This is a genomic window from Arthrobacter sp. Z5-13, assembly GCF_056499105.1.
On sequence record NZ_CP096460.1, the window covers coordinates 2,743,923 to 2,859,265 of the forward strand.

The 115,343-nt window shown below is 61.8% G+C and carries 94 protein-coding genes and 1 pseudogene (1 of these 95 only partly in view); 39 read left to right on the top strand and 56 right to left on the bottom strand.

Features of this window, described 5'->3' with window-relative positions; all coding sequences use genetic code 11:
• Positions 1–19: 19 nt before the first annotated feature.
• Positions 20–2,713, bottom strand: a complete 2,694-nt coding sequence (locus M1E02_RS12990) for a bifunctional acetate--CoA ligase family protein/GNAT family N-acetyltransferase (protein WP_479374673.1) — start codon at positions 2,711–2,713, stop codon at positions 20–22.
• Positions 2,714–2,825: 112 nt separating this feature from the next.
• Here M1E02_RS12990 and M1E02_RS12995 point away from each other — a divergent pair, with 112 nt between their 5' ends.
• From M1E02_RS12995 to M1E02_RS13005, 3 genes are all read left to right on the top strand, one after another.
• Positions 2,826–5,348 carry a DNA gyrase/topoisomerase IV subunit A gene (locus M1E02_RS12995; RefSeq protein ID WP_479374674.1) on the top strand — a complete coding sequence of 841 codons (2,523 nt, stop codon included), beginning with the start codon at positions 2,826–2,828 and terminating at the stop codon, positions 5,346–5,348.
• A 32-nt stretch (positions 5,349–5,380) separates the two neighbouring features.
• Entirely contained in the window at positions 5,381–5,899 is a 519-nt protein-coding gene (locus tag M1E02_RS13000) for a DinB family protein (protein WP_479374675.1), read from the top strand.
• Between the two features lie 155 nt (positions 5,900–6,054).
• Entirely contained in the window at positions 6,055–7,479 is a 1,425-nt protein-coding gene (locus M1E02_RS13005) for an FAD-binding oxidoreductase (protein ID WP_479374676.1), read from the top strand.
• Positions 7,480–7,520: 41 nt separating this feature from the next.
• On the opposite strand, the gene M1E02_RS13010 is transcribed toward M1E02_RS13005, so the two are convergent.
• Positions 7,521–8,996 (bottom strand): arabinan endo-1,5-alpha-L-arabinosidase, encoded by a 1,476-nt coding sequence (locus M1E02_RS13010; RefSeq protein WP_479374677.1) that lies wholly within the window; start codon positions 8,994–8,996, stop codon positions 7,521–7,523.
• Between the two features lie 329 nt (positions 8,997–9,325).
• Here M1E02_RS13010 and M1E02_RS13015 point away from each other — a divergent pair, with 329 nt between their 5' ends.
• The 7 genes from M1E02_RS13015 (at position 9,326) to M1E02_RS13045 (ending at position 17,377) form a co-directional block, all read left to right on the top strand.
• The gene (locus tag M1E02_RS13015; RefSeq protein WP_479374678.1) at positions 9,326–10,660 is read left to right on the top strand and encodes an ABC transporter substrate-binding protein; all 1,335 of its coding nucleotides are present in this window, start codon (positions 9,326–9,328) and stop codon (positions 10,658–10,660) included.
• A gap of 142 nt (positions 10,661–10,802) precedes the next feature.
• Positions 10,803–11,702: a carbohydrate ABC transporter permease gene (locus M1E02_RS13020; protein WP_479374679.1), complete on the top strand. Its 900-nt coding sequence runs from the start codon at positions 10,803–10,805 to the stop codon at positions 11,700–11,702.
• 11 nt (positions 11,703–11,713) lie between these two features.
• Entirely contained in the window at positions 11,714–12,664 is a 951-nt protein-coding gene (locus M1E02_RS13025) for a carbohydrate ABC transporter permease (RefSeq protein WP_479374680.1), read from the top strand.
• Entirely contained in the window at positions 12,661–14,004 is a 1,344-nt protein-coding gene (locus M1E02_RS13030) for an arabinan endo-1,5-alpha-L-arabinosidase (protein ID WP_479374681.1), read from the top strand. Before M1E02_RS13025 ends, M1E02_RS13030 begins: the two co-directional genes overlap by 4 nt.
• A gap of 2 nt (positions 14,005–14,006) precedes the next feature.
• Entirely contained in the window at positions 14,007–14,678 is a 672-nt protein-coding gene (locus tag M1E02_RS13035; RefSeq protein WP_479374682.1) for a YesL family protein, read from the top strand.
• Positions 14,679–14,804: 126 nt separating this feature from the next.
• Complete coding sequence (arfA, locus tag M1E02_RS13040) at positions 14,805–16,328, top strand: arabinosylfuranosidase ArfA (protein WP_479378151.1); 1,524 nt, start codon at positions 14,805–14,807, stop codon at positions 16,326–16,328.
• A 44-nt stretch (positions 16,329–16,372) separates the two neighbouring features.
• Entirely contained in the window at positions 16,373–17,377 is a 1,005-nt protein-coding gene (locus M1E02_RS13045; RefSeq protein WP_479374683.1) for an arabinan endo-1,5-alpha-L-arabinosidase, read from the top strand.
• Here the strand turns inward: M1E02_RS13045 and M1E02_RS13050 are convergent.
• From M1E02_RS13050 to M1E02_RS13070, 5 genes are all read right to left on the bottom strand, one after another.
• Positions 17,374–18,417, bottom strand: a complete 1,044-nt coding sequence (locus M1E02_RS13050; RefSeq protein WP_479374684.1) for a LacI family DNA-binding transcriptional regulator — start codon at positions 18,415–18,417, stop codon at positions 17,374–17,376. The two genes, M1E02_RS13045 and M1E02_RS13050, sit on opposite strands and share 4 nt — an antisense overlap.
• 74 nt (positions 18,418–18,491) lie before the next feature.
• Positions 18,492–19,535, bottom strand: a complete 1,044-nt coding sequence (locus M1E02_RS13055; protein ID WP_479374685.1) for a GNAT family N-acetyltransferase — start codon at positions 19,533–19,535, stop codon at positions 18,492–18,494.
• A 15-nt stretch (positions 19,536–19,550) separates the two neighbouring features.
• Positions 19,551–23,078, bottom strand: a complete 3,528-nt coding sequence (gene cydD, locus M1E02_RS13060) for a thiol reductant ABC exporter subunit CydD (RefSeq protein ID WP_479374686.1) — start codon at positions 23,076–23,078, stop codon at positions 19,551–19,553.
• Positions 23,079–23,084: 6 nt separating this feature from the next.
• A complete protein-coding gene (gene cydB / locus M1E02_RS13065; protein WP_479374687.1) occupies positions 23,085–24,134 on the bottom strand; it encodes a cytochrome d ubiquinol oxidase subunit II in 1,050 nt (349 codons plus the stop codon).
• A gap of 39 nt (positions 24,135–24,173) precedes the next feature.
• Entirely contained in the window at positions 24,174–25,793 is a 1,620-nt protein-coding gene (locus M1E02_RS13070) for a cytochrome ubiquinol oxidase subunit I (RefSeq protein WP_479374688.1), read from the bottom strand.
• Positions 25,794–26,061: 268 nt separating this feature from the next.
• On the opposite strand from M1E02_RS13070, the gene M1E02_RS13075 reads away from it, so the two are divergent.
• Complete coding sequence (locus tag M1E02_RS13075; RefSeq protein ID WP_309105564.1) at positions 26,062–26,448, top strand: BlaI/MecI/CopY family transcriptional regulator; 387 nt, start codon at positions 26,062–26,064, stop codon at positions 26,446–26,448.
• 6 nt (positions 26,449–26,454) lie between these two features.
• On the top strand, positions 26,455–27,444 hold the full coding sequence (locus M1E02_RS13080) for a M56 family metallopeptidase (protein ID WP_479374689.1): 990 nt from the start codon (positions 26,455–26,457) through the stop codon (positions 27,442–27,444).
• Positions 27,445–27,530: 86 nt separating this feature from the next.
• On the opposite strand, the gene M1E02_RS13085 is transcribed toward M1E02_RS13080, so the two are convergent.
• A complete protein-coding gene (locus tag M1E02_RS13085; protein ID WP_479374690.1) occupies positions 27,531–29,639 on the bottom strand; it encodes a DNA gyrase/topoisomerase IV subunit B in 2,109 nt (702 codons plus the stop codon).
• Positions 29,640–29,862: 223 nt separating this feature from the next.
• On the opposite strand from M1E02_RS13085, the gene M1E02_RS13090 reads away from it, so the two are divergent.
• Entirely contained in the window at positions 29,863–30,084 is a 222-nt protein-coding gene (locus tag M1E02_RS13090; protein WP_247044971.1) for a DUF7455 domain-containing protein, read from the top strand.
• A gap of 225 nt (positions 30,085–30,309) precedes the next feature.
• Here the strand turns inward: M1E02_RS13090 and M1E02_RS13095 are convergent, their stop codons facing one another.
• The 4 genes from M1E02_RS13095 to M1E02_RS13110 form a co-directional block, all read right to left on the bottom strand.
• Entirely contained in the window at positions 30,310–31,614 is a 1,305-nt protein-coding gene (locus M1E02_RS13095) for an RNA polymerase sigma factor (protein ID WP_479374691.1), read from the bottom strand.
• Between the two features lie 288 nt (positions 31,615–31,902).
• Positions 31,903–33,201 carry a DUF4192 domain-containing protein gene (locus M1E02_RS13100; protein ID WP_479374692.1) on the bottom strand — a complete coding sequence of 433 codons (1,299 nt, stop codon included), beginning with the start codon at positions 33,199–33,201 and terminating at the stop codon, positions 31,903–31,905.
• A 144-nt stretch (positions 33,202–33,345) separates the two neighbouring features.
• A complete protein-coding gene (locus tag M1E02_RS13105) occupies positions 33,346–34,680 on the bottom strand; it encodes an MFS transporter (RefSeq protein ID WP_479374693.1) in 1,335 nt (444 codons plus the stop codon).
• Between the two features lie 35 nt (positions 34,681–34,715).
• Positions 34,716–35,654: a proteasome assembly chaperone family protein gene (locus M1E02_RS13110; protein WP_479374694.1), complete on the bottom strand. Its 939-nt coding sequence runs from the start codon at positions 35,652–35,654 to the stop codon at positions 34,716–34,718.
• A 304-nt stretch (positions 35,655–35,958) separates the two neighbouring features.
• Between M1E02_RS13110 and M1E02_RS13115 the strand changes: the two genes are divergently transcribed.
• The 6 genes from M1E02_RS13115 (at position 35,959) to M1E02_RS13140 (ending at position 43,369) form a co-directional block, all read left to right on the top strand.
• The gene (locus M1E02_RS13115; RefSeq protein ID WP_479374695.1) at positions 35,959–37,485 is read left to right on the top strand and encodes a leucyl aminopeptidase; all 1,527 of its coding nucleotides are present in this window, start codon (positions 35,959–35,961) and stop codon (positions 37,483–37,485) included.
• 162 nt (positions 37,486–37,647) lie between these two features.
• Positions 37,648–38,283 (top strand): ScbR family autoregulator-binding transcription factor, encoded by a 636-nt coding sequence (locus M1E02_RS13120; protein WP_479374696.1) that lies wholly within the window; start codon positions 37,648–37,650, stop codon positions 38,281–38,283.
• Between the two features lie 499 nt (positions 38,284–38,782).
• The gene (gene lpdA / locus M1E02_RS13125) at positions 38,783–40,165 is read left to right on the top strand and encodes a dihydrolipoyl dehydrogenase (RefSeq protein WP_479374697.1); all 1,383 of its coding nucleotides are present in this window, start codon (positions 38,783–38,785) and stop codon (positions 40,163–40,165) included.
• A gap of 118 nt (positions 40,166–40,283) precedes the next feature.
• Complete coding sequence (gene sucB, locus M1E02_RS13130; RefSeq protein ID WP_479374698.1) at positions 40,284–42,056, top strand: 2-oxoglutarate dehydrogenase, E2 component, dihydrolipoamide succinyltransferase; 1,773 nt, start codon at positions 40,284–40,286, stop codon at positions 42,054–42,056.
• A gap of 168 nt (positions 42,057–42,224) precedes the next feature.
• Positions 42,225–42,575, top strand: coding sequence for a hypothetical protein (locus tag M1E02_RS13135; protein ID WP_479374699.1), 351 nt, complete (start codon positions 42,225–42,227; stop codon positions 42,573–42,575).
• A gap of 59 nt (positions 42,576–42,634) precedes the next feature.
• A complete protein-coding gene (locus M1E02_RS13140; protein ID WP_479374700.1) occupies positions 42,635–43,369 on the top strand; it encodes a VOC family protein in 735 nt (244 codons plus the stop codon).
• Positions 43,370–43,388: 19 nt separating this feature from the next.
• On the opposite strand, the gene M1E02_RS13145 is transcribed toward M1E02_RS13140, so the two are convergent.
• Positions 43,389–43,778, bottom strand: a complete 390-nt coding sequence (locus M1E02_RS13145) for a VOC family protein (protein WP_479374701.1) — start codon at positions 43,776–43,778, stop codon at positions 43,389–43,391.
• Between the two features lie 131 nt (positions 43,779–43,909).
• Between M1E02_RS13145 and M1E02_RS13150 the strand changes: the two genes are divergently transcribed.
• A complete protein-coding gene (locus tag M1E02_RS13150; protein WP_479374702.1) occupies positions 43,910–44,341 on the top strand; it encodes an OsmC family protein in 432 nt (143 codons plus the stop codon).
• 130 nt (positions 44,342–44,471) lie between these two features.
• Here the strand turns inward: M1E02_RS13150 and M1E02_RS13155 are convergent, their stop codons facing one another.
• Positions 44,472–47,972: a S41 family peptidase gene (locus tag M1E02_RS13155; RefSeq protein WP_479374703.1), complete on the bottom strand. Its 3,501-nt coding sequence runs from the start codon at positions 47,970–47,972 to the stop codon at positions 44,472–44,474.
• A gap of 82 nt (positions 47,973–48,054) precedes the next feature.
• On the opposite strand from M1E02_RS13155, the gene M1E02_RS13160 reads away from it, so the two are divergent.
• Entirely contained in the window at positions 48,055–48,966 is a 912-nt protein-coding gene (locus M1E02_RS13160) for a TIGR01777 family oxidoreductase (protein ID WP_479378152.1), read from the top strand.
• Here M1E02_RS13160 and M1E02_RS13165 read toward each other — a convergent pair.
• Positions 48,942–50,726, bottom strand: coding sequence for a serine/threonine-protein kinase (locus M1E02_RS13165; RefSeq protein WP_479374704.1), 1,785 nt, complete (start codon positions 50,724–50,726; stop codon positions 48,942–48,944). The genes M1E02_RS13160 and M1E02_RS13165 overlap by 25 nt on opposite strands.
• Positions 50,727–50,844: 118 nt before the next feature.
• Here M1E02_RS13165 and lipB point away from each other — a divergent pair, with 118 nt between their 5' ends.
• The 4 genes from lipB (at position 50,845) to M1E02_RS13185 (ending at position 53,893) form a co-directional block, all read left to right on the top strand.
• Positions 50,845–51,513, top strand: coding sequence for a lipoyl(octanoyl) transferase LipB (gene lipB / locus M1E02_RS13170; protein WP_479374705.1), 669 nt, complete (start codon positions 50,845–50,847; stop codon positions 51,511–51,513).
• Positions 51,510–52,517 carry a lipoyl synthase gene (gene lipA, locus M1E02_RS13175; protein WP_479374706.1) on the top strand — a complete coding sequence of 336 codons (1,008 nt, stop codon included), beginning with the start codon at positions 51,510–51,512 and terminating at the stop codon, positions 52,515–52,517. The genes lipB and lipA overlap by 4 nt, the downstream gene beginning before the upstream one ends.
• Positions 52,518–52,614: 97 nt before the next feature.
• Positions 52,615–53,379 carry a DUF4191 domain-containing protein gene (locus tag M1E02_RS13180; RefSeq protein WP_479374707.1) on the top strand — a complete coding sequence of 255 codons (765 nt, stop codon included), beginning with the start codon at positions 52,615–52,617 and terminating at the stop codon, positions 53,377–53,379.
• A gap of 151 nt (positions 53,380–53,530) precedes the next feature.
• Complete coding sequence (locus M1E02_RS13185) at positions 53,531–53,893, top strand: DUF3817 domain-containing protein (RefSeq protein WP_479374708.1); 363 nt, start codon at positions 53,531–53,533, stop codon at positions 53,891–53,893.
• A 60-nt stretch (positions 53,894–53,953) separates the two neighbouring features.
• Here the strand turns inward: M1E02_RS13185 and M1E02_RS13190 are convergent, their stop codons facing one another.
• The gene (locus M1E02_RS13190; protein ID WP_479374709.1) at positions 53,954–54,391 is read right to left on the bottom strand and encodes an RDD family protein; all 438 of its coding nucleotides are present in this window, start codon (positions 54,389–54,391) and stop codon (positions 53,954–53,956) included.
• Between the two features lie 337 nt (positions 54,392–54,728).
• Between M1E02_RS13190 and glnA (M1E02_RS13195) the strand changes: the two genes are divergently transcribed.
• A complete protein-coding gene (gene glnA, locus M1E02_RS13195) occupies positions 54,729–56,153 on the top strand; it encodes a type I glutamate--ammonia ligase (protein ID WP_479374710.1) in 1,425 nt (474 codons plus the stop codon).
• 114 nt (positions 56,154–56,267) lie between these two features.
• Here glnA (M1E02_RS13195) and M1E02_RS13200 read toward each other — a convergent pair whose 3' ends face one another.
• The 5 genes from M1E02_RS13200 to glnA (M1E02_RS13220) form a co-directional block, all read right to left on the bottom strand.
• Positions 56,268–56,504 carry a hypothetical protein gene (locus M1E02_RS13200; protein ID WP_479374711.1) on the bottom strand — a complete coding sequence of 79 codons (237 nt, stop codon included), beginning with the start codon at positions 56,502–56,504 and terminating at the stop codon, positions 56,268–56,270.
• Positions 56,505–56,646: 142 nt separating this feature from the next.
• Positions 56,647–57,168, bottom strand: a complete 522-nt coding sequence (locus M1E02_RS13205; protein WP_479374712.1) for a GNAT family N-acetyltransferase — start codon at positions 57,166–57,168, stop codon at positions 56,647–56,649.
• 57 nt (positions 57,169–57,225) lie between these two features.
• Positions 57,226–57,645 (bottom strand): VOC family protein, encoded by a 420-nt coding sequence (locus M1E02_RS13210; RefSeq protein ID WP_479374713.1) that lies wholly within the window; start codon positions 57,643–57,645, stop codon positions 57,226–57,228.
• 87 nt (positions 57,646–57,732) lie between these two features.
• On the bottom strand, positions 57,733–60,744 hold the full coding sequence (locus M1E02_RS13215; RefSeq protein WP_479374714.1) for a bifunctional [glutamine synthetase] adenylyltransferase/[glutamine synthetase]-adenylyl-L-tyrosine phosphorylase: 3,012 nt from the start codon (positions 60,742–60,744) through the stop codon (positions 57,733–57,735).
• A gap of 9 nt (positions 60,745–60,753) precedes the next feature.
• Positions 60,754–62,094, bottom strand: coding sequence for a type I glutamate--ammonia ligase (gene glnA / locus M1E02_RS13220; protein WP_479374715.1), 1,341 nt, complete (start codon positions 62,092–62,094; stop codon positions 60,754–60,756).
• A 282-nt stretch (positions 62,095–62,376) separates the two neighbouring features.
• Between glnA (M1E02_RS13220) and panB the strand changes: the two genes are divergently transcribed.
• On the top strand, positions 62,377–63,282 hold the full coding sequence (gene panB / locus M1E02_RS13225; RefSeq protein ID WP_479374716.1) for a 3-methyl-2-oxobutanoate hydroxymethyltransferase: 906 nt from the start codon (positions 62,377–62,379) through the stop codon (positions 63,280–63,282).
• A gap of 9 nt (positions 63,283–63,291) precedes the next feature.
• Here panB and M1E02_RS13230 read toward each other — a convergent pair whose 3' ends face one another.
• Positions 63,292–63,456 carry an SPOR domain-containing protein gene (locus tag M1E02_RS13230; RefSeq protein WP_479374717.1) on the bottom strand — a complete coding sequence of 55 codons (165 nt, stop codon included), beginning with the start codon at positions 63,454–63,456 and terminating at the stop codon, positions 63,292–63,294.
• Between the two features lie 158 nt (positions 63,457–63,614).
• Between M1E02_RS13230 and map the strand changes: the two genes are divergently transcribed.
• Together map and ppgK are read left to right on the top strand one after the other, a co-directional pair.
• Positions 63,615–64,493, top strand: a complete 879-nt coding sequence (map, locus tag M1E02_RS13235; protein WP_479374718.1) for a type I methionyl aminopeptidase — start codon at positions 63,615–63,617, stop codon at positions 64,491–64,493.
• 65 nt (positions 64,494–64,558) lie between these two features.
• Positions 64,559–65,362 (top strand): polyphosphate--glucose phosphotransferase, encoded by an 804-nt coding sequence (gene ppgK / locus M1E02_RS13240; protein WP_479374719.1) that lies wholly within the window; start codon positions 64,559–64,561, stop codon positions 65,360–65,362.
• Between the two features lie 46 nt (positions 65,363–65,408).
• On the opposite strand, the gene nrdR is transcribed toward ppgK, so the two are convergent.
• From nrdR to M1E02_RS13255, 3 genes are all read right to left on the bottom strand, one after another.
• Positions 65,409–65,906, bottom strand: a complete 498-nt coding sequence (gene nrdR, locus M1E02_RS13245) for a transcriptional regulator NrdR (RefSeq protein ID WP_247045071.1) — start codon at positions 65,904–65,906, stop codon at positions 65,409–65,411.
• Between the two features lie 117 nt (positions 65,907–66,023).
• Positions 66,024–67,394 (bottom strand): histidinol dehydrogenase, encoded by a 1,371-nt coding sequence (gene hisD, locus M1E02_RS13250; RefSeq protein ID WP_479374720.1) that lies wholly within the window; start codon positions 67,392–67,394, stop codon positions 66,024–66,026.
• Positions 67,395–67,468: 74 nt separating this feature from the next.
• Positions 67,469–67,975 carry a hypothetical protein gene (locus M1E02_RS13255; protein ID WP_479374721.1) on the bottom strand — a complete coding sequence of 169 codons (507 nt, stop codon included), beginning with the start codon at positions 67,973–67,975 and terminating at the stop codon, positions 67,469–67,471.
• Positions 67,976–68,139: 164 nt separating this feature from the next.
• Here M1E02_RS13255 and M1E02_RS13260 point away from each other — a divergent pair, with 164 nt between their 5' ends.
• Positions 68,140–68,610 (top strand): flavin reductase family protein, encoded by a 471-nt coding sequence (locus tag M1E02_RS13260; protein ID WP_479378153.1) that lies wholly within the window; start codon positions 68,140–68,142, stop codon positions 68,608–68,610.
• On the opposite strand, the gene dnaE is transcribed toward M1E02_RS13260, so the two are convergent.
• The 23 genes from dnaE to dinB all read right to left on the bottom strand — a co-directional run bounded on the left by dnaE (position 68,607) and on the right by dinB (position 95,673).
• Complete coding sequence (gene dnaE, locus M1E02_RS13265; protein ID WP_479374722.1) at positions 68,607–72,137, bottom strand: DNA polymerase III subunit alpha; 3,531 nt, start codon at positions 72,135–72,137, stop codon at positions 68,607–68,609. The two genes, M1E02_RS13260 and dnaE, sit on opposite strands and share 4 nt — an antisense overlap.
• Positions 72,138–72,172: 35 nt before the next feature.
• A complete protein-coding gene (locus tag M1E02_RS13270; protein WP_479374723.1) occupies positions 72,173–73,099 on the bottom strand; it encodes an RluA family pseudouridine synthase in 927 nt (308 codons plus the stop codon).
• Complete coding sequence (gene lspA, locus M1E02_RS13275; protein ID WP_479374724.1) at positions 73,092–73,670, bottom strand: signal peptidase II; 579 nt, start codon at positions 73,668–73,670, stop codon at positions 73,092–73,094. The genes M1E02_RS13270 and lspA overlap by 8 nt, the downstream gene beginning before the upstream one ends.
• Before the next feature lie 156 nt (positions 73,671–73,826).
• Positions 73,827–74,522, bottom strand: coding sequence for a DivIVA domain-containing protein (locus tag M1E02_RS13280; protein WP_479374725.1), 696 nt, complete (start codon positions 74,520–74,522; stop codon positions 73,827–73,829).
• Between the two features lie 169 nt (positions 74,523–74,691).
• Positions 74,692–74,979: a YggT family protein gene (locus tag M1E02_RS13285; RefSeq protein ID WP_479374726.1), complete on the bottom strand. Its 288-nt coding sequence runs from the start codon at positions 74,977–74,979 to the stop codon at positions 74,692–74,694.
• A gap of 120 nt (positions 74,980–75,099) precedes the next feature.
• Positions 75,100–75,630: a cell division protein SepF gene (locus tag M1E02_RS13290; RefSeq protein ID WP_479374727.1), complete on the bottom strand. Its 531-nt coding sequence runs from the start codon at positions 75,628–75,630 to the stop codon at positions 75,100–75,102.
• An 88-nt stretch (positions 75,631–75,718) separates the two neighbouring features.
• Positions 75,719–76,456 (bottom strand): YggS family pyridoxal phosphate-dependent enzyme, encoded by a 738-nt coding sequence (locus M1E02_RS13295; RefSeq protein ID WP_479374728.1) that lies wholly within the window; start codon positions 76,454–76,456, stop codon positions 75,719–75,721.
• A complete protein-coding gene (locus M1E02_RS13300; RefSeq protein ID WP_479374729.1) occupies positions 76,449–77,165 on the bottom strand; it encodes a purine nucleoside phosphorylase YfiH/LACC1 family protein in 717 nt (238 codons plus the stop codon). The genes M1E02_RS13295 and M1E02_RS13300 overlap by 8 nt, the downstream gene beginning before the upstream one ends.
• A 109-nt stretch (positions 77,166–77,274) precedes the next feature.
• Complete coding sequence (gene ftsZ, locus M1E02_RS13305) at positions 77,275–78,507, bottom strand: cell division protein FtsZ (RefSeq protein WP_479374730.1); 1,233 nt, start codon at positions 78,505–78,507, stop codon at positions 77,275–77,277.
• 189 nt (positions 78,508–78,696) lie between these two features.
• Complete coding sequence (locus M1E02_RS13310) at positions 78,697–79,614, bottom strand: cell division protein FtsQ/DivIB (RefSeq protein ID WP_479374731.1); 918 nt, start codon at positions 79,612–79,614, stop codon at positions 78,697–78,699.
• The gene (gene murC, locus M1E02_RS13315) at positions 79,607–80,977 is read right to left on the bottom strand and encodes a UDP-N-acetylmuramate--L-alanine ligase (protein WP_479374732.1); all 1,371 of its coding nucleotides are present in this window, start codon (positions 80,975–80,977) and stop codon (positions 79,607–79,609) included. The genes M1E02_RS13310 and murC overlap by 8 nt, the downstream gene beginning before the upstream one ends.
• 14 nt (positions 80,978–80,991) lie before the next feature.
• Positions 80,992–82,098 carry an undecaprenyldiphospho-muramoylpentapeptide beta-N-acetylglucosaminyltransferase gene (gene murG / locus M1E02_RS13320; protein WP_479374733.1) on the bottom strand — a complete coding sequence of 369 codons (1,107 nt, stop codon included), beginning with the start codon at positions 82,096–82,098 and terminating at the stop codon, positions 80,992–80,994.
• 7 nt (positions 82,099–82,105) lie between these two features.
• A complete protein-coding gene (ftsW, locus tag M1E02_RS13325; RefSeq protein WP_479374734.1) occupies positions 82,106–83,443 on the bottom strand; it encodes a putative lipid II flippase FtsW in 1,338 nt (445 codons plus the stop codon).
• Between the two features lie 2 nt (positions 83,444–83,445).
• Complete coding sequence (murD, locus tag M1E02_RS13330; protein WP_479374735.1) at positions 83,446–85,062, bottom strand: UDP-N-acetylmuramoyl-L-alanine--D-glutamate ligase; 1,617 nt, start codon at positions 85,060–85,062, stop codon at positions 83,446–83,448.
• Positions 85,044–86,153, bottom strand: a complete 1,110-nt coding sequence (mraY, locus tag M1E02_RS13335; protein WP_479374736.1) for a phospho-N-acetylmuramoyl-pentapeptide-transferase — start codon at positions 86,151–86,153, stop codon at positions 85,044–85,046. Before mraY ends, murD begins: the two co-directional genes overlap by 19 nt.
• A complete protein-coding gene (locus M1E02_RS13340) occupies positions 86,150–87,637 on the bottom strand; it encodes a UDP-N-acetylmuramoyl-tripeptide--D-alanyl-D-alanine ligase (protein WP_479374737.1) in 1,488 nt (495 codons plus the stop codon). The genes mraY and M1E02_RS13340 overlap by 4 nt, the downstream gene beginning before the upstream one ends.
• 6 nt (positions 87,638–87,643) lie before the next feature.
• Complete coding sequence (locus M1E02_RS13345) at positions 87,644–89,317, bottom strand: UDP-N-acetylmuramoyl-L-alanyl-D-glutamate--2,6-diaminopimelate ligase (RefSeq protein WP_479374738.1); 1,674 nt, start codon at positions 89,315–89,317, stop codon at positions 87,644–87,646.
• A gap of 77 nt (positions 89,318–89,394) precedes the next feature.
• A complete protein-coding gene (locus M1E02_RS13350) occupies positions 89,395–91,197 on the bottom strand; it encodes a peptidoglycan D,D-transpeptidase FtsI family protein (protein ID WP_479374739.1) in 1,803 nt (600 codons plus the stop codon).
• Between the two features lie 57 nt (positions 91,198–91,254).
• On the bottom strand, positions 91,255–91,953 hold the full coding sequence (gene ftsL / locus M1E02_RS13355; protein ID WP_479374740.1) for a cell division protein FtsL: 699 nt from the start codon (positions 91,951–91,953) through the stop codon (positions 91,255–91,257).
• On the bottom strand, positions 91,950–92,948 hold the full coding sequence (gene rsmH, locus M1E02_RS13360) for a 16S rRNA (cytosine(1402)-N(4))-methyltransferase RsmH (protein ID WP_479374741.1): 999 nt from the start codon (positions 92,946–92,948) through the stop codon (positions 91,950–91,952). The genes ftsL and rsmH overlap by 4 nt, the downstream gene beginning before the upstream one ends.
• A 170-nt stretch (positions 92,949–93,118) precedes the next feature.
• Positions 93,119–93,547 carry a division/cell wall cluster transcriptional repressor MraZ gene (gene mraZ / locus M1E02_RS13365; protein WP_247045223.1) on the bottom strand — a complete coding sequence of 143 codons (429 nt, stop codon included), beginning with the start codon at positions 93,545–93,547 and terminating at the stop codon, positions 93,119–93,121.
• Between the two features lie 308 nt (positions 93,548–93,855).
• Positions 93,856–94,227 (bottom strand): DUF3040 domain-containing protein, encoded by a 372-nt coding sequence (locus M1E02_RS13370; RefSeq protein WP_479374742.1) that lies wholly within the window; start codon positions 94,225–94,227, stop codon positions 93,856–93,858.
• 285 nt (positions 94,228–94,512) lie between these two features.
• Positions 94,513–95,673, bottom strand: coding sequence for a DNA polymerase IV (dinB, locus tag M1E02_RS13375; protein WP_479378154.1), 1,161 nt, complete (start codon positions 95,671–95,673; stop codon positions 94,513–94,515).
• 137 nt (positions 95,674–95,810) lie between these two features.
• On the opposite strand from dinB, the gene M1E02_RS13380 reads away from it, so the two are divergent.
• Positions 95,811–96,362, top strand: coding sequence for a hypothetical protein (locus M1E02_RS13380; protein ID WP_479374743.1), 552 nt, complete (start codon positions 95,811–95,813; stop codon positions 96,360–96,362).
• Positions 96,359–97,453, top strand: a complete 1,095-nt coding sequence (locus M1E02_RS13385; RefSeq protein WP_479374744.1) for a polyprenyl synthetase family protein — start codon at positions 96,359–96,361, stop codon at positions 97,451–97,453. Before M1E02_RS13380 ends, M1E02_RS13385 begins: the two co-directional genes overlap by 4 nt.
• Before the next feature lie 38 nt (positions 97,454–97,491).
• Here the strand turns inward: M1E02_RS13385 and M1E02_RS13390 are convergent, their stop codons facing one another.
• Complete coding sequence (locus tag M1E02_RS13390) at positions 97,492–97,845, bottom strand: Rv2175c family DNA-binding protein (protein ID WP_309105620.1); 354 nt, start codon at positions 97,843–97,845, stop codon at positions 97,492–97,494.
• A gap of 251 nt (positions 97,846–98,096) precedes the next feature.
• Between M1E02_RS13390 and M1E02_RS13395 the strand changes: the two genes are divergently transcribed.
• Together M1E02_RS13395 and pknB are read left to right on the top strand one after the other, a co-directional pair.
• Positions 98,097–99,491, top strand: a complete 1,395-nt coding sequence (locus tag M1E02_RS13395) for a LysM peptidoglycan-binding domain-containing protein (protein WP_479374745.1) — start codon at positions 98,097–98,099, stop codon at positions 99,489–99,491.
• 99 nt (positions 99,492–99,590) lie between these two features.
• Positions 99,591–101,681, top strand: a complete 2,091-nt coding sequence (pknB, locus tag M1E02_RS13400; protein WP_479374746.1) for a Stk1 family PASTA domain-containing Ser/Thr kinase — start codon at positions 99,591–99,593, stop codon at positions 101,679–101,681.
• Here pknB and M1E02_RS13405 read toward each other — a convergent pair.
• Both M1E02_RS13405 and M1E02_RS13410 read right to left on the bottom strand, forming a co-directional pair.
• Positions 101,678–102,639 (bottom strand): annotated as a pseudogene (locus tag M1E02_RS13405) (IS481 family transposase). The gene pknB and the pseudogene M1E02_RS13405 overlap by 4 nt on opposite strands.
• Positions 102,636–103,214, bottom strand: a complete 579-nt coding sequence (locus M1E02_RS13410) for a TetR/AcrR family transcriptional regulator (RefSeq protein ID WP_479374747.1) — start codon at positions 103,212–103,214, stop codon at positions 102,636–102,638. Before M1E02_RS13410 ends, M1E02_RS13405 begins: the two are co-directional and overlap by 4 nt.
• 41 nt (positions 103,215–103,255) lie before the next feature.
• Between M1E02_RS13410 and zapE the strand changes: the two genes are divergently transcribed.
• Positions 103,256–104,254 (top strand): cell division protein ZapE, encoded by a 999-nt coding sequence (zapE, locus tag M1E02_RS13415; protein ID WP_479374748.1) that lies wholly within the window; start codon positions 103,256–103,258, stop codon positions 104,252–104,254.
• A 120-nt stretch (positions 104,255–104,374) separates the two neighbouring features.
• Here the strand turns inward: zapE and M1E02_RS13420 are convergent, their stop codons facing one another.
• Positions 104,375–105,733: a class II 3-deoxy-7-phosphoheptulonate synthase gene (locus tag M1E02_RS13420; protein WP_479378155.1), complete on the bottom strand. Its 1,359-nt coding sequence runs from the start codon at positions 105,731–105,733 to the stop codon at positions 104,375–104,377.
• A gap of 144 nt (positions 105,734–105,877) precedes the next feature.
• Positions 105,878–106,693, bottom strand: a complete 816-nt coding sequence (locus M1E02_RS13425; protein WP_479374749.1) for a lysophospholipid acyltransferase family protein — start codon at positions 106,691–106,693, stop codon at positions 105,878–105,880.
• Positions 106,694–106,803: 110 nt separating this feature from the next.
• Between M1E02_RS13425 and M1E02_RS13430 the strand changes: the two genes are divergently transcribed.
• From M1E02_RS13430 to M1E02_RS13440, 3 genes are read left to right on the top strand one after another with little or no spacing between them, the layout of a single operon-like run.
• Positions 106,804–107,592: an alpha/beta hydrolase gene (locus M1E02_RS13430; RefSeq protein WP_479374750.1), complete on the top strand. Its 789-nt coding sequence runs from the start codon at positions 106,804–106,806 to the stop codon at positions 107,590–107,592.
• Entirely contained in the window at positions 107,589–108,389 is an 801-nt protein-coding gene (locus M1E02_RS13435) for an alpha/beta hydrolase (protein ID WP_479374751.1), read from the top strand. The genes M1E02_RS13430 and M1E02_RS13435 overlap by 4 nt, the downstream gene beginning before the upstream one ends.
• Entirely contained in the window at positions 108,386–108,916 is a 531-nt protein-coding gene (locus M1E02_RS13440; protein ID WP_479374752.1) for a DMT family transporter, read from the top strand. The genes M1E02_RS13435 and M1E02_RS13440 overlap by 4 nt, the downstream gene beginning before the upstream one ends.
• A gap of 100 nt (positions 108,917–109,016) precedes the next feature.
• On the opposite strand, the gene M1E02_RS13445 is transcribed toward M1E02_RS13440, so the two are convergent.
• Positions 109,017–110,117 carry an ROK family glucokinase gene (locus M1E02_RS13445; protein WP_479374753.1) on the bottom strand — a complete coding sequence of 367 codons (1,101 nt, stop codon included), beginning with the start codon at positions 110,115–110,117 and terminating at the stop codon, positions 109,017–109,019.
• Between the two features lie 173 nt (positions 110,118–110,290).
• On the opposite strand from M1E02_RS13445, the gene M1E02_RS13450 reads away from it, so the two are divergent.
• On the top strand, positions 110,291–112,111 hold the full coding sequence (locus M1E02_RS13450; protein WP_479374754.1) for an AMP-dependent synthetase/ligase: 1,821 nt from the start codon (positions 110,291–110,293) through the stop codon (positions 112,109–112,111).
• Positions 112,112–112,190: 79 nt separating this feature from the next.
• Here M1E02_RS13450 and M1E02_RS13455 read toward each other — a convergent pair whose 3' ends face one another.
• Together M1E02_RS13455 and M1E02_RS13460 are read right to left on the bottom strand one after the other, a co-directional pair.
• On the bottom strand, positions 112,191–113,678 hold the full coding sequence (locus M1E02_RS13455; RefSeq protein ID WP_479374755.1) for a MinD/ParA family ATP-binding protein: 1,488 nt from the start codon (positions 113,676–113,678) through the stop codon (positions 112,191–112,193).
• Between the two features lie 122 nt (positions 113,679–113,800).
• Positions 113,801–115,343 carry the 3' end of a pyruvate carboxylase gene (locus M1E02_RS13460; protein WP_479374756.1) on the bottom strand. Its footprint extends 1,853 nt past the window's final position, so 1,543 of the gene's 3,396 nt are visible here — the last part of the coding sequence; its start codon lies off the right edge, out of view — the gene reads right to left on this strand; the stop codon is at positions 113,801–113,803.

Sequence of the window (115,343 nt, forward strand, 5' to 3'; positions counted from 1 at the left end):
AGGGAGACCGCTGCGGCTCCTATCCCACCATGATCCTGCGGGCGGTATCGGTTCGCTTGGAGGCGTTGGCAATCCGTACATCCGCCGCCAGGATGGCGAGCCCTGAGGCACCTGCAAGTACCGGATTGAATTCCACGAGGGCAACTTCGGGATGATTGTCCTTGAGCATCGTCAAACGAACGGCCAGGTCTTCCAATGCCGCCACATCAACGGCGGGAAGTCCCTGGTATCCAAAAAGCTTCCGGGCCGCCCTCGGGGCCCGAATGAATTCGTGAACATCCGACGCCGAGAGTGGAGGCACCCTGTGCGCCCAGTCATCCAGGAGGTTGACGGCGTCGCCCGCGAGGCCAAAGGAAACGACCGGTCCCAGCAATGCATCCTCGATGGCGCGGAACGTGCACCCTTGACCCACCGGGGCCATCGACTGCACTTCCAGGGTTGTGGAACCGTACGGTGCCAGTACACGCTGCATCTCCAGGATATTCCGGCGCAGCGAGTCTGCGTCCTGGATGTCCAGCCGGACGCCGCCAAGATCCAGCCTGTGCCGGAGGGTGGGGTCCGTTGTTTTCAAGGCAACTGGCCAGCCCAGCTTCCCGGCCGCTTCCACTGCCTCATCCAAGGTGGAAAATGCTGCAGACGGGACTACCCGGATGCCGTAATGCCCGAGTAGCTGAGCGGCCGTGGACTGGTCCAGCTGGACAAGCTGTTCACCAGGCACGCCGTGGAGCAACCCGTCCAGCACTGCGCGGGCAGCGTCAGGATCACAGCCCGCCGGCTCCACGAAAAGCCCTTGGTCCCGGTTCACCCACTGCACGTAACGGACAACGGCTGCCAAGGCGGCCACTCCCGCCTCGGGGTTCGAAAAGCAAGGCAGAGGAAGGCCGGACTGCGGTTCGGCTGCCACCATCCCTTCCACATAGATCGAGGGATCGAGGATGCCCGTGAACGCGGCCACGACAGGCTTGCCTGCGGCGGTGGAGCACTCGGCCAGCACCTCCGCAATGTTCTCCACTGTCAGTCCGCGGGCAGGCAGCACAGACACCAGCACCGAATGGACGGACTCTGCATTCAGCAATTCGCCAAGGGTTCGACGCAGGTCCGGAAGTGCTATGGACAACCCCGCGTCCAGGTCCACATCCGTTACCGTCTGCTCGACGACGAGCCCATGGGCGGTGGCGCTGTCCGCCACCACCTTCCCCAGGGCCTGGGAGTTGCTGACCACGGCAATGCCCGGTCCTGCCGGGAGCGGCTGGCGGGAAACAACCTGGGCAACATCCATCAGCTGTTCAATGGTTTCCACCGGAATCACTCCGGCCTGACGCATCATCGCGTCAAGCGCGCCGGCGGGAGCCTGGGTGGTCCGGACGGCGTGGCCCGGCGGCAGTTGAAGGCCCATGGAACCGGACTTGGCCACGATGACCGGCTTGGTCAGCGCCAGCCGCCGGGCGAGACGCGAAAACTTGCGCGGGTTACCGATCGACTCCAGATACAGGCCCACGGCGGCGGTGTCGGCGTCGTCCTCCCAGAACTGCATCATGTCGTTACCGGATACATCCGCCCGGTTGCCTGCCGATAGAAAGGTCGAGATTCCCAGCCGCCGGCGGCTTGACGCCGCATAGAGTGAGACGCCGATAGCAGCGGACTGGCTGAAGAGCCCCAAGCCTCCCCGCCGGGGCAGGCTCGGTGCCATCGAAGCGTTGAGGGACACCGCCGGGTTGGTGTTCACGATGCCCAGGGAGGCCGGCCCGATGACCCGCATACCGTTGGCCCTCGCCTGCCGGACCAGTTCCCGTTGACGGGCGAGCCCTGCCTCACCCGCTTCTGCGTAGCCGGCGGTCGCCACCACCAGCCCTTTGACCCCGGCAGCGGCGCATTCGTCCACCACCTTAGTGACCTCGTCCTGGGGGACGGCCACAACAGCCAGACGCACGGGGTCGGGCACCTCGGACAGACTCCCAAAGGAGAGCATGCCGGCCAGCTCCAGTGCCTCTGGGTTGATGGCATAAACGGGCCCGGTAAACCCGCCTTCGATGATGTGTTCAAGGAGCTGATAGCCGATAGAGCCCCATTTGCGGCTTGCACCGATCACTGCGACGGACGACGGCGCCAGAAGTTCCTGGATACTTCTCGCCTCGGCACGGTGCTCGCGGGACTCCATGACTGCCCGGGATTTGTCCGTGGGGTCGATGTTGAATTCAAGGCTGACCACGCCGTCATCGAAATGACGCTTAACGTCGTAGCCGGCGTCGGAGAAGACCATCAGCATTTTCCGGTTTTCCGGCAGGACCTCTGCACTGAACCTGCGGATTCCCTTTTCCCTGGCGGCCGCTGCAAGGTGCTCAAGCAGGATCGAACCGATGCCCCGCCCTTGGTGCGCGTCAGCGATGTTGAAGGCGACTTCGGCTTCAACCGGATCATCGAGCCGGTCATACCGGCCGATTCCAATGATTTCGCCGCCGATCGTGATGACCAGTGCCACCCGGTCCTGATAGTCCACTTCGGTGAAGCGTTTGAGCTCCTTGGCGCTCAAACGGGATTTGAACGCGAAGAAACGCATGTAGATTGAATTCTGCGATTGCCCGGTATGGAAGGTCTGCACGGCGTCCGCGTCAGAGGGATGAATAGGGCGCAAATGAGCTGTCCCACCATCCCTGAGGACGACATCGGCTTCCCAATATTCCGGATATTCGCCGTCCCCGGGCTGATCCACCATAGGCTTAGCCTAGCCAAAAACTCCCGCTGCGCACCGCCGCAGCTTGATCCTTAGTTTTTCAAACAGCTTTATCAGGTACTGACCCGCAAGATACAGAGGAACCTCCAGCCCCATGGCCCGCCGCCAAACTCCCGCTGCAGCCGCATTAGTGCAGGACTACACCGAGAACATTGTTGACATTGACGTCACTTCCGAAATGGAAGGCTCATTCCTGGAGTACGCCTACTCGGTGATCTATTCGCGTGCCCTTCCTGATGCCAGGGACGGCCTGAAGCCGGTCCAGCGGCGGATTCTGTTCATGATGAGCGAGATGGGCCTCCGTCCTGACCGTGGCCATGTGAAGAGCGCGCGCGTCGTCGGTGAAGTGATGGGCAAGCTCCATCCCCACGGCGATACGGCCATTTATGACGCCATGGTCCGCATGGCGCAGGATTTTTCTTTACGGCTTCCGCTGATCGACGGCCACGGCAACTTCGGATCGCTCGACGACGGCCCCGCGGCCCCGCGGTACACCGAGGCCCGCCTCGCAGCCGCGGCTCTGACACTGACCGACCACCTCGACGAAGACGTGGTCAACTTCATCCCCAACTACGACAACCAGCTCACCCAGCCCGAGGTCCTGCCCGCCGCGTTCCCGAATCTCCTGGTCAACGGAGCCACCGGTATCGCCGTCGGCATGGCCACGAACATGGCGCCACACAACCTCGTGGAAATCATCGCCGCGGCCCGCCACCTCATTGCCAACCCTGATGCCACTCTCGCTGACATCATGAAATTCGTTCCCGGACCGGATCTGCCCACCGGCGGACGGATTGTCGGGTTGGACGGAATCCGCGACGCCTACGCCACCGGCCGCGGCTCGTTCAAAACCCGGGCCAAAGTTGAGATCGAGCAGCTTTCAGCCCGCCGCACCGGCCTGGTGGTCACGGAACTGCCTTACATGGTGGGTCCTGAAAAAGTGATCGAAAAGATCAAAGACGCGGTCAATGGCAAGAAGCTGACGGGCATCAGCGACGTTGTGGACCTGACCGACCGGAAGCACGGGCTGCGGCTGGTCATCGAGCTCAAGAACGGCTTCAACCCCAACGCCGTCCTGCAGCAGCTCTACCGCTACTCCCCGATGGAAGACTCCTTCGGCATCAACAACGTCACCCTGGTGGACGGCCAGCCGCAAACCCTCGGACTCCTGCAGCTTCTGTCCGTGTACGTCGATCACCGCATCAGCGTTGTCAGGCGGCGCACCGCCTTCAGGCTCGGGAAGAAGAAGGACCGGCTGCACCTGGTCGAAGGCCTCCTGATTGCCATCGTCGATATTGATGAAGTCATCCAGATCATCCGTTCCTCGGATGAAGCGTCAGCGGCGCGTGAGCGGCTTATGTCGATTTATGACCTCTCCGAAATCCAGGCGAATTACATCCTGGAACTGAGGCTCCGGCAACTTACTAAATACTCCCGCATCGAACTCGAAAAAGAGCAGGACCAGCTCCGCCGCGAGATTGAGGAGCTCGAGGCGATTTTGGCTTCGGACGAGCGGCTGCGCGACCTCGTATCCAGCGAGCTGGCCGAGATCGCGGAGAAGTACGGTACCCCGCGACGCACGGTGCTGCTGGAATCAGAGGCCGTCTCCCCTACCGTCGCCGCAGCCGTAGCCGTAGCCGGCGGTCCGGGGGCCAAAGGCAAGGCAGTGCCGCTGGCTTTGGAAATCGCCGACGACCCCTGCTGGGCAATCCTGACCGCCTCTGGCCAGATCGCCAGAACGTCCAACCGGGACGAGCTTGCAGAGACAGGACCACGCACCAAGCACGACGTCTTCCGTTCAGTTGTGAAAACCTCTGCCCGGGGCGAGGTGGCCGCAGTGACCTCGCTGGGCAGGATGTTGCGTGTCCAGGTAATGGATATGCCGGTTCTCCCTCCGACGTCGGGCCTTCCCAACCTTGCTGGCGGTGTGCCGGCTAAAGACTTCATCACCTTGCTCAAAGGCGAAGCGCTGGTGGCATTCGCGGCCCTGGATGAAGTGCTGGCCATCGGAACCGCCCTTGGAGTGGTCAAACGCGTCCAGCCCGATTACCCCCTGAACCGGGAGGACTGGGAAGTGATCACGCTCAAGGACAAGGACACCGTGGTTGGCGTGGAATCGGCTGCCGACGACGACCACCTCGTCTTTGTGACCCGCCAGGCACAGCTGCTCCGGTTCAATGCGGGCGCTGTCCGTCCGCAGGGCAGGACAGCGGGAGGCATGGCCGGAATCAAACTGGCCGACGGCGATGAAGTCCTGCACTTCGGCACCGTTCGCCCGGACGACGATGACGCCGTCGTCGTCACCATTGCAGGCACCAACGGCGCCCTGCCCGGTACGGCTCCCGGAACCGCGAAAGTTACAGCACTGAGCGAATATCCCCTGAAGGGGCGTGCCACAGCAGGTGTCCGTGCACACCGTTTCCTCAAAGGCGAAGACGTGCTGCTGCTTGGGTGGGCCGGACACGGTCCCGCCAGGGCCTCATCGCTTGCCGGAGTGGCACGGTCGCTTCCCCAGGAGCACGGACGTCGGGACGGTTCAGGGATTCCTTTGTCACAGGCCATCGATGCAATCGGCCCAAGCATGACGTGGTCCGACACCGCCGAGGCTGCTTCCTGAGTCCAGCACGGTCCGGACCCTAGACTACTGGCATGCCTATCATCCCCGATGAAAAAGACTGGACCTGGGTGCTGTCCCGGCCCTGCCCCGAGTGCGGTTTCGATGCTTCGACGGTGACTCCGGCCACCGTTCCGGGTACGGTCACCAACATGCTCCCCCGGTGGCGCGCTGCCTTGCGCCGTTCGGATGTCGCAGAGCGGCCTGACGACGCCACCTGGTCTGTCCTTGAGTATGCCTCGCATGTGCGCGATGTTTTCAGCCTCTTTGACCGCAGGCTCACCCAGATGCTGACGGAAGACAATGCCCGCTTCGAGAACTGGGACCAGGACCGGACGGCGATTGAGAAGGATTACGCCACTGCAGATCCTGCCGTCGTCAGCGCGGAACTCACAGCGGAAGGGCAGCAGGTAGCTGAGTCCTTTGCCGAGGTGCGCCAGGACCAATGGGGCCGCCGGGGCATCCGTAGTAACGGCTCAGAGTTCACTGTGCTGACGTTGGCGCAGTACTTCCTCCATGACGTGGTGCATCACCTCCACGATGTGGATGGGTGAGCTGTGGACGGAGGAGTCTTCGGATTGACCGCTGGAATCGTTGACCGGTTCGGCCGGTAATCCTAGACTCGGGGACAACGCCACTCTGATCGGCTCAGCGACGTCACCTCAATGTCAGATTGAGGGTTCATCCATTCGCGCGGAAGCAGAAATCGATGACAACACCCCATCCAGGTGACCCCGAACCCACCGTCGATCGTGCACTGCAGCAATTGCGCGGGGCCTTTTCCGGATCGCTGTTCGAGCCGCAGGATCCACAGTACGAGGACGCCCGTCGCGTGTGGAACGGAATGGTCGATCTCCGTCCCCGAGCCATCGCCCGGGCGGGAGCAGTATCTGACATCGATGCGGTGCTTGAAGCCGTCCGGCAGTCCGGATTGCCCCTTGCGGTCCGGGGCGGAGGGCACAACGTCGCGGGCCACGGCACCGTCGAAGGTGGCATCGTGCTGGACCTGGGTCAGCTGCGGAACGTTACCGTGGACCCCCGGCAACAGCTCGTGACCGTCGAGCCAGGGGCAACGCTGGCGGACGTAGACGCGGCGACAACTTCGCATGACTTGGCGGTTCCCCTCGGGGTGATCAGCGCAACCGGTGTAGCAGGACTGACCCTGGGTGGAGGTGTCGGCTGGCTGACCCGCTCCTACGGACTGACCCTGGATAACCTGCAATCCGCCGACGTCGTCATGGCAGGCGGGGAGCACCTGCGCGCCAGCAGCGAGGAAAATCCTGAGTTGTTCTGGGGGCTAAAGGGCGGAGGCGGGAACTTTGGCGTGGTCTCATCCTTTACCTTCCGTGCGCGCCGGCTGCCCGGTTCCATCCTGGGCGGGAACTTCTTCTATCGTCCCCAGCATTGGGAGAAGGCCTTGGCCGCCTTCAGTATGTGGACGAGTGGTCTGCCCGAGGAGATGAACCCCATCATCTCCTTTCTGGTGCTTCCGCCGGAGTTCGGGATGGGAAGCGAACCATGGATGATCATCGGATTTGCCTGGGTTGGCGAGAACCAACAGGCCGGACTTGATTTGGTAGAGCAGTTGGCCGTGGAGGCGCCGCCCGACGAGCAGGAAGCGGGGCCAGTCGGGTGGGTTGAGTGGCAGAGCGCCATGGACACCGTCTTCCCTAAAGGCTCACGGGGATACTGGAAGAACGTGTCCTTCTCGCAGCTGGACGAGGAGGTGATTAAGGTACTGGTGGGGTTCGCCTCGGAGGTGACCTGGCACGGGACCGGGATTGACATCCACCACATGGAGGGCGCGTTCGCGCGGGTGCCGGAGGACGCCACTGCTTTCCCCACCCGCTCCCCGCGCTACTGGCTCAACGTCTACGGATTCTGGCGCGATGCGGCGGAGGACGAACGGCTTACCGCATTCGCCCGTAAGGCACACGCACTCATGCAGCCCTTTGCCGAGCATGGTGAGTACGTCAACTTCCTCGGGGCCGAACTCCAAACCAGGGAAGAAGATGCAGCGCGCGAGGCTTATGGTCAGGACAAGTACCAGCGGCTCGTGGCCATCAAGGACCGCTATGACCCGCAGAACATCTTCCGCCTCAACCACAACATCAGCCCAGGGCTTAGGTCCTGAGGCGTGGACGGACTGGCAGCGCCCGTCCACGCCCGGAACAGCTAGCCGGTTACAGTCAGCTTGGCAGGCTCGGTAACCGCCTTGCCATGGGCATTCCGGAACACAGCACGAATCAGAAGCCCGTCCTGACCAGTGGTCACAGGCATAAGATCCAGGCTTGACACGTTTGTACCCTCGTCAGTTCTTTTGGTGCCGGCTTTCCCGCCCGCCGTTTTCCATGTAACCCCGTTGTCCGATGACGATTCCCAAACTGCGACGGGTCCTGGCGCACCGGTCGCCGTCGCTTTGAAGACGGCCCGCTTACCGGAATTTGCCGTGACAGACCGCGGTTGCTTACTAACGGCAGGAACGCCGACGGTCTGGTTGAATTCCGGCCAACCATCCACCCAGGCGATTTTCTGGATCCCCAAGGTGGGGAAATACGGAATGTCCTCGTTGGACGCGTCGTAGTAATGGAAGGCCAGGTAGTCACCGAAGACGGACTGACCGCCAGGACCGGTCACTGCACCGTGGCTGTCCAACACCACTGAGCCACCGCCACCGAACATGTCTTTGCCATCCTTGTCCAGATACGGGCCGGTGAGGGACGTGGACCTTCCCACAGCCACCTTGTAAGTGGAATCGGCTCCCCGGCAGCAGAAGCCGAAGGAAACGAAGAGATAGAAATACTCGCCGTGTTTGGTGATGTAGGGCGCCTCGATGGGATTGCCGGCCATGAAGCGATCCGCAATATTGACCGTTTTCGACTCCCAGTTCTCCACCGTCTTGCCGCTGGGCCACTCGATCGGCACCAGGAAAATTCCGTACCAGAAGGATCCGATCGCCATATACGGCGTCCCGTCAGCATCTTCGACGATCCCGGCGTCGATGGCATTGAAGGTTTTGTTCGGATGATTGGGATCAAGCCCGGTCACTGGAGATGCCACCACCAGTCCCCTGTCCACCCACTCATAATCCGGGTCGGTTGGATCCAGGGTGGTGTTGGTTGCCAGTGCCGTCAGGGACTTGTTGCCACCAAAGCGCGACGCCGAGTAGTAGAGGTAGTACGTTCCGTCGTTCTCTACGATCTCCGGGGCCCAGAGGTTGTCCGGGAGCTGGCCGTCTGCAAAGTGCTCATCAATCCAGGTTGGAATCCGGTCCCAGACAAAGCCGGCGTGCTGCCAGGTTGTGCCGGCGTCGTGGGAGGACCACGTCTGGATAGTCCCGCCGTTTTCACGGTTTAGGAGTCCTGTCGAGTAGACGTACCAGGTGCCGTCTTTATCGATGATCAGCGCCGGGTCATGTATCGGCGAGGTCTCTCCGACGACGGATTTGCCGCCCGGCAAGTCCTCCTGGACTGATTGCCGGTCATTGGCACGGTTTTTGAGTGGGTTGGTTGATTGGTACGCCGAAGGGTTGGCGTTCACTGGCTTCACGGCTTGGGGCGGCAGCGCCGAGGCCGTCAGGGAGAGGCTGAGCAGAGCTGTCAGGCCGACCAGCCCCACACCCCAAAGACGTGGCAGACGTGACTTCATCATCACGTGTTCCTTCCGAAAGTTGGCTTGAGGGGTAGGTTCCGCGACGCAGGATGCACTGGGACGGCAGAAGAATTGCAACGTTGTAACGATGAATATGACATGGGGGTTCCGAGGAGTCAAGGGGTTTTTACTGGAGGCGCGCTGGCGTAAGAGGAGGTTGACGTGAAAAAAAGTTAGCGTGAACAATTTCTGACGCGACAGTCTTGACGCCGGGGCACGGCACGTGTGATATTTCTTACAACGTTGCAAATCATCCGGACCCGGATGCCGGTCTGCCCTTCACGGCGACCGCTGGGCCTCATCGTAATACCAACCGGAAGGACTACGTGATGAAGAAGTCACGTCCCATGGCCGTAACCCTGGCATTCTTTGCCGCGGCCGGCCTTATGCTCGGCGGTTGCTCCGCCCCCACCGGCGCAGAAGCCGGCGAAAAGAAGCTGACATTTATGTTCCGAGGCGGGGAGGACGAAAAGAAGGCGTACGAACAGGCTGTCTCCCAATTCGAAAAGGACAACGGTGTTGACGTCGAAATTATTGTTACCACCGCTGATCAGTACGCCACAAAGCTGAAGGCCGCCATCGCAGGCAAGCAGGTTCCGGATGTGTTCTACATAGGTCCGGGCGATGTACAGGCGTACGTGCAGAACGGGATTGTCAAAGACATCACTGATTATGTGGAGAAGTCAGACACAATCGACCTGGACAACATTTGGGAATACGGCGTAGACAGCTACCGGTTCGACGGCAAGCTGACAGGCCAGGGAGCCATCTACGCCCTGCTCAAGGATGTGGGACCGTTTTCCTTCGGCTACAACAAAACCATGTTCGAAAAAGCAGGAATTCCGCTGCCGGACAAGGACAAGCCCTACACCTTTGACCAGTTCGTCGACATCTCCAAAAAGCTCACGGCCGACACGAACGGAGACGGCAGCCTGGATCAGTGGGGCACCGGCCTGAACGTCCAGTGGAATCTCCAGCCCTTCGTATGGTCCAATGACGGCGACTGGCTGAATGAAGACCGGACCAAAGTCACCGTGGACACCCCTGAATTCGCCGAGACCCTGCAGTGGTTCGCTGACCTCCAGAACGTCCACGGGGTCACCCCTTCCGTGGCCGAGGCACAGACCCTTGACACCTACCAGCGATGGATGAAGGGCGAAATCGGATTCTTCCCCATCGCACCCTGGGACCTCTCCACCTACCAGAAGCTCGGCTTCGACTGGGACGTCATCCCGTACCCGGCCGGCAAGACGGGTAAATCCGCCACCTGGACGGGAACGTTGGGGATCGCAGTTTCTGAAACTACGAAACATCCCGAGGACGCCGTGAAGCTCGTTGAATTCCTGACAGCCAATAAAGAGGCACAGGAATCGCTGGTAAAGGCCGGCATCCAGATCCCCAACCTGAAGGATATGGCCGAGACCTGGGCCGCCGACACCACCACCAAACCGGCCAACAAGGCTGAGTTCCTGGAGATCGTCAAGGACTACGGACGGGCGCTTCCGGGTGGAAACACTTACAACGCAGAGTGGTACGACGAACTGTTCACCAACATCCAGCCTGTGCTGGACGGCAAACAAACGGCCAAGGACTACCTGAAGGAAGCACAGCCCAGGATGCAGCAGTTCCTGGATGCCGCGAACCAGCAGGCCGGTATCGGCTGACCGTCACCCCGGTCCCCCAAGACTGGTGCCGCGGCTGCATCCGAGCGCAGCCGCGGCACCCCTCCCTGCCCTTCACCACAGCTTGACGTGCGAAGGCCCCTGAAGCCCTTGCCCCATTACCAAAATCAAAGAGGATCCGCCGATGTCCATGACCATGCGCCGCTCAAGGCTCCACCGGAAGGAACACCTGGCCGCCCTGCTCTTCGTGGCTATCCCGGTGATCGGGTTCCTGTTGTTTACACTCTTTCCGCTGCTGTTCTCCGTGTACGCGTCGTTCACCAATTGGAACGGCATTTCGAGTCCGAAGTTCAAGGGCATCGACAACTACGTCAAGATGTTCGAGGACCGGTACTTCCTGAAGTCCCTCTGGAACACGCTCTACATGATGATCGGCATACCCATTGGCCTGGTCATCTCCCTCGCCCTGGCACTGGCCCTGAACCGCAAGATGCGCGGCACAACTTTCTTCCGGACTGTGTACTACCTGCCAGTCATCTCCTCCATAGCGGCAGTCGCCATCCTTTGGCAGTGGGCCTTCAACGGAGACTTTGGACTGATCAATCAAGGCCTGTCCCTGATCGGCATCGACGGGCCGAACTGGCTTCAGGACACTTCCACCGTCAAGCCCGCCCTCATCATCATGGCCGTCTGGAAGGGCCTGGGCTACTCGATGCTGCTGTATCTGGCGGCGTTGCAGTCGGTTCCCCGGTACCTGTACGAAGCCGCGTCCCTGGACGGAGCCAGCCCGTGGCAGCAGTTCCGCCACATCACCATCCCGATGGTCCGGCCGGTCACCTTCTTCCTGATTGTTACGAGCATCATCGGAGGCAGCCAGATCTTCGTCGAAATCAACATCATGACCCCTACGGGAGGCCCGGAATTCGAGTCCGCCTCCATCGTCTGGTACATCTGGCAAAAGGCCTTTGACAACCTGCAGATGGGTTACGCCTCCGCCATGTCCGTGGTTCTGGGGCTCCTGGTGTTCATCATCACCTTCATCCAGTTCCGGCTCAACCGCCGCAACCAGTTCTCGATCGATTGAGGCAGGCAGCCATGTCGACACAGCGCGTCATCACCCCAGCGCCCTTGAAACCGGTCCAGAGAATCCCAATGGGTTCCGGCAAGGACAGCAGCGGCAGCAGCCCAACCGCCGTCGTGCCCGAACGCAGCAAAAGCAGGACCAACCCCGGGAACATCCTGGTTGGAATCATCCTGTCCCTCGGAGCCATCATTATGATTGCTCCGCTCGCCTGGACCTTCTCCACCTCGCTCAAAACCCGCGAGGGTGTCTTCGAGCTCCCGCCCCAGTGGATTCCGGATCCTTTCGTGTGGGAAAACTATGCCAGAATCTGGACAGCCGGGCCGTTGCTGAGCGGAATCCAGAACAGCCTCATCGTTGCATGTTCTGTAACGATCGTCGGGTCCCTGACCTCTGCCCTGGCCGCCTTTGCCTTCGCGAAACTGCGGATGCCCTTCAAGAACGCCATCTTCCTTGGGCTGCTGGCCGGGTTAATGATTCCGTTTCCCACCCTGATGATTCCCCAATTCACCATGTTCGCGAGCATCGGCTGGGTGGACACGCTGCTTCCCCTGATCGTGCCGGGTTTGTTTGGAAACATCATCATGATCTTTTTCCTCCGCCAATTCCTTAACAGCGTGCCCGACTCTATCGTGGAGGCGGCCAGAATCGACGGCGCTTCCTACCTGCAGATTTTCTGGACGCTGATCCTCCCTGCTGTGAGGCCTGCCCTTGCGGCACAGTTCATTCTTTGGTTCATGGCCATGTGGAATGACTATCTGGCACCGATCATCTACCTCAACTCACCAGGAACACAAACCCTGCAGCTGGTCATCGCCAATTTCAATGCCCAGTACGCCATCCAGACGGACTATCCCCTCATCATGGCTGCTTCCTTCGTGGCGCTCCTGCCGGTCCTGATCGTCTTTATCGTCTTCCAGCGGCAGATCATTGAATCAATCGCACTGACGGGGGCCAAAGGGTGAGCGCGGGCGTCATCCCCCAGCGGCTCCGGCCATTGCGTCCGGAACCCACAGGAGCGCCCGCAACGTGGGGTGCCCGGCACGCCCACGACCCTACTGTGGTCCAGTCAGATGACGGCACCTTCTACATGTACTCCACCGACGCTGTCGCGAATTCGGCATCGGTTCCCGCTGGGGTGCACATCCGGACGTCGAGGGACCTTGTTACCTGGAGCTATTCCGGAACAGCGCTCGACGGCGTTCCCGGTCCGGCCTTTGACTGGACGGGAGCACAGGGATTGTGGGCTCCCGAAGTTGTCCGCTGGCATGACGGCCGGTGGCATATGTACTACTCGGCTTCCACCTTCGGATCGAACACGTCTGCCATAGGCCTGGCCGTTTCACCTGACCCTTCGGGGCCGTGGGAGGACCTTGGCCTTGTAGTGGCTACCCGGAGCGGGGAGCACACCCAGAACGCCATTGACGCGGCAGTGACCTTTGACGCAGACGGGGAAGCCTGGCTCACTTACGGATCGTTCTTTTCCGGCATCTACACCCTGCCGCTCGAGAGGACCACAGGCGGGCCGATCAGAGATGGTGACCTCGGCTCGCTCATTGCGTGCCGCCAGCTTTCGGTTGAAGGTGCCATCGAGGGCGCGTACATCATGTACCGTCCGGAAGAGGACAAGTATGTCCTGTTCGCTTCCTATGATTCCCTCTTCGCCACCTACAACGTGCGGGTTGCCGTCGCCGATTCGGTTACCGGGCCCTATCGGGACTTCAATGGCGCTGCCATGACGGATCTTGGGCAGGAACCTGGTTCCATAGGCACCAAGGTGCTGGGAAGCTACCGTTTCGACGGCGACTCCGGCTGGCTCGCGCCGGGCCACAATTCTGTGTTCACGCGTCCCGGGCAAGCCACTGACGAGCACTTCATGGTGCACCATGTCCGCTTTGCCGAGGACCCATCCCAGCACGCGGTACAGCTCCGCCGGCTGTTTTTTACCGAAACGGGTTGGCCCGTTGTATCACCCCAGCCCTTCGCCGGGGAGGCGGAAGAGGTGATCGAGGCACCCCAGGTGATCTCCGGCAAATGGCGGGTCATCCGCCTGGATCCATCGTCCACTGAGCTGGCTGACGCTGTGGCGGCGGAAGTGCACGCTGATGCCGCTGTGTTCTCGGGTGGGTCGCCGTCCAAGGTGAAAGTCCGTGTCAGCGTTGAACTGGCCGGGGTTGAACCCGACGGCGTTGAGGTGGACTCAGTGGTGTTTGCCTCCTGGGACTGGTCAAGGGGCCAAGCGGCGCTCTCGTTCAGCGGGATCGACAAGACCGGCGTCGTCTGGTCCGGGACCAGGGAGCCCTAACCATGAACGAGGAAGCCTTGGGTTGGGCTGGCCGGCTGATGCGTTGGCTCGACTTTGCCGTGAATCTGGTCCTGATCAACCTGCTGTTTGTGGCAGGAGTCCTGGCCGGGGGTGTTGTAGCCGGGCTTTTCCCAGCGGCCGTGGCTGCGTCCACCATGCTCGCCCGGCTACGGACCGGAGCCCTGGGCGAGCACCCCGTCAGGGATTTCATCACGGCCTACCGCTCCCAGTTCCTTCATGCCAACAAGGTGGGCAGCATCTTCTGGGTTGCGGCGGCCATCCTGATGCTGAACGGACTGTCCTTGGTGAGCGCCCCTTCACTCCAATCCTCAACTCTGGACCCAACGGCAGCCCAATCAGCTTCCTCCCCGGTCCGGGCAGTGTTGCTGGTTCTCTCAGGGGTGGCAGGGGCAGCCACGCTGGCCGCAGCGGGCACCGCCGTCGACGTCTGTACGCGCTACCGCGACACCGTGTTCAGGACGTGGCGCCTGGCGTTCATGCTTCCTTTGGCTTCTCCACTGCTTGGCCTATCCCTGGTAGCCAGCTACGTGGCCCTGGCCGTTGTCTTCGCAGGCATAAACGTTCTGGTACCGCTGATCGGCGCTTCACTCCCGCTTCTGCTCTCCGGGTGGCTGGTGGGACGGCATCTAAGCGCCCTGGAACCCTCCTACTAGCCGGATCTGCATCACCATGTGGCCCCGGATGCTCCGGCCACTATCTATAACGTTATACAGAATAGGAAACAGACATTGACTTCTCCTGCCAGCACCAAAGTCGGCAACACTGACAACCCTGACAACATCACCTATCTGGACGCAGTCGCCCCGACAGTTATTACCATTGACCGGTCTGCCGTCGTGGCCCCTGTAAGCCGTCGTATCTTCGGCTCGTTCGTGGAGCATTTGGGCCGGTGCGTCTATGACGGGATCTACGAGCCCGGCCACCCGACCGCCAATGACGATGGCTTCCGGCTTGATGTTGTGGACCTCGTCAAGGAACTTGGCTCAAGCACCATCCGCTACCCCGGTGGCAACTTCGTCTCCGGCTACCGCTGGGAAGACGGCGTGGGGCCCAGGGACCAGCGGCCTGTCAGGCGGGACCTCGCATGGCACTCCCTGGAAACAAACCAGGTGGGGATCGACGAGTTCGCCCGCTGGTGCGCCCTCACGGATTCAGAGCTCATGATGGCGGTCAATCTCGGCACCCGCGGGATTGATGCCGCGCTGGACCTGCTCGAGTACGCCAACCACCCCTCTGGCACCGCCCTGAGTGAACAACGCATCGCCAGCGGCGCCAAGGACCCTTACAACATCCGCATGTGGTGCCTGGGCAACGAGATGGACGGGCCGTGGCAGATCGGCCACATGTCCGCTGACAACTATGGAAAGCTGGCCGCGCGAACGGCGTCGGCCATGAAGACCGCGGACAAGAACCTTGAACTGGTGGTCTGCGGCTCTTCGAGTTCCTCAATGCCCACCTTCGGCGAGTGGGAGCGTGTGGTCCTCGAGCACAGCTACGACTATGTGGACTACGTCTCGTGCCACGCCTACTACCAGGAACGCAACGGGGACCTCGGCTCGTACCTGGCATCCTCGCTGGACATGCAGTACTTCATCGAGACTGTGGTGGCTACCGCCGACCACGTCAAGCACAAGCTGAAGAGCAAGAAGACCATCCAGCTTTCCTTCGATGAGTGGAACATCTGGTACCTGGATGAGCACCAGGCCTCCGACGAGGTCAATGAGGAATGGGTCCACGCGCCCCGCCAGCTGGAGGACGTCTATTCCGTGGCCGACGCCGTGGTGTTCGGCAACCTGCTGATCACCCTGCTCAAGAACCATGACCGGGTGGCGTCCGCATCTCTGGCCCAACTGGTGAACGTCATCGCCCCCATCATGACAGAACCGGGTGGGGCCGCCTGGCGGCAGACTACGTTTTTCCCCTTCTCAGTGACGTCCCGGTTGGCGCGGGGCGAGGTACTGCGGCCCCGGATCGATGCCGGCACCTATACAACCGCCGTTTACGGAGAAGCTCCGCTCGTGGATGCTGTCGCAACCGCCGACGCCGGAACCGGACAGTCCGCGCTCTTCCTCGTAAACCGGAGCCAGACGGAAGCAATCGACATTACGGTCAGGGTGGCTGAGCTCAATGCCTCGGTCATCAGTGAGGCCGTCACTCTGCACGATGAGGACGTTTATGCCAAGAACACGCTCCAGGACCAGAACCGCGTCGGTCTCAAGCCGCTCAACGGCGCTGTCTTGGAGGACGGTGTGCTCACGGTGACACTGCCTCCGGTGTCATGGTCCGCCGTCGCGCTCGCCTAGTGAAATTGTTGCGGGGGAACAGCACCGCAGCCAGTCGCACGAAAATGGCGCTGGCCGCGGTGCTGGCCGCAGGACTTGCCTTGGCAGTGGGTCTCTCCGGTTGTACAACAGCAGGGACGGACGCTGCGGCAGCTCAAGGAAGTACAAAAGAGCTCACCGGGGACTTCTTCACGCACGACCCCGCCCTTGTTGCCGGGAAAGAGGGCGGTCCCTGGTTTGTGTACTCGACAGGCAACGGTCAGACGGCCGACGGAAACATCCAGATCCGACGCTCCGAGGACGGCAAGGAGTGGACCTACGCGGGCGAGGTGTGGCAGGAGAAACCCGAGTGGCTGAAGGAGGCCGTGCCTGGTGTGGACAACCTTTGGGCCCCGGAACTCTACGAGCACAACGGCACCTGGTACCTCTACTACTCGGCGTCAACCTTCGGCAAGAATAGATCCGTTATTGCCCTTGCCACGAACACCACGCTGGATCCCGAGGAGCCCGGCTACCAGTGGGTTGATAAGGGTGAAGTAATCTCTTCGGCGGGCCAGCGTTTCAACGCTATCGACGCCGGCATCGTGGAGGATGACACCGGCACTCCCTGGATGGCCTTCGGATCCTTCTGGACCGGAATACAGCTCGTGGAACTGGAGTGGCCGGGAGGCCTCCGCGCCAACACTGCCGAACCGGTTCGCATTGCCGACAGGAAATCGCCGCCCAACGCCATCGAGGCGCCGTACATTCTGCGGCGGGATGGCTATTACTACCTTTTCGTCTCCAGGGATTTTTGTTGTCAGGGCCTGGAGAGCACCTACAACATTGCAGTGGGGCGTTCCGAAGAGGTGACAGGACCCTATATCGCTCAGGATGGTGTGGCGTTGCTCGACGGCGGCGGTACCCCTGTCCTGGCCACGGCTGATGAAAGGGTGGGACCCGGCGGACAGTCTGTTTCCGGGGACACGCTCGCCTTCCACTACTACGACGCCAAGCTCGACGGCGCTTTCCGCCTTGGCCTGCTCGAACTGCAGTGGGTGGACGGCTGGCCTGTTGCCGCCTGGGACTAGTGCCCGGAAGCCGGAATGGCTGACTCAGCCGCCTGGCCCAAGGTGGACTCCCTGGCCACCACCTTGAATGTGGTTTCGATTTCCTGGGGAGCCGAGCCGTCCGGGTGCATGATCCTCTCCAGGAGCACCCGGATGGCCGTTTCGGCAATTTCCACACGTCCCGGATCCACAGTACTGAGAGTTGGCAGTGAATAGCGTGTCTCGTCCAGGTCATCAAACCCGATGATGGCCACGTCCTCGGGCACCCGGTAACCCGCCTGCTGGAGTACGCGCATGGCACCCTGCGCCAGGGTGTCGTTCATGCCAAACACCGCATCAAAGGTGACTCCCCTGGCAAGGAGTTCGCGCATCGCGGCGGCACCGTTGGAACGATGCCAGGACCACATGTAGGCCACGATGGAATCGTCGTAGGCAATGCCCCGTGCGGTCAAGGCCTCTCGGTATCCCCGGAGCCTCAACCCTGCCGAGCCGATAACTTCACCGTCGTGGGCACCCACCACCGCTATCCGCTTGCGGCCCAGGTCCAGCAAGTGATCTGTGGCAGCCCGGGCCGCAGCAACGTTCTGCATGGTCACGTGGTCGCAGTCTCCGGAAAAAATCCGCTCGCCCAAGAGGACCATCGGCACCTCCGACTTCACCAGGGCGGCGTCTTCTTCGCCGAGTCCAAGTGGGCTGAACAGCAGTCCGTCCGACATCTGCAGCCGCGGGCTGGAAAGGACCTCAAGTTCGCGCTCGCGGTTCCCCCCTGTTTGTTCGATCAGGACGACGAGGCCCCTCGCCTCGGCGGCCGCAATGACGGCATCGGCGAGTTCGGCGAAGTAGGGCAATTTAAGCTGCGGAACTGCGAGGGTGATGGCACCCGTATGGCCGGATCTCAGGCTTCGCGCCGCCAGATTGGGCCGGTAGCCCAATTCTGCGATGGCAGCCTCGACCTTGCTGCGCGTGACCGGACGCACGTGAGGATGATTGTTAATGACATTTGAGACAGTTTTGAAAGACACTCCTGCCACCCGTGCAACATCGTGCAGTGTCGCCGCCATGAAGGTTCCTCTTATTCGGTGTCCGGAAAAGTGCCAGTTCCCATATATTACAACGTTGTATCACCGATTGGCGCTTACAGCTCCTTATCCCACGCCATACTTCGGTTCACAACGGCGTAGCCCATCTTCGTGTAGAGCGCGAGGGCACCTGTCAGGTTCTCCGAGTCGACGTCCAGGGAAGCTTTGTCGAGACCGGCCGCTGCGAACCTTCTCATGGCGTCTGCGAGGAGTGCACTGGCGATGCCCCGGCCGCGGTACTTCCGCCGGACACCCAACAAATCGGTGTATCCCTCGGTGAAACCCCGGGTCACAGCGATGTGGGGATCATGCGTTGCCAGTTGGTAGCCTGCAACTTGTCCTGTAGCGCGGTCCAGCACAACGGCACTGAGGTCCGGGCGGGCCAACGGATCATTCACGGTATCCGCCCACGATTCCTCATCGCGGGGTTCGCTCCCCCAATGGTCCCTGAACGCATCGTTGTGGGCTTCCCGCACTGGCTCGTTGAGGTGCGGCGCCATCCCCACAAGCTCCAGACCGCCATCGAGGTACAAATCGGGCAGCGGCGTATTCAGTGGCCGGTGCATCTCGTTGTAGTAACGGACGACGACGAACCCGGACCGGGTGAACAATTCAGCCTGGTGGCGGTGCTGCTCTTCCATGTGGACGCGAAGGCGCGGACGCAAAGCCGCCTTGGTTTGCTCCGGGCCCGTTCCATTGACGGCCCGGTCCTCCGCGAACCTGTCCACCGTCCGCGCCTCCAGCCAACCAAGCAGAGCCGTTCCTATTCCTTTGCGCTGCCACTCCGGATCCACACAGCCGAACCCGTAGGCTTTGTCCCCCTCGGGGTTCTTCATGATGCGTGCATACGCCCGCGGAACCCCCTCACCATCCACGCCGATGATGGTGTTGACTGCAGGGCGGTTCTTCTTTGACTCCAGGATCTGGACCAGATCCTCTTGCTTTTCGAACCAGACGGGCTGCTCCACGGCCGCAGTCCGTTCAATCAGTCCTGCCCAGGAATCGAGGTCCTGGAGGGTGGCCGGGTGCCATGACAGCAGTTGTGGCAGTATTCCGGCCTGCGGGGGCGGATTGCGGTCATCGCCAGGGTGGTGATCCATGGCAACAGGCTAACCTCAGGCACGTGCCCGCGCCAGAATGATCCCGGTGGTGCGTCCCGCGTGCTCTTCAAGACGCATGACGTGGTCAGTCGGGTGGATATCGGCCGGGCTGTGGCTCACCAAAACTACTGTCTTGTCCCTGAGTCCGTTGCGAAGATCGGCCAGCATGGCCATTCCTGCTGCGGCATCAAGATGTGCCGTGGGTTCGTCCAACAGGATGACGTCCGCCCCGGTCATCAGCGTGCGCGCCACCGCGAGCCTCTGACGCTCGCCTCCGCTCAGGAAGGACCCGGAGGGCCCGATCCTGGTGTCAATACCATCGGTCAGCCTGTCTATCAGCGGAGCCAATCCCACAGAGGCGAGGGCCGCCTTCATCGCAGCCTCCGCGGATTCAGCGTTTTCAGAACCGGGCAGTCCCAGCATCAGGTTTCCCCGGATTGTGGAATCAAAAAGATGCGCCTCCTGAGGGCACCACGCCACTTTCCCGGTAACGAGAATGCGGCCATGCCTGACCGGCAGGAAGCCAAGAATGACGGACAAGAGGGTGGATTTACCGGATCCCGACGCCCCGGTAACGGCCAACCAGGCACCGGGCTCGGCAACGGCGGACAATTCCTCAAAAACCGGCAGTCCTCCTGGCCAGGCAGCCGCGAGTCCGTCCAGCTCAACTCCGGGCCGCTCCCCTGCCCGTCCGGGAACCGGCACCAGGCCCTCATTGTTCGTAGAGCTCCCAGCCGGGCTCTCGCCAGCGGTATCCATCGAAGCAGGATTCCCACCCGCAGGAGCCCCGAAAACGCCGGCTCTGCTGATGCGCTGCAGTACTAAGCGGAGGGCCGGATACTGCCTGACCGACGTTGCCATTGCTGCGTAGGGTTCAACGAGTGCAAGCTGAAGCAGCACGACAACGGCCGCCGTCGCAGGTTCCACAGCTCCCGCCATCACAACGGGTGCGGCGAGCACGGCGGAGATAAGGGCCGCAGCTCCACAAGCCAGAACGGTAAGGGCCTGCCCAAGCCCCTCAGCCCACGCCGAGCGTACGGAAGCCGCAGTGGCTGCACGGTCAGCGTCCTGGATTGCCGATAGAACCGGACCGGCGGCGTGGTTTGCCTGCAGTTCCATCCGGGCATCCAGCGCCGCTGCCACATCCCGGAGCACCCCGGTGCGAAGCTGCTGTTCGGCGCGGGCTGACATTCTGTCGGCAAGGAGCGCTAAACCGGGAGAAGCCAGCAGCGACACCACGGCTGCCCCTGCGGCAGCCGGGATCGCCGCCGGCAGCAGGAGCCCGGTAGACAGGACAGCTGCTGCGGCCACAGCAATGGCCGTCAAAGGGGGCAGCACTACCCTGGGCAGCAGATCGCGGACAGTGTCGACGTCGTCAATGACAGCTCCAAGCACCTGTCCGCCCTGCAGCAGTTTCCGGACGGCCAGCGCCCGTCTGCTCAGCGACTCCCAAAGCCGTCCGCGGAGGGAAGTCAGCGCGGCGAAGACGGCATCGTGCAGGAGCAGCCGCTCAGAGTAGCGCAGGACGGCACGCCCGATGCCGAAGAACCGCACACCCACGATGGCGGTGAGCAAGTACAGGATGGGTGGCTGCTCGCTGGCCCGAATTATCAACCAGCCGGACAGCCCTGCGAGCGCGACGGCAAACAGCGAGGCAAGCACCCCCACCGCGGCCGCTGAGGTGAACTTCAAGGCTTCCGGAGCCAGCAGGCCTCGCAGCGCCCTGAAGGTGCTCCCCTTCCGTGGCGCCTCTGTAACTGCGTGGATGGAGCCGGTGCGGGTAAGGGAGCCGACAGCCGGCACGGTTGAGGCAACCCGAGAGGACGCGTCGCCGGTCATAGGTTCAGCTGACGGCCGCTCAGCTACGTGGCGCCCTGCTTCAACCGAGACTGCAGCAGCACCAGCACCAGCACCAGCACCAGCACCAGGGTCATGAGCCACCTGAACAATAGTGTCGGCCAACTGGCGGGTGGTCAGGTCATGGGCAACAAGGATGACTGTCACCCGGCCGCGCAATGCCAGGATGGCCTGATTGATGATGGAAGCCGTCTCAGGATCCAGATGGGCCGTGGGCTCATCCAGGATCAGCAGCGTGGCCCCGGCCTCAATCCTGGCCAGTCCGCGGGCCAGCGCCACCCGCCGCAGCTCCCCGGGGCTCAACTCGGCAGGATGCTTGTCTGCAAGGTGGGCTGCCGCCACTTCAGCGAGGCAGCGTTGCGCAATTTCCGTAGGGCCCTCCGCGCCGGGCAGGACCCCCTTGCCCGAGGCTGTCAGGTACAGTTTCACTTCTTCGCCGACGGTAGGTGCGACCATAACCGGGTGTTGCGGCACCCATGCCACGTCCGCCCGGGCAAAGCCCGCTATTCGCCCGTGGACCGTGGTGGAACCGCTGTTTCCGACCGTGCCTGCGAGCACCCCAAGCACCGTGCTCTTTCCAGCGCCACTTACTCCGTCCAGGGCAGTGATGCTCCCGGCTGCCGCTTCAAAGCTCAGTGGCGCGACGGCGGGAGTGTCCCTTCCGCTGAACACCACCGCCAGGCCGCGGACGACGACGGCTGGCGGGCCGGCGTCGTCGTCGTTCCTATTGTGCTCTGCATCAAGCGGTACCGCTTGTGGTGCATCGAGGACCAGCGTTGCCTCAGCGAGCGCTACCCGGCCGTCGTCGCTGGCGTGATGGGCGGTGCCCAGCTCCCGCAGGGGAAGATAGCAGTCGGGGGCCAGGATCAGCGCCAGGAGACCCGCTTCCAGCGGCATCTCCCCATGGACCAGCCGCACTCCGATAAATACCGCCACGACGGCCACCGAAATAGTGGCAACCAGTTCCAGTGCCAGGGCGGAGAGGAACGCCGTGCGCAGGGTACCCATGGTGCGGGCGCGGTATTCGTCCGAGATGTCTTCGAGGGCTTTCCTTTGGGCACTGGCACGTCCCAGCCCCACCAGGACCGGCAGGCCCTTTGCAAGTTCGAGCATGTGGCCAGACAGTCGAGCGAGCGCCGTTTGGGCTTCCCTGACGCGGTCTTCCGTGTACCGGCCGATCAGAACCATAAACACAGGGACGAGCGGGACGGTAAGCACAATGACTGCCGCGCTGACCCAATCGGCAAAGAGGATCCGCGCCCCCAGCAACAGCGGAATCGCGGCGCAATTGACCAGCGCGGGCAGGAACTGGGTGTAGTAACTGTCCAGGGCGTCCAGTCCCCGGGTGGCCAGGATTGCAAGGCCGCCATCTGATGGGCCGGCATGGCGGGTCCCGGTCCCGAGCGCCCGTTCCAGGAGCTCGGACCGCAGTTGTTCCTTCACACCCAAAGCCGCGCGGAGGGCCGCGACGGACTGGGCCCACGTGGTGAGCGAGCGCAGTACAACGCCGGCCATTCCCCAGGCCAGCTGCTGGGCCCAGGCGGGGTCGTGGGCCATCAGGCCGGCAAGTACAGAGGCAACTGCCTGGGCCATCAGCACAAGGGACAATGCCTTCAGGGCTGCGAGGAGTCCCAACAGGTAAATCGCGGATCTGTTGGCCGGCCCCGAGGGGAAGGTGGGTCTCACGCGGGATCAGTCCTTGGTGGCCAGAGCTTTGGCAGCGATCGCGGGAAGAAAGCTGTGCGCCTCGGGGATCTGGTTGGCGCTTACCCGGCGCCTGAACACCCAATAGGTCCACGCCTGGTATGCGAGGACCAGGGGAAGCCCGATTGCGGCGACGATGCTCATCAGCCCCAGGGTGTAATCGGATGAGGAGGCATTGAAGACCGTGAGGCTGAAGTCCGGATTGACGGTGGACGGGAGCACCACCGGGAACGCAGCACCAAAAATTGAGGCGGTACCCGCGACGAGGAAGACACCCAGAGCAAGGAATGCCTTGCCTTCCGAACCACGCCGGGCGAAGGTCCATGCCAGGGCCGCGGCAACCACCGCGAGGACAACTGCACCCCACGTCCACGGTTCACCGCTGAGCAGCTGGACAGTGACCGCCCACGCGGCCAGGGGCAACAGGAGGACGGGCAACAGCAGGACAAACCAGCGCCGTGCGCGGTACCGGACATCGCCGTCGGTTTTCAGGGCCAGGAAGGCGAGGCCGTGCACTATCGCGAAGCCCACGACGGCAAATCCCCCGAGCAGCGCGTACCCGCTGAACCAGGCAAACGGGCCGCCTTCCCTGTCCCCATTTGCATTGAGGGGAAGGCCTGTAGTGGTCAGGGCCAAAGTCGCGCCAACGCCGAAGGCGGCCACGAACGAACCGGCGGCAATCGCGAGGTCCCAGCGGGCACGCCACTGTTTGGTATCCACCTTTCCCCTGTACTCAAAGGCAACAGCACGGAAGATGAGCGCCACCAGCACCAACAGAAGTGGCAGGTAGAGGGCAGAGAAAAGAGAGGCATACCAGAGCGGGAAGGCCGCGAACGTTGCACCTGCCGCGGTCAGGAGCCACACCTCATTTCCATCCCACACCGGCCCAATCGTATTGAGCAGGACGCGCCGATCGGTGTTGTTGCGTGCGAATAGCTTCATCAGCATGCCAACGCCGAGGTCGAAGCCTTCAAGAAAGAGGTATCCGGTCCACAGCAAAGCAATGGCGATGAACCAGATGGTGGGTAGCAGTTCCATGCTCAGATTCCTCTTGCTGTTCTTAGTAGGCGTATGTTCTTAGTAAGCGAAGGCCAGGACATCATCCGGAGCGCCTTGCCTGCCGTCTTTGGTGGAACCTGAGGCCCCTGGTCCTTCCTCGTCGTCTGGCGCTGTGCCGTGGGGCCGTCCATCCGCGAGCTCCGGCATGGCTGAAGCCACGCCGCCGCGGATGTATTTCACCAGCAGTTTCACCTCCACCACGAGCAGTACGGCATAGATGGAGGCAAGGACCACAAGGGATGTCAGGAGCTCTCCGGCGGAAACCCCGGGCGAGACGGCGGCGGCGGTGAACATAAACACCTGGTCGATTCCGCTGGGATCCGGATTAGGTGCTACGACGAAAGGCTGGCGGCCCATTTCCGTGAAGATCCAGCCAGCGGCATTGGCTCCGAACGGTGCCAGGATCCCGAAGACGGCGAGGCGCATCAGGCCCCGGGAGGCCGGAACCGTTCCCTTTCTGGTGGCCCAAAGAGCCAGGAGCGCCGCGAAGGCTGCAATGCCCCCGAAGCCGATCATCATGCGGAAGCCCCAGTACGTCACTTCCATGACGGGAACATACTCGATTTCCTGTCCCGCCCGGTCACCGTAAATAGGGTTGTCGGGGAGGTTGGTGCCGTACTTGGCCTGATATTCCGGGAGCAGGGTGTTCACGCCCTTGACCTCGGTGGTGAAATCGCCCTTGGCCAGGAACGACAGAATGCCCGGGACTTCAATGACCGCCACAATATCGTCGCAGTTCTGGGAGCCAACGTTGCCCACACTGAGGACGGAGAATCCGGTCCCGTCATGGCAGGCCGCTTCGGCTGCCGCCATTTTCATGGGCTGCTGCTCAAACATCAGCTTGCCTTGCAGGTCCCCGGTCAGGGCTGTCCCTGCGAAGGAAATCATCGCGACGACGGCTCCGATCCGCAGGGAGCGGATCCAGACGGTGTGGTCGGTCAGATCGCGGCCTGAGATGTCGGCCTCACCAGGGACGACCTTTCCATCGGGCCCTACGGTGTCAATGCCGTCATGGCGCCGACGCCACAGGTGGTACCAGGCGATCCCGAGGAGGAAGGCCCCTGCTACGGCGAGGGCACCAAAGATGGTGTGGGGAACTGCCACCAAGGCTGTGTTGTTGGTAAAAACGGCCCAGGCGTCCGTCATCACCGGCCTGCCGTTGATCATCTCCACGCCAACGGGATGTTGCATCCAGCTGTTGGCAACGATGATGAAGTAAGCAGAGAAGACCGAGCCCACCACGGCAATCCAAAGGCAGGCCAGGTGGATGGCCGGCTTGAGCTGTTTCCAGCCAAAGATCCACAGGCCCAGGAATGTGGATTCAACGAAGAAGGCGAGCAGCGCTTCCATGGCCAGCGGGGCACCGAACACATCACCCACAAACCGGCTGTACTCGCTCCATGCCATTCCGAACTGGAACTCCTGCACGATTCCGGTGGCTACCCCCATGATGAAGTTGATCAGGAAGAGCTTGCCCCAGAACTTGGTCATGCGCAGGTATTCGGGCTTGCCTGTGCGGTGCCAGAGCGTCTGCATTACCGCCACCACGAGTCCAAGGCCAATGGTGAGGGGCACCATCATGAAGTGGTAGACGGTGGTGATTCCGAATTGCCAGCGTGCGATTTCCAAGGCGTCCAAGGCGGTCCCTACTGTTGGCCGGGGCTATCAACGGTTGAAACTTCTACAAGGCGTAGAACATCCAACTTCTACAAAGTGTAGAACAAATCAAGGGAGTCCGGAAGCCGGGGTTTCAGTTGTCGAAGAATCGGGTCGACACGCGTGAGGAGTGTTCTACCTCATGTAGAAAGAAAGCGGGAAAACGGGTAGATTTAGAGTTGAAGCTTTTAAGAATCGCGCCCTGGTCGAAACCCGGCCCGGGCGCCGGCAGGACCAGAAGGATGTACGAATGGCAAGTCTTGGGGAACTGGAACGGGCAGTGATGGACCTGCTCTGGGCGGGCCAGGAGGCAGCCACTGCAAACAGGCTTCGTGATCTGTTGGCGCAGAGCACACAGGCCCAGGGCGGATCAGCCGGCCACGTGGGCAAGGACCTTGCCGTGACAACCGTGCTGACTGTGCTCTCCCGGCTGGAGAAGAAGGGGCTTGTGGAGCGCGAACGCGGCACACGGCCTCATCGCTACCAGGCTGTGTCCAGCAGGGAGGACCATACCGCCGAACTAATGCATGAGGTCCTTGGCTCTGCACCGGACCGCGAAGCAGTCCTCGCCCGCTTCATTGGATCGGTCACTGAAAGTGAAGCTGAAACGCTCCGCAAGCTGCTCGGCCACATTTAGCAGGCCATGTTCTGGACCTCGTATTTTTTGGCGGTCCTGGCGATAGCGCTGGCGTGGCCGGTGCCTATCCTTCTTTCCCGTGCGCGATGGCCTGCCCGTTCCCCATTTACCGCGATGCTGCTGTGGCAGGCCATAGCCTTGGCCGGTGGCCTTTCCATGATCGGCGCAATGCTGGTTTATGGTCTGGAACCCCTGGGCGACAACCTCCTGGCAGGACTCAGCGCACTGGCGGCTATGGTCCTGCACAACGCTCCCACTACCGAGCTGGGCTTCTGGCACATCTTCGCGTTGTCCGCCGCGGCCCTGCTGACGGCGCACCTGGTGTTTACCCTGTTGCTGACGTACTACCGGATCGAGCGCCAGCGCCGCCGGCATCGGGAACTCCTGGCACTCCTTGCCTCTCCTTCGGCGGATGGTCCCCGAACCGTGGTGATCAGTCACGATTCTCCTGTGGCCTATTGCCTTCCGGGCGGGGCGCGCTCAGTCACTGTCCTCTCAGACGGACTGATGTCAGCACTGGAGCCTGCCGAGCTTCGGGCCGTCCTCAATCATGAGAACGCGCACCTGAACCAGCGGCACCACCTGCTGCTCTGGGCTTTCGCAGCGTGGCGCCAGGCCCTCCCCTGGCTGCCCACCACGCGGCTCGCCCAGGAAGCAGTCAATTCATTGATCGAGATGCTGGCCGACGACGTCGCCCTGAAAACTGAAAGCAAAACCACGCTCATCAAGGCAATCGCCATTGTCGCAAGCGGGCCGGCTCCTGCTCCGAACGCAGGTTCCGGCTTCACCGGGCAGATTACCTCCGATGTCGAACCCAAGCCTGACGGCACAACCGGTGGTGCGGGATCCGCGCGGACCACGGCAAGCCGCGTCAGCCGGCTGCTGTCGGCCGAACCGCCGCTTTCCGCAGCTTTCCGCGGCCTGGTTCTCGCAGCCTGCGGGCTGCTGCTTGCTGTTCCTACGGCCCTGCTGATTGTTCCCGGCCTGGTTGGCTAGGTTCCTCCTCCGCCGGGGAACGTCCCCCAACGGACTCAGCCAACTGTGATTCGGGCAACTCGGACTCCAGCCGGACTCCGACGGACTCAGGCGTCGATGCGTTCGCGGTCCAGGCTGGCTGCACCGGCGATGATGAAGTCCTTCCGCGGAGCCACATCGGATCCCATCAGAAGGTCGAAGGTCTCCTCGGCATGCTTGGCGTTTTCGATCCCTACCTTGCGCAGCGTGCGGTGCCGCGGGTCCATGGTTGTTTCGGCGAGCTGCTCGGCATCCATTTCGCCCAATCCCTTGTAACGCTGGATTGGCTCTTTGTAGCGCTTGCCCTCCTTCGCCAATTTCCCCAGCAGGGCATGAAGCTCGGCCTCCGAGTAGGTGTAGATCATCTCGTTGGCCTTTTGGCCGGCATTGATGACCTCCACACGATGCAACGGCGGAACGGCGGCAAAGACGCGGCCTTCATCCACCATCGGACGCATGTACCGGAAAAACAGCGTCAGCAGGAGGGTGCGGATGTGGGCGCCGTCGACGTCGGCGTCCGTCATCAGGATGACTTTCCCGTAGCGGGCAGCACTGATGTCGAAGCTGCGGCCCGATCCGGCCCCCACAACCTGGATGAGGGCGGCACACTCGGCGTTGGAGAGCATGTCACCCACCGAGGCTTTCTGTACGTTCAGGATCTTGCCGCGGATCGGCAGAAGCGCCTGGAAATCCGAGGACCGAGCCAGTTTGGCGGTGCCGAGGGCCGAGTCACCTTCCACGATGAAGAGTTCGGAACGGTCGACGTCGTCCGTCCGGCAGTCAGCAAGCTTGGTCGGCATTGACGAGGTCTCCAGCGCATTCTTGCGTCGTTGGGTCTCCTTGTGAACCCGTGCCGAGATCCGCGACTTCATCTCGCTGACGATCTTCTCCAGCAGCAGGGCCGATTGGGCTTTGTCGTTGCGGTTGGCGGAGTTGAGCCGCGCGGCCACTTCCCGCTCCACCACCTTGGCAACAATTGCCCTTACGGCGGAGGTGCCCAGGATCTCCTTGGTCTGGCCCTCAAACTGCGGCTCGGCCAGTCGGACCGTCAGGACGGCTGTGAGTCCTGCGAAGATGTCGTCTTTCTCAATCTTGTCGTTCCCCGCCTTAAGCTTGCGGGCATTGGTTTCAACAGCCTTGCGGAACGTCTTCACCAGGGCTTGCTCGAAGCCTGACTGGTGGGTTCCGCCCTTGGGCGTGGAAATGATGTTGACGAAGCTGCGGACTGTGCTGTCGTAGCCGATACCCCATCGCAGGGCAACGTCCACTTCGCATTCGCGCTCCACTTCGGCGAGCTGGCTGTGGCCCCGTTCATCAAGGACCGGAACTGTCTCCTTGAATTTGCCGGAGCCATGGAGGCGCCACACATCGGTCACGCCCGGATCAGCAGCGAGGAACTCCACGAACTCTGAAATGCCGCCGTCATGGTGGAACACTTCCTCGTGCGCGCCGGATTCGCCCGGAGTGCCGGGAAGGCGCCGCTCGTCCCGGACTGTCAGTTTGAGTCCGGGGACAAGGAACGAGGTCTGGCGGGCTCGTGAAGCGAGTTCTTCGTAGGAAAAACGGGCATCCGGCGTAAAGATCTGGCGGTCGGCCCAGTACCGGATCCGCGTACCGGTAACCCCGCGCTTGGCCTTGCCGATGATGTCCAGCACTGAATCTTCAACGAAGGGTTCGAACACGGCCGAGGGATCCGGCTTGGTTCCGACATCACGGAACCGGCCGGGCTCGCCCCGGCGGAAGGACATGCGGTACGTCTTGCCGCCTCTGTCCACTTCTGCGTCCAGCCTGGCTGACAGCGCGTTGACCACTGAGGCGCCCACGCCGTGAAGGCCGCCGGATGCTGTGTAGGAGCCGCCGCCGAACTTTCCGCCGGCGTGAAGCTTCGTGAAGACCACTTCGATGCCGCTGAGCCCGGTTTTTGGCTCCACATCGACGGGGATGCCGCGGCCGTCGTCGTGGATTTCCACAGAGTTGTCAGCGTGAAGGATGACCTTGATGTCATGGCCAAAACCAGCCAGGGCTTCGTCGACTGAGTTGTCGATGATCTCCCAGAGGCAATGCATCAGTCCGCGGGAGTCAGTAGAGCCGATGTACATGCCGGGACGCTTCCGGACGGCCTCCAGGCCTTCCAGGACGGAGAGGTGCCGGGCAGTGTAATCAGAACTGGGTGTCACGGGTGGTGAGCTCCTTCAGTGACGGAATAGCTGGGGGTTGAAATGCTCTCTCTAGGGTAGTCGTCCCGCGGGCCTGCCCTCGTTTGCCACTCCCCCGAGGCTTCGTAACGCTACGACTCGTTACGCACCTGTGATACGCGGACAGCGAACTTGATCAATCCTTGCCGTGGATCAGCAACGAATACTGGTTATATAGAGTTACCGATCTACTAAGGAGGCCGAAATGACAACAGCAGTAGCGGACCGCACGCTAAACGCACTGGACCGGTGCGATCGTTGCGGGGCACAGGCATACGTCCGGGTTGTTCTCGGTTCCTCCGGCGGTGAGTTGCTGTTCTGCGGCCACCACGCCCGCGCGGTCGAAGCCACCCTGAAGCCGCTGAGCTCCGACTGGCACGACGAAACGAGCCGGCTTCACGAGAAGGAACCGGTTCCAGTCGACTAGCAGCTCCACTGATCACGTCAGGGCTCCTCCATCTTGGAGGGGCCCTGATTTTTGTCCGGCCAAGGTACGCGGGTGGCTTCCGACCGGGGTAGGCAGGTTTGCTCCCGGCCAGGATGGACCGGACCAGCAAATGGTGGCTGGGACCGGACCTGGAACGGCTATGGCCTCCGTCGGTGATACCGACGGAGGCCATAGCGTTAGAAAAGCAGCGTTCAGGCGCCGCGTTTAGTCGAGGTAGTCGCGAAGGACCTGCGACCGTGACGGGTGGCGCAGCTTCGACATCGTCTTGGACTCTATCTGGCGGATACGTTCACGCGTGACGCCATAGACCTTGCCGATTTCGTCTAAAGTCTTCGGCTGGCCATCGGTGAGGCCAAAGCGCATGGCTACAACGCCGGCTTCGCGCTCGGACAAGGTGTCCAGGACGGAGTGGAGCTGTTCCTGGAGCAGTGTGAAGCTCACGGCGTCAGCCGGAACCACGGCTTCGGAGTCTTCGATCAGGTCGCCGAACTCGGAATCGCCATCCTCGCCCAAGGGGGTGTGCAGCGAGATGGGTTCGCGGCCGTACTTCTGAACTTCAACGACCTTTTCAGGAGTCATGTCCAATTCAAGGGCCAGTTCTTCGGGGGTGGGTTCACGCCCGAGGTCCTGAAGCATCTGCCGCTGCACGCGGGCAAGCTTGTTGATGACTTCAACCATGTGCACCGGGATACGGATGGTACGGGCCTGGTCAGCCATGGCACGGGTGATGGCCTGGCGGATCCACCACGTGGCGTACGTCGAGAACTTGAAGCCCTTGGTGTAGTCGAACTTTTCGACGGCGCGGATAAGGCCCAGGTTGCCTTCCTGGATGAGGTCCAGGAACAGCATGCCACGGCCGGTGTAACGCTTCGCCAGCGAAACAACCAGACGGAGGTTGGCCTCCAGCAGGTGGTTCTTGGCGCGCTTTCCATCGTGGATCACGAACTCAAGCTCACGCTTGAACTTCGGATCCATGGTGCCGTCGTCGGCATTGATCTTCTCTTCGGCAAAGAGCCCGGCTTCGATGCGCAGCGCAAGATCGACTTCCTGCTCTGCATTCAGCAGCGCCACCTTGCCGATCTGCTTCAGGTAGTCCTTGACGGGGTCGGCTGTAGCGCCGGCGGACATGACCTGCTGGACAGGGGCGTCGTCGTCATCGGCATCCGAGTAGACAAATCCGGAACCGGTGGCGGCACCGGCAGCCTTGGCACCCTCTTCGCCTTCCTCAGTGAGTTCTGAAGGGTCAGGAACGACGTCGTCGAGGTCTTCCTCGACGTCCACGTCATCGGAATCGTCGTCGTGCGATTTGCCGGCAGCTTCCGCTGCCGCCTTGGCGCCGGGCTTAGGCCCGCGCTTTTTGGGTTCGGCTGCGGACACGGTGTCGTCGCCTCTGACAGCCTTGTTGGCTGCGCGGGTGGCGGCACGCTTCGCGCTCGTGGCCGCCTTCTTCTCCTCTGGAGACAATTCGGCCTGGTCGGCGGGTTCCTTCTTCGCGGAAGACGGGGTCACAGAAAACCTTTCTAGCGGCGGTCTGTGGAATCACCATACGGGCAACACCACTATGACCCTGTCAAGTCCGTGATTCATATCAGGTGCAACCACGGCCGGCAGGGCCACTAAGTAGAACTGCCGGGGCGGCTGCAATGTTCCCGTTTCGGGGTACACCGCTCACACCTGATTCACGGACCCAACCGGGTCTCGGCATCCATTGTCTCACGGATTTCCGAATCGGCCCCTCATGATTCCCTTGTTACCCCATTTTCCGCCGCCGCTCCCCGGCAACCCCGTCTCAACTGCTCAGGCAGCCTCAGAACCGATTTTTTGCCACGCGGCCTCCCGCCGTCCCGCCCACCCGCAAACAGTTCCCCGCTGGACCACCTCGTTCAGCAGATCCGCGAGCCGGTAGCCAGGGAGGACGTCGCTCGCCTGCGCGAGCAGCGAATGGGCATACGAACCCCGGCCGCGGCACCATTCGATCCAACCCCGCGCTGTCAGGGCGGCAGCGGTTGCCTCCCCGCCGTTCGGTTCATCCAGTTGCACCAGTAGCTTTTCCAGCCTGTCCATCGACGTCCAGTCCGGAAGGCGCGGAGCCAGCCCCAGGAGCACTTCACCGTAGTTTGGGATGGAGCCTCCCGCACACCCCAGGGCTGACTCTGTCCCAGTTGTTTGTCTGGCAACTGCAGTGGTCCCGGTAAGTGGGCCCCTGAGCTCGGGACTGTATGGTCCGCCGTCGTCATGGGCATCGCAATCGGTTTGGAAAACTCCGAATTCTTCTGCACCCTGAATTGCCGTCTGGGCTCCTGCCGCAGCCATAACGAGCACGGCATCGCGCCAGGCGGGGATGCACAGCGAAGCTCGAAGGAAGCCTGCCACCTCTGGTGGCGGCAGCCGGGCCGGCGCCTCTGCCAGAACCGTACTCCAGGTCTCAAGCACGGCGTCGAATTGCCGCCGGCTGGCCGTGCGGTCTGCGAACGCACCTGACCATTGCACTTGTGCCACTGCCACTGCCGGATCCCGAGTGCCCTGTTTGACCAGGGCGCTGCGACCCGCCGAAGTGTCCGGGTCGGGACCGACGCTGCTCCCCCGAAACACCATTTCAGCATTCAAGCGGCTGTCGCGGATCTCATCCAGCGGACGGCCCGGCTGCGGACAGCAGGAATGGTCTGTGCAGTGGGCGTTCCGCCAGTAGTCCTCCCCCACGAGCCACACATCCCGGACGGGCATCCCTGAGCATTCAAGGACTTCTTCCACTGCCGCCAGGAGTCCGGCGTGCGGGACAGCAGAGGGCTGAGCGGGCCCGGGGGACACGCCCGACAGGGTCTCCCCGTCACGTTTTTCCCAGCCGTCGTTGCTGAAGATAACGAGCAATGACCCGTCAGCGTCCTCGTCGGCCTCAAGGTAGTCGCCCACAGTTTGGGCGTAGTGCCGGAAGTTCGACTGATCCTCCGGCGGAAGATCCAGACGAAGGGTCGCGCCCAGTCGCTTGCCCTGCATGGTCATGGCAACCAGGCTGTTACTCGGCCAGTAGCCAAGCGTATGGGGAATGAAGCCGAGAATATCTTCAGGGCCGCTGATGGTGAGATGGTCTCGTGTCATGCCTCCAGCTTCACGAAGCGCCCCCAACTCCGGGAGCCCGGCCTTTGCCTATGTGGACAACCAAGACGGGAACACGGACACCCTGCCGGCACCGCCCCTGTGGAGGGAGGGACAGTGTGAAGGAGGGACAGGCAGCCTGCGTGCCTACTCGGGTGTGCGCCGCTTTTCCGCGTTCCGGAGCCGCTGCTGAGCCATGGACCTGAGCAACGGCGGAACCACCACGCCTTGTGCCGCCAACTGGCGGCGGACCTTGCGCCGGCACACCAGGACCGCGCTGACACCGAAAGCCAGCAGCAGGAAATGAACGCTGAGGGCGATCCGGAAAGGCTCCAGTCCGTACAGTTCGCCGCGAGAGAATCCGGTGGAGTAGAGGACGTCAAGGACGAGTCCGACCAGGTAGATACACACAAGGGCGGCAATGAAACCACCCACATTAACGATGCCTGTGGCCGTTCCTATCCTGTGTGCAGGATTGAACGTGCGGGCAAAATCAAATCCGATCATGGAGCCAGGTCCGCCAATCGCCAGCACCATCACGAGCCCTGCCAGGAGCCACAGCGGAGACCTTCCCGGCATGAGGAGCACGGTTCCCCATGCCACGGCTGTAGCCCCCGCGATCAGGAGCACCATGGTGGAGCGGCGCAACGGATGCCTGGAGACGAACCTGCCGATGAGCGGCCCGGTGGCCATTGCCGCGGCAACGTAAAGGGCCATCAGCGCCGAGACCACACCGGTATCCAGGCCTTGTGCCGAAATGAGGAACGGGTAACCCCAGGTCATGGCAAACACAGTGCCGCTGAACTGAATCGTGAAATGGCTCCAAAGGCCCAGCCGGGTGCCCGGCTGCCGCCAGGCCCGCGATAAGGACGCGCCGGTGGCCCGGAATCCTTGGACCTTCTCGGAGCGTGCATGGCCCGGTGGCAGATCCCGCAGCAATGCGAGTACCAGGACGACGGCGAGGCCGGACATTCCTGCCAGCGTCAGGAAAGCAGGGGTCCAGCCTGCCAAATGAAGTATCAGGGCGAACGGCACAACACTGAAAAGCTGGCCGAGTTGCCCTGACATTCCGGTGAGCTGCGTAATAAGGGGAACCCGCGCGGGTGCAAACCAGAGTGGAATCAGCCGGATCACCGAGATAAAGGTCATAGCGTCACCGGCACCCACCAGGACGCGGCCCAGAACACCGCCGGGAATGTTGACAGCGAATGCCAGCTGCAGTTGACCCAGGCACATCAGGATGGCGCCGCCGGCAATCATGGCCCGTGACCCGAATCTGTCCACCAATATGCCGACCGGGATCTGCAGGCCGGCGTAGACCAGCAACTGAAGGACCGTAAAGAAGGAAATCTCAGCGGCGCTGGCATGGAAGCGTTCCGTTGCTTCCAGGCCTACCACGCCGAAGGAAGTCCGTTGGCTGACTGCCACCAGGTATGCAAAAACACCTATGGTCCAAATGAGCCAGGCGCGGGGTGCAGTCACCATTCCATTATGCCCGCGGAAGGGATAAATCGTATTTATTGACCCGCTTCTTTGCTGGCGAGGTAAGCCTCTACAGCCGCGCCAAGATCATCGGCGTTTGGCAGCTCGTCGTTTTCGTCGGCAAGCAGCGAGCGCCGGACCGTTCCCTCAGCCTTCTCGTCGTACCGGGACTCCAACCGGGACACCACATTCTGGACTTCTTCCGAGGCCTCGATCTGTTCGGCGATCTGCCTCCCGACCTCCCGACCCGCTTCACGAAGACGGTCCGTCGGAAGCATCAGCGACATCGCCGCGCCGAGATATTCAAATCCTGCGACAGCCGCGGGAGGGTACTCCGCCTCGGCCAGATAGTGGGGCACATGGATAACGTATCCGGCCACCTTGCGCCCGGCCTCGGTCAGCCTGAGTTCGAGAATATGGCCCACAGCGGCAGGCACCTCAACCGTTGGCTTCCAGACCGAAATGCCCTCGATGAGTTCCGGCCTGTTGCCATGAACGGTGACTCCCACAGGCCGCGTGTGCGGCACCGGCATGGGAATGGAGTGGATCCACGTGACGAGGTTGACCTCAAGATGCTCCACAATGTGAAGCACTGCACGGGCGAACCTCTCCCACTGAAGGTCAGGTTCAAAGCCCGCCAGCAGCAGGAACGGCTTTCCCAGGCCATCAATCAGCCTGTAGAGCGCCAGGCTGGGTGCCTGGTAATCCTGCAAATGGTCCTCCACGAAGCTGACGTGGGGGCGCCTGGACCTGTAGTCGATGAGCTGGTCTGCATCGAAGACGGCCACGAGTTCCGAGTCCAGTGTTTCGAGGAGTTCGCTGGTGATCTGCTTGACCACATGACCTGCATCGGCAAAGCCAGTGAACCCCATGACCATGTCCAGCCCGCGGTTGGCGGGGTTGTGGAACAGCTCACTGTTGCTTGCATAAAGCGCATGGGGGTCCAGCAGCGAGCCGGATATCCGTTCAAGCATGGCATGTTCCTTTCACGGTTGCGGTGGGGAGGATGGTGACACCGCACGGGGCGGGCCGGTGGACCGGCACGCCGGACTAATCGTTACAACGTCGAAAAAGCGCCAACCATTCCTCCCGTCCCATGTGCTGCACCTCTCATGTAATTCATTGCGCACACCAGTGAGAGGCTACGATCGGAACTGGCCTCACATTCGGCAGGAAGACTCCGGATGGCGTCACAAACCGATGCAGGTCGGTCCCCGGCAGGGGCGCCCGACAGGTACTCCCTGCCAAGAAATCACAGAGAATTGAGGACTGATCCTCGTGGTCAAGAATACTGAGATCAAACTTAGCGCCATCGCCCGGGACCTGAAAAAATCCCCCAGCGAAGCACTTGTTATCGGCGTGGGGCAGGGACCGGACGGTCCCGTCCTGTTGGAGAACCCTTTGACGGCGAAATCCGCCGAGGCCCTCGCCGGATCGCTGAAGGTTCTTGGGGTCACAGGGGCCGCCGACCAGTTGATCCGTCTTCCCGGCCTTCCGGAGACCGGGGCCTCCGTACTGGTATTGGCGGGTCTCGGCAAAGTACGCGACGGCCGGAAGATCTCCGAGGAGTCTCTGCGACGGGCGGCCGGATCGGCTGTCCGTCAGCTCGCCGGGCTCTCCAGCGTCACCATTGCATTCCCGACGGCAGCCGTCGGCGACGTCGCTGCCATCGCCGAAGGTGCCTCGTTCGGCGCCTACTCGTTTACCGATCACCGCTCGGAGAAAAACGGGCTCAAGGATCCGGTGAAGACCGCGGTCATCTTCACCGAACTTGCTGAAGACAAGAACCTCCCCCAGGCGCTGAAACGGGCTGCCCTCGTTGGGAAGGCAGTGAATGCAACCCGGTCCCTGGTCAATCAGCCGCCAAGCCACCTCTACCCGGAGTCCTTCGCCGAGGCGGCGAAGGAACTGTCCAAGGGCCTGCCCGTCAAAGTCACGGTGTGGGACGAAAAGCGCCTGGAAAAGGAAGGCTTCGGGGGCATCATGGGCGTGGGCAAGGGCTCTGCCCGTCAGCCGCGCCTGGTCAAAGTCGAATATTCGCCGGCGAAGGCGACGGCGAAAATTGCCTTGGTGGGCAAAGGCATCACTTTCGACACCGGCGGCATCTCCATAAAGCCGGCCCTCGGCATGGGTGACATGAAGAGCGATATGGCCGGCGCCGCCGTCGTACTTAATACAGTTCTGGCGCTCGCAGGCTTGGGTCTTCCGGTCAAGGCAACGGCATGGCTTTGCATCGCCGAGAACATGCCGTCCGGCGCTGCCTCCCGTCCCGCGGATGTCCTGAAGATGTTTGGCGGCAAGACCGTCGAGGTGCTGAACACCGATGCCGAGGGCCGCCTGGTGATGGCCGACGGCATTGTGGCGGCAAGCCAGGAGTATCCGGACGCCATCATCGACGTCGCGACATTGACTGGAGCGCAACTGATCGCACTCGGCAACCGAACAGCCGGCGTCATGGGAGCGGACAGTGTCACCGCTCCGCTGAAAACCGCCGCCGACCGTGCCGGCGAGCTGATCTGGCCGATGCCGCTGCCTGAAGAACTTCGCCCGAGCCTGGACTCCCAGGTTGCTGACCTTGCCAACATCGGTGAGCGTCATGGCGGCATGATGACCGCAGCGGTGTTCCTGCAGGAGTTCGTGGGCAAGGGCAAGGACGGCGAGCCCATTCCGTGGGCCCACATCGACATTGCCGGCCCGTCCTTTAACAACGGCAGCCCCTATGGCTACACCCCCAAACAGGGCACTGGCTGCACGGTTCGAACGTTGGTTGCGTATGCGGAGGACCTCGTGACCACCTCTGCCTAGCTGCATCGCTGATCCGGTCACACTCATGAAAAACGCTGGGGCGTCTCTAAAAGTGAGGCGCCAAGCTAAAACATTCATGTTGTTAGGATCAGAAGTCCGCTGGCAGCCACGGGGCGGGTCATTTCCCCGGAGAAACGCTTCTTACAGAGTTGAGGTCAATATATGGTCCTTCAGGATCGCGCCAAAGCAACCCGTGAGGCGATCATTGCAGGGGCAGCTGCCGTCTTTGAAGAGCACGGCTACGGCAATGCCAGCCTGACGCAGGTGTCACAGTCCGCCAAGGTGACAAAGGGAGCCCTCTACTTTCATTTCCAGAGCAAGGAAGACCTCGCCCGGGCAGTGATTGAGGAGCAGCACCGGATCGTTCTGGCGGAAGGCCAGGCCATCCTGGCTGAAAGCCGTCCGGCACTGACCACCATGATCCTGATGTGCCGGGCCTTCGGGCTCAAGCTCGTTCATGAACCAGTAGTAAGGGCGGGCATCCGGCTCACTCTGGAAGCGACCGCATTCGGACAGCCCGTGCGCGGACCCTATGAAGACTGGATTGAAGCCATGGGAAACCTGGCCGAACGGGCCAGGGAGGAAAAGCAGATCCGCGCCTCCGTGACTTCCGCTGCGTTTGCGCGCTATTTGGTCGCTTCCTTCACCGGAGTGCAGATGGTATCGGGGATCTTGACCGGCAGAGAGGACGTCATGCAACGCATCGAGGAGATGTGGTCCATTCTTTTGCCCGGAATCATGCATGAGGACTATAGCGGAGACCCCACGGCTCTTGCGGGCCTTATCTCAGCTGAGTAACGATCCCGCTAAACCGGTCAACCATATTGTTTTACTTGCCGGTTACGCCTATTCTCGTCTAGGTACCAATGATTCCCGGCCAGCCATGATGGGGGCGGGAACGAAGTCTGTGTGCCGGCGCAAGCTTTGGGGGGCGTCGGCAACGCCTGGATCAAGCCGGGCTGTACCGCGATCCGCCTTCCTCGCGGGTCTGCCGGCCGGCAAGCCACTGATGGCTCCGTACCCCGCAGACCCGCGACAGGTGTGACCCGGAGCCTCTGCACTGCCGGTGTTGAACCTTCCCGGCTTTGACTCCTTCGACACAAAGCTGCGTGACACTGACCACAAGCGCTCCACAAACACCACTCGAAGGTGGAGCATGGATAAGTGGTTCGCTAAGGTGAACTTTGGTAGTCACAAATGCAAGAGAACCTGCCTGCTGGCATAATCACGGCAGAACAAGTTCCAAGACCAGATGATGCGTACTCTCGCGTCATCGTTCACGCGAGGGAGCGTTTTAGTGGCCGATCAGGCAACTGCGCAAGAATTCGACATCCTGGTACTCGGTGGCGGCAGCGGCGGATACGCCACCGCCCTGCGTGCTGTTCAGCTCGGCTTCACTGTTGGGCTGGTTGAAAAAGGCAAGCTCGGCGGAACCTGCCTCCACAACGGGTGTATTCCCACCAAGGCACTCCTGCACTCCGCTGAACTGGCAGATCATGCCCGCGATGCCTCGAAGTACGGGGTCAACGTGACCCTTGACAGCATCGACATGACTGCGGTCAACGCCTACAAAGACGGCATCATCGCCGGAAAGTTCAAGGGCCTGCAGGGACTCATCAAGTCCAAGGGAATCACCGTTATCGAGGGTGAAGGCAAGCTCCAGGGCACCGACACCATCGTCGTGGACGGAACGGCCTATAAGGGCAAGAACATCGTGCTGGCCACCGGCTCGTACTCCCGTTCCCTGCCGGGGCTGGAAATCGGCGGACGCGTTATCACCTCCGATGAGGCCCTGACCATGGACTACATCCCCAAGAGCGTCATCGTTCTGGGTGGCGGCGTCATTGGCGTCGAATTCGCCTCCGTCTGGAAGTCGTTCGGCGTTGACGTGACCATCGTCGAAGGTTTGCCTTCCCTGGTTCCCAACGAGGACGCGGCAATCGTCAAGCACCTTGAGCGTGCTTTCAAGAAGCGCGGCATTAAATTCTCCACCGGCACCTTCTTCCAGGGAGTCGAGCAGGACGAAAACGGCGTCAAGGTCACCCTGGTGGACGGCAAAACCTTTGAGGCGGAACTGCTCCTCGTAGCAGTCGGCCGTGGGCCCGTCACCGCCAACCTCGGCTACGAGGACGCCGGCGTCACCATCGATCGCGGTTTTGTCATCACCAACGAGCGCCTCCATACGGGCGTTGGCAACATCTATGCCATTGGCGACATCGTCCCCGGCGTGCAGTTGGCACACCGCGGTTACCAGCAGGGCATTTTCGTGGCAGAGGAAATCGCCGGACTGAAGCCGGTGATCGTCGAGGACGTCAACATCCCCAAGGTCACTTACTGCGATCCCGAAATCGCGACTGTGGGCTACACGGAAAAGGCCGCCAAGGAGAAGTTTGGCGACGACCAGGTCCAGATCCAGGAATACAACCTTGCCGGTAACGGCAAGAGCTCCATCCTGGGCACCAGTGGCATCGTCAAGCTGGTCCGCCAGAAGGACGGTCCCGTCGTCGGTGTCCACATGATCGGTGCGCGCATGGGCGAGCAGGTCGGCGAGGCCCAGCTGATCGTGAACTGGGAAGCCTACCCGGAGGACGTGGCCCAGCTGGTACACGCCCACCCCACGCAAAATGAGTCCCTTGGCGAGGCCCATCTTGCTCTGGCAGGCAAGCCCCTTCACGGCTAGTCATCCCGCAAGGCAAACAGGGTCTGGTGCACCCGGCAGTAACTGCTGCGTGCACTAAGCTCGAACAAGGCAGCAGCAACCATCCGCACTAAAGATCAATAAGGAGAACGGGGACGATATGTCTGAATCCGTTAACTTGCCCGCCCTCGGTGAGAGCGTCACTGAAGGAACCGTTACGCGCTGGCTTAAGCAGGTAGGTGACCGGGTAGAAGTGGACGAGCCGCTGCTCGAAGTATCCACTGACAAAGTAGACACCGAAATCCCCTCTCCGATCGCGGGAGTGATCGAGGAAATCCTCGTTGCCGAAGACGAAACCGCCGAAGTAGGTGCTCCCCTGGTACGTATCGGGAACGGCTCTTCTTCGAACGGCGCCGTGGCTCCGTCCGCCGCAGAGGAAGCACCCGCCGCAGAGGAAGCACCGGCCGCAGAGGCCGAGGCTCCTGCAGCAGAGGCCCCGGCACCGCCTGCGGCTGAGGCGCCGGCAGCTGAACCTGCAGCAGGCGGCGAGGGCCATGAAGTCACTCTTCCGGCCCTGGGCGAAAGCGTCACTGAGGGTACGGTGACCCGCTGGCTCAAGGCGATCGGCGACAGCGTCGAAGTTGATGAGCCGCTGCTCGAAGTGTCCACGGACAAGGTGGACACCGAGATTCCCTCGCCGGTTGCCGGAACTCTTCAGGAAATCCGTGTTAACGAGGACGAGACTGCTGAGGTGGGCGCCGTCCTGGCTGTTATCGGTTCTGGTGCCGCAGCTGCAGCACCGGCCCCCGCTGCCCCGGCACAGGAACCGGCATCTGCTGCTGAGGCCAAGCAGGAGGCACCCGCCCCGGCACCGGCCCCCGTTGCCGAAGCCAAGCAGGAGACACCCGCGGCTGCTCCTGCACCCGCTCCCGCTGCTGCCCACGCACCGGCTGCTGCTGCAACCACGGAACCGTCGGCTGCGGAATCCGGCTACGTGACTCCCCTGGTCCGTAAGCTAGCCAACCAGCAGGGTGTAGACATTTCTGCACTCACCGGCACAGGCGTTGGAGGCCGGATCCGCAAGCAGGACGTTTTGGCCGCAGCAGAAGCCAAGGCTGCCAGTTCGGCTCCGGCTGCCCAGGCTGCCAGTGCACCACAGGCCGCGCCCCCCGCAGCTGCCCCGTCAGCCGCATCGGCTGCCGCTGCTTCACTGCGCGGTACGGTACAGAAGGCTCCCCGCATCCGTCAGGTCATCGCCCGGCGCATGCGCGAGTCGCTTGATGTTTCCACCCAGCTGACGCAGGTCCACGAAGTGGACATGACGAAGGTTGCGAAGCTCCGGCTCAAGGCCAAGAACTCCTTCCAGGCGCAGAACGGCGTGAAGCTTACGTTCCTGCCTTTCATTGCCAAGGCTGTTGCCGAGGCATTGAAGCAGCACCCGAAGCTGAATGCCGCCTACGACGAGGAAAAGCAGGAAATCACGTACCACAACGCCGAGCACCTGGCGATTGCGGTGGACACCGACAAGGGCCTTTTGGTTCCTGTCATCTCCGACGCCGGAAACCTGAACCTCGCTGGCCTTGCCGGCAAGATTGCCGACGTTGCTGACCGTACCCGCAACGGCAAGATCGGCCCGGACGAGCTCTCCGGCGGAACGTTCAGCATCACGAACATCGGATCTGTCGGGGCACTGTTCGACACCCCGATCATCAACCAGCCGCAGGTCGGCATCCTGGGAACAGGTGCCATCGTCAAACGGCCGGTGGTGGTCACTGATGAAAACGGTGATGACTCATTGGCCATCCGCTCCATGATGTACCTCTCCCTCACGTACGATCACCGACTGGTGGACGGAGCAGATGCAGGACGTTTCCTCCAAACCCTGAAGGCGCGCCTTGAATCCGGTGCCTTCGAGTCCGATCTGGGCCTCTAAAACCTCAGCAGGACTGACAACAGATTAACGACGGCGGCGGCCCGGGCATCGGTGGAACAATCCATCGGAGGCCCCGGGCCGCCGCCGTCATTTGACCCTGGTTTTCCGGAAGCGAAACGCACGGCCGCCTTACTACAGCCCGTAGAACTCTCTGACTAGACTGATGCCATGAACATCGTCTTTGACATCATGGTCTTCCTTCACATCGTTGGCGCCGCAATGATCGTCGGCATCTGGATCGGCAACATGAAGAAGCCAACGGTCCATCCCCGGCAGTTCGACGGCGCAGCGCTGCAGCTCCTCACAGGCATCGTGATGATGGGTCTCATCCCGGCCATGGACAGGGATGCCAACTACATGAAGCTCGGCGTCAAGATCGTGGTCGCCCTTGTGGTCGCCGTCCTCGCCTTTATCGGCAGCCGCAAGTTCAAGAAGGGTGAACCCGTCAGCAAGGGACTCGCCCACAGCGTGGGCGGACTTGCCCTCCTCAACGTCGCCATCGCCACTCTCTGGAACTAACCCGTGTCACCCGCCTTGGTCTCCTGGGTGAGGGCTCCCGGGGTATAGGGTAGGGCGGCATGGCACTGCGACTCGTTCAGGTGAACTTCAAGGCCCGGGATGATTCAGCGCTCGGTCGGTTTTGGGCGGAAGCGCTCGGCTGGGGCGTTTCCAGCGAGGGACCGGGTGTCACCAACGTCGAACCTGTTGGTTTCGACTATCCGGACCCCGCCGCCGTCTGCGTCGACGTCGTCACCGTCCCGGACCCCGACACCGTGAAGTACCGCGTGCACCTCGATCTCGCCACACAATCTGCTGCCCACCAGGAGGAGCTGGTCCACCGGCTCATGGAACTCGGTGCCACCCGCGCCGACGTGGGGCAAGGTGATGTGCCGTGGACGGTCCTGGCAGATCCGGAGGGCAACGTGTTCTGCGTACTGGAGCCCCGGCCTGTCTACGCGGATACCGGGCCCATCGCCGCAGTGGTGGTCAGCTGCACCGATCCGCGGGCTATGGCCGGATTCTGGAGCCAGGCGACGGACTGGACCCTGAAAGAGCTGAGCATCGATCATGCCCGGCTGCGTTCAGCCATGGGTGTGGGACCCTACCTGGAGTTCATTCGCATCGACAACAACACTGTGTGGAACCGGATCCACCTGGATCTGAGGCCGTACCCGCATGACGATCAGGCGGCTGAAGTGGCACGGCTGCGGGCTCTCGGTGCCACTGACGCCGACGTCGGACAAGGCGATGTGCCGTGGGTGTGCCTCGCTGACCCGGAAGGCAACGAGTTCTGCGTCCTCACCCCGGGCTGACCCGGGTTACACACCCCAATCATTCGCCGGCAAGGCAGAATTCATTCCCTTCGGGGTCCTGCATCACATCCCAATGGAAACTGCCAATGTCATGACCCTCCACGAACACTGCGCCGAGCACTTCTGCATGCCGGCGTAAGGCAGCGGGATCCGGCCCGTGGATATCCAGATGAAGGCGACGGCGTCCCCCGGTCGGCGTCGCTACCTGCTGAAAGGCCAACTGGGGTGCGCCAGGTCCGGCCGGGTCAAGCCAAATGAACTGATCGAAACGACTGGCCACCTCCACGGCGAGGAACCTGGACCAGAAAGCGGCAAGGCTCTCCGCATCCACTGCGCTGACCATAATCGACGCAATACGCGAAAGCGGTGGGTCGTGGGGACTCTGATGCTCAAGTTCCGTCTGATTCATGACCACAGTTTATTCAGCCATAATCCTCTGACAGCGGACACTGGTGCACTTCAACTCCGGAATCCATAGGATTGACCCGGAGGGCAAAGGCCAAGGCCTGACCCGGTACCAATTCAAGCTGAGGAGCGGACATGGCAGCAACACGCAATGCACACACTGTATGGAACGGCGACCTGATGACAGGTTCGGGCGCAACAACACTGGATAGCTCCGGACTGGGCACATTCGACGTCACGTGGAAGGCCCGCACCGAAGAGGCGGCAGGCAAGACCAGCCCCGAGGAACTGATTGCCGCAGCCCACTCGGCATGCTTCTCCATGGCGTTCAGCAACATGCTTGCCAAAGCCGGCCACACTCCCGAGGAGCTGTACACCACGGCTGCCGTAACGTTCGTTCCGGGCACCGGAATCACGGGAAGCCACCTCACCGTCAACGCCAGGATCCCGGGCATCTCCGAAGAAGAGTTCCAGAAGATCGCCGCGGAAGCCAAGACCGGCTGCCCCGTTTCCGGCGCACTGGCCAGTATCGATATCTCCCTGGAAGCGACGCTCGCCGCTTCCTGATAGCTGGAAGTTTCCCGGTCCAAAAAAGTGGCCCCTGGGCCACACATCGGGCAGCACGAAGGCCCCGTCCAACCGCCACTCAGGAGAACCTGACAAGCAGTTGGACGGGGCCTTCATCGTTCGCTGGAAGTCAGTCTGTGTGCTTCCGCGGCGGCAAGGGAGCAGGGACCACCCGGCGGTAGCCTTCCCTAAGCGGCGGACGGTCCGTGGGAAGCTCCTGGATCATTTCCTTGAGTGCTCCGATCCCATATTCCAGCTGGGGGTCGCGTCCGGCCGCATAAGCGTGGGGCGGGAAGGTTACCTCGATGTCAGGAGTAACACCGAAGTTCTCGATATCCCAACCGACTCCCCCGCTGAACCAGGTGGCATACCGCGGCTGTGTCACACCCGTGCCATCGGCCAGCGTAAAGCGGTTATCGATGCCTACGACGCCGCCCCAGGTCCGGGTGCCGATAACGGGCCCGATTCCCCGCAGCTTTGAAACCTGGGTGATGATGTCGCCGTCGGAACCGGCAAATTCATCGGCGAGGATCACCACTGGCCCGCGAGGGGCATGGTGAGGGTAGGTGCGGGGTTTCTCTCCACGAGGCATGCTCCAGCCCGTCACCTTGCGCCCGATGAGCTCAGCAACCAGTTGTGACGTATGTCCTCCGCGGTTCCGGCGAACATCCACGATCAGCCCGTCAAGGGCCGTCTCAGTGTCCAGGTCCCGGTGAAGCTGAGCCCATCCATTCGGCATCATGTCCGGGATATGGAGGTAGCCAAAGGTAGCGTCGGAGGCCTCCCTGACGGTGCGCCGGTTGGCGGTTACCCATTCCTGGTAGCGCAGACGTTCCTCGTCCTTCACAGGAACTACAGCGATCCGTCGCTGGTGTCCTGCGGCGTCACCGTGACCGGCGCCGTTGAGGATGGTCAGCTCCACAGCCCGTCCGGCGGCTCCCACCAGCTGGACCGCCGGCGTGAGAGTTTCAGAAAGTTCGACGCCGTCGATGGCCAGGATCACGTCCCCGGCTTTGGCGTCGGCTCCTGGACGTGTCAATGGCGACGTAGCGAGGGGATCCGACGATTCCCCTGCAAGGATCCGGGTTATTTCCCACCCCTGCCCGGTGAAGACGAGATCGGCGCCGAGGCGGCCCTGCCCATTGCTGCCGTTTTCGGTGACAGCGGCCGGACGCACATAGGCATGTGACGTGCCAAGTTCGCCATGGAGTTCCCATAGGAGGTCTACAAGATCATCGTGTGACCCCAGGCGGTCAACGATGGGTCGGTACCGGCTGTGTATGGAGTTCCAGTCCTGGCCCGCCATGTCTTCCGCCCAGAAGAAGTCGCGCTGCAGTCGCCACGCTTCATCAAAGGCCTGCGCCCAGACACTCACAGGATCCATGAGGACACGGATCCGGCCCAGATCCACCGTGACCAGTTTGCCGGAGTCTTCATCCGCTTTAGCCCCTGAAGGGGCCACCTTGACGGTTTTCTCGTGGACGAATACAACCTTTTTCCGGTCTCCGGACAGGATGTAGCGGTCCAGGGAGTCGACGATCGTGGAGTCCTTGCGGGTGGTCAGGTCAAAACGCACCAACCGCGGTACAGGTTTCTTGTCTTCGACCGTTGCCCGGCCGTCACCCGTTGCTCCAACCAGCGGACTGTCCATCCAAAGCAACGCGCCGTCGGTCGCCGAGAGATCGGAATAATTCCCTTGCGGAACGGGAACACTGATGACCCGGTGAGCCAATCCTTCCGCGTCCACCCTGACCTCGGGGACCTCCGCTCCTTCCGCCCTCGTATCATCGCCCTCAGAATTCCGGGCTCCGGCTGCGTCCTCGAGATCCACCGCCGGCCCAAAAGGCGAAGGTGTATTGGCTGCGAGCGCCACAAGGTACGGCTTGATGGGACTCGGGAAGGACAAGTCAAAAGAATGTCCGTCGTATACGGGGTCAAAGCTGCGGTTGGAGAGGAAAGCGAGGAACTTGCAGTCAGGACTGAACGACGGCGATTCGTCCCGGAAGCGCCCATCAGTGACACTGATGATTTCCATGCGATCCATCGAAACGCGGGCCATCCTGATCCGGCTGCGGGATCCGAAGGAAGTCACGGGTTCGGACCACGCCAACCAGCGGGAGTCCGGCGACCAGCACAGTCCTTCAATGGTGCCCTCACCGATGCTGGTGACAAGTGACAAAGAACCGGCACGCGTGTCGGCGAGGTAGACATCACCAAATGCCGTACCAACGGCAAGCCAACGTCCGTCCGGGCTGGCCTCCAAAGCGCTGGCGCGTGTGGGCTTCGGGAAATCGATGCGCACAGCCTGTCCAGCGGGGACACCCGGTGCGGCAGTAGACGCGGAAGGCCCGCCTGCAACATCAGCATCCTCAAAAGCGTCGTCCCTGCGCCCTTCAGCCGTCTGTCCGGTAAGGGGCTGTTCCTGACCTGCTCCAACCTGGTGGTTCAGGCCTGCAGCCGACACGGGACTTGGCAGCGCGGTTCCCTGCTGTTGCCCGGAACTGGCCTTGACAGCCTTGGTCCCTGCCGGCGCCGGGACAAGAACGCCGGCGATTGCCTTGACGTAGAGGGCCTCCACCCCGCCATGATCAGCAACATAGGCGATACGCCCGTCAGCCAGCGGCCGCGGCAGCCGTCCACGCACTCCGGGAGTGGCTTCAATGATTCGCGAGGGGCCGTCTTTGTGCCGCAGCCAGTGGATGGTTCCGTGGGCCTCAACAGCGCTGGTGGTTCCCGTATGGTCCGGAATCACTTCGCCAAGATGCTTCGCTGTCTTTAGGAGCGAGGTGCGGCGCGCCTGGGAGGCGGAGCCCAGCGAGATGTCCAGCCGCACGGCCTCCGAGCCAAGGTCCGGCAGAACCCACAGCTCGCCGGCAGATTCAAAGATGATGCGCTTTCCATCAGTGGCGGCATGACGGGCGTAAAAGTCCTCGTGGTCTGTGTGCCTGCGAAGGTCTGCCCCGTTGGGGAGCACTGAATAGAGGTTCCCGTACCCTTCGTGGTCTGACAGGAACGCGATTCGTCCCTCCACCCACATGGGATCAGTAAGGTTTCCGTCAATCTCCGGGAGCAGCCGTTCGAACTCACCGTTTCCGTCGTCATCGATCCACAGTTTGCCGGCTGTTCCGCCACGGTACCGCTTCCACCAGGCAGGCTCCCGGGATAATACGCTGGCCAGCACAACCGGCCGCTCGTCACCGACTTCCGGGCCAAAGGCCACTGATTCCACTGGCCCAAACGGAAGCTCCTCAGCCCATCCGCCATCCACAGGAACGCTGTAGGCATGGGTGTGCCGACCCTCAGCCTGGCGGAAAGCGCTCGTAACGACGACGTCGCCTGTGGCCGTGAATCCTTTGACGCGCGTAGTGGGGTGTCCGAAGTAGGTCAGTTGGCGGTAACCGCCGCCATCGACGTCGGAAGTGACCACTTCCGGGTTGGTACCCTGCACCACTGTCCAGACAAGCCGCTTGCCGTCCGGAGTGAACCGGGGATTGCGGGCGGGCAGCTGAAGAGACGAGACGCGCCACGCGCGGCCTCCTCCCAGGGGCGCAATCCACACGTCGTCCTCGGCCACAAAGGTGATCAGGTCGCCGTGCAGATGCGGGAAACGTAAATAGCTCGAAGAGGTCATCAGTTGATCATAGTCAAAGTCGTGCCCTCCAACCGTCACCGACGGACACCTCCAGCAGGCGTCTCCCGTGGTGAGATTGGACATGCAGATAGTCATTTCAGGTGCTTCAGGGCTGATTGGAAAAGCGGTTACCCGGGGCCTCCGCGGGAACGGACACAATGTCCTGACCCTCGTTCGCAGGCCGCCCACCTCAGTCTCGGAAAGGCGATGGGATCCAACGGCGGGTGTTCTGGACGCAAAAGTCCTTGAGGGCGCAGATGCCATCATCAATCTTTCGGGTGCGGGAATCGGTGACAGGCTATGGACACGTGCGAGGATCCGGGAATTGACCCGCTCCCGGATACAGTCCACTCAAACTCTCGTGCAAGGAATGAAACAGCTGGAGTCACCACCGTCCGTCTTCATCAGCCAGTCGGCTTCGGGCTTCTACGGGGATGCGGGCCCCGCGATCCTGAGCGAGGAGTCACCCGCCGGAAGCGGAGTCCTGGCACGGCTCTGCCTGGAATGGGAGGCTGCGGCCAACGAGGCGCCACCCGGTGTCCGCATCATCACACCACGGACTGGCGTAGTGCTCAGCCCGGCTGGCGGTGCCCTCGGCAAGCTGCTTCCGCTCGTGAGGCTCGGGCTCGGCGGCCCGTTGGGCAATGGGCGGCAGTATTGGCCGTGGGTCACGCTTCCCGACGTCGTGTCCGCCTTTTCGTTCTTCCTGCAGGCTCCGCTGACCGGGCCTGTCAATCTGGCAGCACCGCACAGTGCCCAGCTCAACTCCCTTATTTCCCACATCGCTTCCGCACTGAACCGTCCGGCGCTGTTGAAGGTTCCGGCCCCCGTCCTGCGCCTCGTTATGGGCAAGCTGGCGGACGAACTGCTGCTGGCAAGCCAGCGTCTGGATCCCGTTGTGCTCTCGTCAGCGGGTTTCCAATGGCAACACCCGTCGTTGACCGCCGCCGCCACGTGGATCGCAGGCCCTCAGAGCGGCGGGAGGATCTCCTGAATCCGCCATCGGCCGTCCACCAGAAGCAGGACCAACCGGAGTTGCTCCTCGCCGCTGCCTGCCACATCGGCCACCAGCGCCCCTGAAGAGTCCACTTCCTTGTAGGCGGAGGTGGACGCGGTAATACTGAGGACTGCACGATCCGCCGTGCTTCCCTGCTCAGTGACCACCTTTGAGAGCGTGTTGCTGAAACCTGCCAGCCTGTGGCCGGACTTCTCGAGTAGCTCAGCGGTCCTGCCATCCGCCTCCGCTGCACGGGAACCAGTGACATTAACGTCACGCAGCAGGTCGAGGCGGCCGGAACTGAAGGCCGATGAACGCAACCAGGCCAACCCCTGCGCCGCCTGGTCGGGCGCCCCCGAACGGATCTGCATCCTGATCTCCGCAGGGACTTCCGTGGAAAGATCTTCGGGGACGACCGCGGAAGTGTCTGCGGCCGGGCTTACCCCATCGCTGCCTCCACCGACCTGAGATGAAGAACGCGGTGCCCCCACGTAGGACGCAGAGGCGGCGCCGAAATCTTCGGCCAACCACCAGTTGATGCCCCCGCCCGTCAACAACAGCATCAAAGCGAGGCAGGCGACGGGAAACAGCCGGGGCCGCCTTCGCGTGTGGGCTTTCCGCAGCGCACGCCGGGTTCCCTGACTTTCGCCGGCCGTTCCTGGAGCGCTCGCCGTCGAACCCAGTGAACCTGCCGAACCGCGGCGAGGGGCCGGACTTGTGGGGTACCTTGCGATGCGGCGTCTCCACTGCCCATACCGCCGCTTCCACGCCCCGAATCCAGTGAAACGGACCAAAGGATGATCCCGGGATGGCAGGTTCCGGCGGGTCAGCAGCTCTGGGATGATCGTGGGATGGACGGAGGCGGAAAGATCGACCGGTGAAGCTTCCGCACTCCGGTAGACCGCTGTAGCGAACTCACGGGCGGTGGGGCGCTTCCGCCACTCATTATGAAGGGCCGACTCAAGCGCCGCGGCCAGCTCCGGCGGGGCATCATGCACCAGAAGCGTCAGAGGGGGCCTGCGGGCAGTCTCTGGCGGCGGCTTTCCGGTCAGGCAATACCACCCCACCGCTGCGAGGGAATACACATCCTGTTCCGGCTGAAGTCCCGCCCTGAGGGGATCGTCCGACGCCGGATCCCTAAAGCCCAACGTGCCGTGCCCGGAAACCGCTATGGCATCACCCACCATTTTGCTGACACCCAGGTCTGCCAGCAACGGCTTACCCTGACCGGAGAACAGCACGTTGCCCGGAGAGACGTCCGAGTGCGTGAATCCCTGGCTGTGGAGGTATGCCAACGCCTGGGCCATCGGCGTAAGGATGGTGACCGTTTCGCCAATAGTGAGCTTGCCCCGGGTGGACACCAGTTCGGCGAGGGAGCCACCGGCGGCGAAATCCATGACGAGGCCCAAGTTGCCCTCGCCCGTGCCGCCCAGCCTGACGACGTCGTACGCCTTTACGAGGTGCGGGTGATCCAAGGCGGAGAGGATCCGGATCTCGCGGTGCATCGATTCTTCTGTGAAGAAGCCATCAAGGCCGGTCTCAATGGATTTCAGGGCAAAGCTGCGGCGGGTCGAGGTCTCGCTGACGAGCCAGACGGCGGCTGATCCGCCTCGGCCCAGCTCGCGTCCCACCTCATACCCAGGCGCCATGGGCCTTGTGTCCCGACTGTCAGCGGCTGCCGGCGTCAGCCCGGTTCCGGGCCCTTCTCCACCATTTTCGGTGCCGATCTCCGGCCCGCCGTCCTGGCATTTATCCATAGTCAAGGAATAGCCGATTCCGGAGGAACCTGCAGAAGTTATCCACAGCCCCTCTGGCGGGGTGAGAGGTTAAGCACAGAACCGGGCACGACGGCGGACGGGGTCTAAGCTGTTAGGCATGACTCTTGAGTTTTCCCAGCTGGGTCTGGCCCCGGATTTCGTTGACTACACGCGTGCTTGGGAAATCCAGCGCGAACTCCACGACAACGTCGTCGCCGGCAAGGCACCCAGCACAGTCCTCCTCCTCGAACACTCCCCCGTATATACAGCGGGAAAGCGTACCGAGGAGCACGAACGTCCTTTCGATGGAACACCGGTGGTACCGGTGGACCGTGGCGGCAAGCTCACTTGGCACGGCCCAGGCCAGCTGGTGGGCTACCCCATCATCAAGCTGAAGAACCCTGCAGGTATCCGCGACTACGTGGAACGCCTTGAAGCCGTCATCATTGCTGTTCTGTCGGACTACGGCCTCAAGTCAGAACGGATTAAGGGGCGGGCAGGTGTCTGGATTGACCAGGACGAGAAGGGTCCGGCCCGCAAAATCGCCGCGATCGGCATCCGCGTCAGCGATGGCGTCACAATGCATGGCTTCGCCATCAACTGCAACAACGATCTGGCACCCTATGGCCAGATCATCGCCTGCGGCATCACCGACGCCGGCGTGACCACCATCGCCCAGGAGACCGGCCGGGATGTTGCTCCGGCGGATCTCGTTTCGCGGATCACGGAAGAACTGCGCAAGAATGAAGACGCCCTAGTTGCGATTCCCGAAGGAGCTCTACTGTGACACTGGCACCAGAAGGCCGGAAAATGCTGCGCATCGAGCAGCGCAACTCGGCCACACCGGTGGAGCGGAAACCGGAATGGATCAAAGCCAAGGTCCAGATGGGGCCGGAATTCGTCAACCTTAAGAACCTGGTGAAGAAGGAAGGCCTCCACACCGTCTGTGAAGAAGCAGGCTGCCCCAACATCTTCGAATGCTGGGAAGACAAGGAGGCCACCTTCCTGATTGGCGGCTCCGAGTGCACCCGCCGCTGCGATTTCTGTCAGATCGACACCGGCAAGCCGTCGCCGGTTGACATCTTCGAGCCCACCAAGGTTGCACGGTCGGTCCTGTCGATGCAGCTGCGCTACGCCACGGTCACCGGCGTCGCCCGCGACGACCTCGAGGATGAAGGCGTCTGGCTGTACGCGGAAACAGTCCGCAAGATCCATGAACTCAACCCCGGCACCGGCGTCGAGCTCCTCATCCCTGACTTCTCCGGAAAGCCGGAGCACATCGAGGCGATCTGCGATTCCAAGCCGGAGGTGTTCGCCCACAACGTGGAGACCGTACCCCGGATTTTCAAGCGCATCCGGCCGGCCTTCCGTTACGACCGTTCCCTTGACGTCATCACGCAGGGCCGCAAGCTGGGAATGGTCACCAAATCGAACCTCATCCTTGGAATGGGCGAAACACGGGAAGAGATTTCCGAAGCCCTCCAGGACCTGCACGACGCCGGCTGCGACCTGATCACCATCACGCAGTACCTGCGGCCAAGCGAACGCCACCTTCCGGTAGACCGCTGGGTCAAGCCGCAGGAGTTTGTAGACCTGCAGCAGGAAGCAGATGAGATCGGCTTCCTGGGAGTCATGAGCGGTCCGCTGGTGCGTTCCTCGTACCGCGCCGGCCGTCTCTGGGCAACCGCGATGCGTAAAAAGGGCTGGGAAATTCCGGCGGAGCTCGCCCACATCGAAAGCTCAGGCAGCACCCGTCAGGAAGCCAGCTCACTCATCGCGGCCCGCTCCTAGAACCGCTCCTGGAACTTATGAGGCAGTGGCTGAGGGCCGGATGCGGGGCTTCCCGGCGTCCGGCCCTCAGCCATCAATCACGTAGAATTGAGGCACTATGGCGAAATCCCCTGATTCCAGCAACACCACTCCGGCGTCCTCCGATGAGCCGAAGCGTGGCTTCTTTTCACGTAAGCCCAAGGCAGCGAAGGTCAAGAAGCCAAGCCGTCTGAAGCAGATCGGCGAGGTCTTCCAAATGACCCGCCGCCACGACCCCATGGTGCCGTGGCTGATGCTGCTGGTTTTCCTTGGAGTCGTTGCCGTCAGCTTCCTGGTCGGATTCTGGCTGGAGAACTGGGTAACCGGCCTCATCATCGGCATCCCCCTGGGTCTGCTTGGCGCAACGCTGATCCTTTCCCGCCGCGCCGAGCGCGCGGCGTTTGCGCAGATTGAGAACCAGCCCGGAGCCTCGGGAGCCGCTTTGGGTACACTCAAGCGCGGATGGATCACAGAAGAGCAGCCGGTAGCTGTTAACCCGAGGACGCAGGACGCTGTCTTCCGTGCCATTGGCCGGCCGGGCGTCGTGTTGGTGAGCGAAGGACCTACCCATCGCGTCAAGCCTCTGATCGAGGCCGAACGTAAGAAACTCGCCCGGATTCTTCCCAATGTTCCTGTCCACGTGATCATGAGCGGCCGGGGCGAGGGCCAGGTACCCCTCAGCGACGTCGCAAAGAAAATGGGAAAGCTGAGCAAGGAGCTCACCAAGATCGAGGTCAGCGCCGTGTCGAAGCGGATTTCCTCGCTGGGAAACCGTCTCCCGATTCCCAAAGGCATCGATCCCTACAAAGCACGCCCTGACCGTAAAGCAGCACGCGGCCGCTAGCTAAACTCCAACGCCCCGGTGAACGGCCCAAAGGCCATAACCGGGGCGTTTTTCTTTCGCGGCCGCAGCATCTCCGCCTCACGCACCACCGCACCAACGCACCACCCATGAACATGAACGCATCACCCTCGAATCGGAGAGAGTCCCGCACATGAAACTGCCTTCGAAATCCGTCGTTATCCGGATCTTCAAAATACTCGCAGTGGCGGAAGCCTTCAGCTGGGCCGCCCTGCTGATCGGAATGTTCCTCAAATGGGTGCTGAGAATCACTGAGCTGGGAGTTGAGATAGCCGGGCCAATCCACGGTGCCCTGTTCATCGGCTACGCAGTCGCGGCACTGGTACTTTGGCGCCTGCAACGCTGGCCGTTTCTGGTGGCACTCTTCGCTGGAGCCTCCGCAGTTCTGCCTTTTGCCACGTTGGCGTTCGAACACTGGGCTGCGCGGCGCGGTTATCTCACGGCTTCAGCGGAGACTTCCCCCGCAGTGGACGAGCTCCAGGAATCGGGAGTCTGACCCCGTTTGCGGCAAATGGGGAGTGAGAACGGCGAAACACTGCCTGCCGGGAGCGCATCTTTACAGACGGACGAGTACCGTGTTCATCGCCTTGTCATGCAGGCCTCGCTGATCAGGGTCAAAAATCACTGCGGGAATCACCAGGCACAGCAACAGGGCCCGGACCAATGCGGGCAAGGGTCCGGCAGGGCCACCGTCCAGCCTGGTGACGTGAATCCCGGCGATGCGATGGCCAATGCTGTAGCCGAGGGTGCCGACCAGCAGGATCTGCTCCACAGCGAAGACGGCCAGGGTGGCCCAGGGATTCCCGGCGAAAGCGAAGTTGCTGATGACCAGGGCAATTCCCCAGTCAATGCAGATGCCAAGGATGCGCCGCCCTGCCCGGGCAATCGAGCCCGCGCCTGACTCCGGCAGCCCAAGCCGCTCTCCGGGATACTTTGACGTTCCGGATGTAACGGGCCCACTGAGCCATGAACCTATGTCTTTGCGATCAACCACTGAATAAGACTATCCCGGCTTCCCGGCGCCCGGCCTCCGCCCGAACCTCCCTCAACACCGCGCGCTTCCGTTCACGCCTCACGTCTCGGAAGAGCGTTCGCGCTCACACTGTGGAATCAGGTAGACCACAGTATGGACGCCCATTACCGTTTACATAGCAGGCGCTTCTGTAACCTGCCGGAAACAAAGCTGACACAGCAGAGAAATCCCTTATCCCTAGGGTGTTAACAGTTGCTAGCGAGCTAAGAACGGGGACGGCGATTCGCTTTCCCCGCTGTTGTATTGCGCTGGACAGTTTGGCTTCCAGCCAGTTATTCCACATGCATAAGGAGCATAGATGTTCAAGACTGCGGACGAAGTCCTCACGTTCATCCAGGACGAAGATGTTAAATTCGTTGATATCCGCTTCACCGACCTCCCTGGCGTGCAGCAGCACTTCAATGTGCCGGCCAAGAGCGTTGACGCTGACTTCTTCGTTAACGGGCAGCTCTTCGACGGGTCCTCCATCCGCGGCTTCCAGGGCATCGCAGAGTCCGACATGCAGCTCATCCCCGATGTCACCACCGCTTTCCTGGACACGTTCCGCATGGAGAAAACCCTTGCGTTGAACTTCTCCATCGTGAACCCGCGCACCGGCGATCCCTACCACCGCGACCCTCGTGGCGTGGCTGAAAAGGCCGAGGCCTACCTCGCCTCCACCGGCATTGCAGACACGGCGTTCTTTGCTCCCGAAGCCGAGTTCTTCGTGTTCGATAACGTCCAGTACCAGTCCACGCCTCAGGGCAGCTTCTACAAGATTGACTCTGAAGAGGCTCACTGGAACACCGGCCGTGAAGAAGAAGGCGGGAACCTGGGCAACAAGACCCCCGTCAAGGGCGGCTACTTCCCGGTTTCCCCCACGGACAAGCAGTCTGACCTCCGCGATGCCATGTGTATTGCACTGGATGAAGCAGGCCTTGAAGTCGAGCGCAGCCACCACGAGGTCGGCTCGGCCGGTCAGGCTGAGATCAACTACAAGTTCACCACCCTGACCCACGCGGCTGACGATCTCCAGAAGTTCAAGTACGTCGTCAAGAACACCGCGGATGCCTGGGGCAAGTCCGTAACCTTCATGCCCAAGCCGGTCTTCGCAGACAACGGTTCAGGCATGCACTGCCACCAGTCCCTGTGGAACGACGGCGACCCGCTGTTCTACGACGAGAAGGGCTACGCCGGACTCTCGGACACCGCCCGCTGGTACATCGGTGGCCTGCTGAAGCACGCTTCTGCTGTCCTGGCGTTCACCAACCCCACGGTGAACTCCTACCGTCGCCTGGTCAAGGGCTTCGAGGCCCCGGTCAACATGGTGTACTCGCAGGGTAACCGCTCCGCCGGTATCCGTATCCCCATCACGGGCACCAACCCGAAGGCCAAGCGCATCGAATTCCGCGCTCCGGACCCCTCGTCCAACCCCTACCTGGCATTCGCTGCCCAGCTGATGGCCGGCATCGATGGCATCCGCAACCGCATCGAACCGCCTGCTCCCATCGACAAGGACCTCTACGAGCTCCCGGCCGAGGAAGCCAAGGACATCCCGAAGGCTCCCGGCACGCTCGAAGAAGCACTGACCGCTCTGGCTGAGGACAATGAGTTCCTGCAGGCTGGCGGCGTCTTCACCCAGGACCTGATCGACACCTGGATCGAATACAAGTACGAGTACGAAATCCGCCCGCTGTCCCTGCGCCCGAACCCTTACGAGTTCGAGCTCTACTACGGCGTGTAGCAGGATCACAGGACTGGGCCTGGTTCAGTCCGCAGAGAGTCCGCACGCGCTGCCGGCAACGGCAGCGCGTGCGGGCTTTTCTATTTCTGAACCTCTTGCCTGAATGCCGTCCGTTTACGCTGATCGGGGGAAGTCGTCGATCGCAAGCTCGGCGAGCTTGGCATAGATCGCTTGCATGTACCCTTCGCTGTTTGCGTGGACAAGGATGGACACCACGCGTGGGCCTATCCAAACCTCAACCAGCAGATCGCCGTTGCTTCGCGTTACGAAAACATCTTCAGCCACCCAGGCCACACCGCCCTTGATACCGAACAGCGCTGTGGCTCCCCTGTCCCTTTGAGCTCCACTCATGGGCCGAAGGTAAGTCATATCGCGGGGTTGAAGCACCAGTAACCTGTACGCGTGTTTGTCCCGGTACAGGCCCACGGCTACTCAGGTGTCGAGAAATGCGGGCTGGACATCGGCTATGCCACGTGCGGGCCGGTGGCCGAGTTTACAAGGCGAACGCTTTGTACATGGTCCGCTGCGGACCTGCCGCGCCACCGAGGTAAGCGCCATGATCCTGGAATCCTGCCTTACGGTAGGCGGCCCGGCCAGCGGGGTTGCCCTCGTTCACTGAAAGAACGACGCCGGCCTCACCGCCGCCCAGCCTCGCTGACAGTCGCCCGGCTTCCCGGAACGCGGCTTCGGCGGCAAGCGTCCCCAATCCCCTGCCCTGGTCCTCCCTGCGGATGAGGAAGCCCCTAAGCAACCAGGCTGTCCGGTCATCCGCCCAACCGGCCAGGCTTGCTGCCCCCGACTGAAGCGTCAGCACTCCCACCGCCCGGCCGTCCGATTCCACAATGTAGGGAAACCGCGACTCTTCCGCCAGCCCCGTAAGCATCATCCGCAAGGGGTCTCCGACGAAATCGGACTGGCCCGGCGCCAATTCCAATTGGGCTGCTTCGCCGAGCTGAATGGCGCGCCCGTCGGCGTCGAGGCTCTTCAGCGGGATAAGCCAGACGAAAGCGTGCATGCCTATCAGGTTACCGAACGGGTGGCGTGTACCGGACGCCGTCGTCCGTTCCGGAAGCTATTCCTCTGCAGACTCTGCAGGCGGACCGGCAGGGTCCATCCACATGACTTCCCAGAGATGGCCGTCCGGGTCCTGGAAGCTGTGGTTGTACATAAAGCCGTAGTCCTGGACCTCCTGGGATGGACTTCCACCGGCGGCAAGAGCCTTCCGAACGGTTTCGTCCACGGCTTCACGGCTGTCCACCGAGAAGGCCATGATGGCTTCAGTGGTGTCCGCACTGTCCGCGATGTTCTTGGACGTGAACGTCTTGAAGAAACCCTCCACGAGGAGCATGACGAACGCGTTGTCGTTGATGATCATGCAGGTGGCATTCTCATCGGTGAAATCCGGGTTGAAGGAGAATCCGAGGGCGCTAAAGAACTCGACGCTCCGATTGAGGTCCTTGACGGGAAGATTCAGGTAAATTTGAGTTGCCATCCGCTCAAACTAGCACCCCTGAATTGGACGTGTCAGCCCTTTCGCAGCCGTTGGCGGGCGCCTAAGATGCCCTTGCAAAGAGCTCACCTACTGCCCGTAAAAGAGTCTCTCAAAGACACCGCGGGCAAGCCTGCTCACGCGCAGGTAGTCCTCTTCCAGGGCGGCTGCCTTGCCCGGCTCGTAGCCGCACCAACGGGCCACTGCTTCCAGATCCCGCCGGGAAGACGGCAGGAGGTCTGAAGCCCTGCCGGTCCAGATTACGTTTGCTGACCTGATCCGGCTCGCAAGACGCCACGCTTTCATCAGCAGTTCGGCGTCGTGCTTTCCGATCAGCTGAAGGGACCCGGCGGCCTCCAGGGCCTTGATGGTGGACGTGGTCCGGAGCCCGGGATGTTTGGCGGCGTGCTGTAGCTGGAGCAATTGAACCAGCCACTCCACATCGCTCAAACCGCCGCGGCCAAGTTTGAGGTGCCTGGCAGGGTCCGCTCCCCTGGGCAGCCGCTCTGACTCAACCCTTGCTTTCACACGGCGGATTTCGCGCAGGTCCTGCTCCGAGAGCGACTCCGGATAGCGGATGGGGTTGATGAGGCTCACGAAATCAGCGGCGAGTTCGTCGTCTCCTGCAATTGGCCGCGCACGCAGGAGCGCCTGGGCTTCCCAGATCAGCGACCATCTGCGGTAGTACTCGGCATAGGAGTCCAGGGACCTGACCATCGCCCCGCTCTTGCCCTCCGGACGAAGGTCGGCGTCCACCTGCAGAACCCTTTCAGCCATGATCGCCGGCTTCAGCGGCTGCGTCAGGAGGCTGGAAATATGGCCCACTATCTGGGCAGCCTGCAACTGGGCTTCCTTTTCGGGCACGCCGGGCAGTCCTCGATGGACATACATGACGTCGGCATCGGAACCGTACCCGATCTCACGTCCGCCCTGGCGGCCCATGGCCACCACCAGAACCCTCGTCTTCAGAGGGCCATCGGAGGAGACCATGCCTTCGGCCACCCGGAGCGCCCCGATGATGGCAGCCCTGTCTGTCTCGGCCAGCGCGACACTCACCTGGTCCTGGTCCAATAGCCCTGCGCTGTCTGCAATCGCTGTGCGCAGGATTTCCCGTCGGCGGATCAGGCGGATCAGCCGCATGGCACTCTCGGGGTCCGAATGCCTGGACATCTTGGAGGTGATTTCCTGCCACTGCGCATCGAACCCAAGGGGTATAAGGTCCTTTTCCGAGCCAAGCCAAGCGACGGATTCGGGCGAAACCTCCAGCAGGTCAGCGATCAGCCTGGAGTTCGACAGCACATGGCACAGCCGTTCGGCCGCGGCCGTGGAGTCACGCAGCATACCCAGGTACCAGTGAGTGGTACCGAGACTCTCGCTGATACGACGGAAACCCAGCAAACCGGCGTCGGGATCAACGCCCTCGGCGAGCCAACCCAGGAGGATGGGAAGCAGATGGCGCTGCAACGCCGCGCGACGGCTGACGCCAGCAGTCAGGGCCTCGATGTGCCGCATGGCACCTTGGGGATCGAGATAACCCAAGGCAGCAAGCCGTGCCTGTGCCGCCTCCGGCGAGAGCCGGGCGTCTTCGCTGCTGAGCTTGGCAGCTGTGTTCAACAGGGGCCGGTAGAAGATGCGGTCATGGAGGTCGCGCACTGACCGTTTGGTCTGGTGCCACGCGGATAGAAGTGTGTCGGGGTGGGGACGTTCGCGCGAAAAGGGACCAAGCATCGCCTTGGCGAGGGCCCTCAGAGCATCCTCCCGCACCGGCATCAAGTGGGTTCGGCGCAATTGAAAAAGTTGGATGCGGTGCTCAAGGACCCGCAGATACCGGTAGGCGTGGTCGAACCCGGCAGCGTCAGAGCGGCCGATGTAGCCGCCGGCAGACAAAGCCTCTATCGCAGACGTGGTATCCCGGTGCCTTAGTGTTTCATCGGATTTACCGTGCACCAGTTGCAGAAGCTGCACGGTGAATTCGACGTCGCGCAGGCCACCCCTCCCGAGCTTGATTTGCCGTTGTTCCTCTGCCGGCGGGATGTGCTCGGTAACCCTGCGGCGCATCGCCTGGACAGACTCGACAAAACCGTCGCGTCCGGCCGAAGCCCAGATGAGCGGTGCCACGGCTGCCTCGTATTTCGCCCCGAGCTCAGTGTCCCCGGCAATGGTCCTTGCCTTCAGGAGCGCCTGGAACTCCCAGCTTTGGGCCCAGCGCGCATAGTAGCTCTCGTGGGAGGCCAAGGTCCGCACGAGGGGACCTGATTTCCCCTCGGGCCGGAGGTTCGCATCCACCTCCCATAGTCCGGGTTCGCGTCCCACCGAGGAAATGGCCCGTGAAATTCCTGTAGCGAGGGCGGTGCCTATGGTGTTCGCTCGGGCGTCATCCAGGGATCCGGCCTCGATGACGTAAATGACGTCGACGTCGGAAATGTAGTTGAGTTCGCGCGCGCCGCACTTGCCCATCCCGATCACAGCGAGGCCGACGTTGGCGACATCGGCCGAGCCATATTGTTCGGCCGCTTCTGCCCTGGAGACAGCAAGGGCGGCCTCGATGGCGGCACCGGCGAGATCGGCCAGTTCTCCTCCTGCAGCCGGCATAAAATCAAGCGGATCCGCTGCGCACAGATCCTTGATGGCGAGGTCCACCACTCCCCGGCGGTAGGCAGTGCGAAGCGCCTCATACGCCTCCGGCCCCGTTAAAGCCGCAACAGGCCGGACCGACTTTGAGTCCGCCTGCACGGAGCGCAGCAGACGCTCACGGAGTTCGTTGGCATCAGCGGCTACAGGTTCAGGGCTGACCCGTACGTTGAAGGCGTCCAGGTGCTCCGGATGGCGGATCAGGAATTCCCCCAGCGCCTCTGAGGCTCCGAGGACCCGGTAGAGGGCTTCGCTGGTGTCCGGGTCTGCGGATGCGAGGGTTTTGAGTTCCGGATGCTTCTCAAGCAGCCGGACCAGTGACTGAAGCGCAGTGTCCGGACTCGCGGAAAGGTGGAATCCGGCAAACAGGACGTCCTGGTGGATGCCTTCCAACTCCCGCATGGCCAGGAAGCGCTCGGCCTTTTCGAGGTCGCTGAAGCCGGTGGAAATCAGCCGACGGGCAAGGCTCATCGCGGCGCCCTACAGAATACCGAGATTGCGCTGCAGCTCGTAGGGGGTCACCTGGAGACGGTAATCCTGCCACTCGGCACGCTTGTTCCGGAGGAAGTACTCAAAAACCTGTTCCCCAAGGATCTGCGGCATCAGCTCTGAATCTTCCATGCTCCGGATGGCGTCGTGGAGGCTTGCGGGAAGAGGATCGTGTCCCATGGCACGGCGTTCTGCGGAACTCAGCGACCAGATGTCATCCTCCGCTGCCGCCGGCAGTTCGTAACCTTCTTCGATCCCCTTCAGCCCCGCGCCGAGCAGCACTGCGTAGGCAAGGTAAGGGTTGGCGGCTGAGTCAATGCCGCGGTATTCGATCCTGGCCGACTGGCCCTTGCCTGGCTTGTACAGGGGAACCCGCACGAGGGCCGAACGGTTGTTGTGGCCCCAGCTGAGGTAGCTCGGCGCTTCTCCCCCGCCCCAGAGCCGCTTGTAGGAGTTGACGAACTGGTTGGTGATAGCAGTGAACTCCGGCGCGTGTTTGAGGATTCCTGCAATGAACTGTCGGGCCGTTTTGGATAGCTGGAACTCAGCACCGGCCTCATAGAAGGCATTCGTATCGCCTTCAAACAGCGAAAAGTGCGTATGCATGCCGGAACCCGGGTGATCGGTGAAAGGCTTGGGCATGAACGTAGCGTACGTACCCTGCTGCAGGGCTACTTCCTTGATGACGGTACGGAAGGTCATGATGTTGTCCGCAGTCTGCAGGGCATCGGCATACCTAAGGTCAATTTCGTTCTGGCCCGGACCGGCTTCGTGGTGGCTGAATTCAACCGAAATCCCCACCGATTCCAGCATGGTGACGGCGGTCCGCCTGAAGTCCTGCGCCACGCCGCCCGGTACGTGGTCAAAGTAGCCGCCCTCGTCAACCGGCACAGGGGCGCCGTCAGGGCCCGGTGCCTGCGACTTGAGGAGGTAGAACTCAATTTCGGGATGGGTGTAGCAGGTAAAGCCCATGTCCGCTGCCTTCGCGAGCGTGCGTTTGAGGACGTTACGCGGATCGGCGGCAGATGGTTCACCGTCCGGAGTCAGGACGTCGCAGAACATCCTTGACGTCTGCTCCGTCTCACCACGCCACGGCAGGATCTGGAAGGTTGAAGGATCCGGCTGTGCCAGCATGTCCGATTCGAAAACGCGGGCGAGGCCTTCAATCGCTGATCCGTCGAAGCCCAGGCCTTCCTCAAAGGCGCCCTCTACCTCGGCGGGAGCGAGGGCCACAGATTTCAGTGAACCCACGACGTCGGTGAACCAGAGGCGCACGAATCGAACGTCACGCTCTTCGATCGTCCGCAGGACAAACTCTTGCTGGCGGTCCATGATGGCCTCTTCTCCGGTTCAACGTGCGTGCCCCGGGTGTCTCGGAAGCCGGCGGCAGTCTCACGATTCACTTTACTAAGCATTCGGACCGGATGTTGGAGCCAGTGCCCCGCGTAACACAGCGTTAACACGCAGAGCCTCTATAAGTCACCGATTCCGCGTGTAAGTCGGATATTCCGGGCCTCGCGAGGGGCCCGCACCGCACCGCGTGTGACTCTTTTCACCCCGCCTCCGGCTACGGGCCAGTAGCTAGGACGCTTGGTATCGCATTACGCTCTAGCCATGGCCACAAGCAACAGTTCCGATTTCAGCATGCCCGCAGAAGTACCTGCCCCGTACGGAAACGGGCCGGTCCCTGCTGCGGGGCCATCAGCGGAAACGGCCCCAAAGCGGCTTCCGAAGGTTCGAACCCACCATCTGCAGCAGGCCAAGAACGAGGGCCGGCACTTTGCGATGCTCACCGCCTACGAGCAGTACGCGGCGGAGATCTTCGATGAAGCAGGCATCGAGGTGCTCCTGGTAGGCGACTCGGCGTCGAACAATGTCTTTGGAAACGAAACCAGCCTTCCCGTGACAGTGGATGAACTCCTGTCCCTCTGCCGCGCCGTTACACGGTCAGCAAAGCGTGCCCTCGTGATTGCTGACCTCCCATTCGGCAGCTATGAGGTTTCTCCCCAGCAGGCAGTGGCCACCGGGGTGCGCTTCCTCAAGGAAGGGCTTGCTCATGGCGTAAAGATTGAGGGCGGGAAGTTCTACGCTGAAACGGTGCGGGCGATGGTCCAGGCCGGGATTCCGGTTATGGCGCACATCGGCTTTACGCCCCAAAGCGAGCATGCCTTGGGCGGCTACCGGGTGCAGGGACGTGGCGACGACGCAAAGCGCCTCATCGAGGACGCTACTGCTTTGGTTGAGGCCGGTGCCTTCAGCGTACTCATGGAAATGGTGCCTGCTGAAACTGCAGCCGCTGTGGACGCGGCGGTGGATGTCCCGACTATTGGCATTGGTGCCGGCAATGCGACCACCGGCCAGGTTCTGGTGTGGCAGGACATGGCGGGATTGCGGGGCGGTCGGATGGCCAAGTTCGTTAAGCAGTACGCCGATCTCCGCACCACCTTGAGCGATGCAGCCCGTGCGTACGGTGATGACGTCCGCTCCGGCCAATTCCCCGGACCGGAGCACAGCTTCTAGCCGGGCGGGTCAGTCCTCTTCGTCCTTCTCCCACGCTTTATTGCGGGCACGTACTTTCTCCAGAGCGTGTTCGGCCTCTTCGCGTGTCTTGTATGGGCCAATCAGTTGGCTCCAGTCGGACATCGCGTCCTCTTCCACCTCATGGGTGTTGACGTTGTACCAGTATTCGGTCATGATTCCTTCCCGCATCCGCTCCGCGTGGCTCCGTTGTTTCGCCAACCTCATAACAGTGATCGGCGGCGGATGCCCTTGCCGGATTTGACCCGTTTCCGGTTCTGCTACATTGCCGACTCTGTTACTTGGCCCACGACGGCGCCTTATATGATCAATCTATGCCTTCCCTAGCCTCGACCGCACCCATCGGAACCCTCACCCCGGGAACCGTGAGTCCCCAACTGCCGGTTCCGGCGTCCATCCCCCGGCCCGAGTATGTGGGGAAGCCCGGGCCCGCGAAGTTCACGGGTTCTGAGATCAAATCCGCTGAGACCATCGAGAAGATCCGCGTTGCCAGCCGCATTGCTGCCCAGGCCATCGTTGAGGTAGGCAGACATATCCGGCCGGGCGTCACCACCGATGAACTGGACAGAGTGGGCCACGAATTCCTTGTGGACCATCAGGCCTATCCCTCAACCCTGGGCTACCGCGGCTTCCCCAAGTCCCTATGCTCCTCGCTCAACGAAGTCATCTGCCATGGCATCCCGGATACCACCCGAGTGCAGGACGGCGACATCCTCAATATCGATATCACCGCCTACATCGACGGCGTCCACGGTGATACCAACTTCACCTTCCTGGTGGGGGACGTCGACGAGGAATCACGGCTCCTTGTGGAACGTACGCGGGAATCGCTGAACCGGGCCATCAAAGCTGTAGCCCCCGGCCGTGAGATCAATGTCATCGGCCGGGCCATCCAGTCATATGCCAAGCGCTTCGGCTACGGTGTGGTTCGGGACTTCACCGGCCACGGCGTCGGTGAAGCATTCCACACGGGCCTCATCATTCCGCACTACGATGCCGCTCCTGCCTACAACACGGTGATCGAGACCGGCATGGTATTCACCATCGAGCCCATGCTCACTCTTGGGACCGTGGAGTGGGACATGTGGGAGGACGATTGGACCGTGGTGACCCGTGACCGCAAACGCACCGCCCAATTCGAACACACGCTCCTGGTGACTGAGACCGGCGCGGAAATCCTGACACTACCCTGACAGCCAGCACCATCTCAGCCGCAGAGCTGATCCCTAGCCCGCAACCTGCCACGAACGGAAGCCCATTGGCCAAGAAGGATGCTAAAACCATGAAAAACGCCCCGCTGATCGGAATCGACATTGGGGGCACCGGAATCAAAGGCGGCGTCGTCGACCTTAAGAAAGGCAAGCTCCTGGGCGAGCGGGTGCGGATCCCCACGCCTCAACCGGCCACACCGGCCGCCGTGGCCGAGGTCGTGGCACAGGTGGTCCAGGAACTTTCCACACAGCCCCACGCCCCGGCCCCTGACTCCCCCGTTGGCGTCACCTTTCCCGGCATTATCCAGCACGGCATGGTGCTCTCGGCAGCCAACGTCGATAAATCCTGGCTCAACACTGACATTGACGGCATGCTGACTGCCCGCCTGGGACGGCCCGTGGAAGTGATCAACGATGCTGATGCCGCCGGCCTTGCCGAAGCCCGCTTTGGAGCCGGCGAAAACGTCAAGGGCACCGTTCTGGTCATCACTTTGGGTACCGGAATTGGTTCAGCCTTCATCTTCGACGGCAAACTGGTTCCCAATGCCGAACTGGGGCACCTCGAGATTGATGGGTTTGACGCCGAAACGAAAGCCTCCGCAGTGGCACGGGAGAGGGACGGCCTGAGCTGGGAAGAGTACAGCGTGCTGCTGCAGCGCTACTTCTCCCACGTTGAGTTCCTCTTTTCCCCGGAACTGTTCATCGTTGGCGGCGGAATCTCCAAGCGGGCGGATGAGTACCTGCCAAGGCTGAAGCTGCGCACGCCGATCGTTCCGGCGGTGCTGAAGAATGACGCGGGTATTGTTGGTGCAGCAGTCGAAATTGCGCTGAAGCACAAGTTCGTCAAGTAGTGGCCGGTGGTGGCCGCGGCTTCCCCTCCGCGGCCGCCACCGGAGTCTAAAGCTGGCTGGTCTCGGCGCTCTTACCTTGGGCGCTTTTCGCTTCCACTTCCGCTTCGTGGCGGAGCAGGGAAATAGCGGACTCGAAGTCCTCCAGTGATTCAAAAGCCTGGTACACACTGGCAAACCGCAGGTAGGCCACCTTGTCCAGCTTCTGGAGGGGGCTAAGGATCGCCAGGCCAACTTCGTGCGCGTCGATTTCGGCCGCCCCCGATGCCCTGATAGTCTCCTCGACTTCCTGAGCCAACATCGCCAGGTCATCCTCAGTGACAGGACGGCCCTGGCAGGCTTTGCGGACCCCGTTGATCACTTTGCTCCGGCTGAAAGGCTCACCCACGCCCGAACGCTTGATCACGGACAGGCTTGTTGTCTCCACTGTGGTGAACCGGCGGCCGCACTCAGGGCATTGACGACGACGGCGGATGGCTGAGCCGTCGTCGGCCATCCGGCTGTCAACCACGCGGGAATCAGGGTTACGGCAAAACGGACAGTACACGTTTGGTTCTCCCCTCGTCCGCCTTCAGTCTACGACTACATCTAGCGGAATAACAAGCCTGTAATTACTACATGTGGTAAAAGCAGAGGCCTCTGACTGCCTGATCTGGCCCTTGGACTAGTCAGCGAAACGTGCTGTTACGGCCTGCCCGTGGGCAGGCAGGTCCTCTGCGTCCGAAAGGCTAAGGATGTGACCACTCACATTGTGGAGCGCGGATTTGCTGTAGTTGATGACCTGGATGGCTCGCAGGAATGTGGTGACGTTGAGGCCGGAGGAGAATGCCGCCGTACCGCTGGTGGGCAGGACGTGGTTTGATCCTGCACAGTAATCACCAAGGCTGACAGGGCTGTAATCTCCCACGAAGATCGCCCCCGCGTTGCGGATGCGGGACGCCACTGCTGAAGCATCAGCAGTCATGATTTCCAGGTGCTCTGCCGCGTAGGCGTCACAGACAGCAATGCCTTGCGCGATGTCGTCAACCAGAACCGCTCCCGACTGCGGACCTGACAGCGCCTCCCGAACACGGTCGCTGTGTTTGGTGGAGGCGGCCTGCAACTCGAGCTCGGCACGGACTGCGGCCGCGAGCGGTTCTGAATCAGTGATGAGCACGGAGGCTGCTTTGGGGTCGTGTTCGGCCTGACTGATCAGGTCCGCCGCTACAAGGGCTGCAGTGGCGCTGGAGTCTGCAAGGATGGCTATTTCTGTGGTTCCGGCCTCGGAGTCAATCCCGACAACTCCCTTCACCAGGCGCTTTGCGGTAGCCACGAAGATGTTTCCAGGCCCCGTAACCACATCCACGGGATCAAGTGCAGGCCCCGCGGGTCCGCCGGCAATTCCATAGGCGAAGGCAGCGATGGCCTGGGCACCGCCGATGGCATACACTTCCTCGATTCCCAACAAGGCAGCCGCCGCGAGAATCGTGGGATGCGGCAGCCCGCCAAAATCCTTTTGGGGCGGGGAGGCCAGCGCGATGGACTCGACTCCAGCCGCCAGCGCAGGCACAACGTTCATGATCACTGACGACGGGTAGACGGCCAGCCCGCCCGGGACATAGAGGCCAACCCTGGCAACCGGAACCCAGTTCTGGCTAACTGCGGCTCCCGCGCCCAGTTCGACGTCTACATTGGCCGGCCGCTGGGCCTCGGCGAACCGGCGTGCCCTCCTGATGGACTCCTGGAGTGCGGATCTGACCTCAGGATCGAGGTTCTCCAGGGCTCGCTGCAATTCCTCCGCCGGGACCCTTGGATGACCCTGCTCAACACCGTCGAAAGACCTGGCGAGGTCCCTCAGGGCATCAAATCCCCTGCTGCGGACGTCGCTGATGATTTGGAGAACCTTCTGCTCGGCGTCGTCGGACGTGCTGCCTTCTGCCCGGGGCATGGCAGTACGTAACTCCGCCAAAGAGAGTGTCTGACCGCGGAGATCAACGCTGCGGAAATTCAGAATCGGTGAAGAGGAGCCCTGCGTGGTGTCTGGAGAAGAGGTCACCCGAATATTTTACGGGCTATCTCCAGCTAAGCCGCGCCGCTGGTTGGGACGGGGACACAAACGGGTAGAAGTAGTCAGTCAGCGATCTCTGCCGGCCGGCGCATAAGGCTCACGAGATTGACCACAAAGACCGACAGTGCCGTCGCTGCCGGCCACACAAGCAGCACCGGGTACGCCCGGAGTGAGAATGCGATGCTCGGATTAGCAGAGGCATCCTCCGCGGTTCCCCACCACCCTGCTGCGAGGATCCCCACCCGCCAGGCGATGACAGATGCAACCGCTCCGCAAAGCACAGCAATCATGATGGTCCGGACGGTGGGCCCTTCCTTTCCGGAAATCAGGACTCCGGTCAGGCATCCCGCAAAGAGGAGCAGACCAGCCAGGATCAGGTCCCGGGGCAGCCATCCGCTGGTGTTCATCCCGGATGCCAGCTCGGGATTTCCGCTCAAGAGGTTAAGGCCGCTGGGGGCAAGCAGCCACCAGGCCACGCCAAGCGGGATCCCGGCAAGCGAAATGGCTGCAGGCCCGATAGCCGCAACCCACTTTCGGGGACCGGGGCGGGGCTGAGCTGGCTGTGTCATGAGGGACACGCTAACAAAGGATGGCCCTCCGGCAACAACCGGGCACTTGACCAGCGCCGCCGGAACGGCCGCCGGCAGAGCCGGATAGGCTGGGAACCGGGATTTTTATTTTTGAAGCAGGGAGTTCGATCAAATTGACCCCAAGTGAGTCAGCCTTCGAGGGCATGTTCCGGGAAATGTTCCGCCGCCACGCTGCGGGCGTTTCCATTATCACCGTCAATTACAACGGTGTTCCGTTCGGATTCACGGCAACTTCGGTGGCCTCGCTCTCTGCCAAGCCGCCCCGTTTCACCTTCAACATGGCCCGCAGCTCCCGTTCCTGGCCCGCGGTGGCTAACACCTCGCACATCGGACTGCACATGCTCGGACTTGAAAACCAGGCCCTGGCCGACAGGTTCGCGCGAACCAAGGACCGCTTCGAAGGCGACCACTGGGCGCTCGGGCCACACGAGGTGCCTATTCTGAAGGATGTGACTGGCTGGCTGATCGGCAAGATCCAGATGCGGCTCTCCTTCGAAAACAACGCCGTGGTAGTCGTTGAGGTGGTGGACGGCGAGGTGGGGGCGGACGGCTCTCCACTGCTCTACCATTCGGGCGGCTACGGCCAACCAGTCCCCTTGGACTATGAGATCTAGTTGTCCAGGCAGGTCGGCCCCAGCAGCACCTTCAGGTCCCCGAACAAGGACGGCGTCGGGTTGACCCGAAGGTGAACCGGCAGGCCCATCACCTCTACACGTGTATCCCCTTGCAGAAGCAGCCGGACTTCGGATGTTCCGCGGTGCGTCCGCAACACTTCGCCGAGTTCCGTTATCACTGCTTCGGTTGCTTTGTGGGTCTGCATGGTGATGATTACGGGACCGTTCATGTTGTCGCTAAGGTCCGGAACGGACAGCTCCATGCAGTTCAGCGTGACAGCGCCGTCGTCGCGTTTCTGGAGCCGGCCCTTGACCACAACGATCAGGTCTTCGGCAAGCACCGAGGCGATGGGGCCGTAGACCTGGCCGAAGAACATCACCTCCATTGATCCGCCCAGGTCCTCCACTTCAGCACGGGCGTAGGCATTTCCGCTGGCTTTGGCGATTCGCCGGCTCAGGGAAGTGATCATGCCGGCGATAGTGATGATGGCGCCGTCGTTGGGTCCGTCCTCGCCGATCACCGATGTAATCGTCTGATCGGCGTGCTGGCTCAGCAGCCCCTCCAGCCCCTGCAAAGGGTGATCCGAGACGTACAGGCCCAGCATGTCCCGTTCAAAGGACAGCTTGTCCTTCTTTTCCCATTCGGGCAGATCAGGAATCTCTGTGGTGAGGGAGGCTTCGGGCTCCTGGTCCTCGAAACCGGCAAAAAGGTCGAATTGGCCTATCGCCTCGTTGCGCTTGAGGGTGATGACTGAATCGATGGCCTCTTCATGGATCATGGCCAGCGCACGCCGGGGATGCCCCAGCGAGTCAAACGCCCCGGCCTTGATGAGCGACTCGATGGTCCGTTTGTTGCAGACAACGGCCGGGACCTTGAGCAGGTAGTCCTTGAATGAGGTGAAGGCTCCCTCTGCTTCACGGGCACCCACCATGGCCTCAACGACGTTGACTCCAACATTTCGGATGGCTGCCATGCCAAAGCGGATATCCGTCCCTACCGGGGTGAAGTTCACACTGGATTCGTTGACGTCCGGAGGCAGCACAGTGATGCCCATCTTCCGGCATTCGTTCAGGTACATCGCCAGTTTGTCCTTGTCATCACCAACGCTGGTGAGCAGGGCAGCCATGTACTCGGCGGGGTGGTGGGCCTTGAGATAGGCAGTCCAGTACGAGATGACACCGTACGCGGCGGTGTGTGCCTTGTTGAACGCGTAGTCGGAGAAGGGAAGCAGGATGTCCCACAATGCCTTGATAGCGGCAGCAGAATAGCCGTTGTCGCGCATGCCTTGGGAGAAGCCTTCGAACTGCTTGTCCAGTTCCTCCTTCTTCTTCTTGCCCATTGCGCGCCGGAGGAGGTCAGCTTGGCCCAGGGAGTACCCGGCCACTTTCTGGGCGATGGCCATGACCTGCTCCTGATACACGATCAGGCCATGGGTGGTGCCCAGGATTTCCGCCAGCGGCTCTTCGAGCTCCGTATGGATCGGCGTGATCTCCTGGAGCCCGTTCTTGCGCAGCGCGTAGTTGGTGTGCGAGTTGGCACCCATGGGCCCGGGCCGGTAGAGGGCCAGCACGGCCGAGATGTCTTCGAAGTTGTCCGGGCGCATGAGTTTGAGCAGCGACCGCATGGGCCCGCCGTCGAGCTGGAACACACCGAGAGTGTCACCGCGGGCCAGGAGTTCGTAAGAAGCCTTGTCCGTGAGTTCAAGATCCTCCAGGACGAGGTCAATGCCCTTGTTGAGCTTGATGTTCTCCACGGCGTCGGTGATGATCGTCAGGTTCCGCAGCCCGAGGAAGTCCATCTTGATCAGGCCAAGGCCCTCACAAGTGGGGTAATCGAACTGCGTGATGACCTGGCCGTCCTGCTCCCGGCGCATGATCGGGATGATGTCGATCAAGGGGTCCGAGGACATGATGACGCCGGCGGCGTGGACGCCCCACTGCCGCTTCAGCCCTTCAAGGCCCAGCGCCATTTCGAAGACCTTCTGGGAGTCGGCGTCGGACTTCAGGAGTTCGCGCAGCTCATCGGCTTCCGAGTAACGCTTGGCCTCAGGATTATGCACGTCGGCCAGTGCGATGCCTTTGCCCATGACATCCGGCGGCATGGCCTTGGTAAGCCGCTCACCGGTGGAGAAGGGATAGCCCAGAACGCGTGAGGAGTCCTTCAGCGCCTGCTTGGCCTTGATGGTGCCGTAAGTGACGATCATGGCCACGCGCTCATCACCGTACTTCTCGGTGACGTACCTGATGACCTCGGACCGACGCCGATCATCGAAGTCGACGTCGAAGTCGGGCATGGAAACACGGTCAGGGTTGAGGAACCGCTCGAAGATCAGGCTGTGCTCCAGCGGATCGATGTCCGTAATCCGCATGGCATAGGCGGCCATGGAACCGGCACCGGAGCCACGGCCCGGACCCACCCGGATACCGTTGTTCTTGGCCCAGTTGATGAAGTCGGCCACCACCAGGAAGTAGCCCGGGAACCCCATCTGCACAATGACGCCGACCTCGTAGTCGGCCTGCTTGCGGACGGCGTCAGGGATGCCCTTCGGGTACCGGTACTGCAGCCCGGCTTCGACCTCCTTAACGAACCAGGACTCCTCGTTCTCACCTTCGGGAACCGGGAACCGCGGCATGAAGTTGGCCTTGGTATTGAACTCGACATCGCACCGTTCCGCGATCAACAGGGTGTTGTCGCAGGCCTCGGGGTGGTCGCTGAAGATGGCCCGCATCTCCTGGGGAGACTTGAGGTAGAACTCGTCGGCGTCGAACTTGAAACGCTTGGGATCGGCCATCGTGGAACCCGACTGGACGCACAACAGTGCCGCGTGGCTGGCTGAGTCCTCCGCATGCGTGTAATGCAGGTCGTTGGTGGCCACCATGGGCAGGCCGAGTTCCTTGGCGAGCTTGATGAGGTCGCCCTGGATGGCCCTTTCGATGTCCAGGCCATGGTCCATGAGCTCGCAGAAGAAATTCTCCGCGCCGAAAATGTCCCGGAAATCCGACGCCGCCTGCTTGGCTTCCTGGTACAGGCCAAGCCGGAGTTTGGTCTGGACTTCGCCGGAGGGGCAGCCGGTGGTGGCGATCAGCCCCTGGCCGTACGTCTGTAGCAGGTCCCGGTCCATGCGCGGCTTGTACAGATAGCCTTCCAGTGATGCCAACGAGGACATACGGAACAGGTTGTGCATGCCCTGGGTGCTTTCGGCCCACAGTGTCATGTGGGTGTACGACCCCGCGCCAGAGACGTCATTTCGCCCGCCATCGCCCCAGCGCACCCGCGTTTTGTCCTGGCGCGCCGTACCCGGTGTCAGGTAGGCCTCCACGCCGATGATGGGCTTCACGCCCGCGTTGCGGGCCTTGTTCCAGAAGTCGAAGGCTCCGAAAACGAATCCATGGTCCGTGGTGGCCAGGGAGTTCATCCCCAGTTCCTTGGTGTGGCTGAAGAGATCGCCAAGCCGTGCGGCACCGTCCAGCATCGAATACTCGGTGTGGTTGTGGAGATGGACAAACGAGTCGTTGCTGGAAGTCACCGAATCATTCTAGTGCCGACGTCGGACAACCTGCTTCAAGCTTGGCCCGAGTCCAGGATCTCCAAAGCGTGGGCCAGGTCCTGCGGGTACTCGCTGGTCACAGTGACACGCTCCCCCGTCCGGGGATGTTCAAATCCAAGCTGGCGGGCATGCAGCCACTGACGGGTCAGCCCCAGGGAAGCCGCGAGGCGCGGGTCGGCGCCGTATGTCAGATCGCCCGCACAGGGATGCCGCAATGCTGAAAAGTGGACGCGGATCTGATGGGTGCGCCCGGTTTCGAGGTGCACTTCCACCAGCGAGGCCTTCCCGAAGGCTTCGAGGACCTCATAGTGGGTGACAGAAGGGCGCCCGTCCTCGATCACTGCGAAACGCCAGTCGTGACCGGGGTGCCGGCCGATCGGTGCGTCGATGGTGCCCGCCAGCGGGTCAGGGAGCCCCTGGACGACCGCGTGGTAGACCTTGTCGACGGTTCGCTCCTTGAAGGCACGCTTCAGGGCTGTGTAGGCATCTTCGGTCTTCGCCACCACCATCACCCCGGACGTTCCGACGTCGAGCCTGTGGACGATGCCGGTCCGCTCAGGAGCGCCGGACGTGGAGATCCTGTAGCCGGCACCGGCCAGTCCACCCACAACTGTTGGCCCGACCCATCCAGGAGACGGATGGGCGGCTACGCCTACCGGTTTGTCGATGACCACGAAGTCGTCATCGTCCAGCAGGATCTTCAGGCCTTCCACGGCTTCCTCCACGACTTCAAGCGGGTCCCGCCGTTCAGGCACGACGACGTCCAGCACAGTGCCGGGCTGGAGTTTGAGCGATTTTCCGACCGCCTTGCCTGCGGCCGTGACGTTGCCTTCGGCGATCAGGGTGGCGGCAAGTGAACGGGAGATGCCCATGAGCTTGGCCAGACCCGCGTCCACCCTCGCCCCGGCAAGCTCAAGGGGGACAATGACGCGTTCAGGCACGGTGGCTCGTCGACTTTTTGGTCTTGGTGTGCGTGTGGCGTGACCCGTCAAGGCCGATTCCCTTGAGGGTCAGGATGCAGATGATGGCCACAGCTGAAACCACGGCCGAGTCAGCGATGTTGAAAATGGCGAAATTGGGCAGCTGAATGAAATCCACTACGTGTCCCATCGCAAATGACGGTTCCCTGAAAACCCTGTCCGTCAGGTTACCGAGGGCGCCTCCCAGCAGGAGTCCCAAAGCAAGTGCCCACCAGGCCGAACCCAGCCGCCGGAGCTGGAAAAGGATGGCGATCGAGACCACGGTCATGATGATGGTGAAAACCCAGGTCACGTTCTCGCCAATGGAGAAGGCGGCCCCGGAGTTTCGGATGTAGTACCAGTGAAGCAGTGGTGGCAGGACGGGAATGCGTTCGCCCTCCACCATCGTGGTGGTAACCCAGAGCTTGGTCAGCTGGTCAAAAACGTAGGCGAAAACAGCGAAACCGGCAAAGAGGGACATCAGGACCAGCCGTCGCGGCCTGGGCTTGGCAGGGGACGGTTGCGCAGCGTCAGGGGCGAGTTCGTCAGTCATGAGGACTTTCATTGCGGTGCCAGCGAAAGCTGGGAGACGGACCGTCAGTGCGGACCAGTCAGATGCGGTCGGTGAGTTCGTGTTAATTGACATAATGGAAAAACCGGCGGCCAAGGAATCCCCAGCCACCGGCTTTCAGAATACTTCTTACAAACGCTAGTTGTTTGCTTCGACTTCCGGGGCGGCTACAGAACCGCGGGCATCCAGGTCGCGCAACTGGCCTTCGATGTAAGCCTTCAGGCGTGAGCGGTAGTCGCGTTCGAATCCACGAAGCTGCTCAACCTTGCGCTCCAGTACGGACCGCTGCTGCTCAAGCGCGCCGAGGACCTTGCGGGACTTTTCCTGGGCGTCGTTGACGAGGCTGCTGGCTTCGATCTGTGCTTCTGCAATGATCTTGTCGCGCTGCTGCTCGCCATCGGAGACGTGCTTGTCGTGCATCTGCTGGGCCATTGCCAGGAGTCCGGCTGCGGACTCAGCCGTGGGCGTGATGCCACCGGCTGAAGGAGCGGCTACGGGGACCGCTGCCAATGCTGCGGCCTTCTCAGACTCCTGCTTGCGTGCTGCCTCAGCAGCCTTAGCCTCAGCTTCCGCCTTGGCGCGGGACTCGTCTTTATCAGCCTTGACGGGGGCAGGCACCTTTTCCACTACGGGCGCCGCGACAGTCGACGTGGCTGGCGAGCCGGAACCGCCTTCTGCGAGCTTCTTACGAAGTTCGTCATTCTCCTGGTTCAGGCGCCGGAGTTCGACGACGATTTCGTCCAGGAAGTCGTCAACCTCGTCCTGGTCGTAGCCTTCGCGGAACTTGGTCGGCTGAAAGCGCTTGTTGACAACGTCTTCTGGCGTCAAAGCCATCTGGTCACCTCGTTGGTCTAGTTAGTCGGCGGCCTTCCGGCCGTCAAAACTACGGTACCTAAATATGGTCTCGTTCCTCTAATTCAACACGTCAATGTCAAACCAGAGTTTTTCCACGGCTTCGTGACCCGTTTCGGGGCCCCTCGCCAGCCGCAAGCTGTTATGAAAATTACGCGAAACCCCGGACGATTGCCATAGCGATACTCACCGCGATGAACAACAGCAAAAAGCCCAGATCCAGGGAGATCCCGCCAAGCCGCAACGGCGGGATGAGCCGCCGCAGGAGATTCAGGGGTGGGTCCGTGAGGGAGTACACACCATGGGCGGCAACGAGCGCAGCCCCGCGAGGCCGCCACTCACGTGCGAACATCTGAACCCAGTCAAAGACCAGCCGGATGATCAGCGCCACCAAGAAGAACAGCAAAACCAGATAAACAAGACCGAAAACAATTCCCATGAGCTAACTCATATCTCCATGTTCATTCCGGAAACCGAGGTGTCCTGTCGAAGTCGTCTTGTCTATTTCAGCACAGATGCCAGACAGGCGGACCTGTCCGGCATCAATCACAGCAGTGCTCTAGCTCTGGTTGAAGAAGCTCGCCTGGGTCTCGCTGGCCTTCTTGTCGTCCCCAATGACCTCGATGTAGGAGGGTGACAGCAGGAAAACCTTGTTGGTGACCCGCTCGATACTCCCACGGAGTCCGAAGACGAGTCCGGCGGAGAAATCGACAAGCCGCTTGGCGTCGCCCTCCCCCATATCAGTGACGTTCATGATGACGGGGATACCGTCACGGAAGCTCTCACCGATGAGCTTGGCGTCGTTGTAAGACCGCGGATGGATCGTGGTGATCTGGCGGAGGCCGGAGTTATCTTCGCGACTCGATGCCGCACGCTTAATAGGTGTCACTGGGGCACGGTACTCCTCTTCGGAGGCGTAGGACGCTTCCCGGGAGACCTCGCGGACAGGTGCCGGTGCGCGGCGTTCCTCGCGGTCATGCTCCATCGAATTGTCCTCACCCTTGTGCGATGTGTGATGCTCAGACTCGTAATGTTCGTCGCCATCAGCGAGCCCAAGATAGATCATTGTCTTGCGCAGAGCGCCTGCCATGGTCGACTCCTTATCGTGTCCGTCAGCGGGCAGCTCAGTTGACTTGACAGTACCGGAATCCCCGCCATTCTCATCCAGTACTTTGACGCTACCCCAACGCCGGACGCGAACCGAGAATATCCGAACCAATTCGGAGGTGTGTCGCCCCGAATTCTATTGCTGCTTCCAGGTCCTGGCTCATGCCTGCTGAAATGGCTGTCGCCTCGGGATGGACGGCGGTCAGGGATGCAGAAATTGCGGCCAGCTTCGCGAAGGCTTTCTGCGGCTCGCCGCCGAGCGGTGCCACGGCCATCAGGCCAGCCAACTCAAGGCCCTCCAGGTCTGCCAGATAGTCGGCCAGAGACGCCACGTCATCCGGCAGGGCGCCGCCGCGGTGGCCTTGGGGATGCTCATCGAGGTTGACCTGGATGAAGCACTTCAACGGATCACGGCCGGAACTCTCGATCTGCGCAGCAACAGCTTTGGCCAAGGCGCCGGCGATCTGAGGCCGGTCGACCGAATGGACTGCATGGGCGTAGCGCACCACGGATTTAGCTTTGTTGCTCTGCAATTGCCCCACAAAATGCCACCGCAGCCGCAGGTCCCCCAACAGGCCGGATTTTTCCGTTGCCTCTTGGTCCCTGTTCTCTCCGAAGTCCGTGACCCCCAAAGAGGCCAGACGCCGCACGTCGTCGGCGGGATGGAACTTGCTGATCACAATCAGCTGCGGAGTGGTGGTGCGTCCAGCCGCCTCTGTTGCATCCATTATTCGCAGGTGGACGGCGCTGAGCCGATCCCTGAGTTCAGAGGCTCGGGAGTCTTGGACGTCCGCTGAAGGATCAGTCATGGGTCCACACCAATCCTGCAAACCGTCCGGTTTCCCGATTGCGGCGGTAGGAATACAACGACTCGGTCTCCAAGGTGCAGGGACCCGCGTATTCGACTGTGACACCTTCAGCTTCCAGTTGGCTCCTGACGCCCGCCGGAAGGTCCAGCCCTGGCGTTTCCCATGAGGTTTCCGACCATGCTGCGGGAACTACGGCGCTCACGCTATCCCTCATGCTGCCGGGAACCTCGTAACATGAGCCGCAGATCGACGGTCCTATCCAGGCCCTGATGTCCGCAGCTCCGGCGTCGCGCATCTTTTGGATCGCGGCGGGCACGATCCCGGCGGCCACACCAGGGCGCCCGGCGTGCACGGCGGCGAGAACCGGCGAGGAGCCCATACCTCCCGCCGGCTTGGCCACCATGACGACGGGGACGCAGTCGGCCACCATCACCGCTAGAGGCGCTCCGCGGGAGACCAGCCCATCCGAGGTAGGAGCGGCAGCCTCTTGGGCCGCAGTGCCGGATTCCAAGATCAGGACATCGCTGCCATGAACCTGATTCATGTACTGGAAGTGCCGCGGTTTGATCCCCGACGCCGATTCCAGCAGATCCCTGCGACGCCTGACTTCAGCAGGATCATCACCCACGTGCAACGCCAGGTTCCCGGCCCCGGCGTCGGTGAAGGCCACCCACGTACCGGGACGGACTTCATTTCGCCACGAAAACAATCAGAACACCTTCAAGCACTAGATGGGCGCCGGGTGCGCCCCAGCGTCCCCGCAGAAAGCCTAAGCCTATGTCACCTTAGGAAGTCCGGGTCATTCCAGGAAGTCTGCGTTACTTCAGGAAGTCGGGGACGTCCAGGTCATCAGAATGGCTCCCGGATAGGTCTGATTCCACAACTGAAGGGAGGTCGACGTCGAAACCTGAGTCTGCGGGCACAGCGGAGTGCCGCTGCTGGCCCCAGTTGCTCAGGCTGGAAGCACCGATTCCTGCGTGGACCGGCTGGGCCTGTACAGGGGACGGGGCCTGGGCCGGCACTCCGACGGGCGCCGATGCCGGCACAGCCGGCCGCTGCGGCGCTGCCTGTGCAGGTGTCTGGTCCATGGAGGGGGAGGTTGCCTTGACGTCGTCGAAACCGGCAGCAATAACCGTAACGCGGGCTTCGTCCCCGAGCGCGTCGTCAATAACCGCACCGAAGATGATGTTTGCTTCCGGGTGGGCAACTTCTTGGACGAGGCGGGCAGCTTCGTTGATCTCGAACAGCCCAAGGTCCGAGCCGCCCTGGATGGACAGCAGCACGCCATGAGCGCCGTCAATGGATGCCTCAAGCAACGGCGACGCGATGGCGAGTTCTGCAGCCTTGACGGCGCGGTCCTCTCCACGGGCGGAACCGATACCCATGAGCGCAGAACCAGCGCCCTGCATGACCGACTTGACGTCGGCGAAGTCGAGGTTGATCAGGCCGGGTGTTGTGATGAGGTCGGTGATGCCCTGGACACCGGACAGCAGAACCTGGTCCGCGGAGCGGAAGGCATCCAGGACCGAAACGTTGCGGTCGCTGATGGAGAGCAGACGGTCGTTGGGAATAACGATCAGGGTGTCGACCTCATCGCGGAGTGCATCAATTCCGGCTTCGGCCGAGCCTGCACGGCGGCGGCCTTCAAAGGTGAACGGCCGGGTGACCACACCAATCGTCAGCGCACCGAGGGAACGGGCAATACGCGCCACAACGGGAGCTCCACCGGTGCCGGTGCCGCCGCCTTCGCCAGCGGTCACAAAGACCATGTCGGCGCCGCGGATGACCTCTTCGATTTCATCAGCGTGATCCTCGGCAGCCTGCTTGCCGACCTCAGGGTTTGCCCCTGCACCGAGGCCACGTGTCAGCTCGCGTCCAACGTCAAGCTTGACGTCGGCGTCACTCATGAGCAGGGCCTGGGCATCGGTGTTGATCGCGATGAATTCCACGCCGCGCAGACCTACCTCGATCATGCGGTTGACTGCGTTCACGCCACCGCCGCCGATGCCGACGACCTTGATGACGGCCAAGTAATTCTGCGGAGCTGCCACGTTACGTGTCCCTTGTTCGTGTCCTGATGCGAAAACTGATGGAGTCTAGCTTGAAGCTTTCAACCTTAACCCTCGACCTGAGGGTTATAGTTATGTCAACTAACTCATGCCTGTGACGCTATTTCCTCTGCTTGCCACATTCAAATACCACCACCGCGTGTCGTGGGAATACCCGTGAAATAGAGCCGTTTAGCGGGTCACCGGGTGTCTGGGGACGCTGACGTCGTAGACACGCACTGGATTCTTCGGGTCTGCCGGTGCCCTGAGCAAGGCCTCCAGGACCTTCGCTTTGAGCTCCTTCTCCCCCGCGTTTCCCCAAACGATGGTTTGCCCGTCAATGAGCTTGAGCTCAACCGCGTCCACGGACTTTGCCGAAGCGTCTGAAAGCTTCGTCAGCACGTCGGCCGGAAGCGCCCCCAGCACAGCTGTGATGGCGTGGAACAGATCCTTCCCCATTGCCCCGCTGCCGCCATCGATGACCGGCAGTTGGACGCTGGAAGGATCCGTGGTGCTGCTGAGCTGGACGCCCTCAATGTCCACGAGCTGGAAAGTCTCGCCCTGCTTCAGGAGTGCCACAGGGACCCGCTCCTGAATCTGAACCAGCAGCCCGGAAGGAGGCCTTGCCTGGGTTGTAACAGCCTTGATCTGGACAAGGGGTTGCAGCAGCCCGCTGACCTCGGAGTCACTCACCTGCGGCAATGGCCTGCCCTCCAGGGGTTTCAAGGCCGCCTGGATCTGCTGGGTGGTCAGCATCTTCGTGCCCTCTACCGTGATAGTCCGCACTGCAAGCACCGGGGAGTAGATGGCAGCGGCAAGGAGCCCGGCCACCAACGCTGCAACGATGCTGGCCGCGATGATGATGTTCCGCCTGATCCGCCGGGCCTTGGGCTCGGGAAAGGTGAGCACGTTGTCCGGGAGTGCTACGGAAGGGCGATCTTCGAGGCCGTCCGCAGATTTGGAGGCAGAAATGATCCCGCTAAGTTGCCGGCCGGCACCACCCGGCGGCCTGCCTGAGGCTGGTTTCCCTGAGGCAGGTTTGGCTGACGATGTATCTACAGCTGGTTTGCTGCCTGAGGGCTTGTACGTTGGCCTCCGGGTGCTAGCCACTCAACGCCTCCACAATGAGCGGGCCGTACGCAGTGACATCCCCCGCACCCGCAGTCAGGATGACGTCCCCGGGCTGGGCCGCAGCAGCTAATTCGGAGACTGCTTCCGTTCCGGCCCCTACAAGCCTTCCACCGGATTGAAGATACTGGCCAATCAGTTGGCTGCTGACGCCAGGAATAGGATCTTCGCGGGCCGGATAAATGTCCAGCACCAGGGCGGTATCGGCCAGGTTGAGAGCTTCGGCAAATTCCTGCGCAAACTCCCGGGTGCGGGAGAACAAATGCGGTTGGAACAGCACATGCACCTTGTGGTCTCCGGCCACGGAACGGGCAGCAGACAACGCGGCGCGCACCTCCGTAGGGTGATGCGCGTAGTCATCGTAAACCCGGACTGCGCGGCCTTCTCCCTTAAATTCGAATCTCCGGGAGGCACCGGAGAATTCGGCGAGGGCCCTGGCTGCCAGTCCTGGTTCGACGCCAAGTTCACGAGCCACCGCAAAAGCCGCTGTGGCGTTCAGGGCATTGTGCAGTCCCGGAACCTTAAGGTCCAGCTTGAAGCGCCCCTCTGGCGTTGACAACCAGGTTCCATCCGCCCCGTGGTGCAAGCGGACCTCGCAGTCCTCACTTGTTCCGTAGATCAGAACCCGGGTAGCGCCTCCCGTCCTTATCCGTACCGCCAAGGCGCGCGCGCCGTCGTCGTCTCCGCAGGCCACCAACAAACCATCACCCGGAAGGAGCGCCGCGAACCGGTCAAAGGACTCGTAGACGGCCTCGGCGGTGCCGTAATGGTCCAGGTGATCCGCTTCCACATTGGTGACCACTGCAATCCGTGGCCGGTAATTCAGGAAGGAGCCATCTGACTCATCCGCCTCCGCAACGAAAATCTTGGATCTCCCATGGGCGGCATTCACACCAAGAGCCGGAACGTTGGCCCCAATTGCATAGGACGGATCCAGCCCTGCCCCCTGGAGCAGTACCGTCACCATGGAGGTCGTTGTCGATTTTCCGTGCGTGCCGGCAACAGTCACTACTTCGTCCTCGGCCATCAGCGCGGCCAGGGCCTGCGAGCGGTGCAGGACGGCGATGCCCCGGCTGCGTGCTGCCGCAAGCTCGGGATTGTCCTCACGGATGGCGGATCCGGCGACCACAGTTTCGGCGTCCCCGAGGTTTGCCGCGTCATAGCCTACGGCGATGCGCGCCCCTGCAGCTGCCAGCTCGTTCATCACAGGAAGGTCCTTGGCGTCGGAGCCGCTGACCGCTACCCCACGGGCAACCATGATCCGGGCGACGGCGGACATTCCCACTCCCCCGATGCCGATGAAATGGACCTTGCCGAGGGAGTCCTGCGTCCGCGGCTCGGTCATCGGTCCAGGCAAAATCATCGGTTTACCGCTTCCAGGATGAGGCCGGCCATAAGTTGGTCGGCGTTTCTGATACCAAGTCGTTCCGCCTGCGAGGCCATCCGGGCAAGGCGTTCTGTGTCAGACAGCAGCGGGATGATCTCCTTGCTGACCCACTCCGGTGTGAAAGCCCTATCGTTCACTAAGAGAGCAGCTCCGGCACTAACCAACCCGGAGGCGTTCAGTGCCTGTTCACCATTCCCGATGGGCAAAGGAACAAACACAGCCGGCAAACCCACAGCGGCCACCTCGCAAACGGTGGCGGCGCCTGCGCGGGCAAGAAGCAGGTCCGCTGCAGCGTATATGGACTCCATGCCGTCCACATATTCGAGCTGCCGGTAGCCCGCTGCCTCCAGCGGACGGCCGTTTGCATCCTGCAGGGACTTCCCCCTGCCTGTGATGTGGAGCGTCTGGATGCCGGCATCAGCCAGCGCCTGGAGAGATGCTGCGATGGTGCGGTTGATGCTCTGGGCGCCCAAGGAACCACCGGTGACGATCAGGGTAGGGCGTTCGGGGTCCAGGCCAAGCGACATCCTCGCTGCCCGCCGCGCCGATGTCCGGTCAAGCCCGGAAATCTCCGGACGCATCGGCATGCCCACGTGCCGCGCGCCCTGCAGCTTCGTCTGCTCGAAGGCCACTGCGACATGTTTGCTGAAGCGGGCACCGATGCGGTTCGCCAGTCCCGGGCGAGTGTTGGCTTCATGCAGAACGATCGGAACGCCGCGCCGCCAGGCAGCCAGGTACATCGGAGTGCAGACATAACCGCCCACTCCCACCAGAACGTCGGCACTGGCATCGTCCAGTATTTTGCCCGCCTGCCCTACCGCGGCAGCCAGCCGCGCAGGGAGTCTGAGGAGATCAAGCGAGGGCTTCCGCGGGAACGGCACCCTGTTTATGGTCGCTAGTTCAATTCCCGCGGCAGGGACAAGCCGCGTTTCCATCCCGGTGGGCGTTCCGACGGCGAGAAGCCTGGCTTCCGGACGGGCCTTCCGTAGCGCGTTGGCGATAGCAAGCAGCGGGCTGACGTGCCCGGCCGTTCCACCGCCGGCGAGGACCACGGACAGGGAGGGGGACTTCGGGTTCATTGGAATGCTATTTCCGCTTTCGTGGGGAGTTTTTGCTTCCGGCTTTTGTCCGGCGCGGAAGCAGCCTCTTGGATTGAATGCCGGGTGCCATCTGGGCCCTTGCCAACGACAAGACTACGCCGATCGCACACAGGGACATCAGCAAGGCGGAGCCACCATAGGAAATAAACGGCAAGGGCACCCCGATCACGGGAGCAAGGCCCGTAACGACAGCCATGTTGACTGTCGCCTGCCCCAACAGCCACACCATGATGGTTCCAGCGAGAACCCTGTGGAACATGTCCTCCTGTGCCACCACAACCCGATAGATGGCTGCGCCGAGGATGGCAAAGAGGATCAGGACGACGACGGTACCGACGAGGCCCAGTTCTTCGCCAATGATGGCAAAAATAAAGTCGTTGTGTGCTTCCGGGATCCAGCTGTATTTTTGCCTGCTCTGGCCGAGTCCCACGCCGAGCCAGCCGCCGGAGGCCAGGCCGTAGAGGCCGTTGGTGGACTGGTAGTTGGCATCGCTGCTGTTGGTGCAGGCACCACCCGTCCACCAGGAGGTGATGCGGCACATGCGGTTGGCGTTGGTGACGGCCATGACGGCGGTGCCTGCCATGGCAACCAATCCAGCGAAACCGAAAAGGTAAAGCGGGACGCCTGCAAAAAAGAGCGCGGCAGCAGTAATCATCATAATGATCATGGCTGTCCCCAGGTCATTGCCCAACACAACCAGGCCGATGACGATTCCGGCCACCGGCACAGCTGGGATCAGCGCGTGCTGCCAATGACGGAGGAGCTTCCTTTTCATGGCCAGCACAGTGGCCATCCAAAGAGCCAGCGCCAGCTTGGCGGCTTCGGACGGCTGGAAGGTGATGCCACCAAGGTCAATCCAGTTTTTGTTGCCGTTGACTTCATCGCCGATGACCTGGACCAGGACGAGGAGGACCAGGGCGATCCCCACTCCAGGCCAGGCGAAGCGCTTGAGCCAGACGACGTTAACGCGCGAAAGGATAAACATGAAGAACAAGCCGATGACGGCGAACATACCCTGCTTGAGGGCAGCCGAATACGGTGATTCGCCTGCCGCGATGGCTTCCACGCTTGAGGCAGACAGGACCATCATGATACCGATGGCGGTAAGGGCAAGGGTGGACCCCAGGATCAGGTAGTACGTGGATCCGTTGCGGGATGTACCTGTCCCCTCAAGGACTGACCAGAAGCGACGGTATCCATGCCGGACTTTAATGGGAAGAGTTGTCCTGGCCTGTCCGGCAGTAGCAACCTGTCTTGCCGTCGCAGCCTGCCGAGGCTTTGCCCCGCCCGCCGTTCCGGCAGGGCGTGCTGGCGTGCTGGCCATACTTACTCCTCGCCGGTCCGTGCCTGCCCTTCCACGAGCTCGCTAACGGCCTCGATAAAAGCGTCGCCACGGTGAGCGTAGGAAGAGAACTGATCCATGGAAGCAGCCGCCGGTGCCATGAGCACGGTATCGCCCGGTGAGGCGATCTGAGCCGCCGCAGTAACAGCCTTTGCCATCACATACCTGCCTGAGTCCGGCCCGGAACCCGTGGAGGCACCACCCGGTCCGGCAGTCTGCGTAGTTTCAGTGTCGCCCGTTTCCGCCCTGATCACCGGAACATCCGCAGCGTGTCGCTCAAGGGCAGCGGAAAGGTCTGTCACATCCTCCCCAATGAGGACCACAGCTTTGAGGCGGTGCGAATTTTCCCGCACAAGGTCCTCGTAGCTGACACCCTTCGAGAGACCGCCGGCAATCCAAACGACGTTCTGGAAAGCCGCCAGCGATGCAGCAGCAGCATGCGGATTGGTTGCTTTGGAATCATTGATCCACAGGATGTCGTCATAGCGGGCCACAAGTTGGATGCGGTGATCGCCGGGAATGTAGTTGCGAAGGCCTTGGCGGACCGCGGACGCGTCCACGCCATAGGCCCGCACGAGGCCGGCGGCGGCCAGGGCATTTGCCACCATGTGGCGGGGTGCCACCGGGCCAAGGTCTGAGCGGGCAGCAAGTTCAGCAGCGCTGTCCTTGCGTTCAGCGATGAAGGCACGGTCTACCAGAAGCCCTTCGACCACGCCCAGCATGCTGACGGCAGGGGTCGTCGTGGTGAATCCGACAGCGCGGCAGCCTTCCACAACGTCCGCGTTCTCGACCATCCGTTCCGTTTCGGCCTGCTCTGCATTGTAGATGCACGCCACCCGGGTCCGCTCATAGACCTTCGCCTTGTCAGCGAGGTACGAATCGTAGGAGCCGTGCCAGTCAACGTGGTCTTCGGCTACGTTGAGGCACACGCTCGCCAGAGGCGAAACGGACTCGGTCCAGTGCAGCTGGAAGCTTGAGAGCTCGACGGCCAGGACGTCGTATTCGACCGGATCCCGGAGGGCATCAAGGATGGGCGTTCCCACATTTCCGACTGCGATGGCCTTGAGCCCTGCAGCCTGCAGCATGGATTCGGTCAGTCCAACGGTGGTGGTCTTACCGTTGGTGCCGGTGATGGCGAGCCACTCCGCCGTCTTCCGCCCCGCGCGTTCACGTACCCGCCAGGCGAGTTCGACGTCGCCCCAGACGGGAATGTGCGCACGGGCAGCAGCCGCCAGGAGGGCTTGGTCAGGCCTCCAGCCGGGCGAGGTAACAATGAGGTCAGGCACGTCGCCATCCACCCTGGGTATGGACTGAACAGCCTCATCCCCGAGGAGGACGTCGGCAGCGCCCACGATCTTCAGGGTGTCTGCCTGGGCTTGGGCTTTTGCGCTCGTTGAGGCATCCACCACCACTACCCGTGCACCCAGTTCGATGAGGGTGTCTGCTGCCGCAAAACCGGAAATGCCTATGCCGGTGACAACCACTCGGAGCCCGGCCCAGTCCGAATCCCAACTGACGAGACCCTGGAGCCTCAGCAGGTTCGCTGATCGGGCTGCAGGGTTTAGTCCACGAATCAACGCGTTCACAGCAGCACTACCCATTCGGCGTAGAAGATTCCCAAGCCAGCGGCCACGCATAGGCCTCCCAGTATCCAGAACCGGACCACGACGGTGACCTCGGCCCATCCCTTGAGTTCGAAGTGGTGCTGCAGTGGGGCCATCTTGAAGAAGCGCTTGCCCTTGGTGGCCTTGAAATAGCCCACCTGGATGATGACTGACAGGGTGATGAGGACAAAGAGGCCGCCGATGAAGGCCAGGAGAAGTTCAGTCCGGGAAAGAATCGCGAAGCCTGCCACAGCTCCACCAATGGCGAGCGATCCGGTATCTCCCATAAAGATTTTGGCCGGGGACGTGTTCCACCACAGGAAGCCGACCAATGCAGCGCTCATGATGGCAGCGAGCAGGGCCAGATCCAGCGGATCACGGACCGAATAGCAACCGGCGCCGGCTTGCCGGGGTGAACCGCATGCCTGGTTGCTTTGCCAGATACCCATGACGGTGTAGGCACCGAACACCATAACTGACGCTCCTGCGGCCAGCCCGTCCAGTCCGTCCGTCAGGTTGACGCCGTTGGTGGCCGCCGTCACGATCAGGTTCGACCAGATCACGAACAGAATTGCGCCGATGACCGTGCCGCCAAAGGCAAGGTTCAACCAAGGGATGTCACGCACCAGCGAAATGTGCGTTGAAGCAGGAGTGACGCCGTCGGCATCCGGAAATCCGAGTGCCATGATGGCGAAGGCGACGCCTACCACGCCCTGGCCTATGAGCTTGGCGGCAGGGTTCAGGCCCAGGCTGCGTTGCTTTGAGATCTTAATGTAGTCATCCAGGAAGCCCACGAGGCCCATGCCGACGGCAAGGAACAGCAGCAGGAGAGCAGAGGCTGAGGGTCCGGGCGAACGCGGATTCATCATCCACATGATGACGTGTGTCAGCCCGTAGCTCAGGATGACTGCAAAGACCACCACCGTTCCGCCCATCGTCGGCGTGCCGCGCTTGGTGTGGTGGGACGTGGGTCCGTCATCCCGGATGAACTGGCCGTAGCTCTTGTGCACGAGCAGGCGGATGAACAGCGGGGTACCCACCAATGCGAACAGGAGGGCAAGGCCGGCGCCGATCAGCAGTGCGATCACAGCAGTTCGCTCCCTTCATTGGTGGTTGGACTGGCAGTTGCCGGGGCATGTGGGGGTAATGCTATCCGATCGCCCAGGTGCCTCAGCCCGATGCTGTTGGAGGACTTGAAGAGAACGAGGTCCCCGGGCCGGAGTTCAGATTGGAGCAGATCGTAGGCTTCATCAACTGTTTCAGTGAAAACACATTCGTCGCCCCAGGATCCCTCCTGCACCGCTGAGACGTAGAGCGAGCGTGCCTCTCTGCCCACCACGACAAGACGGGAGATGTTCAGCCGGACCACTTGGGTACCCACGGTGGTGTGTTCACGGATCGATTCGGGCCCGAGCTCAAGCATGGCTCCAAGGACTGCCCAGGTGCGGCGCCCTTGTCCAAGGTCCGCAAGGGTCCTCAGTGCCGCCCGCATTGACTCAGGGTTGGCGTTGTAGGCGTCATTGATGATGGTCACGCCGTCGGGACGCTCCGTGCGCTCCATCCTCCAGCGGCTGGCAGCGGCCTGCGAACTGAGGGAACGGGCAATGTGCGGTCCTGCAATCCCTGCAGCGTGGGCTGCGGAGGCAGCGGCCAGGAGGTTGCCGATGTGATGTGCTCCGATCAGTTGGCTTGAGACCGGAAGCCCCTGGCTCCCGCCGGGAAGGAACAGCTGGAACTCAGGATTTCCCGCGCTGCTGATTTCAGCGTTGACCGCCAGCACGTCGGCCTTCCTCCCCTGCCGCTCCGGCTGCGCCGAGAACCCGAGGACCGAAGAGGACGTGCGGCCCTCCATGGCAGCAACCCGGGGATCATCCAGGTTGATCACGCCGATGCCCGCGGGCGGAAGAGCTTCCAGCAGTTCCCCCTTGGCCTTGGCAATGTTCTCTATACCGCCAAATTCACCCGCATGTGCCGTTCCAACGGCGAGGACCACACCGATGTCCGGGCGCACCATATCGGCCAGGTAGCGGATGTGCCCGACGCCGGTGGCCCCCATCTCGATGACGAGGTACCGGGTTTCATAGCCGGCTTTGAACACAGTGAGGGGAACGCCGATCTCGCCGTTGTAGGAGCCCTGCGGCGCTACCGTCTCGCCCTCGGTGGCAAGGATTCCCGCCAGCAGGTCCTTTGTGGTGGTCTTACCCGCTGAGCCGGTAATGCCGATGACCGTCAGTCCGCTGCCCGAGGCCTCACGGTGTGCGCGGATTCGGCGCACGGTCTCTGCAGCCAGCGCACCCATGGCCAGCACGGCGTCTGACACAACGACGGCGGGATATGGCTCCCCGGAGGCGTCGGCGATGTCCCGCTCCACCAGGGCGAGCACAGCGCCACGGTCAAAGGCCGCGCCAATGTAGTCATGCCCGTCCGCGTGTTCCCCCGGCTTGGCGACGTAGAGGGACCCGTGTGAGGCTTCCCGGGAATCCGTCACAACAGAAAGGGGCTTGATGGAGGGATCGGCGGCGAGGCGGCCGTTTGTTATGTTGGCAATTTCAGCCGCAGTAAGTGCAATCATCTCGGTTTAGGACTCTATCCGCTGGTCTTCGAGAGCCGAGAATCCACGGGCTGTCAAGGCGGCCCGGAGTTCCTCCCGGTCGTCAAGTGCGAGGTTGACGCCTTTAACTTCCTGCCACACCTCATGGCCACGGCCCGCAATCAGGATGGTGTCCCGGGGCCCGGCGAGTTCAACCGCCCGCCGTATCGCCACGTCGCGGGGGAAGCTTTCCATGACTGTGCAGTCCAGTCCTGCTGCTTCTTTCGCGGCCGTTGCACCGGCCAGGACGTCGGCCCGGATTGCGGTTGCATCTTCGTCGTGAGGATCGTCATCCGTGACTATGACAATATCCGCCAACCGGGCTGCAATGGCGCCCATCGTCGGCCTCTTGCCTTTGTCCCGTTGCCCGGTTGCTCCGAAAACCACTATCAGCCGTGCCTCGGTGGTAGCGGGGCGCAAGGCCTCCAGGGCACGTGAAAGGGCGTCCGGGTTATGAGCAAAGTCGACGACGGCGGCCGGGGAGGTAGAAACGAGCTGCATGCGGCCGGGAACAGACGTGCTGAAGGGGTCGGCTGTGTCCAGCGCTTGCTGCAGCCGTTCTTGGTCCACACCGGATTGGAGCACCATGATGGTGGCCAGTGCCGCATTGGACACGTTGAAGGTGCCCGGCAATCCGGTGTGCACCCGGATCTCCCTGCCATCGCGGTGCCGGAGTCTGAAGGCTGAACCAAGTCCTCGCGAAGCGGCTTCCATCACACTCCAGTCAGCACCGCCGGGCTCCTGGCCCGGCCGCGTCGAGAGCGTGACAACCGGAATGGCCGCGGTTTCCGCGAGCCGCCGGCCCCATTCATCGTCCACAGTGACCACACCGGCAGCGGCATGCGCGGATCTGAATAGCTGTGCTTTGGTGAGGAAGTAGTCTTCCATGGTGCCGTGCAGATCCAGATGATCCTGGGTGAGGTTGGTAAACCCGGCGACGCTGAAGATGACGCCGTCCACCCGGTGGAATGAAAGGGCGTGCGAGGAGACCTCCATGGAAACTGCGTCCAGCCCCCGCTCCCGCATCAACGCGAGAAGCGCATGCACGTCGGTCGATTCAGGCGTGGTGAGCAGGCTGGGGATGGGATCGCCGCCGGCAAGGATCTCAATGGTCCCGATCAGCCCGGGGGCCAGGCCAAGGCTTCTGAGCAGGGCATTGATGAAGTAGGTGGTCGTCGTCTTGCCGTTGGTGCCCGTCACTCCAAAGAGGGTGGGCGCCCCCTCTTTCCCTGCGCCGGTCCCGTACACGTGAGCCGCAAGCGTGCCTACCAGCGAGCGAGGGTCCTGGGCGATCAGCACTGGCACTTCAATGTCTGCCGAGAGCGCGAGTTGCCGCGCACCGGCGTCGTCCGTTATGACGGCCACGGCTCCTGCGGCAGCCGCTTGATCGACAAAATCGGCGCCGTGCCGGGTAGCACCCGGCAATGCCACATAGACGTCTCCGGATTCCACTGACCGGGAGTTGAGGGAGATCCCGGTGACGGGGATGGATCTGGAGGTCTCGGGGACTACAACGCCTATTTCCTCCCCTAAGCTTCCAAGCGCAACAGCGGCGACGGAGGAAGGGCGGAAGGAGCCGCGCGTTGTGCTTTGCCGGCTTGTATCATCCCTGTGGGGGTGGTCCTGGCCAGTGTTGGCGGCATGGGCATTGAGCTCTGACAAGTGGATCTCCGTTGGTGCTAGTTGATCACACCCCTCGCGAGAGAGTGTGCCCCCAAATACATGCGGTTGTGGACGTGCTACTTGGCGTACTGCGGCAGCCGGGCGGGCTCACCGGTGGACGGCGGGACGTTGTAGGTCCGCAGCGTCTGGCTCATCACGGAACGGAATACCGGACCGTTGGTGATTCCGTAGATGCTGCCCTTGGGCCGTTGCAGGACCACTTCAACAATAAACCGCGGATTGTCCATCGGCGCCATTCCGACCATGGACGCCGTGTAGCCGCAATAGCCGGACTTGCCATCGTCACAGGGTGACTCCGAGGTTCCTGTCTTGGCTCCGACGCGGTAACCGTCGATGGCCGCATCCTTGATCTGGCCCTCGGTTACGGCGCTCTCGAGGATGTCCCGGACTTGTTGGGCAGTTTCCTTGGAGACGACCTCCCGTTCCGGTTTGGCGGGCACCTTTTCCTCAGTGCCGTCAGGACTGAGGTAACTGTCGATCAGCCTTGGCTGCAGCATGACTCCGTCGTTGGCGATCGCCTGGTAGGCGCGGACGGTCTGAAGGGTTGACTGCGAGACGCCCTGCCCGAACAGAACCGTGTACTGCTGCCGGTCATCCCATTGGTCAGCAGGGGTCAAAATTCCCTTGGCTTCTGCTGGCAATCCGATGTCAGGCGCCTCGCCGATTCCGAATTTTTTGAGCCAGTCGTAGCGTTCCTGCTTGGTCAGCCGCTGACCTGCCATAACTGTTCCGGTGTTCATGGACCAGCCGAGGATTCCGGCAAGGGTGCGCTCCTCGGTGCCGTGGTCGAAGGAATCTGTGAAGTTCTGCCCGTCCACGGTGTACGACGGCGGAATGGTGAACTTGTCGAGAGGGCTGGACTTACCTTCCTCGATCAGCGCAGCAGCAGTGATCGTCTTCTCCACTGATCCCGGCTCATACGCCGCCGTAACGGACCTGACACCGCGGTCCTCGGCCGCTACTTTCCCGGGATCATTGGGGTCGGGGGCATTTGTGTCCGCCATAGCCACAATGTTTCCCGTTTTGATATCCAGCACCGTAATGATTCCCCATTCCGCGCTCAGCTTGTCCTTCTGGCTTTGGATTGCCTGCTGGGCAAAGTACTGGAGATCTGAATTAAGCGTCAGTTTGATGTCCTTGCCGTCCTGGGCAGGAGTGAACTGGTCCACGCCGACGGGAATCCTCAATCCGTCGGCTCCAATTTCAAAGAGCCGCTTGCCCGCGGCGCCTTTCAGGATTTCATCCTGCGTCTGCTCCAGGCCCGCCTGCCCTGTTGTTCCGTCTTTGAGGAAGCCGACGATTCCACCAGCCACTGACCCGTTAGGGTAGACGCGTTTGCTGGTTCCCTCGGTTACGATCCCAGGAATCCGCAGCTTGGAAATCCTGTCTTCGACGTCCGGCTTCAAATCCTTGGCGACTATGTAGTACGGCTTCTGCCCCGTCAGCTGATCTTTGAGCTCCTCTGAGTCCCTGCCCAGTACGGCGGCGAGTTCGGAGATGCCTTGGTCGCGGGACACCTCCACGTACTTTTCCTCGCCGTTCACGGTTTCCAGGCGGGGGAACGACTGCGTTTTCGTGTTGACCCGCTGGTCCACCACCACGTTGTAGCGGATGACGCTGCTGGCCAGAACAGTACCGTTGGCATCGAGGATGCTTCCACGCTCAGCTGGAAGCACCGTCGGCTTGAGTCTGTTGTTCAGCGCTGCCTGGGCCAATCCCCCGGCGTCCAGGCCCTGAACCAGGAAGAGCTTGCCACCCACCACAAGGAGCAGGGAGAGCATCAGGCCCAAACCCAACCGCAGGCGCCTCGTGGGGCTCGCCACTTTCTTAGCTGCCGACTTGCCGGTGCTTCGCGCCACAATCGAATCCTTGCTGGTTATCGGTGGGCGGTCTGCGCCGTCCTTGGCCGGGATGTTCTACTGACCGGGCATCTTCTGCTGCGGTGCCGGCACCGATCCCCCGTGAAGCTCAGCAGCAGGTGCGGCAGCAACCGGAGCAGGAGGTGCTGCGGCCGGGGCAGGCGGCCCTGCCGGGGCTGCAGAAGCGGAACCGGATGCATCTGGCGCAGTTTCAGGCTTCCGGGCTGCGAGCGGCTCATTCGCGCTCGCTGGCGGAACTACTGCAAGCTGACCGGCAACCGCGGGAGCGGCGATAACCGCGCCAGGATTGGCACCCTTGGCAGCCGGCGATGCCTTTCCCGTGACGCGCAGGTTGGACAAGTCGATCTGGCCTTTGCCTGACGACGGGACCATGCCCAATTCCGTTGCTTTCGCAGCCAGGTTCTGTGGAGCATCGTAATTCTGCACCTGCTGCGTCAGATCCTGGTTCTGCTTCATCAGGCTGGACTGCTCGCTTTTGAGCCGCACCAGCTGATACTGCGATGTTGAAACCGAGATGTTCAGCACAAGGACAACCATGAGTGCAACGGCCAACAAAGCGAAGCACAACACGACAAACGGGGCGCGTCGTTTGGACGGCGTGGAGCGTACAACGGACAAGGGAGTCCGGGGTTTGGTCCCCTGGCTTGGCTTAAGCCCTGTCAGCGCCCTGTGGCCCAGAGCATGGGCGGAGCTGCCGGAGACAAGTGGAAAGTTCTTGGCGGCTGCAGTGCTCATGCTGATCTCCTGGCTCTGATACGTTCTACTGCGCGCAACCGGGCTGAGGCCGCACGCGGGTTCTCGGCTATCTCATCCGCAGTAGGCACCTCGGTGCCCTTTGTAAGGGTCTTGAGCTCAGGTTTGTGCTGCTCAAGCTCAACTGGAAAACCGAGCGGTGCTGACGACTTGGAGCCTCCCTGGAAGACAGCCTTGACGATCTTGTCTTCGAGGGAGTGATAAGACATAACCACCACACGTCCCCCCACAGCAATCGCTTCCACAGCGGCCGGAACAGCACGTTCAAGCACTTCCAGTTCCTCGTTGACCTCAATTCGGAGCGCCTGGAATGTTCTCTTGGCGGGGTGACCCCCTGATTTTGCGGCAGAGGAGGGCACAACAGAGCGGATCTGCTCGACCAGCTGCCCGGTGGTCTCGAATGGCTTTTCGGCCCGGGTAGCCACGATCCGGTTTGCGATCCGGCCGGCGAATTTTTCTTCGCCCCATTTGCGGATGATCCGCACCAGATCCTCTTCGCTGTAGCCGTTGACGACGTCAGCCGCTGTCTGGCCGCGGCTGGTATCCATGCGCATGTCCAGCGGGGCGTCGAAGGAGTACGCGAATCCGCGCTCCCGTTCGTCGAGCTGCAATGACGAAACTCCCAGATCCATCAGGATCCCGTGGACTTCCTCCACACCGAGGTCCTGCAGGACCTGAGGAATCTCATCGTAGACAGCATGGACCAGATCGGTACGGGACAAAAAAGGTTTCAGCCGCTCACCCGCAAGAGCGAGTGCCTCCTCGTCCCTGTCTATGCCAATCAGGTGGAGGTCGGGGAAGCGCTGCAGCATCGCTTCCGAGTGTCCGCCCATCCCGAGGGTTGCATCGATGGCCATGGGTGTTTCTCCGCGTTGCCGTGCAGCTTCGAAGCCAGGAGCCAATAAATTGATGCACCGGTCCCGCAGGACCGGCACATGGCGTTCGGACGTAGGTTTCGCCTGGTCTGGATCAGTCATACCTTCGTCCTTCCTTGCCATGGTCCTTGCGTAGCGCTTCTTGAGCCAGATCCCCATCCGCGCCTATCGTCCTGTCCGCCTGGCTTCGGGGAAGTAAGCCAGGAGGACCAGCCGATGGGCGGCTGGAGATCTCGTTCAAGAAACGTGATGGGGTCGTTCGAGCCCGGGACTCAAAGAATTCCCGGAATGGGGTCGTCGGTTTCTGAGAAGGAGGTCTCCTTCTCAGCCAGGTACTCATTCCAGGCTTGGGCATCCCAGATCTCCGCACGGGATCCGGCTCCAATAACCGCCAGTTCCCTGCCGAGCCCTGCATATGCCCGGAGTGCGGGAGGAATAGTCACGCGCCCCTGCTTGTCAGGTACCTCGTCCGAGGCTCCAGAGAGAAAGACCCGGATGTAGTCACGAGCCTGCTTGGAGGAAATTGGCGCCTCCCGCATTTGCTCGTGAATTCTTCCGAACTCCCGCTCACTGAAGACGTAGATGCAGCGTTCCTGGCCTCGAGTGAGAACCAAGCCGCTGGCAAGTTCCTCGCGGAACTTCGCTGGGAGGATGATGCGCCCCTTTTCGTCCAGACGCGGTGAGTGCGTGCCAAGAAACACCTGGCCCCACCGCCCGTCTGTCGTTGGAAGCTGCACGTCCCCTGTGCTGCCACTACCCTCTTACATCCTCCACTTTACTCCACATTCCCCCACAGTCAACGCAACACGGTTGAATCCGAGGGGTTTGTCAAGGGCAACTTCCGCGGAAATCCACGGGTTTTGCTGCATGGGGAGAAGTGGAGGAACCATTGCCCTCCCGAAGCCGGGAAGCCTTAAAAGCAAAAGGACCCGACTGTTCGGGTCCTTTATCTTGCCCTTACCCTGTCACGCGATACCTCGTGTGGGGGAAAGTGGGGAATCAGCGTGGGTCAGGTGTCGCCGCGTCTCCGCTCGTCCCATCGTTCTTCCAGGCCGTTCATGAATGAGCTGCGGGGCTTACCAGGCTTCCGGCCCGGACGGCCCTTCGCGCTGCCGCCGGATGATCTCCGCATGGTGGCGAAATAGACGCCCGCGCCCATGACAACGAACCCCAGGACCCCTACGAAAATAATCTGTACTGAAACGCCGATTAACAGCAGCAGAACACCGGCAAGGGTTGCCAGCACGCCAATTACCATGTGCCGGGTAGACCATGTTTTGCCAGGATCCGAGCCCATGGAACTGGCAAACTTTGGATCGTCCTCATGCAGCTGCTTCTCCAGCTGCTCCAGCAGCTTCTGTTCGTGCTCCGAGAGCGGCATCACGACCTCCTTAAGTCGGCCAGCGTCGGGACTGTTCGCGGCCCTTTGCCTCTTATCCCACAACGTCCAACGTGCGTCTGAGGTTCCCGGCCACCGTCTGTGGTGAATTCGGGGAACATCAAGTTGATCGAGGGGGTGTCGGGGGCTTCAGGCTGCGAGTTCAATATGTCCAGACGTTCGAAATCTATGTACCTCTAAGGATAGTTTGTTGGGCGCGGTTCTGAAAGATACCGGCGGGGGGCCTGTGGTACCGGCAGACGATGGACGGGAGCCCTGAAGCACTTATCAGTGCGGATGATCCTCGGGGCCAAGGAGCCGCGCCGGAAGGAGGGATTTATTGCCGAATTTCCGGGTTACGAGATCCAGCGCTTGCTCGGCGGAACGCCAGTTGTCGTCCCGCCGGTCCAGGCTGAGTTGCAATGCCGTCTGCCCTGTTTCCTCAAGGTGCTCGGCACGCACCCCTATCAGCCGGACGGACATGGGACGATTGCCGAGGGAATCCAGCAATTGGCCCGCCACGCCATAGAGGAGTTGGGCACTGTCTATCGGGGTGGTCACGCTTCGGCTCCGACTAATGGTGGAGAAGTCAGCAAAGCGGAGTTTCAGGGCCACCGTCCTGGCCACCAACCCCGCACTGCGCAGCCGGGCTGCCGTCCGGTGTGAAAGCCTAAGCAACTCACGCCGGAGAATTGCGTCGTCGGCGGTATCTTCGGCGAAAGTCTCCTCGGCACCGATGCTCTTTTCCACCCTCACCGGGGTTACCTCGCGGGGATCTATTCCCCAGGACAAGCGGTGAACGTGTTCCCCGGATACTCCCAGGACCTTCTTTAGCGATTGAACAGGGGTTGCTGCTACGTCAGCCACCGTCCTGATGCCCATCCGGGCAAGGACCTCCACTGACTTCGCTCCCACACCCCATAAAGCATCCACGGGGAGGCTGTGAAGATAAGGGATGGTCTCCTCCGGCGTAATGAGGAGGAGCCCGTCCGGTTTGCATCGCGTCGAAGCTATCTTGGCCACGAACTTGCTGGCGGCAATTCCGACGGAAGCGGTAATACCCAACTCCTCCTTGACCCGGCGTCGGATAAGTTCCCCGATATCCCGGGGTGAGCCGAGCCGCCGGATGGCCCCGCCGACGTCCAGAAAGGCCTCGTCGACACTCAGCGGCTCTACAAGCTCGGTGATGGATTCGAAAATTCCCATCAGCTCAGCTGAAACTTCATAGTAGAGCTTGTGGCGCGGCTCAATGATCACCGCGCGTGGACACATTCTTTGGGCCACCACCATCGGCATGGCGGACTTGACTCCGAATGCCCTCGCCTCATAGGAGGCCGACAGCACAACAGAACGATCAGCAGGATGCCCGACAATCACCGGTTTTCCAACGAGTTCCGGGCGGCTCCGGAGCTCAACAGAAACAAAAAAGGCGTCCATGTCAACATGCATAATGCTGCTGCGCCGGAGTTCCCGAAGGACTGCTTCGGGCGGCTGAAGGTTCTTGTCCGGCACCACAGCTCAATCCTAGTCGGGGGGACTGACTAAACTGGAGGCTGAATCCGGCGTCGACCCTAGAAGGAGTACCTGTGAAGGGTATGGGAAAGCTGAAACCAACAGGCCTTGCACTATTGGCAGCCGCAACACTGATTGCCACGGCAGCCTGTACTCCCACGGCTCCCGATAACGGCCCGTCCCCCGAGCCATCCAGCTCGAACCAAAGCGCCACACCAACGGAAACAGCGACGGCGACAGGGTCCGCCGCTGCCTCCCCGGATCCTTCTGCTTCGCCCTCACCCTCCGCAACGGTCGGAGCCCTTGTCGAAGGATTTCCCTCAAAACTGCTGCCGCTGATGCCGGGAGCAAAAGTGGTTTCGAGCAGTTTTGATAAGACCGGAACCCCCGCGACTGCAGCGATAGTCGGCAGCGTTGGCGCCCCCGCCGCAGACGTCCTGGCCTTTTACACCAAGGAGTTGGAAGCCCAGGGCTTCAAAGCCATCCCCGGCGAGTCGGTAGAAACAGTCACTTCCAAAGACTTCCTCAGGGGTGAGAACGAAACGATCAATGTGGCGGTGGTTCACAACGGAGGGGTGTCAACCTTCACGATCGGCGCCAACGTCTCCCCTGAGTCCGCCAAGTGACAACAGCAGAGCAGCTGCGACTCGAGCAGACGGCCTTTGTGGCCGCCGTTGCCGGCAAGCTGAATGACTTCCTGACCTCGCGGCAAAACATCATGTCCACCATTTCCCAGGACATCGACCCGCTCATGGGCTCTATCGCCAACCTGGTGACGGGCGGCAAGCGGCTGCGAGCGCTGATGTGCTACTGGGGGTGGCGTGGGGCCGGCGGAAATGCCTCCGCCTCAGAAGTCGTCACCGCCGGATCAGCCCTCGAGCTCTTCCAGGCCGCTGCCTTGATCCATGACGACATTATCGACCGATCGGATACCCGGCGCGGCGGACCCAGTGTCCACCGCCGCTTCAGCCAGCTGCATGCAGATCAGGGCTGGTCACTGGACAGCGAACGCTTTGGACACGCTGCGGCCATCCTGACCGGAGATCTTTGCCTTTCCTTCAGCGAAGAGTCATTTACAGACATCGGGGAAAGGGCAGCCTCGGGAAGCCAAGCCCGGCTGATCTTCAACCTGATGCGGGCTGAAGTCATGGCCGGCCAGTACCTGGACATCCTGGAAGAGGTGGCCGGACCGGTGCGGGACCGTGCGGGTGCCGTGACCCGGGCCCAATCAATCATTAGGTTCAAATCCGCAAAGTACTCCACCGAACATCCGTTGGCACTGGGCGGAGCTTTGGCCGGAGCCTCCGAGGAATTGCTCCGCGGGTACTCGGCCTTCGCCCTTCCGCTGGGAGAGGCTTTCCAGCTGCGCGACGACGTCCTGGGCGTCTTCGGGGATCCCGTGACTACAGGTAAACCGGCCGGGGATGATTTGAAGGAAGGCAAACGGACCGTCTTGGTCGCGTTCGCCTTGGATCTCGCCACACCTGAGGAGTCGGCCTTTATCGATTCACGTCTTGGCCGTCCCGACCTTACCGATGAAGACGTTGCGGAGATCCGACGCATCATTGTCGATTGCGGGGCATTGCAGGCAACCGAGGTGCTCATCGACGAGTTTGGTGCCGCAGCCTTTGCGGCCTTGGATCTGCTCCCCTTGGAGGACCTTCCCAAGACCGCATTGCGGAAACTCGCTGAAGCCACGGTCAGCCGGGCAGCCTGAGCCGGATTGCACCCAGGGCACCCCGGCTTCGAGGGCAGTTACCAGGCCATTGTCTGGGCCCTGCGGCGGATTTCCGTCTTACGGCCTTCGCGCAGGGCGTCGATGGGCCGCCCACGAAGGGATTCGTCGGGAGTGAACAGCCAGGTAATAAGCTCTTCGTCTGAATATCCGGCGTCGGACAAAACGACGATAGTTCCCTTCAGGCTTTCAACTGCATGGCCATCCTGAATAAATGCAGCGGGAACAGACCGGATTCGCCGATCCCCAACTCTGAGGGCGGCCAATGCTTTTTCATCGAGCAGGCCATGCACTTTGGTAATTGACACATCAAGCAGCTGCGCCACATCGGGCAAGGGCAGCCATTCGCCTACAAGGCTTTCTACATTACTCACGGATCAAGGTTGCCATGGCAGGAGCCACTGCGCCTAGTCAGGGCGCTCCTGATGGGTACTCAGGGCACGGCTTTCTCCAGCGACACTCCGGAAATTCCCGAAAAACCAATTTCCTTCAATTCTTGTGCTAAATGACAATTCGTGAGAGATTCACATTGATCACATTAGTAACAGCACTATCATTAGTCACAGAAGTATCACAGGTAACAGAGGCCTCGCAGTATAAAAAGCCGCCTAGAAGAGGATTTCCCATGACGACGTTTCCATCGCCAAAGCAGCAGCCAAGGACGAGTTTTCCGGTAATTGCCGCTACTACGGCTGCCCTGCCCGCCGTCGTCCTTTCTTCTTTGGCACTCGCGCAGCCAGCTGCTGCAGAATCCCGTCCCAAGGCGATCCCGGCAACCCTGGCTGCGGCAATGCAAGCGCAGGCAGTGGCCGCCCAGGAAAAGGCGTTGTCAGCAAGGGCCGGCACCATTCCCGCTGGGGCGGTTTCAACCACTGTCCCCTCTGCCTTCCGCCCTTCCCAGCAAGAGGCACCTCCCGAGTACACCGTGGCAAGGGGCGACACGATCAGTGCAATTGCCGGTCGGTACAACCTGAACACGTCCGCCGTTCTCGCGTTGAACAATTTGCAGCCGAACACCATCATTTATCCTGGGCAGAAGATCAAGCTCAATGGCACGGCTTCCCCTGCGCCCACGGCCAAAGCGCCCGCTTCCAGCCCTGCTCCCGCACCAGCGGGCGGAAGTGTTTACACAGTAAAATCCGGTGACACCCTCAGCGCCATCGCTGCCAGGCACGGGGTAAAGCTGTCCGATGTCCTCTCTTGGAACGGGCTCCGTATGACGTCGATCATCCATCCAGGCCAGAAGGTAACAGTGGGGGCCGGCGCTAACGCTCCTGCGGCACCAGCACCGGCACCGGCACCAGCCCCGGCTCCCGCACCTGCTCCATCCGCCCCGGCTCCTTCCAGCCCTGGTTCATATACCGTCAAAGCGGGTGACACGTTGTCGGCCATTGCTGCCAAGCACGGCGTGAAGCTCTCGGACATTCTTTCGGCGAACAAACTGACAATGAGCAGTGTCATCTATCCCGGCAACAAACTGGCAATCCCGGGGGCGGCTCTGCAGCCGGCAGGGAACGTCGCACCCGTGACACCCTTGGTCCCCAGCACCTTCCTCGGATTCACATACCCTCCTGCCGTGGTCAGCTCCGCCAATGAGAACAAGGCACTCCTGAACGCATCTCCCGTGCCGTCCAGGGAACAGATGCGCTCGATCGTGGCTGATACTGCGCGTCGGATGGGCGTGGATCCCGCGTTGGCTCTTGCCTTCGCGCACCAGGAGTCAGGATTCGACCAGCGGGCAGTCTCACCGGCCAACGCCATCGGAACCATGCAGGTCATACCGTCGTCGGGACAGTGGGCATCGGATCTGGTGGGCAGAAAGCTGAACCTGCTGGACCCCTATGACAACGCGACCGCCGGGGTGGCAATAATCCGCCAGCTGACCAAGACCAGCAAGGACCTCGACCATGCCATCGCGGGCTACTACCAGGGTCAGTACTCCGTCAGTAAGAACGGAATGTACGAGGACACTAAGAGCTACGTCGCCTCAATCAAGGCTCATCAAAAGAACTTTTCCTGATTCCGTCAGGGCCTGATCAGCCCCGGGGCAATTCAGATCGAAAGGGTTCGGGTCGCATGTCGATTCGGACCCTTTCTTCGCACCAATTAGGATCGTAGGGTGCAGGAACATGGCTCGGGCAATCTGGTAGGAACGCTGGTGGACAATCGCTACCGCGTGAAGTCCCGGCTGGCACGCGGCGGAATGTCCACGGTTTACGTGGCCACTGACCAGCGGCTGGAGCGGGACGTGGCCCTGAAAGTGCTCCACCCGCACTTCGTCAGCGACGACACTTTCCTGGACCGGCTGGCGCGCGAAGCCAAGGCAGCGGCCAAACTGTCCCATCCGCACGTGGTTGGCGTTCTCGATCAAGGCACTGACGGCCAGACTGCCTACCTGGTCATGGAATACATCAAAGGCCATACACTGCGGGACATCCTCAACGAAAAGGGCGCCCTCTCCCCCCGGCTGGCTTTGGCCCTGATCGATCCGGTGGCGGAAGGACTGGCAGCCGCCCACTCAGCAGGATTGATCCACCGCGATATCAAGCCGGAAAACGTTCTGATTGCCGACGACGGCCGCATCAAGGTCGGCGACTTCGGACTTGCGCGTGCCGTCACAACGTCCACCAGCACCGGAACCCTGATCGGCACCGTGGCATACCTGTCCCCCGAGCTTGTGTTGGGCAAGCCCGCCGATGCCCGCAGCGACATCTACTCCGTCGGGATCATGCTCTACGAGATGCTCACGGGCAAGCAGCCGTTCGAGGGAGATGTCCCCATCCAAGTGGCTTACCAGCATGTCCACGGGACAGTTGAGCCACCGTCGCTCCAGGTTCCCGGCCTGGCATCGGAAGTGGACGAGCTTGTCCAGTGGTGCACCGCCGGTGACCCTGAGAACCGGCCAGTAGACGGAAATGCACTGCTTTCTGAACTACGGCACATCCGGACCAATTTGAGCGACGCGGAACTGGATCTACAGCCCCCGGCCGCCCGCAAGGACAATGCCGCCGTCGCACCAGGAATGGCGGCCGCACCAGGAACGACGGAACCAGTCGCCCGGCAAGAGGCAACTGAAGTAGTTATCGGGGCCGCACAACCGACCGAAATTATTGCCCGCACCAACAATCCCACCACTGTACTCCCGGCCGGCATGGCGCCTGCCGCTTCGATGCAGACGTACGGGGCCGCCGGCTCGCGTGCGGATTCCATACTTCCACAACAGCCGCTGAGTAAGCGTGAGCAACGGAAGCTGGAGCGGGACGATGAGCGTGCCCGCAACCGCGCCGCAGCCACTCCCGTCCGCAGTTTGCGCGAAGGCAACCCTCGGCGCCGCGGAGCGTTATGGATTGTGGTTCTGGTTATCGCGGCTTTGCTTGCAACGGGCGCTGGCTGGTTCTTCGGCATGGGCCCGGGTTCACCTGGCACGATTCCGGAGGTAGCCAACAAAACGGTGGCGGAGGCCCAGCAATTGCTGGGCACGGCCGGTTTTCAGTCGAACACCAAGGACGTGTTCGACGACGACGTGCCGTCCGGTTTGGTGGTGGGATCTGATCCCGAAGCCGGGCTGGAGATCAGGAAATTCCAGCCGGTTGCCCTCTTCGTCTCAAAAGGACCCCAGCTCTTCCCCCTGCCGGAGATGACAGGGCGCTTACTGGAAGAGGCCAAGTCGGCCCTGAACGAGGCCGAAATGGCTCTGGGCGCCATCACCGAGAAGTTTGATGAGACAGCCCCGGCAGGAACAGTCCTGACGCAGGACCCTGCCGCCGGAACTGCAGTAAAAAGGGGAACGCCTGTCAGTTTCACCGTGTCCAAGGGGCCCCAGCCCATCCCTGTACCGGATGTACGGGGGAAATCCCAGGACGATGCCGTGAAGACGCTTGAGGCAGCTGGCCTGAAGGCGGTTATCGCGCCTGAGACAGTGAACGACAGAACCGTACCCAAGGGAGCCGTTGCGGCCCAGACACCGGCCTCAGGGACTTTGACGAAGGGCCAGTCGGTAACGCTGACAGTTTCCAAGGGACCGAAGCTTGTGCAAGTGCCAAGTTTCATTGGCAAGCAGGCGGATGTCGCTCGTGAAGCCCTCAAAAAGCTGGGCTTCGAGGTCCGGATCAACAACGTCCTCGGGGGTTTCTTCGGCACTGTAAGGGATCAGGACCCGGTCAACACTGAAGTTCCCGAAGGCTCCCTGGTAACACTTACGGTTGTCTAGCTGTATTTCCCCGAGACGTTTCGAACGCGCGACGAGGGGACGTCGCAGTCGATTCCTGAGTGCGGGCGGTGATGGTTGTAGTGGTGCAGCCAGCGCGGATAGTCCGCCGCGCGAGCCTCGTCCGGATCGTAGGCGGTGGCGTAGGCCCATTCGGCGGCCAGGGTTCGGTTGAATCTCTCGACTTTTCCGTTCGTCTGTGGCCGGTAAGGGCGGGTGCGGCGGTGCTTAATCCCGTCGAGGGCGTCCGCGAAGGCCTGTGATCGATAGGAGGAACCGTTGTCGGTCATGACGGCGGTGACTTGGACGCCGTCCTCGGCGAAGAACGCGCGTGCGCGCCGCCAGAACGCGGCCGCAGTCTCCTTCTTCTCGTCGTTCAGGATCTCGGAGTAGGCGAGCCGCGAGTGGTCGTCGACCGCGTGGTGGAGGTAACCGTAGCCGCGACCCTGCTTCTGATTGTTCCTTGCGCCGGCCTGCCGCCCTAGGACACGGTGACCGCCTCCACCGGGGATGCGCCCAAGCTTCTTGATGTCGACGCGGACCAGCTCGCCCGCTTTGCCCTTCTCGTAACGGACCGGTTTGTTCTTGCAGACGGGGAGTCCGGTGGCTTGGGCAAGTTGGGTGAGCAACGGCATCCGGTACCGATCGAGCACACGTCCGACCGTAGATCGCGGGATACCGAGGTGATAGCCGATCCGAGGTGGACCCCAATGGCAGGTGAACCGCAGAGCGATGATGCGACGTTCGATGTGTTGGCGCGTGCGGGCCGGTTGCCGATGCGGGCGCGAGCTGCGATCAGTAAGCGAAAGTCCGGCCCGGTACGACGCGCCCATTTTGAGACGGTTGACGGTGAACATTGGAAACGGTCCGCAGCCCGACGTACCGGCCATCCTTTGTCAACGATCAGCGAAGCGAGCCTGCGTCGGCCCTCTGCAGTAAGCGGTGCGTTCGCGTGTGTCATCGGCTACCCGCGGCGTCCACGTTGATCACGAGAAACCGCTGCAACGCCTCGGCAATCGATGCATCCTCCGTTCGCCGTTGCCCAAAAAGCAACCCGAAGAGGATGCCGGTGAAGAAGTCGATCAGATCTAATGCAGCTCCGTCAGCATCGCTTCCGCCGAGCGCGACAAGCAGCTTCGTGGCCAGCTCGCGGGAGACCAGGCAACCCGCCAACTGCGCGCGCAACTCGGGATCGCCTTCCACCTCCGGTAGCAGCGAGAACACCGCGAGGGCGTCATCGCGGCGAAGACCAGCGAGTAACAGAAGCTGACCCTCCATGAAATTTGCAGCCGTGCGCGGCGTGACCGTCAGTGGTAAGTGCGACTCGTCGAAAGCCGCGCGGGAGTTTTCCCTTACGCGCCCGATGGTCGCAACGACGAGGTCGCGACGGGTGCGGAAGTAGTACGACGTGGACCCCGTCGCGAGGCCGGCCGCCCTGTCGACGGCCTGGTGAGAGAGCGCGCGCGCACCCCCCTTGGCGAGCACAGTGATCGCATGGTCGGTGATCAACGGACGCCGGTCCCCGGGTCTGGCCATCTAACTCTCCTCATTACTCTATAGATATAGAGTAACGAAGTATGAGACTGGGCATCCACCGACGAACCGCGAACGAACCAAATAAGATTGCGAGTGCAAACAGCAGCCCCTTTCATGCCGCTATCAGTGGCTCAGGGCTCAAGTTCGATAGCGCGCAGATCGCTGCCATCGGCGCGCTCAGCACCCCAGCGCGCCACGGCTACTACCTCTGGGGGGACGTGGGGCGAGGCAAGAGCCTGATCAGCGAGACTTACTTCGCGACCATACCCAGAGACCATAAGCGCCGCTTTCACTTCCACGACTTCTTTCGTGACCTCCATGCCCAGATCACACGTGAGCGCGAGCCTCTCGACAGATCGCTACGGCGACTCATCGGGAACGCCCGTGCAGTATTCTTCGACGAGTTCCACGTTCACGACGTCGCAGACGGCGTCTACCTGTCTGCCACTCTCAAGAGTTTGCTCGATGACGGCATACTCGTCCTCGCGACATCGAACTACGCGCCCGAGGATCTCATGCCTAACCCGCTCTACCACGAGCACTTCCGGCCCGCGATCAACATCATCCGCACCGAACTCGACGTCGTACACCTCGGCGAAGGCCAGGACTACCGCCTGAAACTTGCGGCGGCGACTCGAGGCTTCGGTACAGGAACTTGGCGCACGCAAATACCTGTTGCGGACGGCACCCCCGCCATCGAGCTCAACGCTGCCGGCCACATCATCAGCGCCCGCAGCATTGAAGACGATACTGCCGTCTTCACGTTCAGAGACCTCTGCGCGCAACCCCTCGGAGTCAGCCAATACCTCTGGTTAGCGGAGCGCCTTCGCACAATCACGCTAACGGCCGTGCCTGATCTGGCCACCGTCGACCGGGACCCACTCGCGCGATTCGCAAACCTCATCGATGTCCTTTACGACCGAGACATCCCACTGCACGTCTTCGCGGCTGGCGAACCCAACCGCCTGGTGGAAGCGTCCGAACCGCCACGAGACGCGAAACGAATCGCCAGCAGACTCTCAACGCTCAAACCCGCTTAGGCGTGTTCTCTCGTTCGCAACGTCTCGGGGAGCTACATCTAGCCGGCGCCGCTCGTACAAACCTCAGCGGTGGATGCCCCCGCCGGCTTGGTGCAAGCCGCTACGGGGGCCCTACAGGTGCTACCGCTTGGACAGTGAACCCGCTACGAGGAATGCCATCTCGAGGGACTGCATATGGTTCAGACGGGGATCGCACACCGACTCATAGCGGTCCAGGAAAGCTTCCTGATCAACCGGGTCAGCACCACCAAGGCACTCCGCCACATCGTCACCCGTCATTTCGACGTGGAGGCCACCGGGAATTGTTCCGAGGCTGTGGTGAACCTCGAAGAACCCGCGGACCTCGTCAATAACGTCGTCGAAGTTGCGCGTCTTGTAGCCGTTGGGTGAAGTGACCGTGTTCCCATGCATGGGGTCGGTAACCCAAAGGACCTGGGCGCCGGAGGCAGTGACCTTCTCCACCACTGCGGGGAGCTTTTCGCGGATATTTCCCGCGCCCATGCGGGTGATGAAGGTCAGCCTGCCGGGTTCCCGGTTCGGGTCCAGCTTGTCGATGAGCCTGAGGGCGTCATCACCGGAGGTGGACGGGCCAAGCTTTACCCCAATGGGGTTACGGACCCGCGACAGGAAGTCGATGTGGGCGTGATCGAGCTCCCGGGTGCGCTCCCCAATCCACAGGAAGTGGGCTGAAGTGTCGTAGGGCAGGCCGGTCCTTGAATCGATGCGGGTCAAAGCCCGCTCGTAGTCGAGGAGCAGTGCCTCATGGCTGGCGAAGAACTCAACCCGCTTGAGCGCCTCGAAGTCGGCACCGCAGGAGGCCATGAACTGGATTGCCCGGTCGATGTCCCGAGCGAGGGACTCGTAGCGTGCGTGGGCCGGGTTCTCCGTGAATCCTTTGTTCCAGTGGTGAACCAGGCGGAGATCTGCAAACCCGCCCTGGGTAAAGGCACGGATCAGGTTCAGGGTGGAAGCCGAGGTGTGGTAGGCCTTGAGCATGCGGCTGGCATCGTGTCCACGGGACTCGGGCGTGAAGTCGTAACCGTTGACAATGTCCCCGCGGTACGCCGGAAGGGTGACGCCATCGCGGGTTTCATCGTTGGACGAACGGGGCTTGGCAAACTGGCCGGCCATGCGGCCCATTTTGATGACAGGAAGCGCTGCACCGTAAGTGAGCACCACTGCCATCTGGAGGATCGTTTTCACCCGGGCGCTGATCTTGTCTGCCGTCGCTGCCTCGAAGGTCTCAGCGCAGTCCCCGCCCTGGAGGAGGAACGCCTTGCCTTGGGCGGCGGCAGCCAGCCGCTCGCGAAGGACGTCCACTTCACCGGCAAAAACGAGCGGCGGCAGCACTGACAGTTCCCGGACCGAGCTGTCGAAGACGGCCTTGTCCTGCCAGCTTGGCTGCTGGGACACCGGAAGGTTCCGCCAGTTGTCCAGTCCCGGATAGTCAGCAGCACCGCTTTGGGCGGTAGCTGTCATAGCGCTACCCGGCAATGATGCGCCGGAAAGAGATACGCCGGATACGGGAAAGGCAGATTTTGAAGATAGCTCAGTCACACTACAAGAGTAGTGGCCGCTGAACTGATCGGGGCACAACAAACGTCATTCGCACCGAGAGTACCGTCACACTTTTGCTTCGCCGGGCGCAGCGTCGCCCGCGCCGTCGTCCTTGCCGTTGGCCGTGCTGCCTTCTGTGCCGTCATCAGTGTTGGTTGCCGGGTTATCCGCCGTGCGGTCGTCGTCGCCCTTTTCCTTGGCTTTTGCCGCGAGCGCAAGCTTCACGGTGGCGGCGTACTCATCCACGTATTCCTGACCCGAAAGCCTCATCAGCTCATACATGATCTCGTCGGTGACGGAGCGCTGGATGAGCCGGTCGTCCTCAAGTCCGTAATAGCGGCTGAAATCCAGTGGCTCCCCGAAGATCATGCCGATCCGGCGGATGTGGGGCATTCTCTTGCCTATCGGCTGCACTTTGTCGGTGCCGATCATGGCAACAGGGATAACCGGGACGCGGGCCTGCAGCGCCAGCCTCGCGACACCAACCTTGCCGCGGTACAGCTTCCCATCGGGGCTGCGGGTACCTTCGGGGTAAATCCCCAGGAGCCCGCCACCGGTCAGGACATCCATCCCTGCGTTAAGGGAGAGCGCGGATGCTGCGCCGCCTGACCTGTCCATGGGCAACTGGTTGGTCAGCCGGAAAAACAAAGCCGTGAGCTTTCCCTTCAGCCCGGTACCCGTAAAGTACTCCGATTTAGCAAGGAAAATCACAGGCCGCGGAACCATCAACGGCATAAAAATAGAGTCGGAAAACGATAAATGGTTCGAAGCCAGGATGGCCGCGCCTTCGTGGGGAATGTTGTCCAGACCCTTCACCCAGGGACGGAACAGCAGCTTCAGAACCGGACCCAGAAAGATCCTCTTCATGACCCAATAGAACACGTGTCGTACCTCTCCGGAGGGCGCGGGCCCACCCTGTTCCGGGTGTGACCGGGACTTCAGTGCAACCCTACTCTAGTGAGATTTGTCCCCAACAGTGACACGATGGGCACATGACAGAAAGCAGCCATCCGCCGGTGCCGGCGGCTTTCAGCTACCCGGGTCACGGGCCCAATGCGAGAATCGGTATTGCTGTCTGCCATGGCTTCACGGGCAGCCCCCTCAGTGTCCTGCCCTGGGCCCAGCACCTCGCCGCACAGGGCTTCGCGGTCTCGGTTCCCCTGCTTCCCGGGCACGGCACGCATTGGCAGGACCTCGCCCGCTCCGGCTGGCGGGACTGGTACGGCAGCTACGAGGCCGCTTATCTTGAGCTGGCGTCCCGGACGGAGTCCTGCTTCGTGGCTGGGCTGTCGATGGGCGGTGCGATCGCCCTGTTAGTGGCCTCCCGCCACAGCGTGAAAGGCGTCGCGGTAGTTAATCCGGGCTTGACTTTCTATGACCGCCGGGCCCGCTACGTGGGGATCCTCAAGTACTTTCAACCAACAACCGTTCCCATTGAAGAAGAGAATCCGACGGCGGCAGCGACTCAGGACGGTGACTACTCGCGCACACCACTCGCTGCCGTGCACCAGTTGAGGAAGCTTTTCACGTCCGCCATCCGGGGACTCCCGCGGATCACCGCCCCTGCATTGGTGTTCAAGTCCGAGAAGGACATTGTGGTGCCGCCTTCTTCCCTCGAATTGATCCGACACCGTTTGGGTACACAGCGCCTTGAGGTGATCCCGCTGGCGGGAAGCGGCCATGTGGCGACCCTCGACGTTGACGCCCCCGTGATCTTCGAACGGTCAGTGAAGTTTTTCCTGGAGAATGCGGCCAAGGAAGTATCCTCGGAGACATCATGAGCAGCTTCCCGGATCACAGCCCGTTTATCAGCCCCTTTACCGGCGACGGACCTCGAGTAGGTGTTGCCCTGTCCCACGGCTTCACCGGAAGTCCGCATGGAGTGCGTGCGTGGGCCACCGCCTTGGCTGAACAGGGGTACGCCGTCAGAATTCCCCTTCTGCCTGGCCACGGGACAAGCTGGCAGGAACTGGCCCGGACACGTTGGCAGGCCTGGCATACTGCTTATGATGAGGCCTACCGCGAACTCGCCGGCGAGTGCGACTACGTCTTCGCTGCCGGGCTGTCCATGGGCGGCGCCTTAGCCCTGCGTGTTGCCGCAACGCGGCCCGTTGCCGGCACCATCCTCGTTAATCCCGGACTCGTCATTGATGATCCCCGGGCTCCGTTTGCCGGCATTCTCAAGTACGTCCTGAAGAGCACCCCTGCGATTGCCAATGACATTCTCAAACCAGGGATCGATGAGGGTGCCTATGCCCGCACGCCTGTTGCCGCCGCCCACGAGCTGAACAGGATGTTCAAGGACACTGTCCGGCTCCTGCCCCGGATAACAGCCCCGGTCCGTGTGTTCCGCTCCACCGTTGATCACGTAGTCTCCGATACCAGCATTTCAGCGCTAAGGCGTGGACTGACGCAGGCATCGTTGGAACTGACCATGCTGGAGAACAGCTACCACGTAGCTACCCTTGATAACGACGCCGACAAGATCTTCCACGGTTCGGCTGCTTTTATCCGGGACGTCCTCATGGCTTCCAACGAGCGAACATCCCCCCGCGCACCTGAAGGGCAGCTTCCATGACAAAACCTGATGCCAACTCGCCGGATCCGGGTACCAACCCGGACGACGCCGCATGGCTGGATCTGGTGTCAAGGCTGGAGCATGGTGACACGGAGCCGCCCAAGAGCGCCGGCACAGACGCATCCACGCGGCCCTTCAGCGATTTTGACCCGCTGGGACTCTCTGGCACTGCGCCCACGGAGCCGTCCGCCGCTGAACGCCAACTGGCCGCCGGGGCGCCAGGCCACACGGACGACGTCGGCAGGCAGGAGCCAGGTGGTCCCCGCGACTATGACGTGGAAGATGAGGATCAGGGTTTCGTACCTGATGAGCCGCCGAGCCTTGCCGGCGTCGATCCGTTGACCATGCTGGCCTGGGTGGGGGCCATAGGCGGCCCGGTGGCCTTGTTGCTCGCCGCCATGTTTTGGCGTTCCGCACCGCTCCTGGCGATTCTGGGGATCGTTGCGGTATTCGTTGTTTCAGTGATCTACCTGATCATGAAGCTGCCCACTGATAAAGACGAATACGACGACGGCGCCCGGGTCTAGATCGCCCGAGTCCAGTTTGCCCGCTCGCTGGTTATCCAGCAGGGGCCCGCTAAGTTTTTTAACATGGCTCCGTTAAGTGCCAGCCGTGTTTGCGTGAGTCCTAGCCATGCATACGGCTGCTGACCCGCGAAAGATCGGCCGCGCCAATCAATCCGGCGTTCGGCCCCAGGGCAGCCAAGGCAATTTCGGCGGCGGGCCGGAAGCCCCGGCCGGTGAGGTTTCGGGCGAAAGCTTTGCGGGCAGGGGCCACCAGCAGCTCACCGGCATCGCAGAGGCCTCCCCCGATCACGAACTTCCCTGGATCCAGGGCAGCGGCCAGGTTGGCCAGCCCCAATCCCAGCCATTCCCCTACGTCCTCCAAGAGTTCGCGGGAGGTGGCATCGCCCGATTTAGCGAGGTCGGTAACGATGACACCGGTAATGTCTTCCACGGCACCGTCCACAGCCTTCAGAAGTTCCTGGGCAACCGGGGAATTAGCAGCGGCCAGTTCCCTGGCCTCGCGGCCCAACGCATTTCCGGACGCATACTGTTCCCAGCAGCCCCGGTTTCCACACTCACAGCGGTGGCCACCAGGCATGATGATCTGATGGCCGAACTCCCCCGCTACCCCGAAACGTCCACGTTCGACCCGGCCGTCCATCACCATGGCCCCACCGATTCCTGTTCCCAGGGTTATGCAAACCAACCGGCTCTGACCTTGGCCCGCCCCGAACCGCCACTCGGCCCAGGCGGCGGCATCGGCATCGTTGGTCAGCAAAACAGGCCGTCTGAGGAGCCTCTGGAGGTTCTCCCTCACCGGCTCGTTCCGCCACGCGAGATGCGGACTGAACAGCACCGTCCCGCCGTCGAGGTCCATCCAGCCGGCAGCGCCGATACCCACCGAACGGATCCGGTGGCCTTGTCCCAGTTCCTCTACCAGCTCTACGATCACGTGCTCAACAGCCCGGGGATCATTGCCGGGAGTGGAACGTCGCGCCTGGCTGAGGATCCTGCCTTCTGCATCCACGACGCCGGCCGCCACTTTTGTGCCCCCTATGTCCACGCCGATGGCCAGGCCCCTGCGGCCCAGCCTCAGGTGTTCCCGGAAACCAAGCCCGGAGATACCCGACAGGACTGAATCCTGACGGTAGGGCTTTGGACTCCGCCAGGCTGCCGTCCTGCGATAGGGTCTGGACGAGGGGGCGGGCGGGACTGTGTGCATGGGTCCACTCTATTAGCCCTGAATCCCGGGGCGCGCAGACCACGCTGCTCGTGGCCTGGATGCCGTTAATCATAAAGTTACCCGCCAGTAGGATAAATAGGGCCCACTCTTGAGGGGCTCGTATTAGTCTTAGATCACCCCCTTGCGGGCTTATGGATATCAAAGGAGCTATCGTGCGCGAATACAGTGTTCCGCCCCTGGTGAATGTGCCTACCGAAAGCAACATCACAGACCTCGTGCTGCGTCAGGCAGCCAAGGCATCGAACCCCTCGCTGTTTTCGCGTCTTGATTCCGCGGGGCAGTGGCAGGACATTAAGGCAACGGACTTCCTGACGGATGTTGCCGCCCTCGCAAAAGGCCTCATTGCCAGTGGAATAGGAGCTGGTGACCGCGTCGGAATCATGTCGCGCACGCGGTATGAGTGGGCCCTCGTAGATTTTGCCATCTGGTTCGCCGGCGGCATTTCGGTGCCGATTTACGAGACATCTTCGCCTTCGCAGGTTGCGTGGAACCTGGGCGACTCGGGAGCCGTGGCAGCATTTGGCGAAGCTGCACACCACGAGGACATCATCCGGCAGGCGGCCTCTTCCGAAGGCCTGACCACACTGCAGCACGTGTGGCAGCTTGAAGGACGGGGCCTTGATGAGCTCCGTACGGCCGGTACGGGCGTCAGCGACGAGGAGCTGGAGGCACGGCGTAGCCAGGCACGCCTGACCGATATCGCCACCATTATCTACACGTCCGGAACAACAGGGCGGCCTAAGGGCTGCGAGCTGACCCATGGCAACTTTGTGGAGCTTTCCGAGAATGCACTGGCGACATCCATCAGCCAGATCGTGAACGAAAACGCCAAGACCATCATGTTCCTTCCCTTGGCGCATGTGTTCGCACGGTTCATCTCCGTCCTGGCGGTGGCTGGCGGCGTTACCGTCGCCCACACCCCTGACATCAAGCACCTGCTCCCCGATCTCCAGAGCTACCAGCCCACCTTCATCCTGGCCGTGCCCCGCGTCTTCGAAAAGGTCTACAACTCCGCGCTGACCAAGGCAGAGGACGGCGGAAAGGGCGCCATCTTCCACAGGGCTGCAGACACTGCAATCAAGTATTCCCGTGCCAGGCAGGAGGGCTCCGTAGGTTTGGGGCTCAAACTCCAGCACGCCCTGTTCGACAAACTCGTCTACAGCAAGCTTCGGGCGGCCATGGGCGGACACGTTGCACACGCTGTTTCGGGCGGCGGCCCGCTCGGCGAACGCCTTGGGCACTTCTTCCAAGGCATCGGCCTCCAGATTCTTGAAGGATACGGCCTCACGGAGACTACAGCCCCTGTCTCGGTCAACACCCCCGATCTGATTAAGATCGGCACCGTAGGCGTTCCGATTCCCGGGAATACGGTGAAAATTGCCGACGACGGCGAGATCCTCGTCAAGGGCGTCTGCGTTATGCGCGGCTACTACAAGCGCGAAGACCTCGCTGCGGAGACTTTCGTGGACGGCTGGTTCCGCACGGGTGATATCGGTCAGCTCGATGAACAGGGCTTCCTGACCATCACCGGACGCAAGAAGGAAATCATCGTCACTGCCGGTGGCAAGAACGTTGTCCCGGCATTGCTTGAAGACCAGATCCGGGCCGACGCTCTTGTTTCACAAGTACTTGTAGTGGGTGACAACCGGCCGTTCATCGGGGCCCTGGTGACCTTGGATGAGGAAGCGCTGCCCGGCTGGCTCCAGCGCCACGGCTTGCCCGCGACCACCACACTCCAGGAGGCATCTGAGAACCCTGTGGTCAAGGCGGCTGTCCAGGAACTGATTAACCATGCCAACGCCTCGGTTTCGCAGGCCGAAGCCATCAAGTCCTTCCGGATTGTTCCCTCGGACTTCACTGAGGCATCAGGGCACCTGACACCCTCCATGAAGGTAAAGCGGGCCCAGGTCATGAAGGACTTCGATTCCGTCATCGACGAAATGTACGCTGCTCCCCGGCCCACCCACGCGTAAACGGCAAGTTTAGGCGTTAGCGATCAGCCTGCTCAGGCGTGGAGCCTGGGCAGGCTGACCAGCGTCACTGCGATGAACTTCAGCTTTGCTGAAGCTCCTCCACCACCAGCGCCGCCAGTTCAACTGCGGCTGCCCTTGTGGCAGGCCGCAGTTGGCGGAGATCGATTTTGGATCCTTCTGCCAAATGACGGTCGTGGGGAATCCGCACCACGTTTTTGACCCGGGACAGGAAATGCTGTTCTATCTCATCGATGTTGACCAGGGTTCCCGCTCCGGCAGCCATATTGATCACTACGGTAGCCTTCGCCACCAGGTCGTGGCGTCCGTGGGCTTCAAGCCAGGACAGCGTTTCCGAGGCTAGCCTGGCTTCGTCCACGCTTCCGCCTGAAACCAGCACCACTGCATCGGCTTTTTCCAGAGTTCCCTTCATCACGGAGTGAACCATGCCCGTTCCGGAGTCGGTCAGAACGATTGAATAGTAGCGGCCCAGAATATCGGTTACTGCCCTGTAGTCGGCGTCGTCGAATGCATGCGCCACCATAGGATCGGCGTCCGAAGCAAGGATGTCCAGGCGGGAACCGTCCCGAGCTGTGTAGTTGGACAGCTGGGCGAAGGAGTCTACGGTAAATCGGTCTTTGACCAGTTGGCGTGCGGTGAAATCCGCTCGCCCAGGGGACCGGTCCGACAAAGTGCCGCGATCAGGATTGGCATCCAAAGCTATAACGCGGTCCTCCCGCAGCTCTGCCAGGACCATTCCCAAAAGGGTGGTAACGGTGGTTTTACCGACACCTCCCTTACGGGAAAGCACCGGGACGTAGCGTGTCCTTTCGCCCAGACGTGAGGCGATGCGGTGCTCCGTGGCCCTTTGGATGCGTACCTTGTCCGAGTCCCCGAGATTGACGTAGCCCATTGTTGCCTTGTAAATCCACAGACGCCAGCCGCCCACAGGAGTGGCTGCAGTCTTGTTCAGGAGGCGGTCAGCTGTCAGAGATGCTGCTGACTCCGGCCCCTCTGCCCTTTCCCTCCGCTCGCTGATGGGCTCGCTGGTGGGCTCGCTGGTGGGATTGTTCAGCTCGGCCGTGGAAACCTCCGCAGAGGTCTCCACAAGTGGGGCTTCCGAGGAGGCGTCTGCCACAGGGCCGGTGTCACTGGTGACATGCTGGAAGGGACCGGCCGTGGCAGAAGGCATTCCCTCAGAAGTGGTCGCCGGAATGGACAATGGGGTGAAGGACCCGAGGGAATCGGCGGACGAAAACTCGTGGCCTTGCGGCACGGGCACGATGGAGATCTCATCGTCCTGCATGGGGGCGACGGAGGGCGTTTCCTGCCCGCTCCCTTCACCTGCAGGTGCGGCAGGTTCCAATGACGCCTCAGCTGCAGGTGCAGCAGCCGGCACACCGGCTGGTAGCGATGACGTTTCGCCTGCGGCGAGTAGAGCAACGTCCTCGGCGGGAGCCTGCTCTGGCGTGGGCGGCCGTTTTGCAGGCGGTTTGGGTGGAGCGGCGGCCTTGGTCCTCGGACTCCGGGCAGGCTTGGGAGTTGGCTTGGGCGTGTTCGTCTCAGTCATGACTTCCCTTTTGGTTTGGAACAGGCTGTGGGGGCGGTACAAGAACCGCCCCCACAGTCTTCCGTCAGCCCCAGCTTAACCCGTACACGCTCCGGATTGGGGCCGTCATTCGCTCTCGGTCCTTACTCGACCACCAGCAGCAGATCTCCGCCCTGCACCTGCTCAATGCTGTTGATCGCGACGCGTGAGACGGTACCGGCCAGCGGGGTGGTGATTGAGGCCTCCATCTTCATGGCCTCGATGGTTGCAACGGTATCGCCTGCCTTGACCTCATCCCCGGGCTTCGCCGTCAGAGTCACAGCCCCGGCAAATGGAGCCGCTATGTGCCCTGGCTGCGAAGTATCGGCTTTTTCAGCTGCCTTCACGTTGCTGACCACCGAGCGGTCGCGGACCACAACCGGCCTGGACTGGCCGTTCAAGGTGCACATGACGGTACGCATACCCTTTTCATCGGGTTCAGAGACCGCCTCCAGGGAGGCAATCAGCCGCACGCCTTTCTCCAGCTGGATAACGTGCTCCTCGCCGCGCTGCAGGCCGTACAGGTAGTCACGGGTATCAAGGACCGAGAGGTTGCCGTAGCTATCCACGCTCTTGAGGTAGTCCTTGGTGGGGCCCTCAAACAGGAGCCTGTTCAGCGTCTGCTGGCGGGTCTGGGAGTCGGCCTGCAGAGCCGCACTGTCCTCAGCGCTCAGCTCCGCATCCCTGACCTTGATGCTGCGTCCCTGAAGTGCCTTGGTCCGGAAGGGCTCAGGCCAGCCTCCCGGCGGGTCACCGAGCTCGCCGGACAGGAATCCGATGACGGAGTCTGGAATGTCGTAGTTCTGCGGGTTCTCGTTGAAGTCCGCCGGGTCCGCGTTCAGCCCCACCAGGTGCAGCGCGAGGTCGCCGACAACCTTGGATGAGGGAGTCACCTTGACGAGGCGGCCGAGGATCCGGTCGGCGGCGGTGTACATGTCCTCAATGGCTTCGAAACGTTCTCCAAGCCCCAGAGCCATCGCCTGCTGCCGAAGGTTCGAAAGCTGCCCGCCAGGGATCTCATGCTGGTACACGCGCCCTGTGGGACCGGGCAGTCCCGACTCGAAGGGTGCGTACACCCGACGCACGGCCTCCCAGTAGGGTTCCAGCGAACTGACCTTGGCGAGGTCCAGCCCGGTATCGCGGGGAGTATGGGCAAGAGCCGCCACAAGGGCAGACGCCGAGGGCTGGCTCGTGGTTCCCGCCAGCGACGCGGAGGCGACATCAACGGCGTCGACCCCTGCTTCCACGGCTGCCAGCAGCGTGGCGAGCTGGCCGCCTGCAGTGTCATGGGTGTGCAGGTGCACCGGGAGGCCGAAGCGTTCCCGGAGCGCCGCTACGAGGCGTGCAGCGGCAGCGGGCCGAAGCAGGCCCGCCATATCCTTGATTGCCAGTATGTGGGCGCCCGCGTCAACGATCTTTTCCGCCAGGTCCAGGTAGTAGTCAAGCGTGTACAGCTGCTCATCCGGATCCAGCATGTCGCCCGTGTAGCAGAGCGCCACCTCAGCGACAGCGGTGCCCGTAGCCCGCACAGCCTTGATGGCAGGAGCCGTCTGGCTGACGTCGTTGAGTGCATCGAAAATACGGAAAATATCAATACCCGTGGCAGCTGCTTCGTTGACGAAGGCCACCGTGACTTCTTCCGGGTAC

What these genes read in the sequence shown, in the direction of transcription:
- M1E02_RS12990 (WP_479374673.1), bottom strand. Translation starts at nt 2,713, where the DNA reads ATGGTGGATCAGCCCGGGGACGGCGAATATCCGGAATATTGGGAAGCC.
- M1E02_RS12995 (WP_479374674.1), top strand. Translation starts at nt 2,826, where the DNA reads ATGGCCCGCCGCCAAACTCCCGCTGCAGCCGCATTAGTGCAGGACTAC.
- M1E02_RS13000 (WP_479374675.1), top strand. Translation starts at nt 5,381, where the DNA reads ATGCCTATCATCCCCGATGAAAAAGACTGGACCTGGGTGCTGTCCCGG.
- M1E02_RS13005 (WP_479374676.1), top strand. Translation starts at nt 6,055, where the DNA reads ATGACAACACCCCATCCAGGTGACCCCGAACCCACCGTCGATCGTGCA.
- M1E02_RS13010 (WP_479374677.1), bottom strand. Translation starts at nt 8,996, where the DNA reads ATGATGAAGTCACGTCTGCCACGTCTTTGGGGTGTGGGGCTGGTCGGC.
- M1E02_RS13015 (WP_479374678.1), top strand. Translation starts at nt 9,326, where the DNA reads ATGAAGAAGTCACGTCCCATGGCCGTAACCCTGGCATTCTTTGCCGCG.
- M1E02_RS13020 (WP_479374679.1), top strand. Translation starts at nt 10,803, where the DNA reads ATGTCCATGACCATGCGCCGCTCAAGGCTCCACCGGAAGGAACACCTG.
- M1E02_RS13025 (WP_479374680.1), top strand. Translation starts at nt 11,714, where the DNA reads ATGTCGACACAGCGCGTCATCACCCCAGCGCCCTTGAAACCGGTCCAG.
- M1E02_RS13035 (WP_479374682.1), top strand. Translation starts at nt 14,007, where the DNA reads ATGAACGAGGAAGCCTTGGGTTGGGCTGGCCGGCTGATGCGTTGGCTC.
- M1E02_RS13045 (WP_479374683.1), top strand. Translation starts at nt 16,373, where the DNA reads ATGGCGCTGGCCGCGGTGCTGGCCGCAGGACTTGCCTTGGCAGTGGGT.
- M1E02_RS13050 (WP_479374684.1), bottom strand. Translation starts at nt 18,417, where the DNA reads ATGGCGGCGACACTGCACGATGTTGCACGGGTGGCAGGAGTGTCTTTC.
- M1E02_RS13055 (WP_479374685.1), bottom strand. Translation starts at nt 19,535, where the DNA reads ATGGATCACCACCCTGGCGATGACCGCAATCCGCCCCCGCAGGCCGGA.
- cydB (WP_479374687.1), bottom strand. Translation starts at nt 24,134, where the DNA reads ATGGAACTGCTACCCACCATCTGGTTCATCGCCATTGCTTTGCTGTGG.
- M1E02_RS13075 (WP_309105564.1), top strand. Translation starts at nt 26,062, where the DNA reads ATGGCAAGTCTTGGGGAACTGGAACGGGCAGTGATGGACCTGCTCTGG.
- M1E02_RS13080 (WP_479374689.1), top strand. Translation starts at nt 26,455, where the DNA reads ATGTTCTGGACCTCGTATTTTTTGGCGGTCCTGGCGATAGCGCTGGCG.
- M1E02_RS13090 (WP_247044971.1), top strand. Translation starts at nt 29,863, where the DNA reads ATGACAACAGCAGTAGCGGACCGCACGCTAAACGCACTGGACCGGTGC.
- M1E02_RS13100 (WP_479374692.1), bottom strand. Translation starts at nt 33,201, where the DNA reads ATGACACGAGACCATCTCACCATCAGCGGCCCTGAAGATATTCTCGGC.
- M1E02_RS13110 (WP_479374694.1), bottom strand. Translation starts at nt 35,654, where the DNA reads ATGCTTGAACGGATATCCGGCTCGCTGCTGGACCCCCATGCGCTTTAT.
- M1E02_RS13120 (WP_479374696.1), top strand. Translation starts at nt 37,648, where the DNA reads ATGGTCCTTCAGGATCGCGCCAAAGCAACCCGTGAGGCGATCATTGCA.
- sucB (WP_479374698.1), top strand. Translation starts at nt 40,284, where the DNA reads ATGTCTGAATCCGTTAACTTGCCCGCCCTCGGTGAGAGCGTCACTGAA.
- M1E02_RS13135 (WP_479374699.1), top strand. Translation starts at nt 42,225, where the DNA reads ATGAACATCGTCTTTGACATCATGGTCTTCCTTCACATCGTTGGCGCC.
- M1E02_RS13140 (WP_479374700.1), top strand. Translation starts at nt 42,635, where the DNA reads ATGGCACTGCGACTCGTTCAGGTGAACTTCAAGGCCCGGGATGATTCA.
- M1E02_RS13145 (WP_479374701.1), bottom strand. Translation starts at nt 43,778, where the DNA reads ATGAATCAGACGGAACTTGAGCATCAGAGTCCCCACGACCCACCGCTT.
- M1E02_RS13150 (WP_479374702.1), top strand. Translation starts at nt 43,910, where the DNA reads ATGGCAGCAACACGCAATGCACACACTGTATGGAACGGCGACCTGATG.
- M1E02_RS13155 (WP_479374703.1), bottom strand. Translation starts at nt 47,972, where the DNA reads ATGACCTCTTCGAGCTATTTACGTTTCCCGCATCTGCACGGCGACCTG.
- M1E02_RS13160 (WP_479378152.1), top strand. Translation starts at nt 48,055, where the DNA reads ATGCAGATAGTCATTTCAGGTGCTTCAGGGCTGATTGGAAAAGCGGTT.
- M1E02_RS13165 (WP_479374704.1), bottom strand. Translation starts at nt 50,726, where the DNA reads ATGGATAAATGCCAGGACGGCGGGCCGGAGATCGGCACCGAAAATGGT.
- lipB (WP_479374705.1), top strand. Translation starts at nt 50,845, where the DNA reads ATGACTCTTGAGTTTTCCCAGCTGGGTCTGGCCCCGGATTTCGTTGAC.
- M1E02_RS13180 (WP_479374707.1), top strand. Translation starts at nt 52,615, where the DNA reads ATGGCGAAATCCCCTGATTCCAGCAACACCACTCCGGCGTCCTCCGAT.
- M1E02_RS13185 (WP_479374708.1), top strand. Translation starts at nt 53,531, where the DNA reads ATGAAACTGCCTTCGAAATCCGTCGTTATCCGGATCTTCAAAATACTC.
- glnA (WP_479374710.1), top strand. Translation starts at nt 54,729, where the DNA reads ATGTTCAAGACTGCGGACGAAGTCCTCACGTTCATCCAGGACGAAGAT.
- M1E02_RS13200 (WP_479374711.1), bottom strand. Translation starts at nt 56,504, where the DNA reads ATGAGTGGAGCTCAAAGGGACAGGGGAGCCACAGCGCTGTTCGGTATC.
- M1E02_RS13205 (WP_479374712.1), bottom strand. Translation starts at nt 57,168, where the DNA reads ATGCACGCTTTCGTCTGGCTTATCCCGCTGAAGAGCCTCGACGCCGAC.
- M1E02_RS13210 (WP_479374713.1), bottom strand. Translation starts at nt 57,645, where the DNA reads ATGGCAACTCAAATTTACCTGAATCTTCCCGTCAAGGACCTCAATCGG.
- M1E02_RS13215 (WP_479374714.1), bottom strand. Translation starts at nt 60,744, where the DNA reads ATGAGCCTTGCCCGTCGGCTGATTTCCACCGGCTTCAGCGACCTCGAA.
- glnA (WP_479374715.1), bottom strand. Translation starts at nt 62,094, where the DNA reads ATGGACCGCCAGCAAGAGTTTGTCCTGCGGACGATCGAAGAGCGTGAC.
- panB (WP_479374716.1), top strand. Translation starts at nt 62,377, where the DNA reads ATGGCCACAAGCAACAGTTCCGATTTCAGCATGCCCGCAGAAGTACCT.
- M1E02_RS13230 (WP_479374717.1), bottom strand. Translation starts at nt 63,456, where the DNA reads ATGACCGAATACTGGTACAACGTCAACACCCATGAGGTGGAAGAGGAC.
- map (WP_479374718.1), top strand. Translation starts at nt 63,615, where the DNA reads ATGCCTTCCCTAGCCTCGACCGCACCCATCGGAACCCTCACCCCGGGA.
- M1E02_RS13255 (WP_479374721.1), bottom strand. Translation starts at nt 67,975, where the DNA reads ATGACACAGCCAGCTCAGCCCCGCCCCGGTCCCCGAAAGTGGGTTGCG.
- M1E02_RS13260 (WP_479378153.1), top strand. Translation starts at nt 68,140, where the DNA reads ATGTTCCGGGAAATGTTCCGCCGCCACGCTGCGGGCGTTTCCATTATC.
- lspA (WP_479374724.1), bottom strand. Translation starts at nt 73,670, where the DNA reads ATGACTGACGAACTCGCCCCTGACGCTGCGCAACCGTCCCCTGCCAAG.
- M1E02_RS13280 (WP_479374725.1), bottom strand. Translation starts at nt 74,522, where the DNA reads ATGGCTTTGACGCCAGAAGACGTTGTCAACAAGCGCTTTCAGCCGACC.
- M1E02_RS13285 (WP_479374726.1), bottom strand. Translation starts at nt 74,979, where the DNA reads ATGGGAATTGTTTTCGGTCTTGTTTATCTGGTTTTGCTGTTCTTCTTG.
- M1E02_RS13290 (WP_479374727.1), bottom strand. Translation starts at nt 75,630, where the DNA reads ATGGCAGGCGCTCTGCGCAAGACAATGATCTATCTTGGGCTCGCTGAT.
- M1E02_RS13295 (WP_479374728.1), bottom strand. Translation starts at nt 76,456, where the DNA reads ATGACTGATCCTTCAGCGGACGTCCAAGACTCCCGAGCCTCTGAACTC.
- murC (WP_479374732.1), bottom strand. Translation starts at nt 80,977, where the DNA reads ATGACCGAGCCGCGGACGCAGGACTCCCTCGGCAAGGTCCATTTCATC.
- murG (WP_479374733.1), bottom strand. Translation starts at nt 82,098, where the DNA reads ATGAACCCGAAGTCCCCCTCCCTGTCCGTGGTCCTCGCCGGCGGTGGA.
- ftsW (WP_479374734.1), bottom strand. Translation starts at nt 83,443, where the DNA reads ATGGCCAGCACGCCAGCACGCCCTGCCGGAACGGCGGGCGGGGCAAAG.
- murD (WP_479374735.1), bottom strand. Translation starts at nt 85,062, where the DNA reads ATGGGTAGTGCTGCTGTGAACGCGTTGATTCGTGGACTAAACCCTGCA.
- M1E02_RS13340 (WP_479374737.1), bottom strand. Translation starts at nt 87,637, where the DNA reads ATGATTGCACTTACTGCGGCTGAAATTGCCAACATAACAAACGGCCGC.
- ftsL (WP_479374740.1), bottom strand. Translation starts at nt 91,953, where the DNA reads ATGAGCACTGCAGCCGCCAAGAACTTTCCACTTGTCTCCGGCAGCTCC.
- rsmH (WP_479374741.1), bottom strand. Translation starts at nt 92,948, where the DNA reads ATGACTGATCCAGACCAGGCGAAACCTACGTCCGAACGCCATGTGCCG.
- M1E02_RS13370 (WP_479374742.1), bottom strand. Translation starts at nt 94,227, where the DNA reads ATGCCGCTCTCGGAGCACGAACAGAAGCTGCTGGAGCAGCTGGAGAAG.
- dinB (WP_479378154.1), bottom strand. Translation starts at nt 95,673, where the DNA reads ATGCATGTTGACATGGACGCCTTTTTTGTTTCTGTTGAGCTCCGGAGC.
- M1E02_RS13395 (WP_479374745.1), top strand. Translation starts at nt 98,097, where the DNA reads ATGACGACGTTTCCATCGCCAAAGCAGCAGCCAAGGACGAGTTTTCCG.
- M1E02_RS13410 (WP_479374747.1), bottom strand. Translation starts at nt 103,214, where the DNA reads ATGGCCAGACCCGGGGACCGGCGTCCGTTGATCACCGACCATGCGATC.
- zapE (WP_479374748.1), top strand. Translation starts at nt 103,256, where the DNA reads ATGAGACTGGGCATCCACCGACGAACCGCGAACGAACCAAATAAGATT.
- M1E02_RS13420 (WP_479378155.1), bottom strand. Translation starts at nt 105,733, where the DNA reads ATGACAGCTACCGCCCAAAGCGGTGCTGCTGACTATCCGGGACTGGAC.
- M1E02_RS13430 (WP_479374750.1), top strand. Translation starts at nt 106,804, where the DNA reads ATGACAGAAAGCAGCCATCCGCCGGTGCCGGCGGCTTTCAGCTACCCG.
- M1E02_RS13435 (WP_479374751.1), top strand. Translation starts at nt 107,589, where the DNA reads ATGAGCAGCTTCCCGGATCACAGCCCGTTTATCAGCCCCTTTACCGGC.
- M1E02_RS13440 (WP_479374752.1), top strand. Translation starts at nt 108,386, where the DNA reads ATGACAAAACCTGATGCCAACTCGCCGGATCCGGGTACCAACCCGGAC.
- M1E02_RS13445 (WP_479374753.1), bottom strand. Translation starts at nt 110,117, where the DNA reads ATGCACACAGTCCCGCCCGCCCCCTCGTCCAGACCCTATCGCAGGACG.
- M1E02_RS13455 (WP_479374755.1), bottom strand. Translation starts at nt 113,678, where the DNA reads ATGACTGAGACGAACACGCCCAAGCCAACTCCCAAGCCTGCCCGGAGT.